The following is a 115,343-nucleotide window of genomic DNA, read 5'->3' as shown; positions in this document are numbered from 1 at the left end:
ATATCGTCTGCATTGGCCTGAATCTGGACGAGAAGGCGATCAGCCGCAGCTGGGCGGCCTTGTTCAGCTAAGACCCCTGTGCGGGAAGGAGCCGATGAACCCTTGACAACCCTTAATCCGATTAAAATATTCCCGCTGCTCTTTTCCGCCGCTTTTCTGCTCACAGCGGGCAGCCTGTGGCTCCCCAGGCATCTGGGCCTGCTCGACAACGGCTATGTAGAGACATTCAAAACCGCATTCCTCGGCATTCTGCTGGAAGCCTTGCCGTTTGTCCTGCTGGGCGCACTGCTCTCCTCCCTGCTCCGCGTCTTCGTGCCGGACGAGCTGATCTCACGCTGGATTCCGCGCCGCGCGGTTCCGGCGATACTCTTCGGCTGCCTGCTCGGAATACTCTTCCCCGTCTGTGAATGCGGGATGATTCCGCTGGTCCGCCGCCTCATGCACAAGGGTATGCCGCTCTACGTCGCCATCGTGTTCATTCTGTCCGGTCCGATCCTCAATCCGGTCGTCTACGGGGCAACCCTGACGGCCTTCCGCTCCCATCCGGAGCTGGCCTACAGCCGAATGGGACTGGCTTTTGCTGTGGCGGCATGTATTGGCCTGATCATCTACGGGACCGTCCGCAGGTCACCGCTGCGCTTATCCATCCGCCGGGAGGAAAGGGAAGAACAGCATGGGACTCTGCGCGGCGGCCGGGCGGCGGCGGTCCTGGTGCATACGTCGGATGAATTTTTTGAGATGGGCAAATTCCTGATTATCGGCTGTCTGCTGACTGCGGGCATCCAGACCTTCATGAATCAGAGCAGCCTGTCCGCCATTGGTGACCGTCCGCTCGGCTCCTACGTGTTCATGATGGGACTGGCCTTCGCACTCTCGCTCTGCTCCACCTCCGACGCCTTCGTTGCGTCCACCTTCCTGCATACCTTCCCGGCCGGGGCGCTGCTCGCCTTCATGGTGCTGGGACCGATGCTCGATTTCAAGAACGCATTGATGTTGCTCTCGCTGTTCAAAACCAGATTCGCCCTGTACCTGTTCTTCCTCATTGCCGCGGCCGTCTTCACCGGCTCCGTGCTGGCTTCATTCTGGCTGTAGCTGCACTGAAATTCCGAATATCTGGAGGAGGATCTGCATGAATAATTCCGGGAGCATCCGGTTTCACTATGTACTCAGGGCGGTTATTCTGCTCGCCTTCGCCCTCTATATAGGACATCTGGTCCAGCAGGACGCGCTCCATTATTATGTTGCGCCCAAGCTGGCCCGCTGGATCAGGTTATGCCCGGTTCCGCTCTCCCTGATGGCGCTCAGCCTGGGGCTTCAAGCTGTGCTGGGCAGAAGCTCCGCCCTCTGCGACTGTGAGCACCGCCTGCCCCGCTCCATCCTGGGCAGCTCCGCGCTGTACAGCCTGTTCCTGCTTCCGCTGCTGCTCGGCTTCCTGCTGCCCGACCGGGCACTCGGCAGTGCCGCAGCGGCCAAGAAAGGCCTTGCCCTGTCATACACTGCTGTAGAGTCCGCCACCGGGGACAGATTCACTCCGGCCAACCCTTATGAGGCCGAATTTGCAGAGCTGGCCGGTCAGCTGTACCGGCAGCCCGTCATCCCTGTGTTCCCTGAGATTTTCTCGGAAACGCTGGGCGCCCTTAATCTCTACAAATCGCAGTTCGAGGGCAAGGAAATCTCCGTATCCGGCTTCCTGTACCACGAGCCGCAGGGGTCCGGCCAATCCGGCTATGCAGTCAGCCGCTTCCTGGTTCAATGCTGTACGGCAGATGCCACCCCCTTCGGCATTCTTCTTGCGCCGGGTACACAAATAAGCCTGCCCGCCGATACCTGGATTGAGGTTCGGGGCAAGCTTCATGTGACGCTCCGTGAGGGAATGGAGACCCTGCAGATCGCTCCGCAGAGTATAACCGCAGTGGCAGCGCCGTCCACACCTTATGTGTATACGAATGCCGATGCCGCAGCGGCATGGAAAGAGCTGCAGCCTTAACTAGATGACTGCGTCCAGCGCATCGTCATCCTCCAGCGAAGAGTCCGGGTTCGAGATTTCCACCAGGAGACGGGCCGGAATGCAGATGATCTGCTGCTTCGGCCTGGAGATGAATCCCATGTCCAGCGCAATGGTCAGCGGAGCATCGGAATAGGTCATTTGAATACCATAATCGTATACCTTCAGCGTGTTATGACCATATGTAGTGCGGATATCAATAATCTGCTCTTCCTTGGTCAGCTGGACAGTCTTGTAGGCTTTGCCGTTCACTGTGATTACTGCCTCCAGCTCCCCTTGCTTATACGGATGATTGTGGTTAGAGAACCACTTGTAGCCGTAGATGGAGCCGGCGGCCAGCAAGACAATGAGAATCAGCAGGAAATCTCCGCGCTTCATCGTTTTCACTCTGTTGACCCTTTCGCTTACCGTTATATATTCGTAATGTTTACGATTTATATAATAGTAATGCAGACAAGGTAAAGCTGTCAACGTGAAAAACACTTGCTTTGCCTGCCAGCTATCTGGCCTTTTATGTTACAAGATTATCTGCGGATGCTGCCGGACCATTCCCTCAGCACTCTGTCCAGCTCTTCGCCACGGATCGGCTTGGGAATAAAGTCCTGCATACCTGCCCGGAGGCACATCTCTTCATCTTCCTTCCGGGCAAAAGCGGTGGCGGCAATAATCACCGGGGACAGCCCCATCGCCTCGCGGATCAGACGGGTCGCTTCAATCCCGTCCATGCCCGGCATCTGAATATCCATGAACACCAGATCATAATGCCGGGACCGTACCGCTTCTACCGCCTGCTCCCCGTTCACTGCCAGGTCTGAGGTGTAGCCGCGTTTTTTGAGAAAAGTCTGCAGGATCTGCTGGTTCACCGGATGATCCTCCGCGACAAGAATGGACAACGGACCGTATTGACCCTCGGGACGATCCAGATTGAAGATTCCGCCCTTATACTCCTGAGCAGCAGCAACTCCCCCCAGCAGCGCTTGGCCGGACTCCTCCACCGAATACATCACGCCGATGGTGAAGTAGAACTCCGAGCCTTCCCCTTCGACGCTGTTCACACCAATCGCACCATCCAGCAGCTCGACCAGCTTCTTGCTGATCGCCAGCCCCAGTCCTGTCCCGCCGTATTTGCGGTTGATCGAAGGGTCAAGCTGGGAAAAGGACTGGAATAACAGGTTCTGGCTGCCCTGCGGAATGCCAATCCCGGTATCGGTCACCGAGAACCTCAGAATCAGTGTGCCCGGCTCCCCGGCAGCCTCCAGCTTCACGCAGACGCCGACCTCGCCTTCTTCCGTGAACTTGACCGCATTGCCGACGAGGTTCACCAGAACCTGCCTCAGCCTGGTTTCGTCGGTGATGACAACCGCCGGAACGTTGCGCTCAATATCGCTGCGCAGAATCAGCCCCTTCTCCTGGATACGCGGATAAAAAAGCTCGCATACGTTCTGGACCACCTGCCGGATATCGACCGGCTGCAGATCCAGCGTCATCATACCGGATTCAATCTTGCTGAAATCCAGAACCTCGTTGAGAATATGTACAAGCGCGCCGCCGCTTTTAATAATAATCTGGGTATAATATTGCTGCTCCTCCGTAAGCTCTGTTCCCGACAAAAGATCGGCCATCCCGATAATTCCATTCATCGGCGTGCGCAGCTCGTGGCTCATAATCGCCAGAAACTCCGACTTGGCCCGGTCGGCCTTCTCCGCGGAATCCTTGGCACGCTCCACGGCCTTCTCCTCGGTGATATCCCGGAAGACCACCACCGCACCCTTGTGCTCGCCGTTATCATATAGTGCCGTCATCCGGTATTTGACCAGGAAGCTGGAGCCGTCCTGACGCCAGAAGATCCCTTCCTGCTCCTGCTCATAAGAGAGGTTGGTCTTGAGCAGCTCCGCCAGCGTCCGGTGTCCTCCGGGATACAGCACGCCGTCCATCCAGGTCTGCGCTATCGTATGCAGCTTAATATTGCCGGCAAGCTCCCCAGGGTTATATCCGAGCATGACAGACGCAGCGGGATTGATAAATACGGTCTCCCCCTCCAGATTCATGCCAAAAATCCCCTCAGACACGGAGTTCAGGATCAGCGCATGCTCATAGCTAAGCTTCTCAATCTGCTCCAGATACCGCTTAGGCTCTGTAATATCACTGATAATGGCGAATACGCCGACCACCTCATGATCAATCAGCATAGGGACATAAATCATCCCCACCTCCACTCTCTCCCCGTCGTGACGGATCACCCGGGTGTCAAAGGTCTGGGCCATGCCTCCGGCTGCCGCCAGAAACCGCATATTCACATGCTCCAGCTCATCCTCTTCAATAATCTCACAGTAACTGGAATGCATCAGGGTCTCCCTGCTGTATCCGGTCAGCTGCTCCAGACTGGCATTCATTGACTGTATGTACCCCTGCAGATCCATGGCACTGATGGCAGACGGATTGTATTCGAAAAGCGACTTGTAGCGGCTCTCGCTCTCGCGGAGCTGCTCTTCCATCCGGCGGCGCCCGGTCATTTCCAGCGCATCCGCTTCGCGGTCGCTTGCTGCATTGCCGGGCAGCGTTCCGCCCAGAACGGCGAATGAAATCCTATCCGGGGTGTGCTCCGTCAGCTCCGCAATCAGATGGGAGGGACGGCCGGTCTGTTCATCAATGATCAGAAAGAGATGCAGGGCAACCCAGATCATCTCTCCATTCTTATGTAAGAACCGCTTTTCGGTATCTATAGCCCTATCTGGGCTGCTTATTATATCATTCATCATCTGCCCGTGATCCAGGGTATACCCTTCGTCCGGATAGACGATATCCTGGTAACGCAGCTCCTTGAGTTCGGTCTCGGTGTATCCCAACATCCCGCAAAGCGCAGGGTTGGCCATGAGCATAGTACCATCCGTAATGGATACTGCCGCATATCCTATTGAGGACCGCAAGTACAAGTGCTTAAATAGTGTGTCGGACAAAGCTAGAGCCTCCTCTGAGAAAGTGGGGGACATAATTTAGTAACATTATACCTTTTTTTCGGAAAATATGCTCCAGACCTAAAGTCCCTCTAATGAAGATGCACAGGGCAAGCTTGCCGCCGGAAACGTGCATATCCACACACAAAATGACCCCACAAAGTGGGGCTTTAGCTTCGATGATGACTCAGGTACTTTGCGGGGACCCCAAAACATATAAATTCTATCAAAAAACCGCCCTGGTCACTTTCATGACGTCAAGGCGGAGGTTATAGGTTAGTCCAGTCTCCTGCGCGGCAGCCAGAAGGCACAGAAGAGTGCCAACGTCAGCGATAGACCGGCAAGCAGCCACTTACCGTTATCCCATGGTTCATTAAGCAGGCCGAACAGGTAAAAGGGTCCGGTCAGTTTGCCCTTGGTGGTGAAATCCAGCAGATACCAAGCGAAGCCGGCAATATATCCAGCCGAAAGGTTCCCGGCCAGAAGGGTGGCGGTCAGCCCGGCTGACCCGATCATAAGGGCGGTGATTGCCGCCCCTCCCACCATCGGCCATAGCTCGAAATCCGCGCCGTGTCCATGTATCCAGGTGAACAAAGCAGCAGCTGCGAGGAAGATATAGAGAGCGGTAAGCAGCCAGCGGAACAGAAATAACGGAAGATGACGTACCCGCTTGGCATAGAGCACCTCCTGGATGCCTCCATCCTCCAACAGACCCAGGTGCGGGTAGACTATCAGTCCCAGCAGGCTGAACAGTAATTCTCCCAGCTTAGCCACCTGAAGCCTGTCCATTAGCACAGGCTCAATGAATATCGGTATAGCAACCAGAAGTGCTGCTGACAATAACCAGGAATAATGTACTGTGAGCTTGAGGTTGTAGCGGGCGAGCGGAGCGATGATCTGCCGGCTCATCTCAGTGCTCCGGGTGCGGGGACCGCCGGAGTCCGCTTCGTCTTTTTCCTGCCAAGTGACTGTGCCGAATCCATACGGCTGCGGTTTCTTTCCCAGAGCCAGGCTGCCCCGGCGGTAAGTAGAATAGCCAGCAGCAGGTAGAAGCTGCGGTTAAGCGCAATCTCATCCGCCCAGCCTCTGTACAGCTGATAGTCATCCGGTGAGTTGAACCGGATGAACAGCCGGTTCAGTCCGTAAGAGCCCATTAGCGGCAGTACGGATACGAACCACCAGACGATCTGCAGGGCAATAGGCACAATGCCCCGGCGGAACAGCATGGAGCCGAACATCCCGAAGGCTACCGAGACCCATAGGGTGGGCAACAGCCACCAGGCGGTATAGCTGAGAAAGACCGGGATTGCCTGCACCGTCTGACCTGTAAGCCCAAGTGTATGCACCGTCTGCCAGCCCCCGATGACAGCCAGAATGAGGTAGACAAGGGAGAGCATGATCCCTTGGGCGATAAACTTGGACCCGACATACACCCACGGGGAGACCCTGCGGCTGTAGATCAATTCATTCATCCGGCTGGAACGGTCCCGCAGCAGCAGGAAGGCGGACAGAAAGACCGGGAAGATCCCTGCCGGCAGTGACATATAGTCACTGAAGTAACGTGCGGCTCCGGGCAGCAGTTCACCGGCGTTTACTTTGGCGTTATAACCGGAAAGAATGCTTTCCTGCGCCTTCACAGCTTCCTCGTAGGACTCAATAGGGTAACTATAGTCCCTAAGACCCGCCTTGTACATGCTGTTTCCGCCAAGCTGCTTATCGATTTCCCCGGCAACAGCGTATACATCCGCCATTGTGTACTTGTCCGGAGCCTCCAGGATCTGATCGAGCTTGGAGACACCCTGAGTCAGGGCTTCCTGCTCATCTGCCGTAAGCCTGCTCTTTAAGGGGAACCCCAGCTTCAGCTTATCCGTGGTTCCCGCATTCAGATCGAAGCCTATTTCCCTCTTCATTCTTTGGGCCAGCTCCAGCGTATTATCCGGCTGTTTCCAGCCGTAATACGGCTGCTCCGCAGTCCCTAAGTTCTGCGGGGTAACACTGGCAGCAGGGGGACCAACCTCTCCCCAGGTCTCCTCCGTAGCATAAGAGGTGAAATAGAAGAACACGCTGGCGATCACAAACAGATAGAATACGAGGCTGCGCAGGGTCATGCGCATCTCTTTGCCGATCAATGCCATCATACGTAGGATTCCTCCCTGCGCATCAGGTGGAGGTATGCATCTTCGATGGACGGTGCGGTCTGCTGCGCCCCGGCAAAGGGCTGCTCCCCGGCCAACACCCGGACCCGCATGCCTGCGCCCTCCGGCACGGCAGACAGTACCGGGAAGCGGTCGCGGTCCCGCTCCCATTGCGCCCGGTCCAGCTCAGCGATCCAGACACGGCCGGCCGCAGCGGCGGTAAGATCGCCTATTCTGCCGTGATACCGCAGACTTCCCTTTTGCAGTACAGTCATCTGCTCGCAGGTGGATTCCACATCTTCAACGACATGTGTCGACAGGAGAACAATCCTACCCTCGGCGAACCGTCCCAGCAGCCGCCGGAACCGTATGCGCTCCTCGGGGTCCAGCCCCGCTGTCGGCTCATCGACAATCAGCAGCTTCGGCTCATGCACCATGGCCTGGGCTACGCCCAGCCGCCGCTTCATCCCGCCGGACAGCGCCTTGACCTTGGTCCGGCGCTGCTCCATGAGGTTCACTTGCTCCAGCAGATCATCTATTCTGCGCTTCCGCTCGGAACGGCCGCCTATCCCGGACAGCAGCGCAAGATAATCCATAGCCTCATAGACGGTCATTCCGGGATAGAAGGCGAACTCCTGCGGCAGATAGCCGACCAGCTCGCGCACCCGGGCTTTATCCTGCAAGGGAACCCCGCCTATCTCTACCGTTCCTGAGCTTGGCGTTAATAGGGTGGCAAGCAGCCGCATCAGCGTAGTTTTGCCTGCCCCATTCGGCCCCAGCAGGCCGTGAATGCCCTCGCCTACCCGGAAGCTGATATCCTGCAGTGCCGTCTTGCTTCCGTAAGTCTTGGTCAAATGATTAATAATTAGCTCCATTTCCGTTCTCTCCCTTTCCTGCAACTCCCGTTCATCCGTCGTTCTCCAGACTCCACAGCAATTCAAGCTTCTCGACCAGCAGACCTGTTGTAATCAGAAGGAGCGACAGCAGAACACACAGCCATTGATCCACCTTACCGATCCGAATCATCAGGGCAAATATGGCTGTAACGATTGTGATGCCTGAGACTGTCAGAATCTTGCGTCTGGCCAGCACCCTGCGGTTATACAACACTTTCTGAGCTTCACGCTTGTCGTATTCCAGCAGCCGGGCCTTGCGGTAGACCTCATCCAGAAATAGCTGCTCCTGTTCGTTTGACTTCACAATCCCCCTCCTCCTTGTCGTAGATCTGCCTCAGCTTCTTGCGCGCCCGGTGCAGCAGCACCTTGAAGCTCACTTGATTCCGGCTCATCACTGCAGCCGCCTGTTCATAAGACATCCGTCCCACATCCACCAGATAGACCGCCTGTCCGTAGTCCGGCTTCATCTTATGCAATCTTCTGCGCCATTCCACATCCTCTTCCCGGATGATGGCCAGCCGTTCAGGATTCCCCTCATCCGGGTTATGTACGCTGCTGCTCTCCGCCGTATACGGCAAGCTCTGCTGCCTTGCACGCTTACGGACCGAGTCTATGCTCTTGTTGCGGAGAATGGTAAACAGATAGGTTTTGAAGGATGCCCGGTAATCATATTTCTCCGGGTACACCAGCAGATAGGCGAAGCAGTCCTGCGCCAGATCCTCGGCGGTATGATAATCCCCGGTCAAGTGGTACGCAAACCGCACAGCAGGCTCCCGGTATTGCCGGACCAGCCATTCAAACGCCTCCCGGCTCCCTTCCCTGAACCTGATTAGCACCGCCTCTTCATCCAGCAGAGAAGCCACTACCTCATCCGCCGTGACCGGACCTTCTCCTCGCTCACTTTCGCTCCCGTTCGTCTCACACGCCTCCTCTCCTGCCCAGCCGTCTACTGCTTATTCGTTCAAGTAAGGCAAAAGGTTACAGTCTTGCGGACATAATGTTCCATCCTTCACGTGGTCCTCTTGGGAATTCTCACCGTCACGGCCGTACCCTGGCCGATTTCACTGTGGATCGTGATCCCGTACGCCTCGCCAAAATAAATCCGGATTCTCTCCTGGGCGTTGAACAGTCCATACGATTTGGATTGCCTGCTTAATACCGTATCCATCGTCTCCTGGGTCATTCCCGGACCGTTGTCTTCAATGCTGAATACAATCGTATCTTCCTCGAAGCAAGCCCGCAGGCTGATCCTGCCGCGCCCCTCCCGCTTGTTGTCTACGCCGTGCTCAATCGCATTCTCTACAATCGGCTGCATAATCAGCTTGATCATATGATAGCCAAGCACCTCCGGGTCCACCTCGTACACTACATCGAAGCTGTGGTCATGCATAATCAGCTGCAGATCAATATAAGATTTCGTATTCTCCAGTTCATCATGAACGCTGATCACATCCTGCCCCCTGTTCAGGGTCGTCCGGTAGAACTTCGAGAGGGTTGTGGTGATTTTACTGATGTCATAGGCTTTAATGCTTATAGCCTTCCAGTTGATCAGCGACAGAGAGTTATAGAGGAAATGCGGATTGATCTGGGCCTGCAGCGCCTTCAGCTCCGCGTCCTTCTGCACAACCTTGCTGCGGTAGACTTCATTGAACAGCTCATTCAGACTTTGCAGCATATCCTTGAACCGCGAGGTCAGCTCGCCGACCTCATCATTGGAATCGACCACAATGTCCACATGCAGGTCCCCGCGGGTCACCCTTTTCATCGTGCGGTTCAGACGGTAGATCCTTCTCACGAATGCATTGGACAACAGCCAGACCGCAGGCACCAGAATCAGCAGGCAAATCCCGACCGTGAGCATGGTGGCGCGGAGAATCGTCTTGGCATCGACACCGATCGAATTCTTGGGCATATAAAAGACAAGCTTCCAGCCCGTCACGCCCAGCGCCTGGGAGATCACAATGAAATCGCTTGCACGCTCTTCCGCTGCCTTAGCCGACTCGAAGGACGGCAGCCCGTTGTGATAGTCATACACAGGCTCCCCCGCTCCATTCTCGACCAGGACGCCGTACTCACCAGAGACCACATTGGTCAGACCCGCAAAAATCTCCTTGCTGTCAAAGCCCAAGTAGATCAGATTGTCATATTGCGTTCCCGAGCCGCCCACCATTCTCCGCACTGCGGACAAGGCCGTGCCCTCCTTGATCCAATGCGTCTGGCCGCTGGCCATCGCCGCTTCATACCAGGGCTTCCCGGATACGCTGCTAATCGGCAGAATCGTATTCTTCCGTTCCGTGATGTTATTCCCTGTATACACCGTCAGCTGGCGGATCTCTTCGTTCAGGAACAGAAGCGTATTGAACAGCGGCTCCACGATAGTGTTCAGATCATTGTACATATAATAATAATTATCGGAGTAATCATTGTTGAAGACGGACACCACACTGGAGTTGAAGGTGAACGAGTCCAGCGCGGCATTGAGCTTGCCGAACTTATAATCCAGATTGGCGGCGATCTCCGACACATTGTCGGTTAAGGTCAGCCGGGCCTGCTGAACGAGCAGATTCCTGGATTGGTCATACGAATACCAGCCAAGCACACTGAGCGGAATAATGATAACGAGCAGATAAGAGACAAACAGCTTATGCTTAATTCTTAAATTCCTGATGAACCGGCCCAATCGCTCCAGATCTACCCCTCCTGTCTTTAGCCTCTTGTCCTTATAACGTAGCATTGCCCCCGGCAAATAACAATCTGAAAAAGCAGCGGCCCCGCATAAGCCCTTCCCCCAAACAACAAAGGGGTGTCCCCAGCCGTTTCCGGCTTACGGGACACCCGCTTACATGCAGTTTACGCTTACTCTTTGACGGCACCGAGCACGATTCCGCTGACGAAATACCGCTGCAGAAACGGATAGATCAGCATGATCGGAATCATCGAGACCATCACCTTCGCCGCATTGAGCAGTTGGCTCGACATATTCGACAGACGTTTGATCTCTTCCGGGTCTGTGGTGTTCATGATTGAATTCACGCTGATAATCAATTGCTGGATATACGTTTGCAGCGGCCAATTCTCCTTGTGGTTCATCAGGATCATCCCGTCAAAAAACGCATTCCAGTGGCCGACGACCGAGAACAGGGTGACTGTCGCGAGTGAGGGCAGGGAGATGGGGATATAAATCGTCACCAGCGTTCTCCACGCCCCCGCCCCATCCATCCCGGCAGCCTCCTCCAGCTCCTTCGGAACGCCCTTGAAGAAGTTCATCAGCAGAATCACATTGAATACCGGAACAGCGGTAGGCAGCACAAGCGCCCAGATCGAATCGAGCAGCCCGTACGTATTGATCGTCATATACCACGGGATCAGCCCGCCGTTGAACAGCATGCAGAAGATAACGAACCACATATAGATATTTCTGCCCGGAAAATGTTTGTTCGATTTCGATAAGGGATAGGCCATCAGCACGGTAACCAGCAGGTTAATGGCTCCTCCGAGCAGCACTCTTTTCACAGATACGCCAAAGGAAGTGAAGAAGCTCCGGTCACTGATAACCGACTTATAGGCTTCCAGATTGAAATCAACCGGCCAGAAGAAGACCTGACCCGACATGGCCGCCACCTTGCCGCTGAACGAAATAGCCAAGGTATTCAGTACGGGGGCCAAGGAGAGAAAAGCAATCACGGTTAGAATACAATAAATCACAAAATCAACAGTCCGGTTGGTTCCGCGGATCACAGCAAATCACCTCTGTCAGAAAATACGGTAGTTGGCAAAGCGGGCAGCCAGACCATAGGAAGCGGCAATCAGCACAAAGCTTACGACCGATTTGAGCAGGCCTACCGCTGTTGCCAGTCCATACTGGATTTCAAGCAATCCTGAACGGTATACATAAGTATCAATGATATCCCCCGACTCATAGACAATCGGATTATACAGGTTGAGAATCTGCTCGAAGCCCGCATTCAGCACATTGCCGAGGCTTAAGGTCGCCAGCAGAATCACCGTGGTCATCAGACCCGGAATCGTAATATTGGTTAACCGCTGGAACCGGTTCGCTCCATCAATGGCGGCTGCTTCGTACAGATTGGTGTTGATTGAAGTCAGGGCAGCGATGTAGATGATCGTATTGAAGCCGAATTCCTTCCACACATCGCTAGACACGATCACGAAGCGGAACCAGTGATTGCTCTGCAGGAACATAATCGGATCGCCGCCGAACCACTGGATCATCTGATTGATAATGCCGTCCAGACTGAGCAGGTTAATCAGCACCCCTGAGAGAATAACCCAGGACATGAAATGCGGCAGGTAGACAATCGTCTGGATGGTGCGCTTGAATTTAATATTCGCTACTTCATGGAACAGCAGGGCAAAGACAAAGGGAACGGTCAATCCGGCAATGATCTTCATGAGTGCAATGCTCAGGGTGTTTCCGAGAATCAGCCTGCTGTCCGGCAGGCTGAACATATACTCGAAATTCTCCCAGCCCACCCAATCCGAGTGGAAGATGCCCAGCGTAGGCTGAAAGTCCTGGAAGGCAATCACAATTCCGAACATCGGAACTACACTGAATGCTATGAGCAGCAATATGCCGGGGAGCAGCATCAGGTGGTAATTCCAGATGGAAGCTCTGCTTCTCATGGTGACTCAACTGCCTCAGCAACCTCTTTGGTGATTTCATCCCCTCCGATGCTCTTCCAGGTCTTCACGAACTTGTCGAATTCTTCAAGGGGAGAAGTGCCGGTAATGATTTTCAAAAAGGTCTCGTTTTCGAGTTTTTCCAGATTGGCTCCCTTTTTAAGCATCGCTTCGGTCTTGCCGTAGAACACAGGCTCCACCTTCACAATTTCTTTCGCTCCGGTGATGGAGGCGGCAGTATAGAAGGCCAGTGAATCGGCATAAGCGGGAATATCCTTTTTCGGATTCTCATTATTCTTCAAGACCGCCTTGACTCTCGGCAGGATGCGGGCCGGCAGATCGTCCAGCTTCTTATCCTTAATCGCCTTCTCATAGATCGGAACATCACGTGCCAGGGAATCCTGATAATCCAGCTGCACATTAATCGGATAATTAAGCCAGCCTACACCCAGATCCTTATACAGCTCCTGCGCTGTAGAATCAAGGAGGCGGATGCCTTCATACTCCACGCTGAGCATTTTCAAGGCAGCTTCGGGGTGTTCCGCCTTCTTGTTCACCACCATGAAGGTTCCCGACGGCGTGGATGGCACGATATTCCGTTTGCCTTCCCCGTCCAGCGGCACAGCCAGCGGCACCCAATCCGCTTCCGGGTTGGCCTTCACCGCATCAGACAACGCCCAGCCTCCGAACCAGGGGGCGAACAGGATACCGGCCCGGCCGCCTGATACCAGCCCGGCATTATCCTCGTACTTCCGGGTCAGGAACTCTTTGTCGATCAACCCGTCCGCATACATCTCTCTCAGCTCAGAGAGCGCCTGCTTGGTCTCTGGAGTCGTGGAGCCGTAGATGATGTTTCCTCCCTCATCCTTGAACCAGTTCTTCGGATAGGCATGATTGGCATTGAAGATCGGATCGAAGGTGAAGAAGCCGCCGTCTGCGACCACTGATTTATCGCCAAGCAGACCAACGGTATCCGCTTTTCCGTTACCGTCAGGGTCCTGCTCCTTGAACGCTTTGATCACAGTCTTCAGCTCATCCATGGTGCTAGGCAGCTCAAGCTTCAGCTTGTTCAGCCAGTCCTGGCGAATCCACAGGAGCTGATAATTGCCGTCAATGTTGGTATTAGGCAGCGCCATCAGCTTGCCGTCGATTCTTCCGGTGTTCAGTACCCGGTCTCCCGTGTAGGAGTTGTAATAATCCTTAATCAGCGGCGAGGCATATTGATCGTATAATTCAGTCAGATCGGCCAGCATACCCGCTTTGGCCATTCTCTTGAACTGCTGCTCATCCACCACCAGAATGTCAGGCAGGGAATTGCTTGAGATTGCCAGGGTAACCTTCTGGTTATACGCATCCTGGTCTTCCACCGAGAAATCGTATTTCACCTTTACGTTCAGGCGGTCCTCGACATATTTCAGATACTTGTTATTCTCCAGCGTATCTCCTGCCGGCAGGTTATTCCCCGATACGCCCTGTCTCCCCAGAGACACGGTAACGGGTTCTTCATATTTGCTGAAGGGTCCATCGTCCTCTTTGGCGGTGGCGGATGGTTCATTGCCTCCGGCATTCGTGGACTCACTGCCGGCGGGCGCAGCTACCTTCTCCTCCTTTGGACTGCTTCCGCAGGCCGCCAGCACTCCCAGCACCAATACCATGGACAGCAGCAAAGCCATAACACGAATTCTCTTCAATCTCATAGATGCCCCTCCCAAACTTTGTTATAAAACGCTTTCATGCTTACAGTTAAATTGTAAATTAGCCTGGAAGGGAGCGAAATCCCAAATTCTTTGGATACGCGTCAATTAATTTGGAAGCTATATAAGACGCACTTAAGATTTAAACTTGAAGCTTTATCGTCACTGCGGTGAACATTTGGACTTCCGGCCGCTGCCCATCCCCTGGGTGCCGTTATTCGTTCAGTATTTCACGATATTTCTGCGGACTGATGCCGTAATATTTTTTAAAGGTCTGGCAGAAGTAGGAGGAGCTCCAGTAGCCGGCATGTTCGGCGATATCGACGATTTTCATATTGGTGCTGTCCAGTAAATGCCGTGCCCGTTCCAGACGCTGCTGAGTGATGAATTTGATCAGGCTCTGCCCGGTTTCTTTCTTGAACAAATGGCTCAGGTAGCTGGGATTAAGCGATACGCGCCCGGCGATGACCTCCAGACTGATATCCTCCCTGAAATCCTTCTCCACAATCCGGATGACCTGCTGGACAATATGGCGTTTGCTCTCATCGGGAGGGCCGCTGTCCGGTTCTATTTCCGAGAGCGCCTGCAGCAGCACTTGCTTCACCTCTAGAATCGAATCGCTTTTGAAGATACGCTCTACCGTTTGCTGGAAATCCGCCTTCTGCCTGCGGGCCGACTGTTCAAACGCATTCCGCACCAGGTCCGAACACAGATACTTGACATATATCGCAGAAGAACCGCCGTTCCGGCTCAAATGGCTGAACAGAAGCTCAATGCTTTTGGCAGCGCCTGCATATTCTCCATGGGTAATGAATTGGTTAATATCCGCCATCAGCGTCTCTGTGCTGACAAACTCAGGGACACGGCCAGCAAGGTCATCACCGGCAAACAGCACCACCGTATCCTCAAAAAAGAATTTGTAGTCCAGCGTCTGCTCCATCTGCTCATAACACGCTGAAACCTCCTGCCAATCGGAGATCACGCGGCTATATACGATGCAGCAATGCCGGTAAAAGCGTTCCGCGATCCGCTCCGCCAGCGCTTCACTCATGTCCCTGATCCTCTTTTGTCCGCCGCTGCCTGGACAAGGGATCATAAGCACACTTTGATATTCGTTCAGGTTCAGCAGCTCATATTCACCGGCTGTGAGCTGCTCCACCGCCTGCTCAAATGCCTCGTAGCTGCGGTCAAAGAAACGCTCCTTGAAATCAATCAGCAGCAGAGCGGCCTTCTGCCCTCCGAACGGCAGTGCGGCATCATCCGTGATCACCTGTACCCCGTTCAGCACATCGGTCAGCCACTTCTCCCTCTCGTACTCCAGACCTTTTTGATACCCCTGCATAAGCTCGGCAGTGCGGCGCTGCTGGGTGGCCTTATCTGCGCATTTCTGTATCACACCTGACATCACCCCGGCGAACTCCTCAATATCAATCGGCTTCAGCAGATAACTGGAAGCATTGGTATAGAGCGCCCGGCGGGCATAGTCGAATTCCCCGTAGGCACTGTAGATAATAATTTCCAGAGAGGGCTGCGCCAGGCTGGCCTGCTCCGCCAGCTCCAGACCGCCCATGAAGGGCATTTTGATATCTGTGAGCAGGATGTCCACCGGGTTCAGACGAAGATACTCCAGCGCCTTCTCCCCGTTCTCCGCTTCGATAGTCCGCAGCTCGTAGTTCATGTCAGCGATCAGCCCCCGGATGCCATCCCGTTCAATTTTCTCATCATCCACGATCAATATGGTAAACATAGAGTTCCCTCCTGATGTCTGATAGAATTATAAGTAAACGTTATCATTTCATGAAGCCTACACCATGAGGAGGTCCCGCCATGCGCCTGGCGTACCGCAAAGCCAATGCACTTTTGAATCAGCATATCTCAAATATCAGTGACGGACAAACCTCATTTCATATTCATTACTGGGGCTTCATGCCGAATCATTATAATAATTCCCTGCACCGCCATTCTTTTTTTGAAGTCTGTTATGTCCAGCAAGGCACCGGCTCTTACCAGGATGACGATGTGCTTTTCCCCCTCCAGCCGGGAACCCTGTTCTGCTCACGTCCGGGCATCTGGCACCAGATCCGCAGTGAGCAGGGGCTGGTCCTGTTCTTCATTGCCTTTGAAATCGACGAAGCCTTAAGCTCTGCGGACGGCCGCAAGCCGTTTCAGGAACTCGCCGCCGGAGGGCAGGCCATAGCCCCGCAAGAAGCTGCCGCACTCTCTGCCCGAATCTGGCGGACCCTCTTCAGCCTGGCCGAGAGCGAAGCGGCGGTGTCCCGGCTGCCGATGAACCATCTGGCGCTTGCTCTGCTGCATTCCTTCCCGCAGGCGTTCTCCTCCGAACCCCATCTGCAGGCCGGGGCGATGAAGGAGGACAGCGGGGAGCACCGCCATTTGGAGCGGGCCAGGCGCTATATCCGCGACAATCTGTCCTCCCCGCTGCATATGGCCCAGGTAGCCCTGGAACTGGATATCTCTCCACGCCATCTGTCGAGGATCTTCCAGGCATGCCTGGGCCAGACTTTCGTCCATTATATTCAGGAACGAAGAATCCAACAAGCCAAGGATTGGCTGCTGCACACCGACTTGCCCATCAAAGACATCGCCGAACGCTGCGGCTTCGAGTCTGTGCACTATTTCACCCGCGTATTCACCAAGCAGCTTGGTGTCTCCCCCGCCCGGTTCCGCAGATCGCAATTTGCAGACGGAAGACAGAACCAGAGCTAATCGTCAGCAAATGTCCGGATTGTACAAAAAATCAGACGCCGTCTTCAAAGATAATCCCGCAAGGACTCCTTACAATGGTTGTAAACCCTTAGAAGGAGTGAGTTCCCCATGTTTGTTAAACGACCAGTCAACCTTGTACGCAGCCCTATTCCTGTTCCTCAGGATGACATCCCCTTGGCTGCTCCTCCCGCAGTGATCCGGGAAGGCTATTCAGCGATTGCCGCTACCCTGCTTCAGCTCGCCAGCGGGAAGGGAAGCGGTAAGCTGTATGTAGCTTTGGACGGAACCCACGGTGCCCCGTTTCAAGCTGTTCTGCAAAAAACTGTGGAGGCGCTTGAGCAAGCGGGTCATTCCGTGTCCCTCATCGGTTCGGGCAGCTATCTCAAGTCAGGCGAAGAGCTGCGGGAATTTTTTGCCGCCAATATTACGGATAACCGCGCCTTCGGCTATTTCACTGACGGCAGTATAGAGGATTATTTCCGGGACGGGGCCAGGGAAGAAGCCGCCCGTAGGCTGAGTGAGACGGAGCCGGGTACGGATTCGGCTGCATTCTGTCTGGTTTTTGGCCCGGGGGCCTACTGGCTTGGAGAGGGGCGGTTCGATCTGTCCTTATATCTGGATGTCTCGCGTGAATACCAGCAGGCCGGCCACCGGCAGGAGCTGCTGAGTTTCGGCCTTAACTGGAACCGGGATGCCGTGGAGAAATATAAAATCGCCCTGTTTGTGGAATGGCCCATTCTCGAAACCTACCGCAAACAAATCCTGGATCAAATGGACTACTACCTCGACCTGAATCAGCCGAAGCAGCCGGTCATGACTGCCGTGCCGTCCCTGCGCCGGATGATCTCGGATATTGCCGGGGCGCCGCTGCGGGTGAAGCCTTTTTATGCACCGGGGGTGTGGGGCGGGCAATTCCTCAAACAGCTGGCTGATCTGCCGGAGGATTGGGTGAACTGCGCCTGGAGCTTCGAGCCAATTGCCCCCGAGAATTCTATCCTTGTAGGGTATGAAGGCAAAGAGATGGAAATTCCGTTTCTGCTGGTCATGCAGCAGGAGCATCCGGCGATTCTGGGGGAACGTCTGACCGGCTTATTCGGAGATTATTTCCCGATCCGCTTCAACTATCTGGACACGATGGACGGGGACAATCTGTCCTGTCAGGTCCACCCTACCCAGGACTATATCCGCAGCCGGTTCAATGAATTCATGGCCCAGCAGGAATCCTATTACATCATGGAGCAGCAGGGGGATTCCGGGGTCTATCTGGGACTGACTGAAGACTGCACACCTGAGCAGTTCCGCCATGAGGTGCAGAAGGCCCAGGAGACGGGCATTCCGCTACCGCTTACAGATTATATCAACCGTTATGAGTCCCGGAAGGGCGAGCTGTTCCTGATCCCGCCCGGAACCGTTCATTCCGCAGGCAAAGACAATCTGGTGCTGGAAATCTCCTCTACCACCTGGTGGTTCACCTTCAAAATCTATGATTTTCTGCGCAAGGACCTGGACGGCAAACCACGGCCGATCAACATCGACTTCGCCTTCGACAATATTGACTTCACGCAGAAGACTGCCCGGGTTGAAGAGCAGCTCATGCCTTCGCCGGTGCTTGTGCAGCAGCAAGGGGAGAATGAAGAGTATGTGCTGGGACAGCGCAGCGATCTGCTGTTCTATGTCCACCGTGTTCACCTGAAGGATACCTGGAAAGACGATACACGCGGCGAAATGACCATGTATAACCTCGTTGAAGGAGAGGCCGTGCGGATTGTGTCTGCTGCGGATGAGGAAGTGTTTGTGGAGCTGCATTATGCGGAATCGTATATTCTCCCGGCTGTCCTAGGGGAATACACCATCGTCAATACCGGTTCCGGCCCCTGCAAGCTGATCAAGGCCGGTGTCTCCGCAGCATGGGATGTGAGTCTCCTTGAGCCGTGATATTGTACTCGCGCTGGATGTGGGCGGAACCTTTATTAAGACCTGCGTGCTGGAGGACGGCCTTCCGCTGCAAGGCAGTGACATGGAGTTCCCCGCCCTGGCTGACCGGGACCGGGAGACGATCCTTGACCATTTCATGTCTATCTTTCAGGCTCAGTACGACCTGTATCAGCATAGGTACCGGGACGCTGTAACGGACTGCCGCTATCATATCGGGATGGCTTTTCCCGGCCCGTTCGATTATAGGCAGGGGATCTGTCTGATCCGGGGGCTTGGCAAATTCGAGGCGATCTACGGGCTGAATCTGGGCCAAGCCTTACGCGCACGCTGGTCCGCTGGCAGCTCCGGGGAGGCTGGCCCGCTGCCGGATATGGATATCCGCTTCGAGAATGACGCCCGCCTGTTTGCGCTGGGAGTCAGTGCGGAATTCCCGCGCGAGCGGTTCATGGCCTTGACGCTCGGAACCGGGCTCGGCTCCGCCTTCATCGACAGCTCGCGGATCATGGAATACGGTCCGGGCATCCCGCCGAACGGCTGGCTGTATGACCAGCCTTATCATAACGGCAGGGCGGATGATTGGTTCTCCCGCAGAGGCATCCTGAAGCTGGCCCGTGAAGCGGGGATTGGCGAGGCCGGGCTTCCGGGAGCAGAGTTAGATGTGAAGGAGCTTGCCCTTGAAGCCAGAGAGGGGAATGCTGCCGCGCGCGGGGTATTCGCCGAATTCGGAGCCCGGCTCGGGGAGATGCTCCAGCCTTACGTGGACGGCTACCGGCCGGACTTCATCATGCTGGGCGGGCAAATCTCCCGAAGCCATGACCTGTTCGGGCCAGCCTTGCTGGACCGCTTGCAGAGGTCATGCTCCCCAGCCCTGACGGTCCGCACGGCGGAGCATGTGCTCGCCTATACCTTCCGGGGCATTGCCCGGATGTTCAGCGGGGGATAGACGAGGGATGTACGGAAGCAAGTGGAAAAAGCATATCTGCTATTGTGCGTTTTCGCTGCTTGGGGTGAAATCGGAGAATTTAAGTGCTGTTTATACAACTGCTTCCGCAGCAGGGTTCCATCGTCCATCAGCAAGTGTACAAAATCCAACTATTTCCGGTATCGTTACAGCGTGAAATAGTTGGATCATTTGCGGCAAACGCTAATGATTGATGAAGCTGTCGGTGTGAAGGGTGTTTTATGCCAGTCCGCATATTGATGCTCGATGCGGAAGCCCTGACGGGTTAATAAAGAACGCAGCACATCCTGATCCGTAAACCGGCAAGAAATCCGTGAGGTTGTCCGCTTATTCCCCCAATCCCGAATAGTGACCCAATGCATGATCTGCCGGCTGGCATCGTAGCATTGAGTGCCTGACACCTTGACGTTATTCCCGTCCTTATCTATGAACGATCCCCACCCGGTCTCCTCTTCATCAGCTAACTCCGTGCCTTTGGGATTACGGGTCTCGAAGGCAAAGATTCCGCCCGGCTGCAGATGCTTGTGAACGGTCGCGAGCAACCCGATCTGGTCTTGATCACTTAAGAATGCCTGAAAGGCATTCCCGGTCAAATAAATCATCGCAAACCGCTTGTCCGATTCAAAGGTACGGGCATCACTTTCTATGAAAGTAACCGGCAACCCTTCCGCCTTCAGCCGCGCATGGGCCAGCATCGCTGAAGAGATATCTACCCCAGTCATCTTAATGCCGGCTTTCGCCAGCGGGATTGTTGTTAAGCCTGTACCACAAGCCAGCTCCAGCACTTCCCCGGGATTTGATCTGGCAAGCTCAAGGTAGAACTGATATTTGTCCTCTTCACCGCCGAACTCAAGATCGTAATTTACCGGGTCCTGATATTCTTCAAGATTGTTATGTTCAATCATTGTCATTCCTCCAATTCTCCTCCGTCACTTTTCCCTGTCTGTATATTTTTCAAGTTCAATCTATATTTTATAGTTTTCCGGATCATCTGGCTGGTAATTAATTAATATAATCAATTCTTATCTACTCAACTTTCGCAGCCTGAAATCGGCAAGTACGCCTTGATGAATCTCACTTTACCAAATGAAGCGGTGTTTTTCTATGTTGGCAAGATCGTTACTTAAACCAGCTTCACCTTAACACCGGCTTGGGGTCAACTCAATTTTGACTCTGCGAAAGTTGAGTTCTGATAAATTAAATCTTTACATAGTTACGTAGGTGTTTTGCTGTATATGATTTTGATACATTTAGTAGATCAGCAGGATACCCTTGAAAAATGACCTTTCCTCCTAAAGATCCACCACCTAAACCCATATCAATGATCCATTGTGCTTGGCTAATAATGGACAGGTTGTGCTCTAAGACAATCAAGGTTCTATCTTTGTCTAATAATTTGTTAAATAGTGCAATTAGATTATCGATATCTGCTTCGTGAAGTCCTGTGCTTGGTTCATCCAGGATCAATAATTTTCCAGTATTTTGATTTATTGTTTTTGCAATTTTTAACCGTTGTAGCTCGCCACCTGAGAAAGTATCTAAACTTTGTCCTAATTTAATGTAGCTAAGATTTACGTCTATGAGATCGTTAATAACTTGTTTTAATTGATTATCTGTAAATAACTCTTTTGCTTCGCCAACGGTTAATTGAAGAACATCGTATATATTCATTCCCCGCCATTTAACGGATAGAGCCTCATCATTATATCTTTTACCATTACACTTTTCGCAAGCTTGTTGAACGTCTCCCATGTAGGCTAAATCTAATTTAATATACCCTTTCCCTTTACAAACTGAGCAGGCCCCTGTTCCATTAAAACTAAAGAGTGAGTTATTGTTGTGAGAGTGTTTAGCAAACACGTCTCTTATATTATCGAAAACATTAAGATAGGTGAGCACATTTGACCGATTACTTCCACGTATAGGACTTTGATCAAGAATTTTAGCATCCGGATACTTTTTTATGAAAAGATAGCGAATCAAAGTACTCTTTCCAGATCCAGCAACGCCAGTTACAACGGTTAATGTATTCTTTGGTATTTTTACGGATGCATTTATAACGTTGTGGAGACTAACATGATCTAATGTGTAATAGGAATTAAAGGTCTGCTTTTCTTCATTTATTGAATGAGTTTCAGAAAGTGCATTTCCAGTCATCGTGTCAGATTGCAGTAATTCCTCAAATGATCCTTCAAATGTGATCTTGCCGCCTTTAGCTCCCGCACCTTCACCTACATTGATAATATGATCAGCAATTTTGATAATATCTGGATCATGGTCTACTAAGACAATCGTATTTCCTTTATTCTTCAAACCTTTGATAATTTCATTAATTCCAGAAATGTCCTCTGGATGAAGTCCTACACTTGGCTCATCAAAAATATATAATATATCGGAAAGAGCACTATTTAAGTGTTTCGTCATCTTTATTCGCTGAGATTCACCACCAGAAAGTGTATTTGTTGATCGATTGAGAGATACATAATTTAGCCCAACAGTTTGTAAGCTCTCCAGCTTTTTTCTCAAATCATCTAAGATGACCTCTATGATAGGGTTATCAATGGATTCAATGAATGCCAATAGTTCAGAGGCAGGAATGGTGACACAATCAGCAATGGACTTTCCATTGATTTTTGCTGATTTTACAGTTTCATTAACTCTTGTTCCATGGCATTTAGGGCAAACTTGTACTTCAAGGATATCTTCTAACTCCGATGTATACTTAGCATCCTCTTTTTCTACAAAGCTCTTTGTTATTCTTGGGATAACACCGATATAAGTCGAAGTTTTTGGCCATTTACTCGTTGGATTATGTGGTGTGCTGCCTGTATCATACAAAAGAAGATTTAATTCCTGTTGCATGTAGTCGGATATCTTTTTATCATTATCAAAATTTCCTGTCTCAGTATATCTGGTAAGTCTCCATCCTCCTGGTTGAAAGGTAGGGAAGTTTATCGCCCCTTCATTTAGCGATTTATCAAAATCGATTAGTAGCTTTATATTGATTTGTTTTGTTTCTCCTAAACCATTGCATATTGGACACATTCCTTGAGGATTATTAAAAGAGTAGACCATTGAATATCCGATAAATGGCTCGGCAATCCTTGAAAACAATAACCTGAGACTAGTATAAATATCAGTGATTGTACCTACAGTAGACCGAGCATTACCGCCAATTTTCCTCTGATCAATAACTATAGAGACTGGTAAATTTCTAATCTCGTCTACAATTGGCAGATTATAGCGAGGTAGCAGCTGCTGAATGTAACTAGAATATGTTTCGTTTAGGAGTCGTTGTGATTCTGCAGCTAAAGTATCAAAAGCGAGAGAAGATTTACCCGATCCTGAGACACCAGTTATAACAGTGATCTTATGCTTAGGAATATTGATGGATACATTTTTAAGATTGTTCGTCTTAGCTCCTTTTATAGAAATGAAATCATTCATGAACTCTCATCCTATCTGATCTGAGGGCATTGGATAGTTTGTTTACTAGTTTTGCAAATTGCGTCTGCTCTTCTTCTGTAAATAGCTTACTAGCAACTGCCGAAAGTTGATTATGTCCTATCTCAATACCATTCAATAGTTCATGTCCATCATCGGTTAATAATGTTAGTAATTCTCTTCCATCTTTTCCACTCGGTTTCTGCGAAATATAACCCATCAGTTTGAGTACCTTTAGAGCTTTCGATAATTTCGTCCGACTAATTCCTAAAGTAGTACTCATTTCAGAGGGAAGCTGCCATTTTTGTTGAGATAATAGATGTAAAATGTCATATTGAAGCCAACTGATTTCTTTCGGATTTACTCTATTTCTTTCCGCTACCAACTCACATTGTAAATCTCTAAGTACATCATCTATCGAATTCATAAGTTTCACCCCGGATATAATTTCTGTTTAGAAATTATATAATAGTAGTACTAATATCACAAGACCTAATTCAAAGAACTGTCCAGAAAATCCACTTTATAAACACGCTGAACTTTCCGGATTTCTTAAATTGTATTTTCTTTGAACCAGCATCTCAATACCATTTATGATCATTGCAACTCCAACATATGAACCCAAAAAATGAGCAGGCTGCGATAGCCTGCTCAACAATGTGTGTTATTTCAGTTGGTCGCACTTCCATGATACCCAAACAAGCAAGGTGTTTTTTGTCAATAAGTATATAGATAATAAATTCTCATTACAGCCCCAAGGGATTCAATTGATATCTATGGTGCGAAAGTTGAGTTATCTACCCTAAGGAGAGCCTTCCCTGAACTTGGCCGGAGTGACTCCATGGTAATTCCGAAAGGTCTGGATAAAATAGGTCGAGCTTCTGTAGCCCAGCTTCTTATAGATATCGACGATCTTCATATTCGTTGTATTCAGCAGCTCAACGGCTTTATCCATTCTCACCTGCGTGATGTAACGGATGAGACTCTGGCCCGTCTCCTTTTTGAACAAATAGCTTAGATAACTTGGGGTCAAATAGACCCTCTCCGCGATGCCTTCCAAAGAGAGATCCTGATCGTATTCCTTGTCGATTACATCTGTAATGGTCCGGATCAGCTTAAGATTGGCGGCCTTCTTGGGGCTCGCTCCGCTGACGGATTCCATGAGGGACAGGATCGCAAACATATGATCCTTCAGATCCTGAAGAGAAACGGTCTTATGAATTTGCTCCAGGTAATGATTCATCTCCGCAGTCTCACGGTTTTTCTCGCGCGTCACCACCTTTTTCATAATTTCCGAACAGATAAACTTGGTGTACAGGGACGAGAATTGCCCCTTGGTTCTCAGGTAGGTAAACAGCAGCTCTATACTGTATTTCGCACCGGTAAAATCGTTATACTCCAGACACTGGTAGACCTTATCCAGAATCGGATTCAATTCGATCTCGTCAAAGCCCGCTTGCTCAAAGGGTTCATCGGCAAATAGAAGGGTATACTCATCCATGAAAAATTTGAATTCCAGCATCTGCTCCATCTCGGTATAAGCATCATATAGCTGTGCCGGCTGATTCACCGCTCTCCCAATCACCAGACCCACATTCAGCTCCAGGCTCCCGGCGGTGGCGCGGATGATCTGGTCTCCAAGCATCCGCAGCGTCTCTTTGGGGATGGGGCGGGGGTGCTTGATGAACAGCATACTTTGATGCTCGCTCAAGTTGACATAATCGAAGGCGTAGCTGAGGTTATCGTGTAACAGCCTAATGAATTCATCATTGTGAATATCAAAAAACTTCCGGCGGCAATCCACCAGAATCATATGCAGCCAATGCTTGTGTTGGACATATTCCAGCAGTTCCGGGGACATCCATGCCTCCGTATTTATTTTCACGCCGTTTAGGGAGTCCAGCAGCATTTTTTCCTTCTCGTACAGAAGTCCCCGGTTATAACCCTCCACCAGTTGTTCGTTCCGCATTTTCTCTGCCGCTTTGTCTTCACAGGCCTGGATCGCCTCGCTCACCACACTGAGAAACTCCGGGATATGAACCGGCTTCAGCAAATAATTCGATATGTTGGTCCGCAAGGCTCTTCTTGCATATTCAAACTCATGGTAAGCGCTGAAAATGATCATTTCGATATCCAGGCCCAGGCTGCTGACCTTCTCCGATAATTCCAGCCCGTCCATAAAGGGCATCTTGATATCCGTAATCAGAATATCAATCTTGTGCTTCTGCAGGATCTCCAGCGCAATCTCGCCATTCGCCGCAAGGAGTGTCTCCAGCTCCAGATGGTGCTCCTGTATCAATTGCTGAATGCCCTCTCTCTCAATGCGTTCGTCATCCACAATCAGAATACGGTACACAGCGCACGCCTCCCTTTTTTAACAAAAAAAAGGGCTCCTCTATAAAAGATTCAGCCCTTCTTATGCCCGCCGGAATTTATGTGGTTCTGAATGCAACCGTGCCTGCATTGGCACTGTGGCACAACTGAATAGCTTGTTCTGCCGTACCCGCTTCGCTTCCCCATTGCAGCATATACCGGAATTCGTAGAATCCCCCGAGGGTCGCCTTGAAGTTCGTCTCCCAGTAATTGGTCAGCACCCAGGCATATAACGAGGTATGGCTATTCTCTTCCTGCTGGCCCTGCACGAGCCTCGGGCCATATTCCAAAGGTCCGGTCTGCATCAGCGGTGTATCCGGGGTGGCAATGGACAGCCCGCCTTGAGGGGATATGACCGCAAGCCCTTCCTGAATACAATAGAAATCCGTACAGGTGCCCGGGATCTGATCTACTCCCGGCCTCAGGACAGCCCCGGCCTTCTCGAACCACAGCTCACTGCTGCCGCCTGCATGAAAGGGGAGGGCGACGTACACATTCTCCGGGTCCCACACACTATCCTTGTGGATACGGACGGAGACATCGACTCTCTTCCGGTCCTTGAACACCTTCAGGAATAACGAATAGTGGCTCATTCCTTGAACCTGATACTTCAATTCAATAATGCCGTACACCGGCCCGTTCGTTATTTCCTTCACGCCTGAGAGGACACCCTCCGAACGCTGAACATTCATGCCTTTGCGGTTCCTGCCCATGATTCTCCGCACGGTCATCTGGTCGTCACCGCCGCCGGGGGTCACTTCATACACCGGTGTGAAGGCTCCGTGCGTCTGGCGGGGATCAATGAATTCCTGGCCGGTTTGCTTATCGATCCAGGAGACGATGCCTTCTCCGGCTCTCCACGCAATACGTACATAAGGCGATTCAATATGATTCTCCGTGATGAATAGCCGGGGGCTCTCCTCCTGCACAGGAGGGAAGATATCCCGGATATCATGAATCCGGTCGGCTCCCCGCAAACGGGTGCTGCTTGTCGTCACCGGGACGGTCTTCGAGGCTTCCCGGATACGGAACCGCTTCTCTTCCTTCGCGCCCAGCTTGACCAAGACGGCAATCTGGTATCCTCTGCTTACCTTCTCCTGCTGATGGTGGACCACTTCTCCGCTCTGCTCATCGACCACCTCAAGCCCCTGCCGGAAATAATCCGCTTCCCATTGCTCCTCCAGATAGAAATGAGCCAGATCCTCTACGGGGTAATCGAAGGAATTGATCACTTTATAGGTGAATGCCCGGTCTGCCCGCAGCAGCACATCGCCCCGCGCCTTCAGTACCGCATCCAGCGAGGCATGAACTAGTCTGCTGGCATTGGCGGCATACGCCTCTTTGCGGACGGCCAGCTCCTGCACCATGATGTGCCAGGGCTCCGAGATGGAGGAGTGATATCCCCAGGTATGCTCGGCATACATCATTAACTGCTGCTCTGCTTGGGCAATATCGCTTGAAACCGCGAACTTACGCTCCTGGTCCAGCCGCTTGACAACGTCCAGGGTCCGCTGGGCATTCCTGAAGATCTGGGTGTGCATCGCGGTTGAAGCCACGCCATCGGACCACCAGTCCGGCCAGTCACCGCTATAGACAGGAATCTCGGCCTCCTGCTGCCGCAACAGCTCGAAGTACCGGTTAAGCGTTGTCATTTCAATCTCTACACGGTCCCCGTGCTTCTGATTCCATTCCTTGATGAAGGTCATGATTCCGGGATTCGGCGCCGAGTTATCCCGCAGCAGCCCCATGACATTCACCAATACGAAATCGTAGGGATACTGCTCCTTCTCCAGCTGATCCAGATAGCGGGCAATCCGGGTCTCGGCCAGCTTCCAGTGATCTTTAGAGATCCCCCATACCGGATCTTCGTCTTTGATGGTATAAGACAACGCCCCGTCCGGATTGATCCCCAGATCATTCCCCATCATGTAATGCTCACCGCTCCATACCAGCAGGCGGTTGCCTTTGGGTGTCTCCCAATAAAAAGGGAACTGCTTGCGCCCGATGGCAAACATTCCATGATGCGTGTGGATAGAAGACAGCAGATTCTCGACTCCTGCGTCTGCCAGAGCCTGTGCATAACCCCAGCTGTATCCGTTAATATCCGCGGTCATCGCCGACTTCACCTGAAGCCCCAGCGGCCGGGCGAATTGCCCTGCCCGTGCAAGCATACTGCCCAGCAGCTCGAAATTAATCAGCTCCGTCATATTCAAGTAGGTGCCCGATAACTCGATATCCCCGCGTCTGAGCGCGGCTGCAAATTGTTCCTTCTCTGCTTCCGTGGCTTCCTCCAGAAACTTCTCCACGGCCCAGAAGGTTTCGCAGGTCCATTTGAAGCCCGCCCATTCCTTACGCTCTTCCGTCTGAGCCGCCTCGCAGATCGCAATGGCCTGCCTGATAAAGTCCACGTGATATTGCTCAATCTTCTCTTGCCGCTCGGTGTAGCCAATATCCGTATGAGAATGATGAATCACATAAATCGTCCATTTCTTCTTGTTGTTCATGTTTGATTCTCCAATCAATTTGGCATTTTATTTTTACAGTATTATTATATCCAGCAGGCCAAATGGAAGGATATCCTACTTTTTTTTGAATCATATCAGATTTTTGAGGCTTGAGTGATATCAGGCAGTCCCCACACTTCAAGCTCATAGATCCGCGCCTGAAAATCATTCTGGGCCGGATAAGTAATATATAGTCTGATGTATCTGAACGAACAGCCGTCAGTCTCATGCGCGGTTAAGACCGACTCATTATTCCGTACAGCCGCTATCTGCTCCCATTGCTCTGTGTCGTTGCTGCCCTGAAGCTCATAATTCATCGTGATATAGCCGGGGGCAGGCGAATGCCTGATCACAAATCTCAGAAGATCTCTGCGCTTCAGCAGATCCAACAGCAGCCAATGGACAGGCTGGGCGGTGTCCGAATGCCAGGAATCCGTGACCCAATTCTCCCGCCTGCCATTCACCGCCTGGCTGGCATGACAGACGGTCTCCGGGTCAAGGCTGTACTCACTATCCGCCGATACTTCAGCACAAGCCGCATAATTCGTCCAAGCCTGTGCGGCATTGTGAGATTCCTGCTCCTTATGATGATGGGCGAGCAGCTTACTGAGCAGAGAGAACAGTTCCGTATCCAGTTGTCTAATCTCCTCTGTAAGCTGAAGAATTCTATCCGGCAGCATCAGCTTCCGTCTCAGCGTATCCGCATGGAGACTGGAGATCAGATGGTATCTGAATTTGATATATTGATCCCGGAATCCGCCGAATATCTGCCCCCATTCTTCATGAGCGGATAACCAGGGCAGCGCCTTCTCAAAAATATCAAACATGATGATCGCCGAGCCGTGATAACTCCTGCGCATGGTTTCAAATTCAACCGCTACGGCATTTGCGTCATTGAGTCCCTCCATACGAGAGACATTGTCGTTGAACCGTTCCACGGCCTCTATTAAATGACTGGAACGGTTCTTATAACACTCCAGGAAATCCTCAACCAGCTCCAGATAGCTGTGAACCTCCGGTTCGCCTATTTTCGCTACGCTGAACAGCTTGTTATAACAATAATTCCTGATCTCCTTAAAAGAAGCATTGGATTTATTCCAGATATCCGCTATCATCTCCTCGGTCAGCTGCAGCTTGAAAAAAGGCTCCCCCTTCATCACATTCAAGGTTACCTCCTTGTTCAGCTGATTCTCCCGGATCACGATCAGTCGTCTGGCTGAATCATATTCTGTAATTAACACGGCATGATCGTCAACGACCGTCCCGTATTGGCTCAAAAAAAACAGATCGTTATAGTTGGCAATCAACACGACCGGGCACTGCTGATCAATGTTCATGCGAATCGCAGACAGCAGCCCAACAGCATCCAGGACCTCAGTCACCTTAAGGGTCAAGCCGAGCTTGTTAAGAATGCTGCGTCTGGAGGCCACCCAGTCCCCGTCCGCTGCCTCTCCCCAATTCATCATGACGGCATACAGGAAGGTATAGTAGAAATAATTCTCATACTGATGAAAGCCCGCAGCACCCGCCATAGGCAAATCCACACAATTGGAGTGCATGGTCCGGTAGCCCTCGCTGAAATAGTCCATCTCCAGGGCTACTAGCATACAAGATCCTGTGAATCAATATATTCTCTCCACTTCTGAAGACTGTACAGTTTATCTATATCGAGAAATTCCGGGCTTACCTCTATTGAGAAATGCTCTTCCAGGACCACCGCAAAATGAATAAACAACAAAGAATCCATGCCATAACTTCGCAAGTCCGCGTCCATATCTGCATTCTTCAAGCGGGGAGGACCGCCGGGCAATTGAGCGAGTAGCATACGCAGCTTCTGTTCTCGGTCATCCAACATTCACTACCTCCCCGTCCGGTCTATCTTCCAGGGTAGGCTGCCCGGCATGCTTGTTCCTGGCCATCTCATAGATGGCGTTCATAGTTGCCACTCGTTCATAGGATTCGGATAAAGGGATATTCTCTTTGGTGCCTTCAAGAACCTCAGCCAAGAACCGGAGCTGGTTCACATAGTAATTTTGCGGAGAGTACACAAGCTTGTCAGTTGTTCCCTCTTCCGTATGTTCAACCTGAATGATGATCTTGTAATCCCCATAGCAAGGCTTGAAAAAGCCGCTGATCCTTACCCTTGCCCGCTCAAACTCCAGCCAGTGGGTGGCATTGTTCGGCATTTCAAAGGAACCCAGGAACTCTGCCTCGACTCCCCCCTCATATTTCAGCGCCGCATGAAAGGTCCAGTCGCATTGATTGATGCCTGAGAAGGTCGAGAATCCGTCCAGTGTCTGCGGCTTCAAGCCGATGACCTTTTGGATAAACTGCAGCCAATACGAGCATTCGTCAATGAAGCAGCCGCCGCCGTATTCCGGCTTGAACCGGTAATTATCCGCGCTGTAGTTGCTTTGCAGAATTTCAAAGGAGATCCGGGTTTTGATCTTCTTGAGTTTGCCGTAGGTTTCCGCTGCAATCATGTCCGTTATATCCTGCTGCCACGAATGATGCTGGACCATTAGCGCTTCCAGGACATGCACACCCTGCTCCTTCGCCCGTTCATTGATGAGCAGCACCTCATCGGCATGCAAGGCCATCGGTTTTTCAATCAAGACATGCTTGCCAGCCTCAATCGCCCTCAGCGTCCATTCCTTATGCAGGAAATTGGATAACGGAATATAGACCACATCAATGTCCGCCGACGCCAGCAGCTGATCGTAGCTTTCAAAAACATGCGGAATCTGATGCTTCAGCGCATAGGCTGTAGACCGGTCCAAATCACGCGACGCTACACCATACGTTACAAATTGATCAAGCTCCCTGACCGGATTAATGATCGAGAACGGAGCGATTGTGGAGCAGCCCAAAATTCCAATCCGATATGGCTTCTGAGTATTCATATCCTTACCTCCTGTGATTCCGGATATCTAGCCGCCTGAGCTGTTGTAATTACGAATCGCTTTGGACCAGATCCATCTCGTGATTCCCAGCAGTAGAATGGGAGACAGAATGGCCCAGAGGAAGAGGCCCGGATGTAACCGGTCCAGCACGAATAAGGGTGAGAAGTTAGTAATCAATAGAACAGGGACAACAAATACCCCTATACGCTGAATCCATTTGGAGTAGATCATCATTGGCATGTTATTCAGCTCGAACAGGCCGTTGGAGATGTCATTGACAGCAGCAATCTGAATGAACCAGAACGATAATAACTGCGGGATCAGGAACAGGGTGTAGGTCACGAACAGCCCCAGCACGAGGAAGAAGATGAACCCGCCTATTGAAGCGGCATCGGCCGGAAGCCCCAGTCTTCTCCAGCCCACCACAATCATGGTCACGCCGCCCAGCACATTCGGAATCGCCAGGCCAAAGTCAACATTCCGTAACGTCATCATAAATTGCAGGGAAATCGGCTTCGTTAACAAAAGATCGAGTGACCCCGTTCTTACATGCTCCGGGATCTGCACGAAGTTGATAGCAAACAGTCCCCAATATAACCCCGTCATCAAGGTATAAGTGCCAATAAACAGCAATATCGCATCAATGGGCACGCCATCCAGCGTTAAGCCTGCCTCATAGACAATAATCACATACAGGAACTTGGCGAACAGATAGGAGGTCTCCACCAGCAGGCCCATCAGGAAATTCACCCGATACTCCATTTGGGACATCAGGGAATTTTTGATGAACAAGCTGTATATGAAACCGTACTTCCGGAGTGATCTAAGCATCGGGTTCCCTTAACCCCCTACGGCAATATATTTCTTGATCGCCACTGTCCAGATATAACGCGTAAGCAACAGAAGGAGTCCAATCCATAACAGTTGCAGCTCTATCACATGCAGCGCCTGAAGCAGGGTTAGCTTGCCATTGATTACATTCACCGGCATGTAGATCGTATACTTGAATGGCAGGTAGTCGAAGACAGCCAGCCATGTCGCTCCAAAAATATCGAGCGGGAAAATCCCGCCGCTAAAAATCTGAATCAATAACGCTGTAACATGAAAAAAATAAGAAACATCGGTTAACCAGAACGCAATCGCACTGACCGAGAAGGAGATCATGAAATTAAGCACCACCGCCAGTATAAGCACGACACCAAAAACCAGGATACGCGATACGCTGATTGGCGCCTTGAAGTAATAAACCATGAACAGTACCACGCCCAGCAGCATGATTAACGTAAGGGCAAACGAGAGGACCTTCCCGCCAAGGTAGACACATATTTTATAAGGAAAATAACCGATCGGCCGCACCAGATATTTATTGAGCCCCCCGCTCTTGATATCATGGTTAATGTCATATTCCAGACCCGTAGCCACCAGCCGTGAGATCAGGGCAGCTACGATGGTATAGACGATCATCTGGCGGTAGGTATAGCCATATAAGTTCATGTTGGAGGCATGGCTATAGACCGCCTTCCACAGGAAGAGCTGGATGAAGATCGGGAAAAAGAGACTGGCAAAACCCATAAAAAAGTTGAAGCGGTATTCCATGGAGTTCTGGATTCCCAGCGAGAAGCTGACGGCAAATTTATTGTTCATCCCTGCGGCTCCGGCTGTTCATATAAACGTGCAATGGCTTCCTCCAGCGGAATGTCCTCCAGATTCAGATCAATGACGGGAAAGTGATCCATGGCCATTCTGGAATACTCCTTGAACTTCGTACGCTCCACTTCGAGAATGACCTCATGTCCGCTATATTCTTTGATAGAACCCATAACGGCCAGATCCTTCCGCTCGACGATGGCCGAGAAGGTCAGCTTCATCCGTTTTTTCTCATTCATGACCTCGTTGATCTTGCGGATCTCCCCGTCATACACCAGCTTGCCCTGATTGATCACGATAGTCCGCTTACACAGGTCTTCAATATCCTTCATATAGTGGCTCGTAAGCAGCAGCGTTGTGCGGAATTCATGATTATAAGCCTTGAGGAACTCGCGGATGTTCTTCTGTGACACCAGATCCAGGCCAATCGTCGGCTCATCCAGAAAAATAATCCGGGGCCGGTGCAGCAACGCAGCGATCAGCTCCATCTTCATCCGCTCACCCAGGGACAGCCTTCGGACCTGTACATGCAGCAGGTGCTTCACATCCATCAGCGTCACTAACTCGTCAAGTGTATCCTTATACTTCTGATCGCTGATTTCATAAATACATTTGTTCAGATACAGGGAATCGCTTGCCGGCAAATCCAGCCATAGCTGGTTTTTCTGGCCCATAACAATGGAAAATTGCTTCTTGAAGTCATTTTTCCTGTCCCAGGGCGTGTAGCCCAGCACCTCCGCACTGCCGCCGCTCGGATACAGGATGCCGGAGAGCATTTTCAAAGTAGTGGTTTTGCCTGCTCCGTTCGGACCCAGAAACGCAACCATCTCGCCTTCGTTAATATCGAACGAGACCTTGTTCACAGCATCCTTGGTTAATTTCTCCCTATGGAACAGATTCTTGACCGAGTTTCTGATTCCCGTTTCTTTTTTGTAGTAGTCAAAGGACTTGCTTAATTGATCCACATGAATGACCATACCGGCATCCCTACTTTGCAATGGTTATCAATCTGATGAACGGACTGTACCTCCTGATATGCTCCGGCTGCAGACAAAATATATTCTGTGCCTGCACTTCCGCAGCGCTATCCAGCTCAACAAGCTCCTCTGCCGCCAGTTGAAAGAGCTGATACTGATATCCCTTCAAAAACCGGAACAGGTCACTGATCGAATTTCCGAACCGTAAAGCCAGAACCTCTGTCGCTTCCAGCATGAGCAGGGGCTTCTCATGATGCTGCTGCAAATACTGTTCCATTCCCTTGAATGCTTTTAATTCGCCGCCTTCAATGTCGGCTTTGATCAGGTCAATATGGCTGATCTGCTGCTGCTCAATGTACGTATCCAGCGTCTGCACCCGGCAACGGTAGGTCTCATGCTGTAAGGCCGGGTCAATGATTAACGCAGCATCCTCCGATCCGCTTCGTACAGGCAGATAGATCTCTGCTTCCCCGTTATAGTCAGACAGCGCAACCTGATTGAGAATTACATTCTGCAGGTTGTTTAATTGGATGTTTCTTGACAGTTCAGCGAAGGTGGGGCTTACCGGCTCGAAGCTATGAACTCTGCCGCTCTGCCCTACCGCTTGTGCGAATAGCGTGGAATACCACCCATAATTCGCCCCGATATCCAATACTTCAAATCCTTCACGGATCAGTACGGACAATAACCGGCTCTCTTCGCGCTCCACAAATCCATCCCGCATGAGAAAACCAAGACTGTTCAAGTGCCCGGTATCCCACACAAACCGTCTCCCGTCCGTCAGCCTGATCCGGGTCTCAGCTTGATGAATTTCAATCTGCTCCACCTGCTCTTTAAGCGCCCGTCTAAGCAATTGGACCGCCTCGACCCTCTTCTCCCAGAACATCCGCTGGATCTGCTCGTACCTGGTTTCTTCCGGCATCATCGGCCTCCTGTTGCATAGGAATGTAAATAAGCCAGCTCATCCTCCGCAAGCTGCTTCAGCTGCTTCACGGTAGCCGTTACCCCTCTGTCCACGCTTATAGTCATCTTCATAAAGCTCACTTCAAGCTTCCTCCAGGCTGATCCGAGGTGAGCAACATCCATCGTACTGCAGGTGCCGAAATGCCTTAACCGCGATAGAGCAATCGTGCGGATGCAGCCAAACCGTTGTTTGAACACAGGGTTATCCATTAAATTCTCCGGCCCCCTATAAGCTCCAACATCCATGATCCGTTCCGCAATTTGGGCAAAGGTACTGGTGAGTAACTCTTCATAGGGCTGTGTAGTTAAGTAAGGCCGGATAGCGTTCAGGTCAGGATTTAGGCTGAGGGGCGGGCTAATTTCCATAACCGGTTCACTGAAGGTGCGCCATGCCTGCTCCACGCAAGTTCTGTCTGCCAATAGGCTTGTTGCGAAATAAGGATCTGTAACTCTCAGGCTCTGATCGTCTGCCGCTTCAGCCAGCACATAATGCAGCATATGGCCCTTCCCGTAGAATTCCTTCATGTAAGGCACATAATAGGCATCCACCGGCAGCAGATACATCTCTCCGCGATCCACCGAGTCTAAACGGCAAGGCTTCCCTTCAACCCCATAGGCGTGCCGGATGAAGCTGAACAGTTCATTCACCGGCACCGTACTGTCGAACCAGTCATAGCCTGCATAATAATTAATGGAGAAATTATACCTGTACAGCGGATTCGGATCAGCATGATGAACAGACAGCCACAATGTAACCGCATTCAACAAACAATCATAAGGACCAAAGGGAACCGTCCAATCCAGCAGTTTGCGGCTCACAGCGGAATTCTTCGTGATAGCCTCCATTCTTATTTTCCGTGAAGATACAGCAGAATGCATTTGGAGCATACCGGCATCAGGCCGCATTTCAGGGTTTCCCGGACCCTTTCGAAATTATCGCCGTCCCAAATATCTTTAAGATCCTGATCCCCCAGATTCCCCAGGGAGAACTCCGGAAATAATTTGCAGGCACTGACTTCACCGTCAGCCAGCACATCCAGTCTGGTGCGGATCGACAAGCATTGCGTTTTATTCTGGGCAGGCTTCTCTGAACCGAGTACAAAGTCCCGTACCTCATGTAGTTCAAGCGCTGGCTGATACCGTGTTCTTAAGTTCCAGGTTCGCTGGTTAATCTTCTCCATCTGCGCAAGCAGCGAATCGATCCTGTCTGGCGAAATTTTATATTTAAACGAATGCCAGCTGTTGCGGTGCCCTTCCTCCAGGTCATCCGCCAGCCACTTGAAATGCTCGTTGAAATAGCGGTCCATATTATTCGATACCTCATCCGGCAAATACCACGGGAAAGTAATATACACCGAGTCAATTCCCTTATTCTCAAAAAACTCCACAAAATCATACAGCTTATCAATCATGACATCGCTGATCGTCAGATGGATGGAGATTTTCCCCTGGTAGATGCCCTCCTTCTCCAGCTCCAGCAGCTTATCAATGCCCGCCATCACCTTCTTGAAGGTACCCTTTCCCCGGATCGCATCATTCTCTGCTTCGAAGCCTTCCAGGCTGATCAGACAGACCAGACTTTTGGACATTTTGAGGATGGAATCCAGCTTCTCGATGATTTGAATACCGTTGGTACATAACACCGTCCATCTGGGGTCCTGCTCCAGCAGGTCGGCCAGCTCATTGAACCGGCTGTAATACAGAGGTTCTCCTCCCCAAAGGAACATATTGGCGTTCGTTTCTTTGGTTTGCCGGAACACTTTTTCAATCACAGCGAAATCAAGCTCTTCCCGTTGCTCGGCTCTGCCCAAATCCCGGTGATACCCCTCAGCGTTCCATTCAAAGCAATGCTTGCAGCGCAGATTACAGCCATTGGTTAATTTAAGCCCGACCTCGACCGGAAGATTCGTGGAATACGCAGGATTGAGATGAACCTGCTTATGCGTGACCGACATATGCTTAATGGTTTTTTTCAGGCGCTCAAAGGAATCCCGGTCCAGAACTACGGATGTTTGCGGCTGTCTCATCAAAACACCTCCCGTAATGTAATACTTGAGTTTTATAGCTTCTCAGGTTCTCACTGCATGTCTCCAGCACCTCAAGCGGACAACCCATACTCATCCAGCGCTCATACCTTATGCCAAAACCCAGCCGCTCCCATAGCTCCGCATTGCAGGCTTCATGCTCACCCAGCGGCTCCAGGAAAATAACCGGCGTGAAGGATTCCAGCGAATCCAGCAGGGTCCCTCCCCCCGGCTTGCTGATAATCGCCTTCGAGTTACAGATCAGCTGATAGAAGCTATGCTTCACCCTGGTATCCTCGTTAAAGGAATTATTAATCACTTCACCGAACGGCGGCAGGGTATATTCATGCTCTTCGTTCTTCATCCAGGGCGACCAGCCCGGCTTCACCATGTAATAACGGTGGCCGGCTCCATAAGCCTGATCATCCGCCAGCCTATGAATGACGATATTCAAATCCAGGGAGTGATTCAGCTCTGCTGCCGTCTCCTTGTAGGTCCCCATTCCCCAGCCGCCGCCATGGACAACGAACCAGTGGTCACGTTCCTTATAGTCCTTCGGGGCAGCATGACCCATGGAAATACTGTAATTCACCCGCCCAGCCGCCCCGTCAAAAAACCAGACATCGTTCACCGTAAACAGATCATTCCGGATATTGTTGGAATACAGCTTCCACGATGGAGATATGACCGCATCCATATGAATTAGCTCGACATGCACATCCTTGCGGTAACTCTTCGCGTACTCTTCCAGAACGGGCATCCAGAATCCCGAGAAAACCATAAACACCCTCCGGTTCTCTTCCGCCCACTTGCCTAAAAGCCGGGTTACCAGCTGCGGGTCCAGATTCGGTGTGATATCCCTGATCATTCTGTGACCCAGCTTGGCTACTTCAAATCTCGTAGAGAAAACCTTTTTATTTTCGGTTAATTTCAGTCTCGTTTCGGGCGTATACAGGCTCTCCAGCACTTCCAGATCGGCCTCATATGACCTGCTTAGCTCGTCACGTAACAGGACTGCGGGCGTATAGACTCCCAATGCGACAGATGAGCATAAAATGGTAATCATTTGTCAGCTCCCTTTTTTTACGATCAAGACTGGTCAGTTATAAACCTTAATGGTTAGAGACTTCAAGACGTCCTTCACCCGCTGGATTAGCGTGAATGCTTCACTGACATCAGAGGCATAGGGAGCAGCTACATAAAGCTTCCCCTTCTTCCATTCAGACTCCGCGTCAGCAAATGCGGTATTGCCGGAGCCGAACAGCGTGTTTGCACCCAGCGGTATAATTCCTTGCCTGTTCTCTTGCGTAAACAACAATCCGCCTGCTCTTAGAACCTCCAGAACCTGCAGCATGGTCACTTCCGCAGCGCAGCCTGCCGGGATAAAGGTCAAAAAGCTGAACAAGGAATACTGCCGGACATATTGATTGATATGATGATTAATCAGCCCCATGGATTTTCTGGCATTAATCTCAACGATGGGCACCAATTCACCGCTTGCCAGCAGCATGGAATCTATACATACCTCGCCGTGATAGCCTGTCTCGAACAGGTCCTTGCAGGCTTCTTCCATGATGCTGAAATAATTGTTTTTCCAGAGCATCTCAATGAACCCGGGATCGGCGGGATAAGAGCCTGAATAGGAGAAGGATTCGTTTACCATTTGTTGAACAGAGATGTACTGCACATCCCCCTGCTCTGTAATGAACAGCTGACAGGAGAAATCCTCCTTTTTATCAAGCAGGGGTTCGATAATGAACTGTGTTTGTTTGCCCCTACTCTCTTGCTCTAGCAGATAGGCGGCAATTCTCTTCAGCATTCTCTCGCTTGAAATTAACATATTGCCTTTGCCTGAGACACCCAGCGGGTCCTTCACCAGCACTTGTCCGGTCCGTAGCAGCAGAAGGCCATAGGTCAGCAGTTCCTCAGCACTTTCCGCTATCGAGGAACTATTGCGAATGCCCAATCTTTGTCTTAGTTCATGAGAATAGGTCTTTGAATTCACTGCTCGAACTGTATCTAAGGAGGGAAAATGATTACCAAAACTGAACCTGCGCACTACCTCATTGGCATCAGAAAGAATAGAATAGGGAGAGATTATAGCATCTTGCGGGAGTAGCTGCTGGTAGTAGCCTGCATCAGCCATTAGAAGATCAAACACATGCAGCCTGTAGTCATCCGCATGAACGGGATTTCTGCAATGAATAGGGGTGAAGGTATAGCCGAGCAGCGATAAATAGCTTCTAAGATGCTCGTCCATGGGCTGCCGGGTGAACAGAATGTCCTGCTCCTTACATAACGGAAACAACAATTCATCCATGCCCATCGTCACAGCTTGGCTGCTGTTCATAGAAGGAAGCATAGATCCATGCGGACTCCGCCACCACGCTTCAGAATCAAAGGTGCCTAGAACCACGGTTGACTTCATCCATGAAGCCTCCTTAAGAAGCAGTTTGCGTCGCTGTGATGAACCCCATGAAATCCCCGATCGACTGGAAATCCTCATAGGCAAAGTGATCAAAATCAAACTCAATTTCAAATTCGTCTTCGATCCGGAGAATGAAATTAATCATCTGCAGGGAATCCAGACCTACCTCATTCACAATATCGGTGGCTTCAGTGGCAGTGAGCAACAGCTCTGGATTGTTCTTAATTTCACTCAAGATCCGCACAATGGTATCCTGCATATCACCGTTCTCCTCGCATCATGAATTTTAAATAAGCAGCATTGCTTACTAGTTATGATACAACCTCAGGGTTCCGGCTTCTAACTCACATTTTTATGATATGTATAGGATTTTTATTGGAATGATTACAGTGGAGAGATTTCAGTTTTGAGTAGGATCAACTTTGGTGCTTGGGTGGACGCTGCGTGAACGGACCGATGTTCCAATCGCTGTGGTCTCCAGATTTTTTGAATTCCCCTTAGCGGTGAAAATCCGGAGACCAAGGCGACCGCTGCCGCTTTTCCACATTCGTTCCGTCCTCTCCGCTGTTTAAGCGGGGTATAAACCACTTAAAGATATCCAAATGAAAATAGCCAAACAAAAACAGGTTCCTGCGGCATAAATGCCAAGCAAGAACCTGTTTTGTAAAATATGATGCGGTCAAGAGGACTCGAACCTCCACGATATTGCTATCACTGGCACCTGAAGCCAGCGCGTCTGCCAATTCCGCCATGACCGCATATTATGTATTGCAGTGATTCAATCACCGTAATTAAGAATATACTCTCTTTGGAGCGGAATTGCAAGCTTTAATTTTCAAGCCAGTACCTTCAGCACATCCGCGATCTTTCGCTGATGCGACAGGACACCGTAATTCATCCAGGCCATGAAATCCACCTCGTACACGCAGCGGTTGCGTACAGCAGGCAGACTTCTCCAGAGCTGTGTCTCCAGCAGTTCCCGGCTCTCCCCTTCCTGAAGGTCAAACGTAATGAACAAATGATCTGCGGTCAAGCCTGCAAGCTCGTCATGGGTCAGATTGACACGCTTCTGTCCTCGGGTAAGATACTGGACGGCGGGATGCCGCTGCAGCCCGAGATCCTCGTGTAGAACATGGGCGGAGTATCCCAGATTCTCACTGCCATACAGGGCAACGCCATGGGCAGAAATCCGCAGCAGTGCCACCGTCTGTCCCCGGATGCTGCGGCTGAGCTGACGTTTGGCCTGCCGGGCCAGCTGCTCATAATCGCTGATGACCTCCTGCACACGGCCGGTCCTGCCGAAGACCGCTGCCGCCGAGCGCAATGTGGCCCGCCAGTCCTCCTGATGGAACGGCAGCCGGAACAATGGAGCCACCTGGCGGCATTCTCCCAGCTGCCAGCGCTGGAAGCCGTCATCCAGCATAATCAGGTCCGGTCTATACCGGGTGAGCCCCTGCCAGTCTCCGCCCGAAATATCAAACGCCGGAACCTGATCGAGACCCAGGTACTCCTGCTTGCCCCACTGGGCATGACAATACTGCGCCACTGGCATAACCCCTAAGGCCACCAGGTAATCCTCCAGAAATGGCGCAAATACACGGACTCCTTCCTGATGAAGACTTCTGTATTGACCCGGAGTGACCCCAACCGTTGCCTTGAACCTCCGGTTAAAATAGTATTCGTTGCTGTACCCGGCAGCCAGTGCAACCTCATGCAGACGGTCCCCGGTCAGCAGCAGCTGCTGCTGCGCCTGCTCAATCCGCAGACTGTTCAAGTGCTCCAGGGGAATCTGGCCGGTAATTTCTTTGAACAGCTGCGTATAACGCACACGGCCAATCCCGGCAATCTCCGCCAGCTGTTCGACGGATAAGGCCTCACTGAAATGCTCCTCCATATAACGGATCGAACGCTCTACCGCCTCGCGGTCATCCTTGGTCTTCATCGCCGGGGCATTCGCCCGTATAATCAGCAGCAGCAGCTCCTGAAAACGGGTTTGGGCCGCAAACCATTCCATATCCTCCGGGCGCCGGCAGCTATAATATATGGAATCCAGCAGCAGGGCACACTGTGAGTAGGGCCTGCAGTTAAGAAGTCCCGGCACGAGCAGGCCCTCTCCAGACAGCTTGTCCAATCCGCCATGATTGCTGTGTCCTCTGCGGATGACTTCAAAGGAGAGCTGGTAAAAGCTGATCCCCTGCTCTCCGGCCTGGATTCTGTTTACCGACCCGGCTTCGATCAGAAATCCGGCACCTTTCTCCAAAGGATAACGCCAATGATCTGCCTTGAGCCAGCCCGCTCCTGCCGACACAATGATTAATACATGCTCTTGATATACAGCGACCGGTTCATTTCCCCCGGGTGACCGGGTAACCGCTTCTATGTTAATCAGGCTGTAGAGCAGCGTTCTTCCGGTGCTTGCCTGCATATGTTCCGCCATTCTACCCCTCCTGATTGAGAATCATTATCATCAGTTCTAAGTGTAAAACAAAAAAGAGGATCTATCAACCTGCTGATAGATCCTCTTTTCGCTTTTACCCTATAAACAGCAGCTTGTACGGAATACTATTTCACGAAGGCCTTCAACAGATCATCCAGCTTCATCAGATTGGCCGTAATGGCACCGGACTGCCAGTGGGAACGCTCCATTCTGTAGATGTTTCCGTTCTTCACCGCAGGCAGGTTCTTCCACAATGGGCCATCGAGAATCCGAATCGCCTCCTGGTTGGCCGCAGTATCCCACTCCCCGTTGTCAGGGAATACAATAATATGATCCGCTTGAAGCTCTGGGATCACTTCTTCTGAGATAATCGACTGGAATTCCGTCATCTCAGCAGCCATGGGAACAGGTGTCAGACCGAATTGATTATAGAGTACACCGGTAAAGCGGTTTTTGACTCCAAAAAGAGCAACGGTTTTGTCCGCCACATTAAGCCGGATCACAGCCACCTTCTCCTGTCCCAGTGCCTGCTGCAGCGCGGCCTTTCCATCTGCCACCTTCTGGTCATATTCGGCCAGTACAGCCTTTCCCTTCTCAGGAATACCCAGCGCGTCTGCGACCGCTGTAAGGATTAGCCTTGAATCCTGCAATACGCTCTCCGGCAGGCGGTAGGTTGGGGCGACCAGGGAATACTGCTCATACTTAGCGGCATCCACACCGCCATCGGCAATGATCAGATCCGGATTCTTGTCCAGAAGCGCTTCTATACTGCCGCTGATATCAAATTCAGGCACATCCAGATTCAGATAATCCTGCTTGCCCCAGCTTGGATGGTACCACTGCACCACCGGAGTAACGCCCAGTGCCTTCAGATAGTCTTCCAGATAGATCGCTGCCACCCGCTGGGGGTTCACGGGAATTTCGACCTCGCCGAATTCCCCGGCAATCGTACGGGTTGCCCCTTCTGAGGATGGCTTCTTCCCAGTCTCCGCAGGAGCTGCACTGGCTGCTGCCGCCTGCTCCGTCTTATTCCCTGTCTGCACGGCGTTGCCGTCCGCAGCCTTATTATTTCCGCAAGCCACTACAGCTGACATTGCCACTATAAGTACGACTGTCCCAATACATTTCCGACCCCAGCTTGTCATTTCCGCTTCACTCCTGTGTCTAATTTCATTGATTATCATTCTCAATGACTTAATCACATCGTAGCATGTTCTGACCAGCTTTCAATGCACTTTCTCTGCAAAAATCTTATACAAACGTATAGTGGGCCCCGTCAAGCTGACGGGGCCCCTCGTTCACAACCGGTCTCCCACATATCTGTCGCGTCCCGCCCCCATGCCGGCCACGAACAGCAGCACGCATGCTCCCGCAAGCAGCGCCAGCGGTGCATTCCAGCTGCCCGCAGCATCATGCAGCAGGCCGAACAATGCGGGTCCCGCCGCTGCCAGCAAATATCCGGCTGACTGGGCCATGCCTGACAGCTCGCTTGCTTCCTGCACTGTCCGGGTGCGCAGGCTGAAGAACATCATCGCCAAGCCAAAAGCAAAACCGCCGCCTATTCCAATACAGATGGCCCATAACGCCATTAATTCTGTGCGGCCCAGCCAGACCCCAAGGATACCGATGATGAACAGAACGAAAGTAATGACTACCAGCAGGCGTTGATTTTTCATCCGTCCGGCCCAGAGCGGTACGAAGAAAGTGAACGGCAGCTGGGCCAGCTGCATCAGCGAAAGAATCCACCCCGCATGGCCCGGTGTCATCCCCCGCTCACCGAGAATCACCGAAAACCAGGAGATCAGAACATAATAGAGCAACGACTGAAGCCCCATGAACAGCGTGACCTGCCAAGCGAGCGGGGAGCGCCAGATCCGCACGGCCGAAGAGCGGACGGCGCCTGCACTGCTCTGGCCGAGACTCTTCATCTGCGGAATCCAGAAGATCGTTGCCAGAGCAGCGATCACAAACCAAAGGGCCAGGGTTCCCCTCCACCCCAGACCCGCAGAGGTTGCCAAGGGAACACTTACCCCGGAAGCTGCCGCTGCGCATATATTCATGGAAACGGTATACACTCCGGTCATCAGGCCGATGCGGTGCGGGAACTTCCCCTTGATCAATCCCGGGAGCAGCACATTGCAGACGGCAATCGACAGGCCGATCATTGCCGTACCCGCAAAGAAAGTGACCGTCCCGGAAGCCGAACGGACCAGAATCCCCATCGACAGCGTCAGCATGGCCAGCATCAGGATATTGGGAAGTCCCAGCCTGCGGGCAAGCTGCGGAGCGAAGGGGGACAGAAGCGCAAAGGCCAACAACGGCAAGGTCGTGATGGCTCCGGCCAGGGTATTCGATAAGCCGAGGTCATCACGGATCATCTCCAGCAGAGGTCCGACGGAGGTGAACGGGGCGCGCAGCGCGGCGGCCACACAGATGATTCCGGTGACGAGCATCCAGCGGCTGCGGACATCCGCAGCAGATGAGGATAAGGCTGGGCTTTTCCTATGATTTTCACGGCCGAGCTTCATGTTGTACCTCCAGGTCGCAGCAAAACACCTGTCAAGCCACGAGCTTGTCAGGCGATACAGCCGCTATATGTATTACGCCCTTCAACCAAGGCGCATTATTTCATTATACCATATCGCTTGCCGGAGCAGCCTCCTAGGCAGAAGAAAACCGCCGGTCTCAGGGCCGGCGGCAGGGCAGCAGGTGAAACAGAATTAGAGACAGAAGGATTTAGTGATGATTACGAGCAGGATGAACAGAACCAGAATCGCTCCAGTCGAAGTGAAAGCTCCGCCGTATCCCCCAATATTTTCGCTCATGTTAACTCCTCCTTTATGTCTGGATTCTGTTAAAATATGTATTAAAAATGTTCTTGGTATGGGTTAAATGGCAATGAATTCCCCAGTATATTTCTAATTTAAATGTTCTCACCGTTGACAAAACGTGTGACCCGCTTTAGTATCCTAAACATAGGTTCTGTTGAGAATCAATCTCAATAACCAGATACATAACATATTACAGAAAAGAGTGAACAAGAGATGCTGCGTCGTTTTTTCTCCTATTACCGTCCCTACAAGAAGCTGTTTATCCTTGATTTCACCTGTGCGGTGGGTGCCGGTCTGCTGGAGCTTGCTTTTCCGGTGGCTGTCAATAAATTTATTGATGATCTCCTGCCGGGTCAGGACTGGCCGCTGATTCTGATTGCCTGCGTGGTTCTGCTCGGGATTTATGCGCTTAATACAGCCATGAACTATGTGGTTACCTACTGGGGGCATATGCTGGGCATTAATATTGAAACCAATATGCGCAAAAAAATGTTCGATCATATCCAGAAGCTCAGCTTCCGGTTCTTCGACAACAACAAAACAGGTCATCTGCTCGGCAGAATTACCAATGACCTGAACGATATCGGGGAAGTCGCGCATCACGGGCCGGAGGATGTGTTCATTGCCGTCATGACGCTGGTCGGCGCATTTGTGCTGATGGCCGATATCAATCTCCAGCTGGCCGTGATCACGTTCATCATCGTGCCGATTATGGCCTGGGTCATTATCCACTTCGGACGCAGCATGACTGAGACCTATCACCGTCTGTTCGGCAACGTCGGGAACTTCAATGCCCGGATTGAAGATAATGTCGGCGGAATCCGCGTGGTTCAGTCTTTTGCCAATGAAGAATTCGAGAAAGAGCTATTCGCCGTGGACAACCAGAAGTTCCGTGAGACCAAGCTGATGGCGTACAAATTGATGGCCAAAAGCTCGTCGGTCAGCTATATGATGACCCGTCTGATCACCATCGTAGTGATGGTCTGCGGAGCGTGGTTCTTCATCAAGGGAGAGCTGGAAATCGGGGAATTTGTCGCTTTCATTCTGCTGTCTAATGTCTTCTTCCGCCCGATTGAGAAGATCAATGCGGTTATTGAGAGTTATCCGAAGGGGATTGCCGGCTTCAAACGTTATCTGGAAGTCATTGATACCGAGCCGGATATCGCCGACAAACCGGATGCCGTAGAGGTTGGCCCGCTTCGCGGGGATATCAGCTTCAGCAAGGTCAGCTTCGGCTATGAAGACAACCGCAAGGTGCTGGAGGATATTAGCCTGAACGTTAACGCCGGTGAGACGATTGCCTTCGTCGGACCTTCCGGTGCGGGGAAAACAACCATCTGCAGCCTGCTCCCCCGGTTCTACGATGTGACCGGCGGCGCGATCTCCATCGACGGGATCGACATCCGCGATATGAAGCTCAGCTCGCTGCGCAAGCAGATCGGGATCGTGCAGCAGGATGTATTCCTCTTCTCCGGCACGATCCGCGAGAATATTGCCTACGGCAAGCTTGATGCAGAGCTGCCGGAGATCTGGCAGGCTGCCCGTCAGGCCCGGCTGGAGGAGCTGATTAACAGCCTGCCGAATGGTATGGACACTGTGATCGGCGAACGCGGCGTCAAGCTGTCCGGCGGACAGAAGCAGCGCCTGGCAATTGCCCGGATGTTCCTGAAGAATCCGCCGATTCTGATTCTGGATGAAGCCACCTCGGCGCTCGATACCGAGACGGAAGCGGCGATTCAGCAATCACTGGCCGACCTGTCCGTGGGCCGGACTACACTCGTCATCGCGCACCGCCTGACGACGATCAAGAACGCTGACCGGATCGTTGTTGTAAGCGAGGACGGCATCTCCGAGGAGGGCCGCCACGAGGAGCTGGTCAATGCCGGAGGCACTTACAGCCGCCTGTATCAGGCGCAGTATAATGCTTAGGCACTTTTATTGATGCCGGAGTGAACAAGTCTGGCAGTCTCAAATGAAAAACCTTCCGGAATGCGGCCAAGGGCGCATCCCGGAAGGTTTCTTTATTTAGATTCAAATTGTGGTGCTCTCTTAATTTCCTCAATAATCGCAGCACCAAAGGTTTTAATCTCTTGAATACTGCTGGTGTAAGAAAATTCACTGCCCGCAGTAAAAACAGTAATTAGGAACAACGCTGGATCAGATTGTCGGGTCCATGTCCATTCAAAGGATTCGTCATAATGCGAAAAATAACCATTATATATATCCATTGGGAAATGATTAAGCATTTCAACGAATTTATTTAATGTAAAATTCGTCCATCCTACATCACTTACAACTATGCTTCTATTCTCTGTATTAGCAACGATAAACTTACAGCCCTGGTCAAGTTTCTCATCACGATAGACAAATTCCATATTCAAAGATTTATCATTCTCATAATAGTCTTGTAATGTTGCCAAATTATCAACCTCCACCAATCCATTCCTCAGCACGGTCTGCCATTGCCTGAACCTCATTCATGAACCATCCTGCATGATAGCCGTCACAGACAGCGTGATGGACCTACAATGACAGCGGCAGGTATATGGAATCGCCTGTGGTCGTGAATTTCCCTGCGGTAATAATGGGCAGAAGGTAATTCCCGTTATTGCTGATATTCAGGTTGAATCCGGTAAAGGAAGTCCACGGAATCATAGATACAGAAAAGGTATGCTCAGGTATCGGTGTCTTGGGGAACAATCGCCCGGAATCCTTATAATGCTCCACATCCGACAGGTAAGAATCGTGGAACGCTTGGAAATCCTTCGTACCAGCCGTCCAAATCGCCGAGAAGGATTCAGAGACACTGTCAGCAATCGTATACAGCGGGTCAAGCTTGTCCCAGTACCCTAATTCCCCTGAACTATTATACCCCATTCTGAATGCAGTATTGGAGTTGACCACACAGGTCAGCAAGAATAGCAGGGCAGGATACAGCTTATATTCTTGTTGTTTTATCTTGCGGTATAAACTGCTAATCTCAATTTCTGCTGTCATGCTAAAGGTCGTACCCTGGTTCAGGTAATGAGTAAAGATCTCTTGTCTCTTCCAGTTATCCCTGTCAAGCGGATTAAATTTCATTGGCTCTGCCTCCTAAATGTTTGTGTAAACGAATTTAGGAGGCAGACTTGTCTGACTTTTTCATATAAAGTCCATCCTTTAAAAAGAGTTCATATTATTGTATCATACATCACTATTTCAAAAAACGCTGCCACCCCGGCCTTGTTGCCCGTGTGACAGCGTTCGAAACCCGGCTGCACTAGCACCAGCTCCGGCTTATTTTTTAGCGATATGGCACTTCAGCAGCTTGCCCTTCACGGTTGTCTCCTTCATCGCCTGCAGCACAAGTGATCCCTTGCCGTTCAGAATATCTACGTAGGTGACGTTATCCTGGATGCTGATGATCCCGATGTCCTCAGCCGAAATGCCCTCAAGCTTGGCAATGGTGCCGACGAAATCGACCGCGCGGAGCTTCTTTTTCTTGCCGCCGTTGAAATAGAGCTTCATGATGTCCTGGTTCATGACCTCGGTTTTGCCGGCTTTGCGGACCTGCTGCTTGCCCAGCTTCAGATCGAATGCCGGTTTGGCATAAACCACGGCATCATCCGAAGGAGCCTTCATGACCGGCAGGCTGAAGCCGATATAGCCTTCGATCTCCCTGACCCATTTATGTTCATTCGGCGTAACGAAGGTGATCGCTTTGCCGCTTTTGCCTGCACGGGCGGTCCGGCCGGTGCGGTGGACGTAGCTCTCTTTTTCCAGCGGGATATCGTAGTTAATGACATGGGTGATGTTCTCGATATCAATCCCTCTGGCTGCAACGTCGGTGGCGATCAGATAACGGAACTGGCCCCGCTTAAAAGCATTCATCACCTCAAACCGCTCGTCCTGCTCCATGCCGCCGTGGATCTTGTCCACCGGATATTCGAGGTCGGCCATCCCGCGGAAGAGGGCATTCACCTGCTCCTGGGTCCGGCAGAAGATAATGCAGCTATCCGGATTCTCCACCGTCAGCAGGTCGCTGAGCAGCCCGAACTTGGCAGCTTGTACAACTTCAATCAGAGCATGTTCAATCGACGCTGTCGTAATTCCGCTGGCTTCAATCTCAATATCCACCGGGTCCGTCATATACTTCCGGCACAGATTCTTGATCACATCCGGCAGCGTAGCCGAGAACAGCATCGTTACACGCTCCTTAGGCAACTGCTTGATGATCTTCTCAATCTGCTCGATGAAGCCCATGCTGAGCATTTCGTCCGCTTCGTCGATCACCAGATATTGTATCCGGCTAAGATTCAGCGTCCCGCGCTCGATATGGTCGAATACACGGCCCGGCGTGCCTACAACCACATGCGTCTTCTGGGTCAGCTCGATCTTCTGCGGGGCAAAAGGCTGCTTGCCGAACAGCGCTACCGCCTTGATCCGTTTGAAGCGCCCGATGTTCGTAATATCCTCTCTCACCTGCTGGGCCAGCTCCCGGGTCGGTGTCAGCACCAGCGCCTGGGGTTTGTTCTCCGCCCAATCGGCCAGCTCGCAGAGCGGGATGGCGAATGCTGCGGTTTTGCCGCTGCCGGTCTGCGACTTGACGATCAGATCGCGCGCCTTCAGCGCCACCGGAATCACCTTCCGCTGCACCTCCGTAGGGTCCACGTACTTCAGAACCTCCAGCGCACGGGTAATCTCCTCACTCAGACCATAATCACTAAACTGTACTTGTACTTCACTCATATTATATTCTACCTCTTCTATGCCGATTGTTCCGGTTCAGGCGGGGTCTCCCGCGTTCCATCCATCTTACGCATTATTCCATTATAACACCTACTCTGCCCCTTGATTCCATTCCTTATGAAATTGCTCCAAAAAAACCAGCATAAACTGATGGCGCTCCTCCGCCAATTGCTTCCCGTACGAAGTGTTCATAAGATCCTTCAGCTTCAGCAGCTTCTCATAAAAATGATTGACCGCCGTCCCTTTAGAATAATCACGGTATTCTTCCTTCAGCGATTCGTCCCGGGGAGGGATCTTGGGATCATAGACCGGACGGCCCTTCGCTCCGGAGAAAACCATCGTCCGCGTAATGCCAATTGCCCCCAGCGCATCCAGACGGTCCGCATCCTGTACAACCTGACCTTCCAATGTAGACATTGGTTCGCCTCCGCCGCCGCTGAAGGACATCGTCTCGATGATCTCCATGATCTGCTTGCAGACAGCCTCATCCGGCAAATGTGCGGCCAGCCAAGTCTGGACTTTGAGCAGGCCTGCTTCCTTGGAGGGATTCAGCTTCTCGTCAGCCACATCATGCAGCAGTGCCGCTATACTGCAGATCACCACATTGGCTCCCTCCATCCCTGCGATTAGAGCGGCTGTATTTCGTACCCGGTCGGTATGAAACCAGTCGTGGCCGGTGGTATCCTGGCCTAATTGCTCTTTGGCGAAATTCTCTGCCGCCGTTATGAGATGTATATAATCCATTATAATTGCTCCTTTATGACTAATAATGCAGGTCTTGCGCTGCTGCTCCTGATCCGCTATAATGTGCTGTAATCAAAAGCTGAAGGGAATTGATTCACATGAACCGCCTGTCCATCATACCGAATCAACTTCATCATCACAAGCAGCGTTAGCACACCTGATTTCATTCAGGGAGGGCTAGCGCATTTCGCGTTTGACCTCCCTGCGGCATATTGAAGCGCGCGGGACCACGGGGTCCGGCGCGTTTTTTATTTTCACCGAATCCACATACAAGGGAGCTGCTAATGATGCAAAATATTAAAGGAACCTATGATTACTTCGGCCGCGAACAGGCTATCCGCGAGAAGGTGCGGACTACGCTTCAAGAGCTGTTCGAGCTGTACGGGTTCGAGTCAATGGATACGACGCTGCTTAATGAGCTGGAGCTGCTGACCTCCAAATATGCCGGGGGCGATGAGATTCTGCGCGAGATGTACCAGCTTACGGATCAGGGCGGGCGCAGGCTGGGGCTGCGTTACGATCTGACGATCCCTTTTGCCAAGGTGATTGCTATGAATCCGGGTATTGTGTTCCCATACCGGCGCTACGAGATCGGCAAGGTGTTCCGCGATGGTCCGGTCAAAAAAGGCCGCCTGCGCGAGTTCCTGCAATGTGACGCTGATGTGGTCGGCATCGCCGGTCCGCAGGCCGAAGCCGAGCTGATGCAGCTGGCCGCGGAGGTCTTCCGCAGACTGGATATCCCGGTGGTGCTGAAGTGGAACAACCGCCGCTTCCTGGGCGAGATTCTCGGAGCGGTCGGCGTTCCGCCACAGGAGCAGCTCTCCGTCATGCTGACGCTCGACAAGCTGGCCAAAATCGGCAGCGGCGGTGTGCTGGCAGAGCTGACGGACAAGCAACTGACTGCTGAGACGGTCCGGCTGATTTCGGAGCTGCTGGAGCTGGAGGATCCGGGGTTCGGGCAACTGGTAGAGAGATATAAGCTGGACGGGCAGCCCGGTACGTTTGAGGTAGTAGCCTTGCAGCAGCTGATTGATGCGGTTGGACTTGCGGATGTGTGCGTCTTCGATCCATTTCTGTCACGCGGGCTGTCGTTCTACACGGGGACAGTCTATGAAATCTTCGATGCTTCAGGCAGCTATCCCTCAAGTCTCGGCGGCGGGGGCAGATATGACGCCATTATCGGGAAGCTCGTCGGACGCGACGATATAGAGTATCCTACAGTCGGCATCTCCTTCGGGATGGAGTCGATCATGGCCCTGCTGGACGAACGCCCGGCGGATACGGCGGACCGTTCCGGTGTCTTGATTATTCCCGTCGGCGGATATCTGCCGCAGGCTCTGGTTGCTGCCGCTGCCCTGCGGGCCGCAGGCATCCGCACAGGCGTGGACACCGGCACGCGCAAGCTCAAAAAAACACTGGCCGCAGCCGCAGCCAAGGGCATCCGGTATGTCATTATGGTTGGGGAGAGCGAGGCCGCTGAGGAGAAGCTGAGGCTGAAGGATATGGACTTGCAGAGCGAGAGGCTGGTTACAGTGACGGAGGCGGTTCAGTTGATTACGGGGTGACTCCGAGGCGGATAGCAGGAATCTCATCAGGTTAGTACCCGTGGAGCGCGCATTGTTGCACTTTGGGCAGGATGTTTCGTCAGTTTGGCCCCGGGTCACGCACATTGTTGCACTTATTGCAGGAATCCCATCCAATTAGCACTTGAGGAACACACATTGTTGCAATTTGGGCAGGAATTCCGTCAGCTCAGCCCCGGGGAATGTGCAATGTTGCATTTTATGCAGGACTGTTCCTCATTATGGAGCTTCGTGAACTGGAATACAGCACGCCGCACCATACTCTATCACCACAGGTTCAATCCTCTTGAACAGAAACCTGGAGTCTGCCAGATACTCTCTAAGATAGGCCAGCGCATAAGGCTGTTCTTCGCGCAAGCCGGGGAGTTCGTCGGGATTAGAGATGTGGTGGCTGTAGTTCCCGATCATGATCTTGACAAAGAAGCATTCCAGCTTCCGTTCATAATCCGGCTCCAGCGCACGGACGCTGCTATAACCTCGAATTAGGCTCCTGCGCTGCTCCGTGGAGAGCTCCAGCAGAGCAGCAGCCAGATCATGGAGGTAGAAGCCGTAGCCGCAGAGGCCGAAATCGATCGCCCGGGGCTGATCCTCCGTGAATACCACATTCCCAAAGTGCAGGTCACCATGGATCAGGCCGTAGCTGCCGGGGTCCGGCGTCTTGGCTTCGAGTTCCCCAAGGATTCTCACGGCGGCAGCCTGATACAGCCTCCACCCCGATTCCGGGACCATAGCCGAATGATACTTCTCCAGCTTGTCCCACTCCTTGCGGAAGCTGTCCGCTCCCCACAGCGGACGGGTGAACTCCGCAGATGGAACAAACTGCACACCTGCTTCATGCATCCTCGCCAGCATAACGCCTACAGCGTTGAGCTGCTCATCCGGCAGATTGCCCTCTGCATGCTCCCCTTCCACCCAGCGCATCAGGGTAACATAATTAAGCTGCTGGGCTTCACCGCCAGCTTCACTTCGAGTCTCTAAGATATAACTGCCGCTTGAATCGCGCAGCCCCACGGGGACAACCAGCTCCGCTGCCCCGCTGAGATGGCTGAGCCACTCCAGCTCCGACAGAATCTCTGCCCGGCTGCACCGTTCGCCATGTATCCGCAGCAGCAGCTTCCCCGCTGTTTCCGTCTCTACCTTGAACGTGATACTGTCGGATTGCTTAATATATTCAACTTTTGTCCAATCCAAGTCATATGCCTTAAGCGCCTGCAGTACTATATCACTTGTTGCCGGTTCTATTTTCATCTTTCTGCCCCCTAATATGGATGTCTGCATTCATTATAGGGTTGGCGGAGGCGGCGGACATAGATAATAGACAGGTATAACCCGACTTTTGCACAAAATAAAGAGGCTGCTCCAAGAGTCATAACGCGACTTCTTGGGACAGCCTCATTGTTCAAGGTGGATCAGATTGAGTGCTAGGCGTGAGCGCTTGTGTGTTAGCGCTTGTGTGTGAACGCTGCGATTGTATTTCCTGATTTCATACACTAGATTTCTGCATACATGCTCCAAAAGACCGCCTGCGCAAAATTCTACTGTACAGAGTGCAGCAGATGCTATTTTTCGAGGGGTTTTAGAGGAATCTAGTGTACATAGTACAATCGAAGCCAGCTTAGGCTGAATCTCACAAGGAGAATTGGCTACGTTACTCGCCCTTAGACTTCTACCCTCTCTGCTTGCTTCCATATACAATCTTCTTAATGCTGTCGCCCGACAGGCAGAATTGCTCCGCCAGCTCGGTTACGCTCAATCCGCTGGCATAATGCTCACGAATGGACTGGTTCCGGGCGCTCAGATAGGATCTGCCGCCTGAATTCTCCCCCCACCGCTTGCGCTGTCCCTCGGGCTTCGGGATATAGAGCATCCCGCCCTGCATATATTTCTGAACCTCCTGCAGCAGCTGCTGCGGTAATACCAGGTCTGCATTTACATATTTCATATAGCTCCGCTCCTCTTAAGTTATTCAACTTATCAAGGCAGCAAAGTCTATAGCACAGAACCTTATCCGGCCAAACGTTGCAGCGGAGAATAGCTATCCGCTCTACACAATAACCGCTGTCTGCCGATCCATAGACTTTGCGTAGAGCTGAGCATTAATCTTGTCATGATGCGTCCTCCTTCCAGTATCTGACTTAGCTTATATTGACTATAGCATACCAGGCACAGGGTTCCCGCACAAATCTCGAATCTAGTATGATCAGACAAAAAGGGACCCCGCCAGCGTCCGGCGGGGTCAAAAGTTATATTAAAGGGGGGTATGTGAGTACTATACCCCCTCAAGCTTAAAAACAGATGAAGCCCAGGTAAAGATCTGCTGAAACGAGTTTAGATTTTGAATTTCTCAACCAGCTGCTGCATTTCCTTAGCGCTCTGCGTATTCTCGTCGGCCATTGTGGCTTCATGGAAGGTCTTCTCCACAATATCCGCCGTCTTCTCGGCGATATCCTGCACCCCGATGGCCCCCTCGTTCACGGTAGCCGCCACTTCATTGACAGCGATAGCAATGCTGGAGACGGTCTCGTTCAGGTGATCGGCCGCTTCCTCGAACTGGTTCATCAGCCCGTTAATCGTGGCAGCATCATCATTGTACTGCTGGCTGACCTCGGTCAGACGCTCATAATCGCCCAGCACATTGCGGTCGATGAAGCTCAGTACGGCCTCGGAATGCTGGGTCATTTGCTCCACGGAGGCATAGACATTTTTAACAACCTCTTGAATGCCTGACGCCGTCTCGGAGGACTTCTCCGCCAGCTTGCGGATCTCCCCGGCCACCACGGCGAAGCCCCGGCCCGCCTCGCCTGCACGTGCGGCTTCAATCGCTGCATTCAGGGCCAGAAGGTTGGTCTGGCTTGTTATGGAGAGAATCGTATCAGCCAATACGTTAATCTCGTGGATCGCTCCCGACTCTTCGATCGCCTTCTGCATCTCACTGCGGACCGAGCTGTAGATCTGCTTCGCGTTCTCGGTGGACGTTACTGCATCATGCTGAAGCTCCAGGGCCCGCTGCGTAATCTGGCCCGATACCCCTGATCCTTCTTTTACCTTAGCGCTGATCATTCTGACATTGCTCAGGGTCTCGTGAATCGCCGCCGTCATCTCCTCGGTAGAAGCCGCCGTCTCCTCCATCCCTGCGGACAGCTCCTCAGTCGTGGCTGAATTATCATGCGCATTCTCTCTGACCTCGTTCGACAGCTTCTCCAGCGTCTCGGCATTGTCCAGCACCTTGGAGGAGATCGCAATCAGACTGCCCGCCATCTCACGCAGCGCCGCGCGGGTGCTGAACATGGCCTTAGCAATGGTTCCTGTCTCGTCTTTATTTTTAGTCAAATATTCATATTGATTATCATACTTGAGATCAAGCTCTGCCGTGCGGTTCACCAGCTCCGTGAGCTTGATGATTGGCGAGGAGATCCGGGTTGCCACCGTAGTCCCGATCAGCAGGGTGAGCAGCAGGCTTCCCAGGCCGAGCAGCATAATGAAGTTCGTCATCTCGCTCACCGGCTGCAGCACCTCGTCCACATCTCCAGTCAGCACCAAGGTCCACTGCGTCTCCGGGAGCACGGTGTAGGCAGCTTTTTTCTTGGCCCCGTTGAAAGTGTATTCTACATTCCCGTCCGGTACCGTCTGCCCCGCCTTCACCTGCTCGACCACGGCTTTGATGGATTCGTTCTCCACTAGTGAACCTATCTTCTTCTCGTCGGGGTGGTACAGCGTATTCCCCGTTTCATCCACCAGATAGGCATACGAGGAAGGGGCACCCGCCACCTTGGCATCGGCCAGATAGGTCACCAGACTGTCCGCCCTAACCGCCGAAGCGACGAACCCGATCATCTTCTCCCCGCTAACCACAGGATGGACAAAAGCCAGAATATAAGCCCCTGTTGACTTGGATTTCAGCGTCTCGCTAATTACAGGCATCCCGGTCTTCAAGACATTCTTCGTATAATTTCTATCGCTGAAGTTGTCGCCCACCAGCTTGGTATCGCTATCCGCTACCGCCGTTCCCTTCAGATCAACCACAAACATATGCTCCAGGTTGCCTGCATCCTTCACCAGACCCTGAAGCTTCACATTCACTTGATTCTGGAGGGGATTCCCGCCGCTCAAGCCGTTATTACCAGCCTGCGTCAAAAGCTGCACAATCTCGCTGTCCCCGGCTACCAGCTGCATACTCCGCTTCTCTTTATCAATCATGGCGGCAATGGTCTGCGCTTTGTTGCTGCCCGCCTGTGCCATGGAAGATTCGGTCAGATTCATGATGGTGCCCGTGGATTTGGTATACGTAAAAATCCCCATTAATGCTGTAGAAATAAGTGTAACGACAATCATCATAACGGATAGCTTCATACGAATCTTCATGATTTTCTACTTCCTTCCGCCCTTTTCTTATCCACTCGCTTCTAATCAGCCAAAATGCTTACTTTATTACAATTATTATCGGATTTTCCTCGAAAATAATGAATATTCCTTGTAGTATTTTCAGAAATATTATCGATTTTTGTCGAATGGTAGCATGAAAATTACACTTCATTCCAAATACTACAAAACCCGCCTTCCTGTAACGCCGCAGACTACGGCATGAACAGGAACAACGGGTTCGCATACACAGGTTCTATTCAGTAAGAGTGCTACGAATTGTGGGATGAAGCTGGAGCAGCCAGCCGGTCAGCCAATGGATCAGCCAGCTGCCGCCGTCTCACCCTGCTGCGGATGAACATGCCGGAGCAGGCGGCCAGAATCTGCTGGAACAGCATACCGGAGATTACGGGTAACGCCACAGATGGCGGGAAATAGCGCACAGCCAACACTGCGCCTGCACTGAGATTACGCATGCCGGAGTTGAACTGTACGGCCACGGAGCTCTCATGATCATAGTGCAGGCGGCGTGAGACGAATGCTCCAATAACGTAGCCGAGCGCAACCGTAACGAAGGTAACCGCGATAATTAGAAAAAGTTTGCCGTCCGGATGCTTCAGATACCGGGCAATGCTGGCCCCATTAATCGAGACCACGATGAACAAGCCCACCTTTACGAACGGGGCCAGCGGCGGGCCGCAGGCCGTGCTGATCTTGCCTTTGCTGAATTGATTCAGCAGCATCCCAGCTACGGAAGGCAGCACCACCATCCACAGCAGGCCCCGCATCATCTCACCGGCGTCCATCTGTACGCTTGCGCCCATCAGCACATAGAGGGTAGCGGGTACAATCAATGGCGATAACAACGTATCGATCAGAATCAGGGCCAGCGTAAGCGCGATATTCCCGCCATGCATGGATACCCAGACTACACTGACCACCCCGGTTGGAATCGCAAACAGCAGCACATACCCTGTAACCGTATAAGGATCGCCCGGGAAAAACAGCATCGCGGCCAGCCAGCCGATCAGAGGCATTACCACATGAAGGATGACCAGCAGAATAATCAGCTTTTGCGGCTTGACCAGCACAGCAAGCAGATCGCGGAAATTGGATTTTAGACTGCCAATCAGCGTCATACCGGCGAAGATCCATGGCACCAGCCAGGTTAACGGTAGCAGCAAAGCCTCATTCAGCACACCGACCACGATGGCTGCGGGTGTAAGCAGCGGCATAACCCGCTCCAGCACACGGTTGGATGATATTAATCTGCGTCTTATTGCACCTAGCATGTATCTCATCCCTCCATGTTAACTTTGCCATCATAAGCCGCTGCACTGACTGTTTCTGCTGCAAGGTCCGGTAAGGGAGCTATACTCCTTGCGGGAACAAGGCGTCCAGTGCCGGACAAGGCCGTTTCTCCAGATAGTCCGACAGCGGTGCCGGCATATTGTTATACAAGTCCTTCAATGACGTTCCGTTATAGATATTGCCGATAATGACCGGGTGGCACAGCTCGGAGATCAGAATATCACCGTTGCCGTGCAGATGAAGCTGCTTCATGCCTTCAATGCAATGCGGGAAATAGACACCCGGCTGCTCCTCAAAGCCCATCGCGTCCATGAACCGGTCCATACAAGTGAAGTAGAGAGTGGTATCCTCCGGCTTCCGCGCAATCAGCTCATTGACGGCATTCTTCAACTGCTCGCGGGCGGCAATCGCCTTCCAGCCGGTATGTCCCATGATAATGCTATTCTGGATTTCATGCGTTCTGACGCCCATCGAATAGACATGCTCGCTGATTTCCTGCATATGATCCTGTGTTTCATTGAACAGCAGTGTCTCCAGAACGACATTCACGTTTGTTTTGGCGAACATGGTGATATTCTCTCTGATTTTGTGATAGACGCTGGTGTGAATGTTGTAATACCGCGAGAAGCCCTCAGCCGTGGTGAAATTAAAAGAAATATGAATCGTGGTCAGACCTGCGTCCACCAGCTGCCCGATCCGCTGCTCATTCAGCAGACTGCCGTTCGAGTTGAGCTGGGTCTGAATGCCCCGGGAAGTGCAATAGGCAACAATCTCCACGCAATCCTGAAACTTCAGTGTAACCTCTCCGCCCGACAGGCGCACACGCTTAAGATTAGGCAGCTCCTCCAAAATGCGGATGACCTCCTTACCGTCAAGGGTCTGGCCGTCATTTCTATTGTAAGCGCAGCAGTAATCACAGCGGAAATTGCAGTTCGAGGTCACGCCGACTTCCAGCCCTTCCAGCTCGTATGTCATCGGCTTATCCAGTTCCAGTGCTTTATATTTCGTACTCATATTCTATAGTCCTCCTTGGATGTTGGCACATTCGCAATAAAGTTAACTATAGAATTATACAGGTAAGCCCGCGAGGTTAATGTGACATTTGATATTTGAACTTTGCAAAAAGACTGCTGCACGGTTATAGGCTCACCATACAGCAGTCTTCATTAAGATAGATTAACCTACAGCTCGATAGCTTCTCCCATCCGGTTCAGCACCGGCTGGCCGATGATCCCCAGACGCCAGATCGCAATTCCCTTGAGGCCGTAACGCTTAGCCAGGCCGATCTTGGCATTGACGGAGGCTTCGTTCTCACTGTAGACCGATATCCCGAGAATCAGCTTGTCCTTGCTGACCTGATCAAGCGCCAGCCGGATGCTCTCATCGACCTTATTCATCGGCTCCGGCCCGGTCTCCCCTTCATAGGCGTAAGCCATGATAACCAGATCGTCCGCAAGTGTCCCCAGCATCTTGTAGTCATAGCCCTTATAGGAGCTGTTCAGCGGATGCAGAATGACAGTCAGCTTGAGGCTGGCGGCGCGGGCGGCTGTGGAGAGATTTTTGACAAAAGCGTTATATTGGCTCTGTACCTGCGCCTTATCCCCGGTCAGCCCCAGGCCTTCAAGATCCAGTCCGATGCCCTTGAAGCCCTTGCTGGAAGCAAGTTCAACAATACTGGCAATCGTCTGCTGCTGGAGCTGCGCGTCCTCCAGATTCTTGCTCAGCTCCAGTGACGAGTCACTGGAATAGATCATCAGGTAGGGAGCGGTCCCTCCCGCCGCCGCATTCTGCACAATCGATTCCGGCGTTACCTCGCCTGCCGCCTCCGGCCACCAGAAATCCTTGCCGGTGGTGGTGAACTGGCCGTTCTTGTCAATCCGCGCCCAGCCAAAAGCAACCGCATCGAAGCTTGGAATGAGCGAGACCTCACTGTAGGCCTTCTGTGCGTAGAAGCCCAAGGTATACATGTCCCGTTTCGGGGAGGTAATGGATACGGTCTTGGACGCCTGATCCCAGGAGGCTGCCGCCCCAAACTGCTGGCTGAAGAATTTGAGCGGAAGCATCGTCGTCCCGCGGATATCCTGCGGCGCTGCGGCAAGCTTCACTACCGTCCCGTTCACGACGGCATTTTTGCTGCCGAGGGTCAGGACCACTACGGTTGGAGCGGTGCCAGCTGCATCCTTCCGGGTGGCCGTGATTTTGCGGGCCTTCTGATTCCATTCCACCCCAATTCCCAGGGCTTCAGAGATGGCGCGGAAGGGCACCATGGTCGTTCCGTTCATCATGACCGGCTCCACCGGGAACGGCAGCTGATATCCGTCCAGCATGATACTGACACCTGCAGGTGCAGCATGGACCGCACTTGCCGGAAGTGCCGAGAGGCTGCCGAGTGAGATCGCTGCGCATAATACTATTTTGGCCAAATGCTTCATATAAGTAGGTTCCCCATTCTCTTAAATAGATTATGAATCTCTCAACCTTACATCCCCTACTATTCTAGCAAACTAGATAAATATAGCAAATGAAGAGATTGTAACCATTGCAGACTCACCCGTCCGGGGTTCTCCTTACACTTACATGAACACGCTCAAAAAGACACCGACAGCCCGTTCAGCATCCACCTCTACAGCCACTTCGATGAATTCTCCTTCTTTGGACTGGGCCCGCAAGTCTGCTACGACCATACCGGAGGTGAACGCCCCCTGATGCTCTACACGGACCTTCATCCGGCGGCAGGTTACTAGATCCGGCTGCAAGGCAGCCATCAGGGCCAGCGGATCATGCAGCGGAGCGCTGTTAATGAGATAGTTCGCCTCACGGTAAAATTTAAAATAATACGCCATCGACTCTTCCATGAAGTCTATGAGCGCCTTATTCTCTTCCCGTCCATGCCGCTTCAGCAGCTCAACATGCTCAGAAGTAATCCGCGTCTGAAGTGTCACATCCAGCCCGATCATCATTATAGGCAGCCCTGAGGTGAACACACGGTCAGCCGCTTCCGGGTCGCCCCACAGATTGGCTTCAGCCACCGGTGTGACGTTACCCGGCTTAAAGACTGTACCGCCCATGACCACTACCTTCTTCAGCTTGGAGGTCAGCTGCGGGTCCAGATCCAGGGCAAGCGACAGGTTCGTCAGCCGCCCAAGCGTCACCAGCACCAGCTCTCCCGGATGCTCATCCGCCATCCGCGTTATGAACTCCGCTGCCGTCTCTTGAACCGGTACCTGCCGGGAAGGAGGCAACTGAACGCCGCCAATTCCGTTCTCCCCGTGAACATGGGTGGAGAAGCCGGTTAGCTCGCGCACCAGCGCCCGGGAAGCCCCCAGCGCTACCGGGATTTCATAGCCCGGAGCCGCAAGCTCAAGCAGCCGCAGCGTGTTATCCGCCGCCTGTTGCACATCAATGTTGCCGAACACGGTCGTAATTCCCTCAACCACTACCCCCGGCGCCCGGAGCGCATATAATATGGCCAGTGCATCGTCTATTCCTGTGTCACAATCGATGATGATTCTAGTTGTGCTGTTACTCATCTCTATCTTCCACTCCCTCTATTTACTTTACTCTCTCAGCCTCGTCGCACTGTTCATCTTAACATGGGGTTATCTTCGGCTCAATATGGAGTTTAAGGAGTAAATAGAGTCTAGTACAGAACGCTAAGACTGGCGAAAGGTGTATTGTATTCGGTTGTTCACAAACTAAAAAATCCGCCAGCCTCATCAGGTGACGGATTCTTCATTACAGATTATTGAGTTACATAAGCCGCCGCAGCCTTGACGAACCGCTCCAGCGCTTCAGCCAGCAGGGGGCGCGGGCAGGCGAGATTGATCCGCAGATGGCCCTGGCCTTCCGCACCGAACACAGACCCTTCATTAAAGGCTACCTTAGCCTCACGGTACATCAGTTGCTTGAGCCCGTCTGCATCGAGTCCGAGCGCCCGGCAGTCGATCCACAGCAGATAGGTGGCTTCCAGCTGCATCGGTTTCACCTGTGGAAGATGCTCGGCCAGGTAGGAGACAGCGTAGTCAGCATTGCCGTTAATGTGCAGGATCAGCTCATCCAGCCATTCTTCGCCTTCGTTATACGCCGCTTCCACAGCCTCCGGCGAGAAGAACGCCGACATATGCAGGCTGAGCGTCTTCAGCTTATAATCGAATTTCCGTTTCAGCTCCGGATTAGAGGTGACGATATATGAGGTCTGCAGTCCCGGCAGATTGAAGGTCTTGGTAGCCGCTAGTGTAGTCAGCGTAATGTCTGACAATTCTGGGGACAGAGAAGCAAACGGAATATGCTTGTGTCCGGGCATGATCATGTCGCAATGAATCTCATCCGAGATGACCGTTACCCCGTACCGCAGGCATAGCTCGCCCAGACGCAGCAATTCCTCCCGTTCCCATACTCTGCCGCCCGGATTATGCGGGTTACATAGCAGCAGCAGCTTTGCGCCGCCGGCCATCAGCTCTTCCAGCTGAACGTAATCCATGACATAACGGCCTGCTTCCAGCTTCAGCGGATTCACCGCCACCTCGCGGTCATTCATCCGGATCACATCATAGAAAGGATAGTAGACCGGCGATTGCAGAATCACCTGATCTCCCGGCTGGCTGAACAGCTCCACAGACAGGCTCAGTGAGGTTACAATTCCCGGAGAATCCGAGATCCACTCCTCCTGAATCTCCCAGTCATGGCGTCTGCGGTACCAGCCGGTAATCGCCGCTTTGTAGGAGTCGCCTGTCACGCTATAGCCGTATACTCCTGACTGTACGCGGCGCAGAATCGCTTCCTGTACCGCAGGAGGGCTTGCAAAGTCCATATCTGCCACCCATAGCGGAAGAATCTCCTTGTCTCCGAACAGCTTTTCGGACTGGTCCCATTTGTAGGAACGGGTATTGCGGCGGTCAATAATCCGGTTAAAATCGTACTTCAACTAAAATCACCCATCCTTTCTGCTTATCCGTACATTGTACCATGGGCAGAGACATCCGGCATCTTGATTCCGTGAACCAGCATGCTTCAGCTTCCTTTGCGCAGCCGCTCCAGAGACTGGCCCAGCCGGACCTCCTCCAGCGGCTTCAGCACATAATCCACAATGTCCTGGTCGAAGGCCCACAGGGCATGCTGCTTCGTCTCTGTGACTACCACAATCTGAATATCCGGCAGCTTTTTCTTCACCAGCTCGGCTACGACGACTCCTTGGTGGCCGGGCAGCTGAAGATCCAGAAACAGCACATCGGGCTGCAGCTGAACAATCCGGTCCACAACATTCTCGGGATAAGCAGACATGCCGATCACATTCACCTTGCCTGTATGCTGAAGCATCGTTGACAGCTTATAGAGATCCTTCTGATTCACATCCAGCAAATAGGCCTTAATCACCCGGGTTCCTCCTCCTTCCATAGGGATGAATTATGATCACTAAACAGCTTATTTTAAAAAAAGTGCTGTCCCCGCGTTTGCTAAGAAACGCCTGAGGACAGCCATAGTCGGTATTATATTGCAGCTTCAAGTGTAAGCTGCTTCTTGTATTGCTTCTTAGTTGAAGGAAGCTGGCAGCAGGCTGCGCAGATCCTCCGTATTCACAACCAAATGAATGTTATTCATCGTCCGCAGGGAACCGGAGATAATACCCGCCAGCTCGCCGTGCGTATCCAGCAGAGGCCCCCCGGACATTCCGCTTGCCACCTGGGCCGAGGTTAGAATCCGGCTTCTGCCGTTAATGTCAGCTGCCGGAGTGTTGACTATCCCCTCCGTGATGATCGCTGTGTTCTTGAGCGGATAGCCCAGGGCATACACGGCTTCACCATGTCTCAGCTTGTCCCCCCGCAACGGCAGATAAGCATAGGCATTATCCTTTTGCTTCATCACAGCAGGACTTGGCAGTTCAAGGATGGCCACATCCTTCAGCTCGTCGGACTTCGTGACTTTAATCGGACTGATCACCGTTCCATCCGCCATGACTCCTTCAATGCGCTGTGCGCTTTTGACCACATGATACGCCGTTGCTGCGGTACCCGCCGGGGACAGGATGATTCCTGTTCCGGTGGAGCTTGCAGTACCGTCGCTTTTCAGCACACGCAGATAAAAGATCGCCTTACCCGCTATTCCATAGCTTTGTTCAGCATTGTACGCCTCAGGTGTATCCGCACTGGTGGTGTCCGAATAGAAGAGTATCGCCGAGATCAATGAGAGGACCAGGCTTACGGCAAGCAGCTTTGTTTTCATCCGCCGATCTCCTTCACTTATGAATTTCTGTTATTTCACAACCGACATGATGTCTTTGTAAGCCCAATGGGTAGCCGGAAGATCCTTGAACTGTACAGAGGTTACCGTCAGCTTCTTCGTGCCGGCAATCCGGTTGATCAGCACTACGGCCTGCGCACGGGTAATCGGTGTTCCCGGCTTGAAGGTTCCGTCAGGGAAGCCTTGCACATATCCCGCCTGCGACAGGGCATTCACGTATTTCTCTGCCCAGTGTCCGCGCAGATCCTTCTGCTTCGTCACACCTGCCCCGGTTACATCGAGCTTCAGCACGGTAGTCATGATTTTGGAGAATTCGGCTCGGGTCAAGCCCTTGGTTCCGCCGAATCCGCCATCCGGGAAGCCTTCAATAATGCCGGCCGATGCGAAGAATCCGGTCAGTCCTTCATTCTCGGCATTGACATCATTGAACAGATTGCCTACATTTACTTCTTCCATGTCAAGCAGCGGTGCAAGGGACTGGATCAGCTCATACCGGGTAATGGCTGCGTTTGGCATGAACAGACCATTCGGATAGGCTGCCATATACTTGATCTCGCCGCTGTTACTCTTCAGGCTGTACTTCGCATTCTCCACCACATACTCAATGGTAACGACTTTATCGTCTTTGTCCGTGATCGCTTTGACCGTCATAGTCTTGGTAATCAGCAGCTCACCGGTGTATTTCGTGCTCTTGGTAGTCGGAATGCTGCCGTCCGTTGTGTAATAGATCGTCTGCCCTGCTGGAGCCGTCAGCGCAAGCTTGCTGTTCTTAGCGATCTTGACCGGAGCTTCACTGTCACCCGTTACTGTTGATGTTCCAGCGACCGCTGTGATCGACGGAGCTGCCGGTGCAGGTGTCGGGCTTGGAAGCGGAGCAATTGGACCGCCACCACCGCCTCCGCCGCCATTGCCGGTACCAGGGTTTGGATTAGGGCTCGGATTAGGGACTACAAGCGTCCAGGTCCAGGCTGCAACCGGGCTGTACTCTTTGCCGGGTACAATCGTAATGGCTCTAACCGTTGTTGTGCTCTTAAGATCGATAGGTCCGCTGTACACCTGGGAGGTCTCAGTAGGTGTTGTACCGTCCAGTGTATAGTAGATGCTTCCTCCCTGCTCACCTGTTACCAGCTCCACCTTCACTTCAGTGGTGAAGTTCTTATCTGCAGGAGTTGCAGTTGGTGCTACTGCCGCGCTCGGGTACTGGAATGCAGCTGTATTAACAGCAATACTTCTGCTCTGTCCTCCAGCGGTTGCCTTCAGCACTGCACTGCCGCCTGATATCAGGCTGCCGGTTGTACTGTTCACTATAGCCTTGGACGGATCAGCGCTCCAGGAGAGTGCTCCGCCGCTGCTCATGTGGAATGCCGAACCCACGCGGTTAATCAGATCCTGGGGGTTCAGGATAACAGCGGCAGAAGCCAGAGTCCCTTCGTCTGTTCCGTTAAAGGCTACAAGCACTGGATAGAAGGTGTTGCGTGCTGTCCAGATTCCTGCATCCAGGCCTGCCGGCAGATTCGCGCCAGTAAGCTCTGTGCCGAGAAGCCCAGTTGCACCGCTGCTTTCCCCGGCCACTGCCTGACCATTCAGAATGTAGTAAGCAATATTATTCTTCAGCATTTGTCTGTTGAACAAGGAGCCGCTGATCGTGGCATTGTCCGATTTCTGTCCGGCAATCCCGCCGAAGAAAGCCTGCAGCGGTTGAATCTTGCCCTTCACTCCAGCCTTCACTTCTCCGGTATTCAGGGAAGAAGTAATGGAGCCGCTCTCTGCCAGACCGGCAATTCCGCCTGCCCATGCAGTAGACATGCCTTCGGCGATAACCGTGGCGGCAGAGTAGCTGTTCTTGATCTCTCCCGCATTCAGTCCGCTGATCCCGCCAGCGATTGCCTGAGCCGAAGCTACACGGATATCGCCATAGGCCATTGATTCAGTGATGGAGCCTTCTGCACTGTTCTCACCGGCAATTCCGCCTGCGGCCAGTGCAGATGATACATCAATGTTTCCCTTGGATACAGCCTGGTGAATCACACCGGCGTTGCTTCCGGCAATGCCGCCAATCCGGCCCGCTCCGGCAAGGGTCACACCTTCATTCGTGACCTTCTCCAGGGTACCCTGATTCGCGCCCACTGCCCCGCCTGCGGCAGCACTGGCAGTGACGGAACCGCTGACCTTCACATTCTGGATGACTGCACCCTTGTGGTTGATCCCGGCAGCAACACCTGCGTTCACTGCACCGGAGATATCGGCTCCGGTGAAGCTCACATTCAGGAGCTGTCCACGGTTATCCTTGATGAATCCGGCGGTCTGCTGGCCGGAGGCTTTCAGAGAAAGTCCGTTTAGAGTATGGCCTTGGCCGTTGAACACACCCGTGAAGCTGTCAAATGCCGTCCAGTAGCGTCCGGCAAGATCGATATCTGCCCCAAGCAGGATCGTTGCCAGCTCCGGCTTGTTCTCAGCCGTTCTGTTGAACAGCTTGTAATAATTCAGTCCTGTCTCGTTATAGAACATGCCTGCCCCTGCGAGCTGCAGCGGAGTCTGCACTGTAATGGCCCCATCCGTCAGGTCGTTCAGGAAGGTAGTATCATAGTCGATACTCCAGAGTCCTGAAGCCAGCGGATCAACTGCTGCTGTAGTTGCGGCAGCTGCGGCTGCACCCGAATTACGGCCTACAGCATCCAGTGTGCCTGTATAGGATGAGCTAAGAATTTTGCCGTCCCGGAAGTTGTAGCCGACCAGTGCGCCTATATAGACATTGTCGCCTGCAACTGCGGCGGTGATCTGCGGCACATTGGCATACACGCTGGTTAGCGTTCCGTCATTATATCCGGCGAAGCCGCCGTTATAGGAGCGGGTCGAAGACTTCACCCCGACAGTAGAAATCTTGCTCTGCAAAGCGTAAGACTTGCTGATACTTCCGCTTCTTTCCACTGCTGCTGCGAAGCCGCCGCTGCGTGTATCGAAGCCGGTATTGCTTACGTCACCGGAAGCATAGGAATCTGTGATTGAGTAATGATCTACAGAACCCGCGAAACCGCCGACATAAGAGCCTAATCTGCCGCTGACATTCAGCTTGCCTGTGGCATAAGACTTCTGAATCTGTCCGGCAAGCGTTCCGTTCTCACCCAGGAGTCCGGCAAAGCCGCCTGCATACATCGTGTTATCCTGATTGGTATCTGTGATCACTACCGGAATATCCGTATGGGTATTCGTAATGAGTACATGATCGGCCATACCGATCACCCCGCCGACGCGTGTCGCCGGTACTGATTCACCCAGGGTAACCGCCGATCCGGCAGTGATGGACTGGCCGGAGCCGGAGATGACCTTGCTGTAATGAATCTCGCCGCCGTCTCCCCAGCCGACAAGCCCGCCGGCATTGATCACTCTGCTGTTGTCTGCGTTCACACCGCTTCTGACAAGGGTATCCACAATGATACCATTGCTGTATCCGGCTACTCCGCCTGCACTCACAGTATTACCGCCGCTTACCTTCAGACCGGAGGCAACCTCAGAGCTATAGATGGAAGCATCCTTATTCTTGCCTGTCAAACCACCTGCATAGAGATCAGCACGATGGTCTGTTCCAGTAACTGTGATTTGGCCATCATGAACCTTGGCAATATAGATCCCTTTATACAGCGGATATGCCTTGCCAAAATCAAAGCCTTGATTGATATCGTCCGCTGAGATCGTTCCGGCGATCCCGCCGACAGCAACCTCGCCGCTCTTCGCCGCTGCCTGAAGCTCAGGTGACGAATCTGCATTGTAGATGATGGAGTTATCACTCTCTCCCACAATACCTCCGGCAGTGATTACTTCACCTGCGGCCGTAAGAGAAGCCTTGAACCGGGCGTCATTGATTGCCGTCCGGGAAGCTGTTCCGGCAATCCCGCCGAGCACAGCCTTCAAGCTGTCGCCTGTTGTAGCCAGCTTCACGCCTGATACTGCTGCATGTTCAATATCGAAGCTGCTGCCGTTATCCACAGAACGGGTCAGCATTCCGCCGAGTCTGCCTACCTTCGCGCCCACAACACCGCCAGCCGTACCATTAGCTGTCAGCTGTATGCCGCTTCCGGAGCCGGTTACTATTATATTGCGGATGCTGTTCCCTTGATCGGATTGACCGATCATACCGCCAAGGATAGAGCCAAGGCCCCGTGCTTCCAGCGTACCGTCTGCAAAGCTCACGGTCAGTCCTTCAGCGTGACCGGTCTGATAATGTCCAACCAGTCCGCCAACCGTGGCTTCCATTCCCGTAGAGGAAATACGGTATCTGGAATTCACTTCATGGGCCAGACCTGTCACATTACCATTCTGAACCCCGATAACCCCGCCGATAACGGCATGGTCAGCCGCGCTGCCTATGCTGCCGTCCTTATCGTGAATGACATAAGTCTCAGCTGTAATATCCGCTGTGTTGTCGCCGATAAGACCGCCGGCGATGCCGCCTTCAGCTACCGTCTCAATCCGGCTTCCGCCGTCCAGCGTAAGCTGCAGACCGGCAACACTGCCTGAGTTCTGGCCGATGATGCCGCCGACAATGCTGCCGCTGACCTTCACACCGCCAAGCAGCTTAAGGTCGACATTCTTGACTGTACCCAGATTCGTCCCGGCCAGTACGCCGGTGTAGCCGTTGCCGCCAACCGCGAGCGGCTCAAGATTCATATTCTGCACTGTAGCATTCGCTCCAATGATTCCGAACAGCCCGGAATGTGTGTATACCGGCTGCAGGGTCAGGCCGTCGATTAGCAGGCTTTTCCCGTCGAACATTCCTTCAAACGGACTAGCCTCCTTGTCGCCGATAGGCACCCACTGCTTGGATTGGATATGGATCGGATTAAGCACGGTCACGGTTCTGTCCTTAAAGCCGAATTGCTCCACACCGGCAATCGTGCCGTTGACAATTCCCGCCAGACCGGCAAGCTCAGCCTCCGAGGTGATCTCGAAGCCGATCGCATCCTTATCCTTCGTGTACCAGTTGATATTGGCATTCACATTATTGCCGTTGTCTCCGCCGCCGGTATTGGCAGTGCGGTTGACTTCAGGATAGCGGTATGCCGCGCTGAGCGAGCCGTATTTCCAGGCTCCCTCGAAATCCCAGCCCGACAAGCCCGGGAATACCGTTCTGTCCTTCAGTGTCTCCGACAGAATGGTAGTCAGCCGGACATGCACATTCAGCCAGCGGTGATTGCCCTCTGCGAAATCAGGCAGATCCCGGTTGATATTCAGTCCTTCGTCTTTAATATAGTAAGACTTGTAGAGCAGTTCTTTACTTGCATTATCATAACGTCCGGCGAAGCCGCCGGCATAAGCGGTCTTACCCTTCGCTACATTAACCTCTGCTGCTGAGTACACGTTGTTTATCTTACCGTTTGTAATCCGGCCAACGAAGCCGCCGGCGTAAGAATTGTCGTTCGCAGCGTTAACACTCTTCGCCACATAGGAATTCTTGACCGTTCCGCCGGACAGCTCTCCGATCAGACCGCCGACAATGGTATAGACCTTGTTCGCCGTAACCTTGGAAGCAGAATACGATTGTTCCACTGTACCGGCTGTATTTCTGCCGATCAGTCCGCCCAGGTAGACCGAGCCGCTTGATGTTCCTTTGGCATTGCCCGTCACATCAATATCTACATAAGAGCCAATGACTGCACCGGCATTGCTGCCTACTAATCCTCCGGCATGTGTGCCTGTCCCTTCAATGGTCAGGTTCGCATTGGAGTACGTGTAGTAGAGTGTTCCTGATGCCGTATTGACACCGGCCAGACCGCCGATGATGGAGGAATTGCCTCTGGAAATGACTGAGATTTTATCGGTAATACTGTTGTTGGCAATCAGCGTACGGTTCTCACCGACCATACCGCCCACAATGGCATTTGTGGAAGTCGCTGAGACCGTACCCAGTGTCCGGGTATTCTGAATCGTACTGACCGAGGTTGCAGGACTCAGCACCGGATCAACACTCTGAGCCGCATTGAGGCCCACAATGCCCCCGACATATGAGGAGACTGCACCATCGTTAGCCTTCAGATTCAGACCGCTGATGTAAGTGCCTGTAATAATGCCCGAAGCACTGCCGTGGTTATATCCGGCCACCCCGCCTGCAGTAGCGCGTGGCGCGTTAAGCGTCAGACTAATCGCTGATCCTACCAGACGGTCCAGCCTGGAGGACTCATTGTAGCCTACAATACCGCCAATATAGGCATCTGTAGCCGCTGGCCCTGCCAGAATGAGCATATTCTCTACATTGACGACTTTGCTGTCACTGCTGATGGTACTGTTCGTAAGGGTACCTGCCAGGCCTCCGACAGACGGCTTCGCTGCTTGCGCCTGGATGAGCATCAGCGCACCATCTTGCGCATTCACTTCCGGTGCTGTGATATCCGTTGTCACAGCCGCACCTACGATCGCCCCCGCTTTGGCATCCGCCGCTGTCAGCGTAATCATCGGTTCAGCACCGGGAACATTCAGCACAGCGGATGTAATCCCTGCACGTGCTTCAGGAGTCTCTGTCCGCGCCGAATATCCGGTGATCCCGCCAGCTACAGCGCGTACACCTTTTGCTTGAATAGACAACTGAGTCACTGTAGCGTTAACCAGCTGTCCGGCATTGAAGCCGGCATTCCCGCCAAGCTGGTTATCCGCACCGCTTGCAGTGATAACTACATTCTCCGCATGATTGAACGGAGTGGCTGCGGCCGAATGGTTCTCACCGAACATTCCGCCCGCTTGTACCGCAGCGCCTGTAGCCTTGATGTCGATACGGTTCGTATGTCCATTGAACCCGGCAGCCGAGTTATGTCCTGCGCCGCCGCCGAAGCTCACCTTGTCGGCCTTCAGCTCTGTGCGGATATCCTGCACTTGCACAGGCACAGCGGCAGACCCGATTACCGCATCAGCGTTCAGCTTACCTGCTGTGCCGCCGATGATATACCCGCTTCTTCCGGCTTCATTCAGGAAGCTGATCCGCGAGGCCTTACTGCCGGTCAGCGTCAGCGGCTTCGTGTTCACACCCACGAGTCCGCCGAACGTGATATTGTCCTGCCCGTCTCCCGCGTCCGCTACCACAGCTTGAAGCACCAAAGTGCTGTAGCCTGCCGATTCAGCATCTCCGGCAGTCACTCCGCTTACTGTACCCTGTGCGTTACCGGCGATTCCGCCGACAACGCCGCCTGCGGAAGTGACCTGCAAGGTTGCATATTTAATAGAAGAATTAGTCAAGGTTCCTTCCAGATAACCGGCGATTCCGCCGATGGTTCCATCGGAGGTGATATTCAGCTGCTCTCCTTCCGTCTTGCCGGTCACTGACGATGCAATGGTTCCGCCAATTTCATACCCCGCGGTACCGCCTGTGTATACATCCGCAGTACCTTTAACCTTCAGTTCGCCTGTGGAAGAGGTCTGGGTGATGTTCCCGCCTGCATCATAACCGGCAATCCCGCCGGTATAGATTCCTGTGCCGCCGTTAACTGAGATCAGTTCTGCATTCTTAAATACCCCTGCCGTAGCGTTACTGGTTACCAGCCCGCCTGCGGCATATCCGACGAATCCGCCGGTAGCTACATTTTCTGATCCTGTTGCAGTTACCTTCTGTGTATTGACATAAGGATTCGTCCAGGTGAATTTGCTGCCGGTATATCCGGCAATCCCACCTGTATATACGTTCTTGCCGCCGTTATTGATAACCGGCGCTGTATTCACAAACGTAATGGAAACCGCTTCGCTTGCTACCGTACCTGTTGCACCAACCAGCGCCCCGGCTGCCGAGTTCACTGCCGCTGGGGCATTAACGGTAATTGCACCGTTATTGGTAGTCATATTGGAGAACACGACGGTGTTGTCTACTTTACCGGCAATCCCGCCTGCTGCAACCTGATTACCGCCAGCGATGGTGACAGGAGCCGTATTAATGATTGGAGTATCCTCATCACTCAGGCTAAGCGAGCCTGTGGTGTGCCCTGCAATCCCGCCTGCGGTGAGCACGGAACTGTCTGTACCCTGGGCAAGAATGGCTCCGTTATTGACCACTTTTTTAATGATAATGCCTCTGGTGTCACCATAGCCCATAATTCCGCCAACATCGGCTGAACCATACGCTGTCACCGTTCCATTATTGACAGAGTTCGAGATCATCCCTTCGCCCATCCCGACTATACCGCCCGTGTAGGAGTGGTACGGAGAAGCGTCCGAAGTGATATTAATATCATTGGTAATGTCAAAAACAATGCTGCTGCCGCTCATTTTACCTACAGCAGAGCCTGCATAGACATCATAGGTTACTCCGGTCACAGAGATGGTGCCTGATTCAAAAATCAGACCGCCTACTGTACCGCCTTGCATATTCCCTACCAAGCCCTGGTATGAACGGTTCGCTACTACATTCAAACCGTTAATCTTCTTCATTAATCCGCCTTCTGTGATTAATGTTCCCCGGAAGGGATGCTCGGCCGTACCGATTGGCACCCATTGGTAAGCTGAGAGATTCAGGTTGTCGGTAATCTCCAGAATTTTACCGCTTAGACCGTTTACGGTACCTTCATTGACGAGCTTGGCTACACCTGCCAGCTCTGCAGCAGTCTTAATTTTGAAGGTATCATTCGTTGGCACGTACCACCTGATATCGGCTGCGCTGTCCCAGGTCTGCGGATCAGCCTTGGCCATGATGCCTCCGGCCACTGCGGCAACGACAATTACCGCCAGTGCTATTAGATAACCTATCCATGATTTTCGCTTCAAAGCCATATTGACACCACCTGAATAGTATTGTGATTTAAGGATTTCCCAGCAGAGCGTGCCCGCCCGCTTGCGAGCGAACGGGCACATTCTTGTTATTGCTTGGCTGTAATGAATTGATCCAGACGGATGGCAATGGCTGCCGCCTGCTCACGTGTAAGCGGAGTGGACGGGTTCACCTTGTTGCCTTCCCCGAGAATAATTCCGTTCTTAATGCTCGTTGCCACCGCTTGTCTTGCCCATGCCGGAACCTTGTCCTTGTCCATGAAACCGCTGAGGATCGAAGTGACTTCAGTCTCGCTGAGTTCACTGCCTGCGTGGACCTGATTCAGCAATCTGCCCAGCATCGTCATCGCTTCAACTCTTGTCAGCGTATCCTTAGGCGCATACTTGCCGCCTTCGAGTCCGGTAACAATGCCCAGTTCGGCTGCAATGGAGACGCTGCGGTTATACCAGCTGCTGCCGCTGACATCACTGAAGCCTGCCGAAGCTGCCTGCTTGTTCATAAGACCTGCAACGCGCAGCAGAATGGTTGGATATTCTGCCCGGGTCACTTTACCTGCCGGATCGAACAGTTCCGCAGATTTTCCTAGCACGAACAGCTTGGCGGATGCCGCTGCGATGCCTTCCTTACCCCAGCCTGAAGGCATATCCTTGAAGGTCTTCAGGTTGCGGATGAAGAAGAGGGTGCCTTCGCCGGTCAGCTGTACATTCACTGCCGTACCACTGCTGTCCAGCTTCCACGGTACCGTTGTCCAGTTGCCGTCTTTATCCTTAAGCACCATGGCCGTAATTTCCTTGGCAGCAAGCGGCGCAGGAATCGCAATCTTGGCTGCAAGCGCCGGCGTCCAGCTGCCCTTCGGCAGATTAACGTTCACCGTTACACCTTGCCCTGCCGCCATAAGCGTGAATCCTTGCTGATCCGCAATTGTCTTCATCGCCTGCTGGTCAGCAGTGCTATTACCGCCAATGCCGATAGTAAGTCCGGCGGTCACACTTGCAAGATTCTCAGGAGCAATGGCCAATTGGCCCATAGGAACTTCAATCACAATCTTCTTCTTGGCAGTCAGCTGCTGCTGAACCACACTCTGGTCTACACGGATACTGAATGCTTTGGCATTCGGATCAGTGGAGCTTACGGTGAGGTCACTGCCTGCTACAGCTTCTTTATCCGTAATCCGGACGATAGCCGTAAGTCCATCCCACTCCGCTGTTACGGCCTGGCCGTTGACGGTAATCTGGGCTGCCTGCTCCGGTGCTTGTTCTTCAACAACTCCCGGTACGGCACCACCGCCGCCACCGCCTCCGCCAGCACCGCCGCCTCCGCCTGAACCGCTGCTGGTCCAGACCGATGCAGGAACACTGCCGGATGCCCTAACGAGCTTGTCCAGGGAGGTACGCTTGGCCAGCACAACGATGGCACCCGGATGGGCTGTAACGATACCATCGAGCGGAAGCAGACTCCATGAGCTTACATTGTCATCTTTTTTCAATTCCACCGGACTCGACGAGAAGACCTTGTAAGCGATCTGCTGTCCGGTCATATCCCCGGCGGAAGTCACCGTAATCTTCGTGTGGTTGCTGTCGCCGCTAATCGGAGAAGATACGGCTTGCACAGTACCTAATTCTTTCGTATCCGGAACAGCTACAGTCGCCGCAAGCATGCCCTTAAGCGTTACACCTTCGGACACCTTATACTCTGCCTCAATCAGGCTGGAGCCTGTAGCCAGTGCAGTAACATTGCCTTGCGCCGACAAGGATACCGCATCACCCACGGCAACCTCATAAGTCAGATTAGCCAGATCCTTACCGGTAATAGGCTCTTCCTTGAATTTCGGCTTGCCGTTCCCGTCCTTGCCATCCGAAACCTTGAGATAAGCCTGGATTTGGCCTGCCGCACCCGGCGTCAGCGTCTCTGCTCCCTTCAGAATCAGGGCAACCGGTACTTTGAAGCCGGCATTCGTTATATCCACAATGGCTGTGTTCTGATTGGTCGCATCGTCAGTTGCGACAATGCTTAGCGCCACTGAAGGCTCCTCAGAATTCACTTCCACCATTCCATTGAAATCTCCCGTCTTCGGATCTACCGTAAGCTCCTTGGAGATGACCTTGTCTTTGTATTTGCCGTCAGACTGTAACTGACTCACGGTATAAACTGCACTCAGCTTCGTTCCTGTAGTTGTCGTTCCGGCTACACGAACGGCGCCCTGTGCGGTACGTTCGCCCGTTACCGGCTCCGTCAGGTACAGGACCGGTGCGATCGTATCTACCGTCAGATAGAGCATGGTCACTGAGATATCCTTGGTCACCGTATTTCTGGCTCTCAGTTCAAGAGCGAATGGGCCGTCTGTCTGGAACTGGTCGAGATTCAGGATGCCTTCGCTTCCGCCGCCGGCCTTGTTCGTCAAAGCTAACGTTGCGATGGATTTATCAGCATAGAATGCTTCCACCGTCACATTGGACTGTTTGGAAGAGAGCGTCAGCTTCTGCTTCGTTTCATTCGTTAACAGGTTAACGTAGTTCCCGGAGGAGGCATCTACCGTCCCCGATGAACTCAATACCGTCAGATCCGGCAGATTCGGAGTTGGCAGCAAGGTGCTGCTGCTGTCACGCCGCTCAGCATAATGATAGTTCTGATGCTTGTCGGCATCCTCGGTTGGAACCGTTGCTGAAGTGACGCCGATGACGTAATTCTTCTTCACTTCCAGGCCGACATATTTCACCTTGCTCAAGTCAATCACTGAGCCTTCAAGGCTGCCTTTATAGACTTCATCTGTTGTAGATACAGCCTTCCAGCCGCCAATCAACAGACCTTCGTATTTGCCTGTGGATGCATTCCAGTAAGGCTTAAGCTCCTGTTCGGTATACAAAAGCTCTCCAAACGGAGCATATTCACTCAGTTTGCCTTCAGCATCCAGCTTCGCATCGACCACGTAGCTGTGCTCGAAGCCGCTTTGTCCCGATTTCTTCGCTCCCGGCTTGAAGGAGAGTGAGAACAATCCGTTGCCGGCAGGCTCAACCTTGACATCACTGACACTCTGCGGTGCCAGCGGATCAATGATTTCAAAGCGCTGCGGCGAAGTCTTCGTCCCGAAGTTCGCGCTGGATTTCAGCTCGGCCCGCAGGTAATAGTTGCCTTGTCTGAGCAGCCCGCGGATATCCTCGGGATTGCCCATCAATGTTACATTGGTGACATCGATCACTTTGCTGCCGCTCGTGATTCCGCCGCTAACCGAGCCGCCAGCTCCGACCGGTACATCCTTGGCGATCAGCATACCCGGATCACCCGTCTGCAGAATCTCTTGCCCATTCAGCATTTCCTTGCGGCTTGTCACCGCATCCTCAGCCAGATACAGGTTCACTGTATCGCCTTCGGCTGCGTTGGCAACCTTCCAGGAGGCTGTGAACTTATTCGCATCCGCGCTGTCCTTCGCCAGGTTAACTTCACCCAGAGTAGGCAGGGTAGGAACATTCAACAGCTTGGTGTCAACAGCCGAGACGGCTGTCAGCTTCCAAGTGCCGCCTTTTGTAGCTTCATTCTCAGGAATAATGATATAAGCTCTGCGAATGTCCACTTCATCGCTCAGCCTGGATGGATCCTCAGATTTGAAGCTTGCAGGAATATATTGTGTAAAAGCATTTGCCGTAGGATCAGTGTTCGTGTTATCGAATTTCACCGGATACATTTTGCCAGATGCATCCTGCAGCTTGAATTCCGGCAACTCCTTGCTGCTGTACTCCATCTCAATGATTGCATTGCCGGCTACGCCATCCATCGGAATCTCATGGATTCTGCCGCCGTTCTTGACCGTAATGCCGCCTACGCCGACATTGATTGATCCGTTCTCTACATATTTGACTCCCTCATCTACCTTACGGTAGATAATTTCCTGATTCTCTTCCTCGGAAGCTACCTTGGAGGTGGCCAGCGTCTGCACGCCTGCACCAATCACCATGAGACGAGGTCCAAGCTCAGGATCATCCACCACCAGATGGATCATTCCCTCCGGCAGCTGATCGGTCGAAGTACCGAATTCAATGCCGCCGCTCCAGTAGTAAGTAATGCCTAAGGAGATCAGCAGAATACCGATGCTGCCCCAGACCTTATCATTGTTGACGCCGAGGAACATACTCGACAGCGGCATGCCGCCGACAATCGGTACATCGTTCGGAATCTGCACCTTCGAGCTGATATAGCCTTCAAAATCTGTGCGGTTCTTCTCCAGATTCTGTCCGACGAAGATGCCCGCCTTCCCGATGATGATGTCCCAACCGCCGATATCCATCTCTGCTTCAACGCGCACGAACCATGGCGTTACCCACTGCGCCTCGAGCAGCGCTTTGGTCAGCATCGGAAGCCGGTCGTCTTTCTCCGCATCGGCTTTGGCAGCGAAATCCAGCTTGCCTTCCACCTTAAGGCCGGTGCGCTTCACGGTCAGGTCTACATCTCCGAAGAAGTACGCCGGAGCAATCCCGAACCGCATGCCTACGCCTGCTTGAATCATCAACGGGAACGGATCTTGTGCCGTGCCGCCGGCAATCGTATCTGCCAGTTCACGCACTGCTCCCCGTATTGCTGTCAGGTACGTTGCACCCGTCACCAGGATACCCGGCTGCGGAAGCTCCGCCCCGAAGGCAATCACATCCGGAAGAATCCGGCCGTCTTTTACCTTTTTGAGCGAGAATTCAATCTCTACACCCATCATATTCTTCAGCTGTGCCGCGAACTCCAGGCCGTATTCATTACCGATCCCCTTGCCCTGCACCGCGTGTTTGATCGTAACCTTGCCGCTTGGTTTATCCGGGCCTTTCTTCTTATCAGCATCCTTCTTCTTATCCGGTCCGAACAGGCCCATCTCCTGATTCAGATCGAAGCCGAGTGAGGCATCCACACCATAGAAGCCTACACTGTTGAAAATAACATTCTTGATTTCGGAGTTGATGATCTTCAGCGACAGGGAACCGCCGAAGGAAATACCATTCTCCCGCAGAATGAAATCATTGAAGGAGAAGCCAAAGCCGTCAATTGCGAAGCTTGGAGCCCCGAACAAGGACTGCTTGTTGAAGTACACATCCCCGATCATGATCTGGCGCAGCGGGTTCAATCGGTCACCCACGCCGCCGATGGCCCACTTCAGACTGCCGTTCTGGCTGTCGTCTTCCGGATTGCCGTCATTGCCTTTATCCTCCTTGCTACCTTCTTCCTCTTCCTCCTCATCCTCTGGTGTCTCCACCTTGGACGGATTATAGTTCTCATCCCCAAGCGATTTGGAGAAGCCGTTGAAGAAATCCAGCGTCCATTCGCCCTTATGGAAGACGAACCCGCTGCTCGCAACACTTAGCGCCCCGTCACCCTTGATGAACAAGGTGTCCAGGAAGGGCAGATCGCCCGGAAGAGTATTTCCGAATATATCAAGCTTACCTCGTACAAAAGCCAGATCCTTACCTGTATAAGCAACAGCATCATTAATAATGGCTGGTTCTGTCTTGGTATCCACGATGACCTGCTCTTCATCACCCGTGCCTACCTGCTTGATCATTCCGCGGACCGTAACCAGAATCTCACGGTCGAATTCAGGGTCCTCGGATTCTGCTTCCTCCTGGAAGGCTTCAAAGTCCTCCTCTGTTGCAAACAATTTGTAGGCATACATAGGCGTTTCTTTGAGCGCTTCGTCATCCATGAATTCGCTGATATCGAATTCAGGATCAACGGCCTTGCTGGCTGCGCCGAATACAGCCTTGGTTTTCTTATAATCAGTTACAGCAGAGTAGAGGAACGAACCATTCTTGAACGGCTCACCCGGGAACAGCGAATTCAGCTGATCCAGCAACTCCTCCTTCACTGAAGCGCCGTTCGCAAGGCCGCTGATATCGACAGCTTCCCTGTATACGGCCATCACTCCGGCTTCACGGATTCGCGTGTCGTTATTATCAGTGACCAGGAAAGATTGCGGAGTCGTCATATCATAGAGAGCCGCTACTTCCTCATCCCCGCCGGCATCGCCTTTGTAATCAATCTCCACCTGGTATTCACCGAGCGGCAATTCAGGTCCAAGCCCGGCTTCCAGCACATTACCGCCTTCGTCCACGCTGTCCCCGCCGCGGTACGTAATCCGCATTGCGCCGGAGTAGCCATCATCTGTAGGCTGCATGACCACTGCATCCTGCACATTGACTTTGTAGCGGCTTCCGCTCGCTTTATCCTTGAGGTACAGATCAAAGTTAGGCGCTGTAGTCGCATTGCCCGTATTATAGGCTTCAATATTGGACAGATTCACCGTCAGATATTTCACATCTGTGCTATACAGCTCTGCCGGTGCAAGTGCATAGGAATACGTAGCGGTTGCTTCCCCGACCGGCGGCAGCAGAATGAAGTTGCTTCGTGTTGATTCGTATTGGGCCTTGATGCCCTCATCCTTAACGCCTTCGATTTTGCCCTGCGTTTCCGGGCTTCTCGCGGAAATCATATACTCCCGGGTGACCGGCCAAGGTCTGCCTTTGGCTTGAACACGGAAGGTCGCGGTAATCGCGTCACCCGGCTTGTACTTCGGCTCAATGCCCATCGCCGCTTCATCAGGTGTGGCTGACTTTTTGAACTCCAGCATTTTGCTGCGGGAATTCTCCAGGACCGGATTGCCGTTGGCATCCTTAACATCCTGGCCCTTCTCATCCTGCCTGACGAAGCTGAGGCCGCTCTCCAGCGTCATCTCCACTTCGATCTTGGAGTGCTCCATATTATAGGCTTGCAGGTTCTCCACCTCAGTGGTGATGGTAAAGACCCCGTTGTCCGCGTACTTCGATGCCACCGACTCGCCTGGTTCCAGGGGAGCCGTGGCTAACTGCTGAATCTGATCCACATAACGGATCGAGAACACTTTATCCGGTGCAGTAAGTTCACCGAGTCCGTATACAGTCTCGAAGCTCTGGAAGCCTCCCGGTGCCAGCTTCTCGGGGTTCCAATAGAAGGCAACCGCGGAATCCGCCGTGCCGAAATCATTGGTGTCTCTGGTGAAGTCGAGGTTGGGATGTACTTTATAATCCCATTTCGTATTCGCCAGGCCATTCCAGTGTCCGACAATCATTTCATCCACAATATTAATATTCTGTTCGGCAAAGTTATTGAAGCCATAGGCTACCACATTGGTTGCCTGAGGATTCGTCAGATCCAGCTTGTCGCGCATAACCCAGTAAGATGGAATCTTGAAGTATGCTCTATCCTCTTCCGGGATTCCGGCATCATCCTCCGGGTTATGCACCAGCTTCCGCTCTACCTGTAGCGGTGACTTGTAAGCTGTGCCAATCTGGAATTGCGGTCCGTCGTTGCCGCCGACCATCGTATCCAGCAGAATCCGGCTGCCGATCTGCACCTGCGCACCGCTCTTGTTATTCACTTCATAGCGGATGTTGACATTCCCGGAATTCACAGCATCCTCGCTGTCGGTGTAGAGCATCAGAATCTGCTTGATCTCTACGCCTTTAATCTTCCAGATCATCTCCAATTGCTTGGTTCCATTCGAATTTTCTACTACTTTAGGTGCCGTAGTCTCTGAATAATGGCTGTTATCGAACTTGTATTTATTGCCGTAAATATAATCTGTTCCGTCAATCCGGAACGTCGTGAACGACGTCTCCGGATCATCTCCTTGGAACAGCAGGTTTACATTATTATCGTTCTTGCGGATCGGTTGACCCTCTACAGTGCGAATGCCGTAGCGGCCCGTTTCGTTATCCACGGTGACCTTAATAAAGTCATTCTGGATCATGGTTGTCTTGGTACTGCTGGCCGCCTCGACGAGAGCATGGAAGCTCTCGGAGGTGGACAGAAATACCATGATTAAGGTGAGCATCACCGCTACTATGCGTTTCAACAACTTCACCAAGTATTCCCCCTGTTCTTGTTTCAACTATTTCAGATTGCCGACAAAGAAGGTAGCAAATTCACGGTCACGCTCCTGGGTTCTCACCACAATGGTGTACCAGCCTGTTTTCGGGAAGGTGACCTTGAAATTACTGCTGACCAGTTCAGCGTAGCTTAGCTTCTGCTTCACCAGCTTCAGCTGTCCTTCGCGGTACAGACCAGGGTAATACAGAATATCGAACGTTCCTGCCTGATTGACCTTGTCTACTCCGCCTACCTTCATCAGGTTGAAGCCGGATACCTTGAAGGTAATGGTGTTGGTATTGAACAATGCAGATTCGCCGGATGAAGCTGAGATTAAGGTATCGTTACCGAAGACTAGCAATCCGCCGTCCTTCACGACCACCACATCCTGATAGACCACCGACTTATTGCCTACCTGATCAACTGCTGTGTACGCTACGCGCTGGCGTCCAAGCTTGCTCAGATCCAGTCCGCTGACCGATACTTTCACGTTAGCTTCAGCCGATACATTATCAGAAACGGTAAAGCCACCGAGATCCGTACGGAAGTTAAAGTCTTTCTTGTTCTGAACAATCCCTACTGTTTCCTTGTTCAGTGTCAGCTCAGGTGCTGTGTTATCAAGTCCTGCAATGGTCACTGGAACCTTGTTCACATTGCCCAGCAGATCCGAGATGGCAATGACCGCTGAACCGCTGCTCTCAAAAGCACGCGAGTAGCTGTACGTTCCATCCGCTTTACTGATCTGGTTCGTATACGCGGCTCCGCCCTGAATAGGTCTTACGCCCGAGAACATGTGGTTAGGGGCAGCTACTGTGCCGCTAAGCGTAACCTTCACTTTGCCTTTGGCATATTTCTGTCCGCCGATGGTCACAATCTGATCGGCCGGAACCGCTTTGCCTTCGGCATCTACAAAGGTATAGGCCACTTTGTCCGGTACTGGCGGCGCAGAGAGAACATTCGTTACCTTCTCTTTGATAACTGTCGTATTGCCGTATACATCCACCACAGTGAATGAAGCCGTTCCATTCTCCATGAGTGTAATGCTCTTATCCGGACTGATGATGTTGAACGCTTTAGCCGAAGCATCCGCCTTCTCTACCGTAACCGTAACCCCAGTAGAGAACAGCACATTGCCGCTGTTATCCTTCAGGGTGCCGAAGGTCTGGCTTCCATTCTCGCCATATTGGTAGGAACGGACTACTTTTACCCTAGGGACTTCCTTGTTAATGTTCGCAACCGTTGCTTCAACCTTATTGACATTTCCGGCTGCATCCTTAATTTCGAATTCGAACTTGCCGTTCTCCGTGAAGGTATAGGCCGTCTTGCCGCCATTGTTCACAACCGTGACCGGCTCAGAGGTGCTCTGGAGAAGGGCAACCACATTACCGTTCGTACTCTCCATGTATGAATATTCAACGGTTCCTTCAGGCTTAGTACCGTCAATATTCTTCACGACCAGATACAGCGTATCTGTCCGGTCCGGATCACTGAGATCGGTGAGATCGAAGCTGTAGTAACCATTCTCGTAGATCTTGAATGTATTCCCGGTCCGCACAGGCACCGAAGGGTTAATCTTCGAAGGTATTACGCGGATACCCGGCGGGAGCGCGATCTCAATATCCGCACCAACCGTAGCATTGACCGGACTGTTCACGCTAAGCGTTGCGAGTGCATATACCGGCTGTACGGTGGTAGGAGTGCCTTCCCCGACATCAAGCTTAGCCGCTGTACTGATCAGACCTCCCGGCGTTCTGTACTTCACCGCCACCTGGAGCAACTTCGGATCACCAGTCGGAACCTTCACTGCTACGAAGTTAGTGTAAGGCTTCCAGTTCAGCCAGCTCACCCCGTTATCCGGTGAGACCGAATATTCATAACCGGTCTTGTCCTCCGTTTCAAGACTCAGCTTCAGAATTGCCGTGTAGCCGTCCTTATCATCACCGGACAGATAGATCAGAGAAGACTTGGCATTGGACACAGGTGCCTCCGGTTGTGTGGTTGCCGATACTTTGAAGGTTCCTGCGCTTGCCGTCACAGAGCTGTTGCCCGCCCCGTCAACCGCGAGTACATATAACCGGTATTCGGCAATCTCTCCCGCTTTCAGCGATTTGTCGTCAATGGACACCGAACCGCCTGCCGGTACGTCCTTCCATTCTGTAGAAGACTCTGTAGGTACTTCTGCACCCGCTTGTTGTCTGACCCATTTATATTTGCTGACAAGTCCTGTTTTGCTGTAGAATTCCGACACGCTGATCCGCGTCTTCTGTAGCGGCAGCGGGTAAGCAATACTATCAGGGCTGAAATATACTACCGGTGCTTCATTATCAAAATAATAAGCCTTCGAGTAGTAATACGTTTTGTCGCTGTGCTTCACCATAAGATGAATGTATTGCGTTCCGTTCAGCTTTAATTTTTCAGCAGAAACGACATAGCTGTAAGTGGCTTCACTTACAGAAGAGCCAAGGCCCTTGGCTGCCAGCTTGGCATCGGTGCTTCCTGCCGCCGGTTCGGAGGCTTCCGGTGAAGCAGCAGGTGCCGCTGCCGGTTCAGTTGGTTCTGCCGAAGCAGCAGCTGTCGCTACCGGCTCGGCACTGTTATCCGGTGCCGGAGTCTCTTCCGATTCAAGCGGCGTCAACGAAGGCGCTGTTGGCCCGGACGACAGGAACTTCATAATGGCTACCGGCCCGATGCTTGCTATAACTTCCGGCTCAGCCGGAGGACTTGGCTCTGTAGGAGCACCAGACGCTTCCGGTTCCAATCCGTCTTCAATCAAACTTTTCTCAGACAGTGGAGATATACCGGATGACTCAGAAACCTCCAGCCCGGTGAATTCACTATCCCCTGGACGAAGAGAGCTGTCGCTGATGGCATAGCCCACATAATCGGGATGCACACCGCTGATCTGGAACGTAACATCATGACTCTTCACATAGTTTGGATTAGCTTCCGGTGTGAACTGCGTTGGAATCGCAGCCTCCGAACTCACAACCACTGCTCTTTCCTGCGGCGTCTTGATCGTCTCATTGCCCGCTTTATCCAGCGCCTTCAGATAGAGCCAGTAGGAGCCGTCCTCATCAATATCCTCATAGGTAGACCGGGTTACGGTCGTGCCGGAATATGGTGTATCTGCCCATTTTCCGCTCGCCGGGGAATCCCCGTCCTTCACCCATTGATACTGCACGCTGCTGACTCCGCTATGCGGGTCCTTCACCAGAGCCTGTACCGTAGCGGTATCCTCGGCGGCTAGCGTAATGGCAGGCCCCTGGTTGTCCAGCTTAAGAACGCCTACTTCATGCTTCCAGTTAGAATCGTCCTTCTTGAAATCTTCAAGCGGCCAGACACTCTTATCGCCGTATTGTCCAACAGCGGCCAGCGCCTGATTATCGGCATAGAAGATTTTATCTGTCTCTGATCCCGGTGCCTCTGCTTTCCAAGCTTTATACTGTTCCTCATGGGTATTCTTGTAGACGTCTTTCTTCTCATGCTGCATCAATTCTCTGGCTGAATCCCAGGACATATCGGCAGTCCAGGTATGCAGATACCACTCACCGCTGTTCCCTTCCTCGAAGGCCTCCGCCGGAGGAGCAAGCAGGTTCGTCTTGTTGTTCACTACCGACAGCTCTATATTCTCGAATTCTCCGGGATACAGTTCATCCGACGGCTGCTTGGCGGAGAGTGCATAACGCTTAAGGGCTGCGTAATGGTCTCCGGCTACACCGGCGAACGGATCAGCCTTATCCTGGCTCCACCAGTAGTACACCAGCCCTACCGATGGGGAGGCTTCCGCACTCATATTGGAAGGACGGTAGATTCCCCGGCTCGGCCGTTCCGTACCGCGGTCACCTACGGTAGGATCAAGATGCGGTACTTTAATAGAAGGATCGTTGGCGTCAATCGTAACCTTACCTTTTTTGGCATAGGTTGTATCCGTCGCGCCGCCTGTCTCGAACCGGTAACCGATTACCGGCTCCGTATTGTCGATGAACAGGTTCGCCCAGTCGATCTTGGAGTTGGCGAGTGAAAAGTCACCGCCCTCAATATTAGGGAACTTCTCTTCATGAATTCCATCGAAGTTAGCAGGCTGAATCATCAGGTTGCCTGCGTAATCCTGGATAACATCGGTATCCATCTGGATCGGCTCACTGCCGCCCTTCGCATCATTAGATATGGCTACGGCCTTGAGCAGCGGAGTTTCCACAGTCAGCCCGTCAGGCACAGTCATACGAAACGTCCAATTCGGTGTATTCCTGCCTATAACATAATAGGCTTTCATTCCGTTATTGAAGAGGATGAAGGTCTTCTTCTCATCCCAGCCGGTTTTGGCAATCGCCTCTTCCGTCATCTGGAGGGTGAAGTCAATTACATCTCCCTTATTCAGCGTAACCCCGGTCAGGATCTCCGGCTGAATGCCATTCTTGGTCTTGGAATACTTCGGACGCACGGCATCGACAATGACGCGGAAGCCGCCCCGGTCGAAGTCAAACGGGTTCCCGCTTTTCCGGTCCAGCCAGGCATTGCTGCCGCTGCTCGGTACAGTATTGAGATTGACAACCGCTTTATTGCCTGCCGCATCACTGAGCACGGCTTCTTTCAATTTATTATCAAGCGACAGATCCATCTGCGCACCGCCAGTGGTTCCCCCGGTAATTAACGGTCTCAGCGGAAGGTTGCTGCTGTTATGGAAGGGAACTCCCGTATATCTGTAGGCAATTTTTTTCTGGTAGGAATCTAAAGTATCCTTGGTAAAGCTTGTATTCTGCAGATACTGCTGCTGTCCGGCTGCCGGAAGTCCGGTGTCCGGATCATTAATGAACAGCTTGTGCCGCAGGAAGTAGTCAGAGTTGTCTTTGACTACCGAAGTCGGTCTGACCGGCTCACTGAAATTGTAGCTGAGCGTGATGTTCTCGTCTCTTTTGACATACAGCTCTTTCTGGTTAATATTCTCGTTGAGCCGTTCTGCACCATTGCCGGTAAAGGTATAGTTATCAATCACCGGACGCTTGAGATCCTGGAACTTGAGGTAGAATCCTCGCACACCCGCTGCTTCACCATCGTCATCGCCTTCACCCCAGACCTTAATGGTAATAACAGAATTAGGTTTGATGATGGCCTTGGCCGACTTGTTATACCGTTGGCTGCTGCCTGTTCGTTCATTAATAATATTTTTTCCGTCAATGTTTACTGTAATGGACGAATGACGGGTCCATAAGAACCCGGAGTGACGCCGCAGCACGGCAAACCCTGTAAGCATCTCCGCATGTCCGCTCTCCGCCATATTCTTTAGAATGGTATTGTCGGCTACTTTCACCTGGAATTCAACCGTTGCTTCATTATCATCGACACCGGCAAAGATATCGCCCTTAGCCCAGTCATACTTGGCATCTTTATCTTCCTCTGTCTGCTTAAAGCCTGGCACCTTCGTATAAAAGTTGAGAAACGTATTATCCGCAGGATAGCTTAGGTTTCCGACATGTTGTCCGTTTGGAAACGTAACCTCATAATCATCACCCGCAGCCTCTGCCAGTCCGCTGAAGGAACTGGGTATTAACGATAACAACATACTAAGAATCAAGCTTAGCGAGGTATATCTCTTCAATCTCCTGCTCATTAACAATTGATGCTCCCCCTTATTCGTTCATCATTTCCTGTCCGGCGTGCAGCAAGATTCGCTGCCTATTTTTTCATATCTGCGTTTATTCTATCAGGCAGCTCTAAACAAACTCTTAACAAATCTCGACAAAAGCTGCGTCAAACGCCCCGAAATAGGGTTAATATACTCGGAAAACGAAAAAATTCCTGATTTTTAAGAGAAAATGTCTGAAAACACAAAAAAACCGCAACTGAGCAATGCTCAGTTGCGGTTTTTTTATAGTATTATTTGCAATCTAAACGAATCATTTATTGATTCAGGGTAATCTCCAAGCCAAGGGTATAATAACATATAGGGTATGGTGGATCGTAACGTTACTGACATTACTCGCTGGATAATCTCCATTTGTTTGGGAATGGATCCTTGATTTTCATCAACCAACATGAAGATAAGAGAGCAAATTCGGATTCCCCGAGCAGTCTCCTTCGTATGAAAAAGGTATTGGATCCGTTCGCATTATCTTATTTCAATTCAACCACGTATTCTTTGTTAATTGGTGAATTACCCCATTCTACTCCATATAGAGAGCTGAAAAGTTAAACCCAATGGTCAAGGTACTAGCGGTGTTCTCTATATTATATATTATGAGTCACTCTCAATTTTACCATCAGAAATTGTGAAGGTATGGTTACATAGTAATTGGATGTCTTCTTTGTTATGGGACGTCATAACAATTAATTTATGTTCAGATTTCAACTTCTCTAGCATTGTTCTTAATGTTAGAACAGAAGTTTCGTCCAGAGCATTAAAAGGTTCATCCAATATGATAATTCGTTGATTTTCCATCACTGCTTGAATAATTCCTAATTTCTGCTTCATTCCTAGTGAATACTTTTTAAATTTCTTCTCATCCTCCCAATCCAAATCGAATATAGCCATGAACTTTTGAATATCATCATTCTTAGTTACATTCCTTATTTTAGCTAGCATTTTTAAATTTTCATATCCGGTTAGATGACCTAGAAAACTAGGTTTTTCAAGAAGTATTCCTAAATTTTCAGGAAATGAAATATCTTTACCTAAAACTTTATTGTCTATTCTAACCTCACCGCTAGTTGGCAGTATCAGACCAGAGATCATTCTCAAAAACATTGTTTTACCACTTCCATTCTTACCAACTATTCCATATATGTTATCACTCTCCAAATAAACATTTATATTTTCAAGAATGTTAACTTTACCAATCGTCTTGGTGAAATTCGTTACTTCAATCTTCATGGGGTATTAGCTCCCTCTTAAGATTTATTTTTTGAATAAGGGTAATTAGCACGATCGCAAGAACAATGCTTTTAAGTACATCAAATAATAAATTGAGTGGACTACTAGATCGGGGTAAAATATATAAAACAGAGCCTTCATAATGACTAGTCATAGCTAAAAGAATTGAAATTCCACCCGAAATTATAAAAACACTTGTTTTCGTATACATAAGTAATAAAAATATCTGCAATAAAACGATAACTATACAAAAAAGAAAAATTCTTAGCACAACCCCAACTAAAATTATAATTTCTGTTTGAACAAACATAAAATTATTGTAAATAAAGTCAAATAGCAATCCAAACAAATAAAACAATATAACAAATGTTGCTGTATAAATGAAAACTCCTTTTAAGAGATCCTTTAACCATTTGTTTTTATTTCCATACCGAATAGATAAATATTCAAAACCATCAATATAATAAACAATATAATCAATAAGTGTATACTGTAATAATGAAAGCATCATAACAAATAAGCCCTTTAACAGCGGGCCGTTTAATGGCTTCCCTCCAAAGATAGTTTGATACATTGATGTAAGGTCACTAATACCGGTGCTTTTTAAGTAGTAATAACTAACCATAGAGGCAATAAGTAAAATAACAAGAGAAGAGGGCCTAATTAGCCTAAACACATTCCTCATATAAAGTCCTTCTTATCACTTATCATAATATTTAGAATTATTGAAATTAAAACCATGCCGAGCATCCAAAAATAACTTTCTATCCCTTTTTGAAAAACCCATGAAAACAGCAAGTTTATATCTAGACCGAAAAATTTTCTAATATAAGATCGTAATACTATAAGCTCCAAAGCCATCCACATAAAAACAATTAAAAAACAGTACTTTCTTAAGGTCATTTTGTTAGACCACTTCAAACATGATATTACATTAATAAACAAGACAATTCCTAATAAATATCTAAAATACCAGTCTGCTAATTTCATAATAAAATTATTTTCTACAAGTAATAAAGCTCCGAATATTATAAAAATAAACATAACACTTAAACAAATAAATCCTTGTATGTAATATCCGAGTAACTCTCTTGCTAAAATTTTCCTTCTATTATCTAGCCTCACATAGGAGAAATCATTTAGGTTACTAGCTTCAAAATTCAATCCAATCGTAACTACAGAAATAAATTGAAAAACAAAAAACCTATCATATATCCACTGGTCGAACCAGTTATGACCATTAGTGACTTTAAACAAGAAGATAATGCCGCTAATTGCTGTATATATGGTAAAGCAACAAAAAAAAGAAAATCTACTCATAATAATCCCTCATTTTATAAAAAACTGCACCAACTAATATAAAATTCACCAACATCCATCCGACAAAAACGATTATTACATTTTCCCAAGTAATAATGTCTGTGAGAGCACCTACCGCTGCTGGTTGAAGAATTATCCGTATGTCATACACAAATAGTTCAGGAAATGAATCAAATATATAATTAATTATATATAGAATAATGACAGGTAAAATAAGGTGAATATACCTATTTTTCAAATTAAGTAACATACTAATGCAAAGTGAAAACACAGCAAACAAGGAGATTGCTAAAGCATTCATCAATGTATAGATTTGAACCATATTCATTGGATTGGAAATAAAAGCATTATACACAAAACTTCCCGCCTGTGGCACCAAAAAATCATAGTTAATTGTCTTATGGGCTGTATCAGGGAAAAGCTTATATGTCATTAAAACATTTATCTCCAAAGTTACTAGTACTACAAGGAACGACAGTATACTTGTAGTAATAAACTTTGAAAAGTAGTACTGACGTTTACCTCCTCTGATAATTTGGTTCATATACATAGATGTGCTCTTATCTTCGTAGTAAATTAACCCAGTAAATAATACAGTAAGAAACCAAAATATAGTACTATAAAGACTATTCCCCCAACTTACTGAATTAATTAACATCCAAAATTGGAATGGGTTTTGCCCAACAGTCACTTTTAAACCAGGATAATTAGAAAAATATCTAGCTACTGTAATTGGATCAACTATAACAATGATAATCAATAATAAAATAGAAACTAATACTTTTCTATCTAAAAGAAGTCTTTTAAAATCAACTTTGATATAACTGAATAGCCTTCCCCCCACTTGTTTATCCTCTCCTTTTTTGCGAATATTTTAAGCTACGTTTATAAAGCAAATATTCGAGAAAACCAGATAAACATACCTTGTGCGTACCACAATAAATGGGGGACTTTATGTCCCCCATTATTACACTATGAGTATGAAACTATCGGTTAGTTTGGAGTCCATTGACCAGAAACAGTAACTGACGACGATATATTAACTGGATTATCAAGGTTTAGTGTCACTTTTGTACCTGTAGCCGGTACCTCAATATCATATGACACACCAACCCAACCGTTATTAGAACTGCTATCGTAAAGTATATTATTATAAGGAGAAGACAAATTAGGATTAGTCCAAAAACCATCTTTTTCTGCCCATGCTCTAACGTAGTTACCGGATCCGGAACCCAAAGATGATATTATGATGTTGAAGCCCGGCATATCACTACTTTTTACCAAGGTACTTATCTCAGTATCACCTTGGTTCGCTGGTAGTGAACCTGAGAAGGAAGCTGTTACGGCAAAAACTGATGTTGTGGTAAAAATAGCGCTTACTACTAGAGTGGCAATAACTAGTTTACCTTTGTTTTTCATAGTATATTCCTCCTAATTATATTTCTATATTGAAAGCCGGCCGGCATCTCAATCAAGCAGATGTTGATACGCGTGATATAAATTATTCAATTTTCCGAATTATGCTTAATATTTCCTAGTATACCACCCTAATTATGGAAACGTATATAGGAAAAAATGGTTTTTTTTAAATTATAGTCGAATACTCTCAAATCCAAACTCTTTAATTGTTCTACATATCTATGCTTCGATAAAAACCTTCACGTAACTCCTTTGGCTAAACAAGGAAGTCGTTCAGACGTTTTTACACAGTACGAAAAACATATTGATGTCGACCGCCTAAAGACTTTTGTCACATATTGAATACCGTGCTTCTGAAGAACTAGAGGCAAGACTATTCTGTTAGGCATCCTGCCCCACTCTATCCTTTGGAGGTGTATCTGTTCATACGCAGCATGTAACCATAAGCGAGGCAGCACAAAGATTGATGATCCAGACTATTCTTTTTATCATGTCTCTACTTTCTCCTTTCTTCTTCATGTCCTTAGCAAATGTTGTCATGTGAAGTCTATGCATGCTTATATTCGAAAAAACCGGCACAATTTGCACAATAGCTATCCTTTGATTCCTTTTTTCAAAATTCATTATTTTGAAACAGGTATATTATTCCCTTTATGCCCTTGCTAAAAATAAAAAGAGCCTCCCACCAACCTCAACCGGCTGCGGAACGCTCTTTATATTTAAATTTCCAGTTCTCTATCCTTTAGAGCTTCGCCGCCCGCTGCCCGATCGTCCGCTCTACCTGCTCCAGGATGGCGGACACCGAGGCCGGGTCCTTCACATCATACTCATCAATATTCAGCCGCAGCACCGGGCAGGCGCTGAATTCGTTAATCCACTGGGAATACCGGCCGTGCATATGCTCCCAGTAGGAGACGTCAGTCTGGATCTCCATCTCGCGTCCGCGCTCATTGATGCGGGTCAGGATCGAAGGCAGGCTGCCTTCAATATAGATCAGCACATCGGGATGCGGGAAGTATGGCGTCATCACCATGGCCTCATAGAGGCTGGTGTAAGTGGCATAATCGGTCGGGGACATGGTGCCTTGATCGGCGTGCATTTTCGCAAAAATCCCGGTATCCTCATAGATCGAACGGTCCTGCACAAACCCGCCGCCCAGCTCGAACATCTTCTTCTGCTCCTTGAAGCGTTCCGCCAGGAAATAGATCTGCAAGTGGAAGCTCCACCGCTCGAAATCGTGATAGAACTTCTCCAGGTACGGGTTATGATCCACCTGCTCCAGCGAGGTCTGGAAATTTAGGCGCTCCGCCAGTGCTGCGGTCAGCGTCGATTTTCCGACACCTACGGTTCCGGCTACCGTGATAATTGCATTGTCCGGGATGTTGTAACTGTTCATTTCATAAGCTCCTTTACTTGTTCGGCGATGGCGGTGAAATCTTCGGGCTTCTCCACGAAATCCACTTGATTGCCGTCGATGGTGATAATTACGGTGGACGGTTCGCGGCGGGCCAGTGAGGCCATCGCATCGTCATAATCCTCAATTAACTGCTGGAGGTAGGCAGGGGCAATGATCTCTTCGAAGGTACGCGCACGCTTGGCAATCCGGGCCAGCAGCGTATCCAGATTCGCCCGGATATACAAAATAATGTTCGGTTTGGGGAAATCGTCGGTCAAAATATGATAGATCTCCCGGTATTTGTCCCGTTTCGATCCCTTCAGCGTCCGTTCCCCGAAGATCAGATTCTTATAGATATGATAATCCGAAATGACCGGCTTCCCTTGATCTATGTACTGCGTCGTAGTATCTTCAAGCTGCTTGAACCGGTTGCAGAGAAAGAACATCTCCAGCTGGAAGCTCCAGTCGTCCATATTCTGATAGAACTTGTCCAGAAACGGATTTTCGTCAACAATTTCTTTAATGACCGGAAGCTGTAGTTCGGTGGCGAGCATCGTGGCGAGGGTGGTTTTACCGGCTCCAATCGGGCCTTCCACGGCTATAAAAGGTGCATGTTTCATTAACGCTAATTTCCTCCTCAAGTACGGACAATTCCAAAAAACAGACTAAATTATTGTACCACAGGAGCACCGCCAGCAACGGTTAATTTTCAAAGAAACTTTTTGTGCCTGTGCAGCGTCTATATTCAAGGTAATATATTCATTTATTTACCTAATTCAGTAATTTCCTATAGAGAGTAGAGGATATCATGATGAAAAAAAGAAATTTGCTTGTGAGCATGGTTATGACTTTGACGGCGTGTCTGACTCTTTGGACTCCCGAGGCTGCAACAGCAGTAGCTAGTAGCAGTGGCTCCGGCATCGCTTCCTACGGACCCGATTATCTGATTAAAGATGACGGGACCCTGTGGGTCTGGGGTGAGACGAAATCCGTACCTACGCAGGTACACGGACTAAGTGATGTACAGGCTTCTTTCCCGCTATGGAATGGTGCGCTGGTAACTACCAAGGATGGCTCGGTCTGGAGATGGACTAGCAATGCCCGGACTATGGCCATCGAAGTTACGCCAGTGCCGGAATTAAAGGAGTTGACTAATTTCCAAAGCAGATACCCGCGTCATCTGGCAGTCACTGGAGAGGGTACAGTATATACTTCAGTTACGTCAACTAACGACAATACGACCCCTCCGTTTGCGCCTGTTCCAGGCCTGGATCACGTTGCAGCTATCTCTCAATATTACGAGAGCAACAAGCTTAACAATAAGGTTAGCGACTGGCAGCGTTATCTGTTCTTGAAGACAGATGGGACGGTCTGGACCAGTATTGACGAACTTGCCACTTCGAAGCAAATCCCCAATCTGAAGGATGTTATCCAGTTGGAAAAGAGTTATGCGCTGCGCAAGGATGGCAGTGTCTGGACCTGGCCGGTCCAGGATAGTTATTTACCGGAAACCAATAGTGACCCGGCCCTGATAACTGCAACTCCTTTTTCCAGCTTAAAAGATATTCGGGCGCTGTACAACAATGGACGCAGCCGGCTCGCGATTGACAAGCAATCCCGTCTATGGTTCTGGGGCTCCACGGTCACCGGATATTCGGATGGAACCACGTATCAGGATGAACCCGTTCCGGTTGTCTTCTCAGGAATCAGCAAGGTGACCGATGCCTACATCGTTGAACAATCTATTGTCGCCCTGACCTCAGACGGCAAGGTCTATGCAGCTTCGATTGCAGCAGAGCTTATGTCGCCGAATGCAAAGTTCACCTTGCTTGCTTCCGATATCCAGTCGATAAAAGGCGGCGGAAGACATGTCATTATGCAGAAGAATGACGGCACTCTCTGGGGCTGGGGCGTGAACAAAAATGCTGAACTCGGTTACGGCACCTATGAATTCAGCTACAAAGAGCCTGTTCCGATGCAAAAGCCAATCTCCGTTAGCCTGAATGGTGAATCCATTGCCTTCACGAACGGTGTTATCACCCGTAACGGACAGAATTTCATTCCGCTGCGTTCGCTGTTCACCAAGATGGGAGCTACTATCGGTTATTCCATGGACAAAGTAGTAACGATCACCGGTACCGCTGCCGACAAAACTCCGCTAACCATCGTCATTAACACCGTGAACGGAGCCACCACCGTAAATAATAAAAGCGTCAATCTGGCAACACCGCCGTTTGTAGTTAATGGCACCGTCTACCTGCCGCTGCGCTTCATCAGCGAACAGCTTGGGGCGAAGGTTGACTGGCTGCCGCAGGAGAGCAGAATTGCGATTAGTATGAAGTAAGAAGGTCTTCCTCCCATAAAAGAACAAAACGAGCTATCTCCCATCGCAGATGAAAATAGTCCGTTTTATAAATGATTCGTTACTCTCCGACCTCCATTGTTGCACTAAATGCAGGATTATTGGCTGGTTAGGAGACTAATCTAGGCATTGTTGCACTTTTTGCAGCATTTCCGGTGGATTAGCAGCTGAGATCAGCAGATTGTTGAATTTTGTGCAGGATTTCGCGCAAACGGACGGATCAGCGGCGGCATTGTTGCATTTATTGCAGCATTTCCAGCAGGTAAAGCAGCGCGGCACCGGGAAAGTAACAGTGAGCAGTGAGCAGGACTAATTACTGATTAGCGGCAATATAGCGGATATTCATCAGAAAAATAGCAAATTGGCAATATCGCAGGCTGCCGATCAAGCAAGCTCCCCCTGCCCATCCGCGCACCCAAAAAGCGCCCCAACAGCAATGCTGAAGGGGCGCTTTTATTATGCATTTATATATTCGCAGCTATTCATTAAGACAACCGGCCGCTGAAGTCACTGTATTCGAACTCGCGGATCACCTTGATGCCTTCTTCTTCATTATAAGAAGCGATGGCCGGCAGGTTCACACCGTTGAACATGTGGTTCTTCACCATGGAATAGTGCGCCATGTCGGTGAAGATCAGCTTGTCGCCGTATTTGAGCGGCTCCGGGAAGGAATAATCGCCGATGACATCCCCTGCCAGGCAGGTCATGCCGCCAAGTCTGTACGTATGCGCGAATTCGCCCGGCATTCCGGCACCGATAATGCCCGGACGGTAAGGCATCGCCAGCACATCCGGCATATGGCATTCCGCCGAAGTATCGAGAATCGCGATATCCATGCCGTTATGCATCGTGTCGAGTACAGTCGCTACCAGATAACCGGTATTGAGGGCAATCGCTTCGCCCGGCTCCAGATAGATCTCTACATTATAAGTCTCTTTCATATGCAGAATGCACTTGATCAGTGTCTCCAGATCATAATCAGGACGGGTAATGTGATGACCGCCGCCGAAGTTCAGCCATTTCATGTTATGCAGATACGGGCCGAACTTCTCTTCTACCACCCTAAGCGTACGCTCCAGCGTGTCCGAGTTCTGCTCGCACATCGTGTGGAAATGTAGCCCGTCAATGCCGTCCAGCTCATCCGGCCGGAAGTTCGGCAGGGTTACGCCCATACGGGAGAAGTTGTAGCAAGGGTCATACAGCGGCACTTCAATCTCGGAATATTCCGGATTGACGCGAATGCCGCAGCTGATCTTCTTCGGTGCGTTCTGCACCCGCTCCTTGAACCGATTCCATTGGTCGAACGAGTTGAACACCATGTGGTCGCTGTAGCGAAGCAGCTCATCGAATTCGCGGTCCACATAAGCCGGAGCATAGACATGGACCTCTTTGCCCATCTCCTCGAAGCCCAGCCGGGCTTCGAACAGGGAGCTGGAGGTTACGCCATGCAGGTATTTGCCGACCAGAGGGTACATGGCGTGCATGGAGAAGCCTTTTTGCGCAAGAAGAATCTTGGCTCCGCTCTTCTCCTGTACATAATTCAGGGTCTCCAGGTTCTTCGTCAGCAGCCGTTCATCCACCAGATACGCAGGGGACGGCAGATTGCTGATATCAATATCGATGTCCTTGTTCTTCATGGTCATGCGCCTTAATCCAGCAGCGTCGGCGAGAAATCTTCTTGCCAAGGCAGACCGTGTTTGTTAAGGGCATCCATGAATGGATCTGGGTCGAACTCTTCGATATTGTGTACGCCCGGCTTGTTCCAGATGCCTTTGATAATCATCATCGCCCCGATCATTGCAGGAACGCCGGTAGTGTAGGAAATGGCCTGTGAGCCAACCTCTCTGTAGCACTCTTCGTGATCGCAGACATTGTAGACATAATAGGTTTTAGGCTGGCCGTCTTTGGTTCCTTGAATGATACAGCCGATATTGGTTTTACCTTTGGTTCTTGGTCCCAATGAAGCCGGGTCAGGCAGAATGGCCTTCAGGAACTGCAAAGGAATAATCTCTTTACCTTCGTAATTAATTGGCTCAATAGAAGTCATGCCGACATTCTCAAGCACCTTCAGGTGAGTCAGATAGTTCTGCGAGAAGGTCATCCAGAAGCGGATTTTTTTGACGCCAGGAATGTTAACTGCCAAGGATTCTAACTCTTCATGGTACAAAAGGTAGATATCCTTCGGGCCGATCTCCGGGAGATCGTATACTTTCTTCTCGGACAGCGGCGCTGTCTCAATCCACTCGCCATTCTCGAAGTAACGTCCGTTCGCAGTAATCTCGCGGATATTAATCTCAGGATTGAAGTTGGTCGCGAACGGATAACCATGGTCGCCCGCATTCGCATCCACAATATCAATCGTATGAATCTCGTCAAAATAATGCTTCTGCGCATAAGCCGTGAATACGCCGGTTACGCCAGGGTCAAAGCCGCTGCCGAGCAGCGCCGTAATTCCGGCCTTCTCAAACCGTTCCTTATACGCCCACTGCCAGGAATATTCAAACTTCGCGGTATCTTGCGGTTCGTAGTTGGCTGTATCTACATAATGCACTCCGGTAGCCAGGCAGGCATCCATGATCGTCAGATCCTGGTAAGGGAGAGCCACATTAATCACGACATCCGGCTGGAAGCTCTTGATCAGCTCAATGACTTCTTCCGTGTTGTCAGCATCCAGCTTGGCCGTAGAAATCTTAGTCAGGCCCCCGTCCAGCTTCTCTTTGAGCGCATCGCACTTAGACACCGTACGGCTGGCAATGCAGATCTCTTCGAATACATCCGGGTTCTGGCAGCATTTATGAACAACAACGCTCGCTACACCGCCAGCGCCAATAATTAACGCTTTTCCCAAATTAATAACCCCCTAATTATGCTTAAGTTATTAGTTATTAGCCTTGCTGCTCTGGAACAGGCTACATCCTATGAAAAATCAACAACGCTGATTATACAGAAACTTTCTCAATAAATCAATAAAATCCGACAAAAACTGTGATCTTCCGTGTAAAATCTGCAGTTTTCTCCATTAATACTCTGTAATTCACTTCATTACACTGAAATCCTTCGTTTTCCTTCGCTTTTAACCTTAATAAATTGAAACCCAGCTTAGGGTCCCGTCCACATGCCAGTCCATCAGGCCAACCGGATAATTATATCACAATGGCGGTGTTGTTCAACTTTTTTATTTCAAATTTAAGCAAGGTCAGCCGGACAAAAGTGTAAATGAGGCACATTATAATAAATTACCCGTTTTTCGCTGCCGTTAACTGATCATTGTAAAGGCCGCCCAGTGTTGACTGATCCGGTCTGTTCTATCCGCTTATTATGCGTAACCCTGTCTTTCCCATACCTCGGTCATACTTGAGCGTAGCGGGATTAATGCGACCTCATCGCAGACGGCGGCTGTCCGCTGAGCTGCTTGAAGGCTTTGCTGAAATGAAACTCATCGCTGTACCCGCAGGCGGCCGCAATCTCCTTCAGGGTTAGCCTGGTGTAGAGCAGCTGCTTCTTCGCATGCTCATAGCGGATTTCACTTAAATACCCTTTGGGACTCTGATGCAGATATTGCTGAAAAAGACTGCGGACATACGAGGAGGATATGCCGTAGCGCACCGCCAGCTCATGGATCTGCAAGGGTTCACTATAGCGCCGCTCCAGCTCCTCCTTCATCCGCATGAACAGTTCATAGCCCTGTCCACGGTCTGGATGGCCGCCATCCTTAGCCTGAAATATTTCGTACAAAAGCTCATAGAGCAGCGCCTGAGTCTTAAGCTGGCTCCCGGAACTGCCGGGAACAAAATCGCCAGTAATCCGGCGGAACAGCTGACTCAGCGCTCTGCCCGGCTCCCTCCCCGGCTTCAGGTGAAACGGCAAGGGCAATTCATGAAGCGGCTCTACCCTCCCCTGATTGTCCGCAGAAGGGGATAGCGTATACAGCGAGAGCAGAATCATGGTGATGCGCAAAGGCTCCCCGCCTCCGCTGCTCATCTCCATCGACAGTCCCGGCCGCAGATAGAACAGCATGTCCGGCGACACCGGATGCTCCTCTGTGTCTGTCCGGAACACTCCCTCCCCTTCCTGAATCCAGTACAGACTGTGTACATGTATATTCTGACGGATATCCTTCCAGTGCGGGAAGGTTGTCTTGTCATGAATCCAGTGGATATCCATCACCAGATTCTGCGGAATCTCCTCCATGTATAGCTCCTCCGTTTCTCAGCCTGCCATTTACCAGGGATGGGATATTGAAGCGTTTTTGACATGCCAATTCTGTTCATTATACCATGCCACTCCCCTGCATTCATTGCTACACTTAGGACATTAACGGCTGGAATGATGAAGGAGAGAAACCATATGACTGAAACCTTATCCACTAAGGCACAAGCCCTGGATTACATGCCCTGGATTGGCCTGTCCGAACAAGAACGGCTTCAGCAGGACCGGCACCAGCAGCAGCTTGCTTCCGATTATCCCTGCACCTTCGGGGAAGCCTGCTTCGTCTCGCCGCAAGCCATCGTATTGCCGGATAAGCTTACGCTTGGCGACCGGAGCTACATCGCCGGAGGTGCGATTGTCCGCAGTACACGGCTGGTTACGGGCAGCGACTGCTCTATTAACAGCTATAGCGTATTGTCAGGCGATATTACCATGGGGAATGGCGTGCGGATCGCTTCCCATGCAAGTCTATACGGCTTCAATCACGGCTATGCTGTGACGGATGTTCCGGTCTTCCGCCAGCCTTTGACAGTCAAGGGTATTGTCATAGGAGATGATGTGTGGATCGGGGCGGGTGCCGTGATTCTTGACGGAGTGCGGATCGGCTCGCACAGCATTGTTGCGGCGGGGGCGATAGTAACCCGCGATGTACCGGCGTACAGCATTGTCGGCGGCAATCCGGCCAAGCTGATCCGCAGCCGGCTGGCTGGGGAGGCAGCTACAACGGCTGAGCCAATGACAGCCAAGGAGGATTCAGTAGTGAGCATTAAGGATAGCATGGAAAGTGAGGCGAGAAGTTTGGGAGAAGATACAGAGTATTCGAAGCAAGGCGCAGGGCCGCGTGCTGGAGATGCCCCCGTTTTCAGGACAATGTATGAGCAGTTGGCGGACTTCAGCAAGCAGGTGCAGGTGCAGCTAACTCCCCTGCTGGGGTTCTACTTCGCAACGATAGAGGGAGAGAAGCTGTTCCGGGACCGGCCGGGAGCGGGGCGGACCGTACGGGCGTACTGCGATGCCGTGGAGATTGCTGCGATGTTCGGCAATCTGCCGCCTGGCTGGACGAAGGAGGAGCTGATCACAACATTAGAGTCATTCCAGGACAGCCGGACCGGATTATTGCCCGATCCATGGTCGCTGCCCGGACCGGAAGACCGGCCGGAGCTGTTAACCGACCATCTCTCGCGCTATCATCTTCTCGCTGTAGGCTACGCGCTTGAGGTGTTAGGTTCTACTCTGCCCTATCCCGTTGCCGTTGCCGAGAAAATGGATACTGCTACACTGTATCAGCAGCTTAATAGTCTACCCTGGGCGGACAATGCCTGGGGCGCTGGCGACTGGATTGACTGCTACGCTACCGGCCTGTATCACAACCTGAAGTCCTTCGGCTCCGGCAAGCGCCCGGATGATCTGTTCGGCTGGCTGGCGACGCATTGCCGCCGGGACTCCGGGTTGTGGGGTCTGCCTACTGCGAAGGAGGGCTGGCTGCAGCCGGTGAACGGCTTTTACCGGCTTACACGCGCTACCTATGCCCAATTCGGCCTGCCCCTGCCGTACCCGGAGCGCAGCATTGATACCGTGCTGGCTCACAGCCGGGACCGCCGCTTCTTCCGTCTGGAAGCGCTGAATGCCTGCAACGTGCTGGATGTTGTCCACCCGCTCTGGCTCTGCCAGAAGCAGAGTGATTATCGGCAGGCAGAGATCCGCACCTGGGCGGAGAAGCTGCTCGGCGAAGTGCTGCCCTTCTGGGTTCCCGGACGCGGCTTCGCCTTCCAGCTGTCGCGGCAGCAGGAGACCGGCCTGCAAGGCACGGAGATGTGGCTAAGCATCATCTGTCTGCTGGCGGACCTATGCGGGTTAAGCTCAGCCCTGAGCTACTCCCCTAAGGGAGTGCACCGCCTGGAGCCTGCTTACGCATTATCCGTGGAGTAATGCTGCTAAATAAACCTATTTTACAAACAGAAACGGTACCGTCGCTTTAAAGGACAGTACCGTTTTTTAGATCTATAAGCGCATCATTCACGCCCCCCAGTCACTTTCGGCGATTTCAGGGGCACTTTTGCTCCTCATTCGCGCTTTTTACTATTGCCCGAAGCCGACACGCGGACGCTCGCGTTCCTTGGTCTGCACATCTACCGCCCGGATCGAGGTAATGGGAATGTAGAGGGTCTGATATTCCGTACTGTATTTCACAAACCGCTCGTCCAGCTCCTTGAGTACGCCTCCCTTAACACTCGTACCATCCAAAAAATGAATATGAACTTCCTGTCCCTTCAGTGCTTCCAGCATGCTCTTCCTCTCCTTCGTCTCACAGATGGGTGATGATCGTGTCAATAATTCCGTATTCCAGTGCCTCCTCAGCCGACATGAAATAATCCCGGTCCATATCCTTCTCCACCTTCTCCGGCGGCTGTCCGGTCCGCTGCGCGGTGATCCCGACAATCTTCTCACGGATCTGGAGAATACGTCTGGCGCTGATGGCAATATCGCTGGCCTGCCCCTGCGCCCCGCCATGCGGCTGATGGATCATAATCTCGCTGTTGGGCAGCGCGGACCGTTTGCCAGTTGCTCCCGCCAGCAGCAGCAGTGAAGCGAACGAAGCAGCAAAACCGGTACAGATCGTGTTGACTTGAGGTTTAATTACCTGCATCGTATCATAAATACCAAAGCCTGCGGTAGTCGAACCTCCCGGGCTGTTAATGAACATCTGAATATCCTTCTCCGGCTCATCCGCCGCGAGGAACAGCAACTGGGCAATAATGCTGTTAGCCAGCCCGTCATCGATTGCCGCACCCACGAATACAATCCGGTCCTTCAGCAGCCTGGAATAGATATCATAGGACCGCTCTCCTCTGGCCGTCTGTTCAATCACATAGGGGATTACGCTCATTCTGGTGTGCCTCCTCTGATCTGTTTTAGTGTGGATACCCTGTAAACGGTCAGCCTGCCCGAAAAGATACGGAAGACGCAGCGTGTGCGGAAATAGCGGGAGTGCGTATCTTTTACATTGTGCCGTTCGTTTATATAATAGAAGCAACACAACCCATCGAAGGAGAGGGCCACTATGACGATGCTTGAACATCACCGGACAACGGATATGATAGCTATGGATACAAGACATCTGGAGGAGCTGGGAACAACACTCCAGCGTTACTGCCTGTCGCTCACCCGCTCCCGCTTCGACGCCGACGATCTGGCGCAGGAGACCTGGGCCAAAGCGCTGGGCTACCGCAAGTTCACCGTCAGCCCCAATCCCGAAGCCCTGCTGCTGCGGATTGCCAAGAATACCTGGATTGACGCCTCCCGCCGCCAGGGGTCGCTCATCCGTGCCATGGAAAGGTCTGGAGTGTCATCCGATCCAGCTTCTGCGGCGGCAGCCCTAGAGGAGCTGACCGAGACGGAGCTGACCTTTCAGGCGCTGCTCGCCCATCTCTCGCCGCCGCAGCGGACCGCCTGGGTCCTCCGCGATGTGCTGGGGTATTCAGCCGCCGAGTCCGCCGGACTCTTGGCAACCACGGAAGGCGCGGTAAAAGCGGCGCTTCACCGTGCACGCCAGGCCTTGAGCAAGGTCCGGGAGGAGCTGATCCAGCATGAAGGTCCCGCGCTTCCGCAGGATGCCGATTACCGGGGGTATCTGCGGGCGCTGGCTGAGGCCTATGAACAAGGGCAGATTCCAGTATTGCTGGAGCTGCTCCGCCAGGAGAACGCCGGGGAGGTAACCGCTGCTGTAAGCACCTTTACGGTTCAGTCCGTATATTCCGTGTACACAGACAACGCGAGATATGCCCTCACCCATGGAGCGCCTGCATACGGTGAGCTTCGGATGGCTGCATAATACGGATGAATGGAGCAGTAGCTCTGACTATAACTTAGGAGAGGTGATCCCATGAAGAAGGTGCTTGTGCTTGGAGGAACGAGATTTTTCGGCAAAAGACTGGTGGAGCTGCTGATCCAGGACCAGGGCAGCGAGGTCACCATTCTCACCCGGGGCCTAACCGAGGATACCTTCGGTGAGCGTGTCACCCGGCTGGCTGTGGACCGGACGGATGAAGCGGCGCTTGAGCGGGCTGTCTTGGATACCGTGTGGGATATCGTCTACGATAACATTTGCTACACGCCGGATGAGGCTGCGGCGGCTGTGCGGATCTGGGCGGGGCGGGCCAAGCGGTATATCCTGACTTCCAGCTTATCGGTGTACGATCCACAGCCGGAGGCGCTGGCTGAAACGGACTTCGATCCTTGGCATTATCCGCTGAAGTCCGGCGGGAAGGCGGAGATCAGTTACCAGGAAGGCAAAAGGCAAGCCGAAGCGATTCTGCTTCAGACAGCAGATTTCCCGGTGGCTGCGGTACGTTTTCCGATTGTGCTGGGCACAGATGATTATACGCGCCGTTTGCATTTTCACATTAAGCATGTTCTGGCGGGTCAACCGATTGGCATCCCTAATCCGCAAGCGGAGATCTCGTTCATCCGTTCGGACGAAGCGGCTGATTTCCTGCATTGGCTGGGCCGGGAGGGCTCAGCCGTCACCGGGCCGGTGAACGCCTGCTCTGATGGCCCCCTCACCATTAGCGCCGTTATCTCCATCATCGAGCAGATCACCGAAAGGACAGCTACCGTCCAGAGTGAGGCGGCGGAAGCAGACCAATCGCCTTTTGGCATCGGAGCATCCTGGTTCATGGATACGGCAAAAGCCCGCAGCGCGGGCTTCAGCTTCCTATCCTTATCAGAGTGGTTCCCGGAGCTGGTCTCGTCGCTGACCCATTCACTTCGCCAGGACCAGTAAGTCCTCCGCCAGCTCTTTGGAGATTTCTTGCTGCGGTTCGTTAACAAGTATACTCAGGCCGGGCGCAGGCTTATCCTGCACCGGTATTCCCGCAGGCAGGGGCCGGTGAATTCCGGCTTCTGCCTTTTTTTCTGTCTGTGCCGTCAGCTCGGTATGGATCTTCCGCTGTAGCTCGACCTGGACTTCCCCTTCTGGCTCTGCGTACAGCTTCTTTTCGGATTCCTGCACCACCCCGCGAACCGTTGTACCTGCATGTGCTAAACTTGCATTTGAATCTGAAGCTGAAACTGGGTCTGGTTCTAGCTCAGACGCTGCTTCCAGCTCAAATTCGGCCTCAGCAGTCTCCGATATTTTGAACACATTGATCTCCCGGAACAGCCGCTGCGAGATTTCATTAATCTCCCCGGCCTGTCTTGCGATGTCCCCGATGGCCTGATCCTGCTGGGTGCTGGAAGCGTTAACCTCCTGAACCCCGGCCGCCGTCTGCTCAGCTACAGCCGCAACAGAATGTACAGATTCGGCCAGCTGCGAATTGAGGGTCCGGGTCTGTTCCACCTTATTGTGAATTTGCCCGATCTGTGTACTGATGCCTGTAATCGATTCGTCGATAGCGGCGAAGGAAGCCAGGGTCTGTTCCACCTGATGGTCCTGCTGCTCCAGACGGTCCCGGGTCTCCATCATATGTCCCTGGAAATCCGCCATACCGGCCCCAAGCTCCTGAATAATCCTGCTGATATGCACCGAGGAATCATTCGTCTGTATGGACAACTGCCGCACTTCATCGGCAATCACGGCGAAGCCTTTGCCTGCTGCCCCCGCCCTGGCAGCTTCAATCGCTGCGTTCAGTGAGAGAATATTCGTCTGCTTCGAGATTTCGGTGATCGAATGGGTAATACGCGAGATATCCTTGGACTGGCTCACCAGCTTGTCCAGCGCCCCGTAGACCTTGCTGATGGACACCCGAGAATCCTGGGAGCTCTGGCGCAGCGCCGTAACGGTCTCCGAGCCCTGCTGCCTGTTCCGGTTAGCGGCTTCACTCGTAGTCAGCATGACATCCGTATAATCGGTAATCTCCTGAACCCCGCAGGCCAGCTCCTCCAAGAGCTGCGTGCTCTGCTCCGACTGGCTGGCCTGCTGGTCTGCCCCAAGCGAAATTTCCTGTATGGTTCTTACAATATTCTGGTTCGTATGCGCTGTTACTGCCGAAGACTCTTGAAAAGATTGCGCATAATCGGCAAGCGAGCCTGCCGCTGACAAGGTCTGCCGCAGCATCCCCTGTACCCTGCCGACCATATGGTCGAAATGATGGCTCAGCTGTCCAAGCTCGTCATTATACGGGGAGTTAATCTGCTGCCGGAGATCGCCCTCCGCGATCTGTCTGAGCGCCGCCTGGAGCCTGCGCACTGGTGACAAGAACGAGCGGATCAGCAGCCAGGCGAGCACCAGCATGAACAGGGACACTGCAATCGCAGCGTATGTCACAATAGATACCGTATCATCCAGCAGGTCGAAGGAGACACCCTGGGCCTGATCGGCATTGGCGGCAGCAGCGGTGTACAGCTCCCCGTTCGTCTTCAGCATGTCCTGATTCAATGTGAGCCCCTTCGTATGTATAACATCGCTTGTCTCCAACACACTTAGCGGGTCCAGAGTCTCATCCGACAACACGGTTACCAGTTCCTGCGTTAGTTCCCCGTATGCTGCCGCCTGGTCAGCCAGAAGTCCGAGCATCTTGAAGGCAGGCGTGCCCTGCTCAAAATTCACCTTGGCGAGCTCGGCAGACAACTGCCGCTGCTTCTCCTGTAAAGGTTCTGCCTGCTCCAGATCGCTGGACTCAGCGAATGAAGTCTCTGCCCGGTTCAGCTCCTGCAGCTGCTGGGTGATGGTTGAGACGGTGATTCTATTCTCCATTTCGCTCTTCTGCCGTTCCATGGATTGCTCGACCTGCTTGATTTTATGTCCCTGGTACACAGCCACACCCAGAAAAATAAGTGTAATCGCCGAGAAACTCAAGATCAGCTTCCATTTCATCGAAAAGTGCAGTGGCTTCCCCTTCAAAAGTATCATCCCTTCATATCCAGCCTGATTGTGCAATAGGTATATTCTGCTAATACTCTCTAATTGTAAAAGCCGGATATTAATTGTCCTCCTAAGTTGTGTATGCGCAGCGTAAAGAATCTGTTGCGAAACTGTTAACAAAGCGGCAAAATTTAAGTAAATAGTAGGATTGGATGAAGAAATGTGGGGATGGGCAGCGGCCGGAAGTCCAAATGTTCACCGCAGTGACGATGAAGCTTCAAGTTCAAAGCTTAAGTGTTGCACAAATTGCAACTTTGATTCATGGATACTGGTGGAATGGCAGGATTGTTGTATAAAATGCAGGAATTCTCGCCGCCTAGCCACTTCGAGTAGAGGGAATGCTGTCATTTGTGCAACAATTCCGGATTGGCGTTATTTTATTGAAGGAGAAGTTGCTTAATGTGCAGGATTTCGATCGGCAGAGAGCAGACAGAGAACCGGAAGCAGAAGACAGAAGGGAATGAACCAGTATCTATGAGTAACGAAAATAGGCTTGCAGCTGCAACAAGAGAAGAGTTGAGAAATTGGCTGCTGGTGAACAGTACGGCGGAAGGTTCTTGCTGGGTAGAGGTCAGTATGAAGCCGCTCCCGGATACGCTGCTGTACCTGGACGCCGTAGAAGAAGCGCTGTGCTTCGGCTGGATTGACGGGGTGAAGAAGGTGAACGCTGAAGGCAAGCTGATGCAACGGCTGTCTCCACGCAGCAAACGGAGTTCATGGACGGAGCTTAATAAGGAGCGTGTCCGCCGCCTTGAGAAGCTGGGGTTGATGCGCGACGAGGGACGGCAATGCCTGCCTGATATGGATATCGAAGCTTTTCGAATCGATCCCGTGATTGAACATAGATTGAAGGAGGACCAGCAAGTGTATCGCCATTTTCTGGCCTTCCCGTCGCTGTATCAGCGGGTGCGGATCGACACCATCCAGAGCTATATCCGCCAGCCGGAGCTGTTCGAACGCAGATTGGACAAATTCATAGAGAATACCCGCGTGAACAAAATGTACGGAGAGTGGCACGACAACGGGCGTTTGCTGGATTATTAGTTCTGGTGGAATAAGTGTGGGGATATGTGATGGGTGCATTGAAAGTAACTGGGGTTCGCTCTGCATGATGGATAATACATGACGGAGATTACATAATGGATATTAGTTGGAAAAACGTATTTTATTCCAGGTCATTTGGAGCATCTGCGGAAATTAATTGGATTTATGACATTTATTTTCGTGAAAACTCCCTCTATGGCTCTGATGCCAGCATATTAAGTGCCTTTTTTCCAACTATGACAGGGTGTGGCCCCTTCCGCCCCTGAACAAGTGCCTGAAATCCAACTGTTTCCTGAGGAAGGGGCTGAGGTTGAAGATGAGGCTGGTGCTGATACTCGCACTGACGCTGAGGCTAATTGCAAATGTTAGTTGATACTGATGCAGCTAGCGCAGACGTTGACGCTTGTGCGGACATAGTGTGGATGCTAGTGCGGGTGTATGCGGAAAACCGAATACATTTACTGTTAATGTTACTGGCGTGGTGCAGACGCTGGCGCAACAGCCATACCCATGCCCAGCCCATGCCGCACCTGCCCTCTACAATCGCTTAATTTGAGCGATTCACTTCCATATCATAACAGGCCCCCGTAACCGGGGGCCTGTCCTCATTCAGCCGCCGCTACACTCACTCCCGGCGGTACACCCAGCCGCCGGCCTGGCACAGCGCCGTTAGCGCAAGCCCGGCAGCGCCGGCGCCAATGCGGCGGATCAGCGCCAGATCCGCCGGCGCTCCTGCGGCCAGGCCCGCGGCCGCAGGCAGGGCCATGAAGCCTGCCGGCTGCACGGACGCCATGTCCCAGGCGTCCGGCAGGCTGGCCAGGCCCGCGGCGCTAAGGCGCGCGATGTGGCGCAGCAGCATCTGCGCCGAGCCCGCCAGCAGCCCGGGCTCGCCGGCGAGATGCAGCCGGCCCGCCGGGGTCAGCACGACACGGCCGCCGACCGGCGTGTCATAGCTGCCGGGCGCAAGCCCGGCGAGGGCAACGGCATCGCTGACCAGCAGTGCCTGCCGGCCCTTGACCTTCATTGCCACCTTCAGCACCTCATCCGGGAGGTGGAAGCCGTCGGCGATCAGCGTGCACCACAACGCCTCTTCGGCGAGCTGGGTCCACAGATAGTTCGGATGGCGCGGCAGCATGGCATGGGCGCCATTGCCCAGATGCGTGGACAGCCGCGCTCCGGCGGCCACCGCCCCGGCAATCTGCGCGGCATCCGCTGACGTATGCCCGATAGAGACGGTGATCCCCTGCCGTACGCAGTGGCGGATGAATTCCGCGCTCCCCTCCCATTCGGGGGACAGCGTCACAAGGGAGATGCGTCCGCCCGCCGCCGCCTGCCACTGATCGAACAAGGCCGTGTCCGGCGGACGGATATGCTCCAGCGCGTGTGCCCCGCGCGGCCCGTCCTCCGGCGAGAGAAACGGGCCTTCCAGATGGATGCCCTTAATCGTCGCAGCGCTGGCATCATCCTCCTCACAGGCCCGGGCAATCGCCCGCATCGCTCCGAGAATGGTATACGGAGCGCCGGTAATTACAGTCGGGTAGAAGCCGGTTACCCCCTCCTTCCATACAGCGCGGACAGCCTCCTTAACGACCGCTGCGCTCAGCGCCGGATGGTTGAAGTCATATCCGCCGTAGCCGTTGATCTGCAGATCGACTAGACCCGGCGCAACCAGCGGCAGCTCTGCCCTTTCCTCCAGCGTCAGCTGCGTCTCCAGCGGTTCGATAGCAGCAATCAAGCCGTCTTCCACAGTAACCCGGACCGGTTCGCCTGTCCGGTAATGCAGCGCGTCAATGTTCATGAGAAGACCGCCCCGAAGGAGTCGGTGTCCACAAACATCCGGCAATCCCCATGCTCCCGCAAGATGGTGGACGGACATGCTGTAGAGATAGATTCATGCAGTGTGCGGGTAACCGCACCGCGCTTGGAAGCGCCCGGCACCATGCAGAACAGCCATTGCGCGGACAGCAGGACCGGAATCGTCAGCGTCAAGGCCTGCCGCGGCACTTCTGCCAGGCTGGGGAAGCATCCGTCATTCACCTGCTGGTTCCGGCAGACCTCATCCAGCACCACCAGCTTCACAGGAAGCGGGTCATTGAAGTCCGCCACGGGCGGATCATTGAAGGCCAGGTGGCCATTCTCCCCAATGCCGAGGCAGACTATATCTATCGGCGCTTCCGCCAGCAGCCGTCCGTAACGCTCAGCTTCGGCTTCCGCACCGGCGGCAGGATTCAGATAATGGACCGTTCCCGGCGAGACCTTGCCGAACAACGCCTCCCGGAGGAAGGTGCCGAAGCTCTGCGGCGAGCCTTCCGGCAGGCCGACATATTCATCCATATGAAATGCGGTAATCCGGCTCCAGTCCAGCTCCGGCGCAGCGGCAAGCTCCGCAAGGAATTCATTCTGGGAGGGTGCAGCGGCGAACACGATCCGCACCTGTGCCTTGGAGGCCAGCAGCGCCCGGATGGCCGCCGCCGCCTCACGCCCGGCAGCAGCTCCGAGCTGTGAGCGGTTCTCGTATACGCGGACAAGCATGGCACCTGACAGTTCTGTATGAATCGGTTTGATGTTCAGCATGGGTAGTGCCTCCTTGTGCCTGATGTCTGTGCGGACCGGTTGCCTTCCTCCCCCCGGAACTCTCCGGGTGTAGTGCCTGTATGCAGCTTGAAAAGCTTCGTGAAATAGCTTTTATTCTCATATCCAAGCTGCTCGGCAACCTGCTCCACACTCTGCGGAGACTGATCCAGCCATTCCTTGGCCTGCTCCATTTTGGTATGGGTAACATAGTGGATGAAGCTCATTCCGGTTTCCTTTTTGAACAGCCGGCTGAAATAGCTCGAATTCAAATGCGTGTATTCCGCCACCTCCTCCAGGGTGATTTTACGGTTCAGATGGCGGTCAACATACTGCTTCACCTTCTTGATCTCATCCCGGCGGGTCTCCTGATACATCTCGCGGATCACCGGCAGGCGTTCGTTGAAGAATTGTAGGGACCATTCCTCCAGATGATCCATATGATCAATCGCCGTCAGGGTATCATGCAGCAGCTCCAGGGAAAAGGTGGACTGGAATTGCTGGCGGGCCATCAGCCGCATCTGGTTATCGTAGAGCAGCTTGAGCATCCACTCCTTCACCTGGCGCGGCGCATACCGTCTGGCACGGATATAATCCATCCATTTCGACAGCAAGGCCGCAAGCCTGTCGGCCGCCTCCTCCAGGAAGGCCTCACGGATCTCCTGCGAGGCTTCGGCATAATGGAGGAACAGATCCTCCTCCGTGAACGGCAGGAGCGTCTTCAGACTGCTCAGCTCGCCCGGCTTCAGATAGAAGGCATATTCACGGCCTTGACTAAGCAGCTCAATGATCCCTTCCCGGAAATGCCCGCCGCCCGCCGGTATACACAAATATTGAAAGGAAGCCGTAACCCCCGGCAGAACTTGAATCGCGGAACGCAGCCTGCCGAGCATAGAGATATGGCCTGAGTCCGCGCCATTGCCCATCCCGCCGCTGAAGACGAGCACACAATCGCGCCCGCTGTAGGGCAAGCATACGGCAGCGGTGTCCTCCTGCCGCACGGCTTCGGCGGCGGATTCCACACATGACATTAGCGCAAGCTCCTCCGCTTCGTTCTCCCCGGCGTTGCCGCTGATCCGGCAGAGCACGGCTACATGGGCCGTGAGATCCGGCAGAATCCCCAGCTCGGCAGCATCCGCCCGCCATTCGCTGTCCGGCAGCTCCCGGGCAGCCATGCGCCGCAGCACACTTTGCTTCAGCAGCACCTTCTGGTTCTCGGCCATGCTTTTCCACTTCTGCGTCTGGGCTTTGTCGGCATCCCGGCGGCGCAAATCGTCGCCCAGTTCCCGCAGCAGCCCGGTAATCAGCTCGCGGCTGATCATCTCCTTCAAGATATAGTCGCTCACCATCAGCTTCACCGCCTGCTGGGCGTACGTGAAGTCATCCATGCAGGACAGTACCACCACACGCAGCTCTTCGCTGCGCAGCTTCAGCTCACGGATCAGCTCCAGACCATCCATATAGGGCATACCAATATCCGTAATGACAATATCGGGCATACCGGCCTGCGCTTTCTCCAGGGCAATCAGACCATTCTTGCAGGCAGAATGCAGCGTTAATCCAAGCTCGTCCCAAGGGATCACCGCCGAGAGAAAGTCCAGTACCGGCTGATCATCATCCACCAGCATTACGCTATACATCGCTTCCACGCTCCCTTTCATAGCCTTGATCCGGAATCTCTTCAGGCAGCCCGAACCGGAAGGTTGTCCCTTGTCCGGGCAGGCTGTCAATCGTGATCTGGAAGGCAGCACCGTAAGTCAGATACAGCCGCTCATAGACATTGGACATTCCGATATGGGCCAGTCTGCTGGACGGCATCGCTTCCTTCTCTTGCCATTCAGAGCTTAACTCGGCACGCAGGCGGCCTAGGGTCGCCTCATCCATTCCCTGCCCGTTGTCTTCGATCTCGATCAGCAGCCGGTGATCCTGCGTCCGGGTCCGGATCAGAATACGTCCGCTCTCCTGATGCAGACCATGAATGTAGGCATTCTCGATGACCGGCTGCAGCAGGAACCGGGGGATCTTCACGCCAAGACTCTCCGAGGTGCAGTCTGTATCCAGCGTAACCTCCTCGGACTGGCGGAAATTCAGCAGCTCCACATAACTCCTGACAATATGCAGCTCATCATGCAGAGTCGTGTACTCGTCCCGCTGTTGAATAGTCATCCGCAGCAGCCGGGAGAGTGAGAACAGCAGCTCCGCATTCTCCTCATCACCGCGCATTATGATGCGCAGGCGGATCGAATTCAGAATATTGAACAGGAAATGGGGATTGATCTGCGATTGCAGCATCGCCAGCTCGGCCTTGCGCTTCTGTGCCTGCTCCACCTTGATCTGGATAATCATCCGCTCCACCCGGTCCAGCATATGGTCGAAGGACTTGCCCAGCCGTCCGATCTCATCATAGCCGCGAACGCCTGAGCGGATGCCCAGCTCTCCCCGGTCCACCCGTGCCGCCACCTGATCCAGCCGGATCACCGGCTTCGTGAACTGCCGGACCAGCAGAACCAGGATCAGCAGGAAGAAGGCGCCCGATACGATCTGCACGGCACTGCTCCAGCGGTGGGTCGCACTGATCTGGCTCACGGCCTCGCGGTATGGCGCCAGGCTGACAATCCGGTAATTCCCGTAAGGAATCTCCAGGCTGCTCAGCAGATATTGCTCGCCCCGGTAATCCATGAACCCGGAATCCGCCGAATGCTTCACAGCATCCATAAGCGCGAACGGCTGGCCCAGCCGGGTCTTGTCCCTGGAGGCAAGGACGGTTCCGTCAGGCGCAATCAGCAGTGTCTCCTGCCCCTGCCGGCTGTCATTAAAAATCTGGCTGATCCGGCTCTCGGCAATACTAATGATCAATGTTGCATAGGTTGAATCGGAGGATAGCTTGAGATTCCTGGCAATAGTCAGCACCTGCGGGCTGCTTGGGGCAGCAGTCGGGATATAGTTGGCAAGCACACCCGCCCAATACAGCTCGAAGGCAGGCTGCTGGCGGGCTTGCTCCATCCAGGGCTGCTTCAGCAGTGCGCCAACATCCAGCTTGGCGTAAGCATAGTTTGAATAATATTGTCCATCTGAGGTGAGGACGGTGACGAACGTTTTTTCCATCATGGAGGTGACGCTGTTCAGCTTGTCCGTAACCTCTTTGAAATCGAGAATGTGCTTGGCGTTATCAGGCTCGTGCAGCTTATTGCGCTGCCAGTTTTCTTTGAGAATAAGGGTGATTCCCGGGTCGAACTGGATATAATTCGCCACCAGCACCATATTGCTGAGAAGGTTAGAGATATATAGGCTCTCCTGCTCCAGCGAACGGCGTTCATTCTGAATCACCTGGGAGCGGAGGATATGCTCGGTGTAGGAATTGGAGATATACAAGGTAATAGAGGCGGGAAGCAGCAGACAGAGCAGAGAAGCGACGAGCAGCTTATTGCGAAAACCGAGTCTCCATCCTCTAGGCAGCAATGGCAATCCCCCTTCACAATCAGACTATCGTTTTCTATGCCTCTATCATATCAGCTTTCCGCCTCCAGCAGCTCATTTCAATCTATTATTTCGGGCAAAAAAGGGCTATTCAGCACTTCCAATTTTTCACTTGTTGGCATCTACAATCTTCTGCAGCTCAGCCTGTGCTTTGCTGATCGTAGTCTCCAGATCCTGCTGTTTCAGGATGTACAGCTCGGTTTCTTTGGTAAAGGCCGTCTCCAGCTCGCCCTGATAGGTTGGCGGCACGCTGAGCGGTGCGGGCTTGGCATTCTTGATTACATAGGCCAGCGAGGTCTCGTCAATATTGTCGGGGCTGATCGCACCTGATTTGACGCCTGCAATGAACTTGTCCACATCCTGCTTCTTCCATGCGGAATATACATTCTGCATCTGCTCGCCTTCCGTGGAGTACCAGCGGATGAAATCATAGGCTTCCTGCTGATGGCCCGACTTCTCCAGAATGCCTACATAGTTGCCGTTGGCAATGCTGACTCCCGCAGGTTGTCCGGCACTGTTAGACGGCATCGGAGCGAACGCGGTGGTGAAGGTCGCCGGGAATTCTTCCGAGCCGCCTGCTTCGCCGATCATCCAGTTGCCGGTTACGATCATCGCGGCATGTCCGGTGAAGAATTCCGAGCGGTAAGCGAGCTTCTGGGAGATGGTGTCGGCATACGGCACCGCTACTCCCGATGCCTCTGCCTTGTTACGCAGCTCCAGCGATTGACGGATACCCGCACTGTCGATATTCACGACACCATTGTTGACCAGATTATTGTCCTTCTCCTGGTTAATGATTCCCAGCTCCCAGTACATGGCCCAGGTATGGAAATACGTACCGAAGGTCTTGGACGGACCGGTGCCGCTGGTCAGCTTGGCTGCGTAATCAAGATAATCGTCCCAGCTCCATTCGGTGGGAACGGCTAAGCCTGCCGCATCCAGCTTGTCCTTGTTCAGCAGGACGAAATAATTCTCCAGCGTATCCGGCAGGGCATACACTTTACCGTCAACGGACGGATCAACCGTATACTCGTCTGTCAGCGTGATGCCTTCCTTGCTGATCAGGTCATTCAGCGGAGCCAGCAGTCCGAGTCCGGCACGCTGTGAATAGTCGGTGGCCCCCGGCATGAAGACCACATCCAGGTTCTCGCCGGATGCGACGAGCAGATCCAGCTTCTTCATCCCGGCCACCGAATCACCGTTGTCAGCCAGCTCCACGTATTCCAGGGTAACTCCCGGATGGGAATCCTCGTACGCCTGCAGAATCGGTTCCATATCGGCCGCAGGCGACCAGTTGGCGACCTTGATCGTTACCGCTTCTGCGGAAGGTGCGGCACTCTCCCCCGCCTCCGGCGCAGCCGTACTGCCAGAAGTCGGAGCTGCGCCATTCGTGTTGTTTGAATTGCCGCAGCCCGCCAGAGCTACCAGAAGCACGATGATCCATACCAGAGCGAACACATTCTTTTTCATAACTAACACCCCTTCTAATGTGGTCTACAGTTCCATGCAGTTCTCATGTACTCCCTTAACCGTCCTATCCGCCCGCCTGTCTTCCGGTTATGCAGCTTCCGGGAACTTGCCAGCCCTCACCCCTTCACCCCCCCCAAGGAAATCCCTTCGATCACCTGCTTCTGCCCGAGGATGAATACCACCAGCAGCGGTACAATCGCCGAGACAGAGGCTGCCATGATCAGTGAATAGAAGGCTCCGTTACGGTCAGCGAAGGCATTCATGCCCAGTTGAAGCGTATAGAGGGTCTTGCTGTTCAGGAAGACCAGCGGCGTCTGGAAGTCATTCCAGGTCCAGATGAACCGCAGAATCGCATAAGTGGCTATCGCGGGCCGGACCAGCGGGAACAGAATCGAGAGGAAGATGCGGATATGTCCCGCGCCGTCGATCTGCGCCGATTCGATATACTCATTCGAGAGTGAAGCGAAAAACTGGCGGAGCAGAAACGTGCCCAGCACGCTGAATCCGCCCAGCAGAATCAGTCCCAGATGCGTATCGTACAGGCCGGTGGAGCGGAAGATAATGAACAGCGGCACCAGCGTGGCTTCCGCAGGAATCATATAAGTCGCCAGCACCACTACGAACAGTGCATTTCTGCCGGGAAAGCGGATTTTGGTGAAGCCGTAGGCCGCCATGCTGGACACCGCTACGGAGAGAAGTGTCGTGAGCGCCGTGACTTTAATCGAGTTCCAGTAATACAGGGTGAAGTTGGCTTTGCCGAACCAGACGGAATGATAGTTGAATGCCGCCCTCCATGTCTGCGGAATCCATTCGATCGGATACTTGAATACGTCGGCCTCAGGCTTGAGCGAAGCGGACAGCATCCATATAAAAGGGAGCAGAAACACAATGCCCAGCAGTGCCATGATCAGGGTGATGATGGCTTTTCCCCAGTCCAGATTGCCTATTCTCACAGGTATGTGCCTCCCTTATCTAGTAATTGACCCAATAACGCTGTCCCAGCCACTGCAGGCCGGTAATGGCAAGCACGATGACGAACAGAATCATGACCATGGATGAAGCATAACCGGTCTGAAGATCGACGAATGCGGTCTGGTACATGTCGTACACAACGACAGAAGTAGAGTTAGCCGGTCCGCCGTCCGTCAGCACCTTGACCAGGGCGAAGGATTTGAAATTGCCGATAATGCCGGTCACGAGCAGGAAAAAGGTCGTCGGCGTCAGCAGCGGAAAGGTAATGGAGCGGAACTGGGCGAACTTCGACGCGCCGTCTATCGTCGCCGCTTCATACAGATCGGCTGGAATATTCTTGATCCCGGCAATGTAGATAATCAGCGAGACCCCGAGGTCAATCCAGATCATCAGCAGCATGACCGATGGAAGCGCATACGTCGGATCGGCCAGCCATTTGGGCGGATTATCCACCCCGAGCGCCGACAGAAATCCGTTGACCGGACCGTACGAAGGATGGAAGAGTACCTGCCACACTACCGCCACAGCCACTACACTGGATATCTGGGGCATGAAGTAGATGACCTTGAAGGCACCCGGCGCATATACATGACTCGTGATAATTACCCCGAGGATCAGCGCGATCGCCATCCCGACGGGTACGGCCAGCAGCATAATGAAGTTATTGCCCAGTGACTTCAGGAACACCTCATCCTGAAACAGCTGACGGAAGTTATCCAGGCCGCTCCAGCGGATCTTATCGAAGCCGGTGACAAACGACCATTTGGTGAAGCTGAGCATGAAGGAGAATATCATCGGAATCAGTGTGAATACCAGTACCCCAAGCAGCATGGGACCGGTGAAAAAGTAGCCCATCCCCGCTTCGATCCGTTTTCTTTTTCTGCTGCCGGCGGTTGGTTTATTATGGGACTGCGGTAAGGTAACTGACGTCTTCAAAGGCTCTGTCCCCCCTCTTGCGTGATCTTATCTCTCATTATAGAAAAGCAAAGAATTTTACATAAGCTACGATCCTGACCCGTTCAGAAAAATTTTTACCTGCCGAAGACGGGAGTTGTCCATTAGAGCGTCTGGCCCGGCATAACGGACTGAGGCGCGCTTATTCCGGATGAAAGTCACCACTTGGGCCAAGGAACGGACCCCATGGGTTTAGAATGGTCCTTATTCTTGGAATTTCTACTCTAAACATCTTATAGAGAGATGATAAGGGCTACTCTGGGTTTAGAATAGATAGTAGACGCCACTTAACGGACGGAGGGATAATAAGGATCACGGAGGTGTGTTGCCATGGGTGAACAACGAAAACGGTACAATGAAGAG

83 protein-coding genes, 1 tRNA gene and 1 pseudogene (1 of these 85 running past the window's edge) are annotated in these 115,343 nt (G+C 51.9%); 14 read left to right on the top strand and 71 right to left on the bottom strand.

What is annotated here, in order from left to right:
* The 3 genes in view from ACFSX3_RS02625 to ACFSX3_RS02615 are tightly spaced (at most 37 nt apart) and all read left to right on the top strand, a layout consistent with a single transcriptional unit that may run on beyond the window.
* On the top strand, positions 1 to 71 hold the final stretch of the coding sequence (locus tag ACFSX3_RS02625) for a CobW family GTP-binding protein (RefSeq protein ID WP_209991051.1). The gene continues 967 nt to the left of window position 1, outside the view; only the last 71 of its 1,038 coding nucleotides appear in the window; the start codon falls outside the window, past its left edge; its stop codon occupies positions 69 to 71.
* 31 nt (positions 72 to 102) lie between these two features.
* Entirely contained in the window at positions 103 to 1,092 is a 990-nt protein-coding gene (locus tag ACFSX3_RS02620) for a permease (RefSeq protein WP_209991053.1), read from the top strand.
* 37 nt (positions 1,093 to 1,129) lie between these two features.
* Positions 1,130 to 1,987, top strand: a complete 858-nt coding sequence (locus ACFSX3_RS02615; RefSeq protein ID WP_209991055.1) for a TIGR03943 family putative permease subunit — start codon at positions 1,130 to 1,132, stop codon at positions 1,985 to 1,987.
* Here the strand turns inward: ACFSX3_RS02615 and ACFSX3_RS02610 are convergent, their stop codons facing one another.
* From ACFSX3_RS02610 to ACFSX3_RS02555, 12 genes are all read right to left on the bottom strand, one after another.
* A complete protein-coding gene (locus ACFSX3_RS02610; protein WP_379258854.1) occupies positions 1,988 to 2,383 on the bottom strand; it encodes a NusG domain II-containing protein in 396 nt (131 codons plus the stop codon).
* Between the two features lie 146 nt (positions 2,384 to 2,529).
* Entirely contained in the window at positions 2,530 to 4,962 is a 2,433-nt protein-coding gene (locus ACFSX3_RS02605) for a PAS domain S-box protein (protein ID WP_209991059.1), read from the bottom strand.
* A 273-nt stretch (positions 4,963 to 5,235) separates the two neighbouring features.
* Positions 5,236 to 5,868, bottom strand: coding sequence for a hypothetical protein (locus tag ACFSX3_RS02600; RefSeq protein WP_209991061.1), 633 nt, complete (start codon positions 5,866 to 5,868; stop codon positions 5,236 to 5,238).
* Complete coding sequence (locus tag ACFSX3_RS02595; RefSeq protein WP_209991062.1) at positions 5,865 to 7,097, bottom strand: ABC transporter permease; 1,233 nt, start codon at positions 7,095 to 7,097, stop codon at positions 5,865 to 5,867. The genes ACFSX3_RS02600 and ACFSX3_RS02595 overlap by 4 nt, the downstream gene beginning before the upstream one ends.
* Positions 7,094 to 7,969 (bottom strand): ABC transporter ATP-binding protein, encoded by an 876-nt coding sequence (locus ACFSX3_RS02590; protein WP_209991064.1) that lies wholly within the window; start codon positions 7,967 to 7,969, stop codon positions 7,094 to 7,096. Before ACFSX3_RS02590 ends, ACFSX3_RS02595 begins: the two co-directional genes overlap by 4 nt.
* A 31-nt stretch (positions 7,970 to 8,000) precedes the next feature.
* Complete coding sequence (locus ACFSX3_RS02585; protein ID WP_209991066.1) at positions 8,001 to 8,294, bottom strand: hypothetical protein; 294 nt, start codon at positions 8,292 to 8,294, stop codon at positions 8,001 to 8,003.
* Positions 8,257 to 8,853 carry an RNA polymerase sigma factor gene (locus tag ACFSX3_RS02580; RefSeq protein WP_209991068.1) on the bottom strand — a complete coding sequence of 199 codons (597 nt, stop codon included), beginning with the start codon at positions 8,851 to 8,853 and terminating at the stop codon, positions 8,257 to 8,259. Before ACFSX3_RS02580 ends, ACFSX3_RS02585 begins: the two co-directional genes overlap by 38 nt.
* A 146-nt stretch (positions 8,854 to 8,999) precedes the next feature.
* Positions 9,000 to 10,724, bottom strand: a complete 1,725-nt coding sequence (locus ACFSX3_RS02575; protein ID WP_209991069.1) for a sensor histidine kinase — start codon at positions 10,722 to 10,724, stop codon at positions 9,000 to 9,002.
* A 122-nt stretch (positions 10,725 to 10,846) separates the two neighbouring features.
* Complete coding sequence (locus ACFSX3_RS02570; RefSeq protein WP_039297521.1) at positions 10,847 to 11,728, bottom strand: carbohydrate ABC transporter permease; 882 nt, start codon at positions 11,726 to 11,728, stop codon at positions 10,847 to 10,849.
* A 15-nt stretch (positions 11,729 to 11,743) separates the two neighbouring features.
* Positions 11,744 to 12,634 (bottom strand): ABC transporter permease, encoded by an 891-nt coding sequence (locus tag ACFSX3_RS02565; RefSeq protein WP_039297518.1) that lies wholly within the window; start codon positions 12,632 to 12,634, stop codon positions 11,744 to 11,746.
* Positions 12,631 to 14,328 (bottom strand): extracellular solute-binding protein, encoded by a 1,698-nt coding sequence (locus tag ACFSX3_RS02560; protein WP_209991071.1) that lies wholly within the window; start codon positions 14,326 to 14,328, stop codon positions 12,631 to 12,633. Before ACFSX3_RS02560 ends, ACFSX3_RS02565 begins: the two co-directional genes overlap by 4 nt.
* A gap of 211 nt (positions 14,329 to 14,539) precedes the next feature.
* A complete protein-coding gene (locus ACFSX3_RS02555; protein WP_209991073.1) occupies positions 14,540 to 16,072 on the bottom strand; it encodes a helix-turn-helix domain-containing protein in 1,533 nt (510 codons plus the stop codon).
* Between the two features lie 80 nt (positions 16,073 to 16,152).
* Here ACFSX3_RS02555 and ACFSX3_RS02550 point away from each other — a divergent pair, with 80 nt between their 5' ends.
* The 3 genes from ACFSX3_RS02550 to ACFSX3_RS02540 all read left to right on the top strand — a co-directional run bounded on the left by ACFSX3_RS02550 (position 16,153) and on the right by ACFSX3_RS02540 (position 19,930).
* On the top strand, positions 16,153 to 17,052 hold the full coding sequence (locus tag ACFSX3_RS02550) for a helix-turn-helix domain-containing protein (RefSeq protein ID WP_209991075.1): 900 nt from the start codon (positions 16,153 to 16,155) through the stop codon (positions 17,050 to 17,052).
* A 108-nt stretch (positions 17,053 to 17,160) separates the two neighbouring features.
* A complete protein-coding gene (locus ACFSX3_RS02545) occupies positions 17,161 to 18,987 on the top strand; it encodes a class I mannose-6-phosphate isomerase (RefSeq protein ID WP_209991077.1) in 1,827 nt (608 codons plus the stop codon).
* Entirely contained in the window at positions 18,977 to 19,930 is a 954-nt protein-coding gene (locus ACFSX3_RS02540) for an ROK family protein (protein WP_209991079.1), read from the top strand. Before ACFSX3_RS02545 ends, ACFSX3_RS02540 begins: the two co-directional genes overlap by 11 nt.
* Before the next feature lie 185 nt (positions 19,931 to 20,115).
* On the opposite strand, the gene ACFSX3_RS02535 is transcribed toward ACFSX3_RS02540, so the two are convergent.
* From ACFSX3_RS02535 to ACFSX3_RS02430, 22 genes are all read right to left on the bottom strand, one after another.
* Positions 20,116 to 20,859, bottom strand: coding sequence for a class I SAM-dependent DNA methyltransferase (locus tag ACFSX3_RS02535; protein WP_379256859.1), 744 nt, complete (start codon positions 20,857 to 20,859; stop codon positions 20,116 to 20,118).
* 286 nt (positions 20,860 to 21,145) lie between these two features.
* Entirely contained in the window at positions 21,146 to 23,395 is a 2,250-nt protein-coding gene (locus ACFSX3_RS02530) for an ATP-binding cassette domain-containing protein (protein WP_209991081.1), read from the bottom strand.
* The gene (locus tag ACFSX3_RS02525) at positions 23,388 to 23,819 is read right to left on the bottom strand and encodes a MarR family winged helix-turn-helix transcriptional regulator (RefSeq protein ID WP_209991083.1); all 432 of its coding nucleotides are present in this window, start codon (positions 23,817 to 23,819) and stop codon (positions 23,388 to 23,390) included. Before ACFSX3_RS02525 ends, ACFSX3_RS02530 begins: the two co-directional genes overlap by 8 nt.
* Before the next feature lie 375 nt (positions 23,820 to 24,194).
* Complete coding sequence (locus ACFSX3_RS02520; RefSeq protein WP_209991085.1) at positions 24,195 to 25,748, bottom strand: response regulator; 1,554 nt, start codon at positions 25,746 to 25,748, stop codon at positions 24,195 to 24,197.
* A gap of 76 nt (positions 25,749 to 25,824) precedes the next feature.
* The gene (locus ACFSX3_RS02515) at positions 25,825 to 28,269 is read right to left on the bottom strand and encodes a glycoside hydrolase family 38 N-terminal domain-containing protein (protein WP_209991087.1); all 2,445 of its coding nucleotides are present in this window, start codon (positions 28,267 to 28,269) and stop codon (positions 25,825 to 25,827) included.
* A gap of 95 nt (positions 28,270 to 28,364) precedes the next feature.
* A complete protein-coding gene (locus ACFSX3_RS02510) occupies positions 28,365 to 29,876 on the bottom strand; it encodes a discoidin domain-containing protein (RefSeq protein WP_209991089.1) in 1,512 nt (503 codons plus the stop codon).
* Complete coding sequence (locus ACFSX3_RS02505) at positions 29,870 to 30,124, bottom strand: acyl carrier protein (RefSeq protein ID WP_209991091.1); 255 nt, start codon at positions 30,122 to 30,124, stop codon at positions 29,870 to 29,872. Before ACFSX3_RS02505 ends, ACFSX3_RS02510 begins: the two co-directional genes overlap by 7 nt.
* Entirely contained in the window at positions 30,114 to 31,172 is a 1,059-nt protein-coding gene (locus ACFSX3_RS02500; protein WP_209991093.1) for a Gfo/Idh/MocA family protein, read from the bottom strand. The genes ACFSX3_RS02505 and ACFSX3_RS02500 overlap by 11 nt, the downstream gene beginning before the upstream one ends.
* Positions 31,173 to 31,199: 27 nt before the next feature.
* On the bottom strand, positions 31,200 to 32,003 hold the full coding sequence (locus ACFSX3_RS02495) for an ABC transporter permease (protein ID WP_209991095.1): 804 nt from the start codon (positions 32,001 to 32,003) through the stop codon (positions 31,200 to 31,202).
* Between the two features lie 9 nt (positions 32,004 to 32,012).
* On the bottom strand, positions 32,013 to 32,816 hold the full coding sequence (locus ACFSX3_RS02490; RefSeq protein ID WP_209991096.1) for an ABC transporter permease: 804 nt from the start codon (positions 32,814 to 32,816) through the stop codon (positions 32,013 to 32,015).
* A complete protein-coding gene (locus tag ACFSX3_RS02485) occupies positions 32,813 to 33,796 on the bottom strand; it encodes an ABC transporter ATP-binding protein (protein WP_209991229.1) in 984 nt (327 codons plus the stop codon). Before ACFSX3_RS02485 ends, ACFSX3_RS02490 begins: the two co-directional genes overlap by 4 nt.
* 10 nt (positions 33,797 to 33,806) lie before the next feature.
* Complete coding sequence (locus ACFSX3_RS02480) at positions 33,807 to 34,721, bottom strand: FkbM family methyltransferase (protein ID WP_209991099.1); 915 nt, start codon at positions 34,719 to 34,721, stop codon at positions 33,807 to 33,809.
* Positions 34,718 to 35,578 (bottom strand): hypothetical protein, encoded by an 861-nt coding sequence (locus ACFSX3_RS02475; protein ID WP_209991101.1) that lies wholly within the window; start codon positions 35,576 to 35,578, stop codon positions 34,718 to 34,720. Before ACFSX3_RS02475 ends, ACFSX3_RS02480 begins: the two co-directional genes overlap by 4 nt.
* Before the next feature lie 29 nt (positions 35,579 to 35,607).
* On the bottom strand, positions 35,608 to 36,786 hold the full coding sequence (locus ACFSX3_RS02470) for a radical SAM protein (protein WP_209991103.1): 1,179 nt from the start codon (positions 36,784 to 36,786) through the stop codon (positions 35,608 to 35,610).
* Positions 36,740 to 37,849, bottom strand: a complete 1,110-nt coding sequence (locus ACFSX3_RS02465) for a hypothetical protein (RefSeq protein ID WP_209991105.1) — start codon at positions 37,847 to 37,849, stop codon at positions 36,740 to 36,742. The genes ACFSX3_RS02470 and ACFSX3_RS02465 overlap by 47 nt, the downstream gene beginning before the upstream one ends.
* A 33-nt stretch (positions 37,850 to 37,882) precedes the next feature.
* Positions 37,883 to 39,211, bottom strand: a complete 1,329-nt coding sequence (locus tag ACFSX3_RS02460) for a hypothetical protein (RefSeq protein ID WP_209991106.1) — start codon at positions 39,209 to 39,211, stop codon at positions 37,883 to 37,885.
* A gap of 13 nt (positions 39,212 to 39,224) precedes the next feature.
* Positions 39,225 to 39,470 (bottom strand): acyl carrier protein, encoded by a 246-nt coding sequence (locus tag ACFSX3_RS02455; protein ID WP_076078321.1) that lies wholly within the window; start codon positions 39,468 to 39,470, stop codon positions 39,225 to 39,227.
* 415 nt (positions 39,471 to 39,885) lie between these two features.
* Positions 39,886 to 39,969 (bottom strand) — tRNA-Leu (locus tag ACFSX3_RS02450).
* Positions 39,970 to 40,046: 77 nt separating this feature from the next.
* Positions 40,047 to 41,648 carry a helix-turn-helix domain-containing protein gene (locus ACFSX3_RS02445; RefSeq protein ID WP_379256871.1) on the bottom strand — a complete coding sequence of 534 codons (1,602 nt, stop codon included), beginning with the start codon at positions 41,646 to 41,648 and terminating at the stop codon, positions 40,047 to 40,049.
* A gap of 125 nt (positions 41,649 to 41,773) precedes the next feature.
* The gene (locus ACFSX3_RS02440; protein ID WP_209991108.1) at positions 41,774 to 42,793 is read right to left on the bottom strand and encodes an ABC transporter substrate-binding protein; all 1,020 of its coding nucleotides are present in this window, start codon (positions 42,791 to 42,793) and stop codon (positions 41,774 to 41,776) included.
* Positions 42,794 to 42,946: 153 nt separating this feature from the next.
* Complete coding sequence (locus tag ACFSX3_RS02435; RefSeq protein ID WP_209991110.1) at positions 42,947 to 44,176, bottom strand: CynX/NimT family MFS transporter; 1,230 nt, start codon at positions 44,174 to 44,176, stop codon at positions 42,947 to 42,949.
* A 192-nt stretch (positions 44,177 to 44,368) separates the two neighbouring features.
* Positions 44,369 to 44,473, bottom strand: coding sequence for a YjcZ family sporulation protein (locus tag ACFSX3_RS02430; protein ID WP_209991112.1), 105 nt, complete (start codon positions 44,471 to 44,473; stop codon positions 44,369 to 44,371).
* Positions 44,474 to 44,692: 219 nt separating this feature from the next.
* On the opposite strand from ACFSX3_RS02430, the gene ACFSX3_RS02425 reads away from it, so the two are divergent.
* Complete coding sequence (locus ACFSX3_RS02425; RefSeq protein ID WP_209991114.1) at positions 44,693 to 46,408, top strand: ABC transporter ATP-binding protein; 1,716 nt, start codon at positions 44,693 to 44,695, stop codon at positions 46,406 to 46,408.
* A 92-nt stretch (positions 46,409 to 46,500) separates the two neighbouring features.
* Here the strand turns inward: ACFSX3_RS02425 and ACFSX3_RS02420 are convergent, their stop codons facing one another.
* The 4 genes and pseudogenes from ACFSX3_RS02420 to ACFSX3_RS02405 form a co-directional block, all read right to left on the bottom strand.
* The gene (locus ACFSX3_RS02420; protein WP_209991116.1) at positions 46,501 to 46,899 is read right to left on the bottom strand and encodes a hypothetical protein; all 399 of its coding nucleotides are present in this window, start codon (positions 46,897 to 46,899) and stop codon (positions 46,501 to 46,503) included.
* A gap of 4 nt (positions 46,900 to 46,903) precedes the next feature.
* Positions 46,904 to 47,560: pseudogene (catA, locus tag ACFSX3_RS02415) on the bottom strand (type A chloramphenicol O-acetyltransferase).
* A gap of 195 nt (positions 47,561 to 47,755) precedes the next feature.
* Positions 47,756 to 49,207 (bottom strand): DEAD/DEAH box helicase, encoded by a 1,452-nt coding sequence (locus ACFSX3_RS02410; protein ID WP_209991117.1) that lies wholly within the window; start codon positions 49,205 to 49,207, stop codon positions 47,756 to 47,758.
* A 90-nt stretch (positions 49,208 to 49,297) separates the two neighbouring features.
* On the bottom strand, positions 49,298 to 49,951 hold the full coding sequence (locus ACFSX3_RS02405; RefSeq protein WP_209991119.1) for an HD domain-containing protein: 654 nt from the start codon (positions 49,949 to 49,951) through the stop codon (positions 49,298 to 49,300).
* Positions 49,952 to 50,235: 284 nt separating this feature from the next.
* Here ACFSX3_RS02405 and ACFSX3_RS02400 point away from each other — a divergent pair, with 284 nt between their 5' ends.
* Positions 50,236 to 51,516 carry a histidine--tRNA ligase gene (locus ACFSX3_RS02400; RefSeq protein WP_379256873.1) on the top strand — a complete coding sequence of 427 codons (1,281 nt, stop codon included), beginning with the start codon at positions 50,236 to 50,238 and terminating at the stop codon, positions 51,514 to 51,516.
* 237 nt (positions 51,517 to 51,753) lie between these two features.
* On the opposite strand, the gene ACFSX3_RS02395 is transcribed toward ACFSX3_RS02400, so the two are convergent.
* The 20 genes from ACFSX3_RS02395 to ACFSX3_RS02300 all read right to left on the bottom strand — a co-directional run bounded on the left by ACFSX3_RS02395 (position 51,754) and on the right by ACFSX3_RS02300 (position 91,679).
* Positions 51,754 to 52,782: a phosphotransferase enzyme family protein gene (locus ACFSX3_RS02395; RefSeq protein ID WP_209991121.1), complete on the bottom strand. Its 1,029-nt coding sequence runs from the start codon at positions 52,780 to 52,782 to the stop codon at positions 51,754 to 51,756.
* Positions 52,783 to 53,200: 418 nt separating this feature from the next.
* Entirely contained in the window at positions 53,201 to 53,476 is a 276-nt protein-coding gene (locus tag ACFSX3_RS02390; protein WP_209991123.1) for a CD3324 family protein, read from the bottom strand.
* 386 nt (positions 53,477 to 53,862) lie between these two features.
* A complete protein-coding gene (locus tag ACFSX3_RS02385; protein ID WP_209991125.1) occupies positions 53,863 to 55,896 on the bottom strand; it encodes a methyl-accepting chemotaxis protein in 2,034 nt (677 codons plus the stop codon).
* A gap of 269 nt (positions 55,897 to 56,165) precedes the next feature.
* Positions 56,166 to 57,185, bottom strand: coding sequence for a bile acid:sodium symporter family protein (locus tag ACFSX3_RS02380; protein WP_379312569.1), 1,020 nt, complete (start codon positions 57,183 to 57,185; stop codon positions 56,166 to 56,168).
* A 79-nt stretch (positions 57,186 to 57,264) separates the two neighbouring features.
* Complete coding sequence (locus ACFSX3_RS02375) at positions 57,265 to 58,218, bottom strand: radical SAM protein (protein WP_209991127.1); 954 nt, start codon at positions 58,216 to 58,218, stop codon at positions 57,265 to 57,267.
* 167 nt (positions 58,219 to 58,385) lie between these two features.
* The gene (locus tag ACFSX3_RS02370) at positions 58,386 to 59,636 is read right to left on the bottom strand and encodes a stalk domain-containing protein (protein ID WP_209991129.1); all 1,251 of its coding nucleotides are present in this window, start codon (positions 59,634 to 59,636) and stop codon (positions 58,386 to 58,388) included.
* Positions 59,637 to 59,777: 141 nt separating this feature from the next.
* The gene (locus ACFSX3_RS02365) at positions 59,778 to 60,734 is read right to left on the bottom strand and encodes a nucleoside hydrolase (RefSeq protein WP_209991132.1); all 957 of its coding nucleotides are present in this window, start codon (positions 60,732 to 60,734) and stop codon (positions 59,778 to 59,780) included.
* Positions 60,735 to 60,946: 212 nt separating this feature from the next.
* Positions 60,947 to 62,128, bottom strand: coding sequence for a MalY/PatB family protein (locus ACFSX3_RS02360; RefSeq protein ID WP_209991134.1), 1,182 nt, complete (start codon positions 62,126 to 62,128; stop codon positions 60,947 to 60,949).
* A gap of 86 nt (positions 62,129 to 62,214) precedes the next feature.
* Positions 62,215 to 62,577 (bottom strand): LytR/AlgR family response regulator transcription factor, encoded by a 363-nt coding sequence (locus ACFSX3_RS02355; RefSeq protein ID WP_209991136.1) that lies wholly within the window; start codon positions 62,575 to 62,577, stop codon positions 62,215 to 62,217.
* Positions 62,578 to 62,733: 156 nt separating this feature from the next.
* Entirely contained in the window at positions 62,734 to 63,423 is a 690-nt protein-coding gene (locus tag ACFSX3_RS02350; protein WP_209991138.1) for a S1 family peptidase, read from the bottom strand.
* A gap of 30 nt (positions 63,424 to 63,453) precedes the next feature.
* Complete coding sequence (locus ACFSX3_RS02345) at positions 63,454 to 72,183, bottom strand: chitobiase/beta-hexosaminidase C-terminal domain-containing protein (RefSeq protein ID WP_209991140.1); 8,730 nt, start codon at positions 72,181 to 72,183, stop codon at positions 63,454 to 63,456.
* 86 nt (positions 72,184 to 72,269) lie between these two features.
* The gene (locus ACFSX3_RS02340; protein WP_209991142.1) at positions 72,270 to 80,051 is read right to left on the bottom strand and encodes an S-layer homology domain-containing protein; all 7,782 of its coding nucleotides are present in this window, start codon (positions 80,049 to 80,051) and stop codon (positions 72,270 to 72,272) included.
* Between the two features lie 27 nt (positions 80,052 to 80,078).
* Positions 80,079 to 85,664, bottom strand: a complete 5,586-nt coding sequence (locus tag ACFSX3_RS02335; protein WP_379312565.1) for a hypothetical protein — start codon at positions 85,662 to 85,664, stop codon at positions 80,079 to 80,081.
* A gap of 624 nt (positions 85,665 to 86,288) precedes the next feature.
* Complete coding sequence (locus tag ACFSX3_RS02330) at positions 86,289 to 86,924, bottom strand: ABC transporter ATP-binding protein (RefSeq protein WP_209991147.1); 636 nt, start codon at positions 86,922 to 86,924, stop codon at positions 86,289 to 86,291.
* Positions 86,914 to 87,609, bottom strand: coding sequence for a hypothetical protein (locus ACFSX3_RS02325; RefSeq protein WP_209991148.1), 696 nt, complete (start codon positions 87,607 to 87,609; stop codon positions 86,914 to 86,916). Before ACFSX3_RS02325 ends, ACFSX3_RS02330 begins: the two co-directional genes overlap by 11 nt.
* Complete coding sequence (locus tag ACFSX3_RS02320) at positions 87,606 to 88,244, bottom strand: hypothetical protein (RefSeq protein ID WP_209991150.1); 639 nt, start codon at positions 88,242 to 88,244, stop codon at positions 87,606 to 87,608. Before ACFSX3_RS02320 ends, ACFSX3_RS02325 begins: the two co-directional genes overlap by 4 nt.
* Entirely contained in the window at positions 88,237 to 89,088 is an 852-nt protein-coding gene (locus ACFSX3_RS02315; RefSeq protein WP_209991152.1) for a hypothetical protein, read from the bottom strand. Before ACFSX3_RS02315 ends, ACFSX3_RS02320 begins: the two co-directional genes overlap by 8 nt.
* A gap of 149 nt (positions 89,089 to 89,237) precedes the next feature.
* Positions 89,238 to 89,663 carry a hypothetical protein gene (locus tag ACFSX3_RS02310; RefSeq protein ID WP_209991154.1) on the bottom strand — a complete coding sequence of 142 codons (426 nt, stop codon included), beginning with the start codon at positions 89,661 to 89,663 and terminating at the stop codon, positions 89,238 to 89,240.
* 742 nt (positions 89,664 to 90,405) lie between these two features.
* Positions 90,406 to 91,059 carry a deoxynucleoside kinase gene (locus tag ACFSX3_RS02305; protein ID WP_209991156.1) on the bottom strand — a complete coding sequence of 218 codons (654 nt, stop codon included), beginning with the start codon at positions 91,057 to 91,059 and terminating at the stop codon, positions 90,406 to 90,408.
* On the bottom strand, positions 91,056 to 91,679 hold the full coding sequence (locus ACFSX3_RS02300; protein WP_209991158.1) for a deoxynucleoside kinase: 624 nt from the start codon (positions 91,677 to 91,679) through the stop codon (positions 91,056 to 91,058). The genes ACFSX3_RS02305 and ACFSX3_RS02300 overlap by 4 nt, the downstream gene beginning before the upstream one ends.
* A 188-nt stretch (positions 91,680 to 91,867) precedes the next feature.
* Between ACFSX3_RS02300 and ACFSX3_RS02295 the strand changes: the two genes are divergently transcribed.
* Positions 91,868 to 93,403 carry a stalk domain-containing protein gene (locus tag ACFSX3_RS02295; RefSeq protein WP_379312561.1) on the top strand — a complete coding sequence of 512 codons (1,536 nt, stop codon included), beginning with the start codon at positions 91,868 to 91,870 and terminating at the stop codon, positions 93,401 to 93,403.
* A 503-nt stretch (positions 93,404 to 93,906) separates the two neighbouring features.
* Here ACFSX3_RS02295 and nspC read toward each other — a convergent pair.
* The 3 genes from nspC to ACFSX3_RS02280 all read right to left on the bottom strand — a co-directional run bounded on the left by nspC (position 93,907) and on the right by ACFSX3_RS02280 (position 97,612).
* Positions 93,907 to 95,043 (bottom strand): carboxynorspermidine decarboxylase, encoded by a 1,137-nt coding sequence (gene nspC, locus ACFSX3_RS02290; RefSeq protein WP_209991237.1) that lies wholly within the window; start codon positions 95,041 to 95,043, stop codon positions 93,907 to 93,909.
* A gap of 26 nt (positions 95,044 to 95,069) precedes the next feature.
* Entirely contained in the window at positions 95,070 to 96,269 is a 1,200-nt protein-coding gene (locus ACFSX3_RS02285; protein WP_036702452.1) for a saccharopine dehydrogenase family protein, read from the bottom strand.
* A 521-nt stretch (positions 96,270 to 96,790) separates the two neighbouring features.
* The gene (locus ACFSX3_RS02280; protein ID WP_209991162.1) at positions 96,791 to 97,612 is read right to left on the bottom strand and encodes an AraC family transcriptional regulator; all 822 of its coding nucleotides are present in this window, start codon (positions 97,610 to 97,612) and stop codon (positions 96,791 to 96,793) included.
* Positions 97,613 to 97,768: 156 nt separating this feature from the next.
* Here ACFSX3_RS02280 and ACFSX3_RS02275 point away from each other — a divergent pair, with 156 nt between their 5' ends.
* Positions 97,769 to 99,559 (top strand): acyltransferase, encoded by a 1,791-nt coding sequence (locus ACFSX3_RS02275; RefSeq protein WP_209991164.1) that lies wholly within the window; start codon positions 97,769 to 97,771, stop codon positions 99,557 to 99,559.
* Between the two features lie 150 nt (positions 99,560 to 99,709).
* Here the strand turns inward: ACFSX3_RS02275 and ACFSX3_RS02270 are convergent, their stop codons facing one another.
* Both ACFSX3_RS02270 and ACFSX3_RS02265 read right to left on the bottom strand, forming a co-directional pair.
* Complete coding sequence (locus ACFSX3_RS02270; protein ID WP_209991166.1) at positions 99,710 to 99,916, bottom strand: hypothetical protein; 207 nt, start codon at positions 99,914 to 99,916, stop codon at positions 99,710 to 99,712.
* A gap of 19 nt (positions 99,917 to 99,935) precedes the next feature.
* Positions 99,936 to 100,553, bottom strand: a complete 618-nt coding sequence (locus ACFSX3_RS02265; RefSeq protein ID WP_379312588.1) for an ATP-dependent Clp protease proteolytic subunit — start codon at positions 100,551 to 100,553, stop codon at positions 99,936 to 99,938.
* Between ACFSX3_RS02265 and ACFSX3_RS02260 the strand changes: the two genes are divergently transcribed.
* The 3 genes from ACFSX3_RS02260 to ACFSX3_RS02250 are packed head-to-tail and all read left to right on the top strand — an operon-like array spanning position 100,546 to position 102,413.
* Positions 100,546 to 100,695, top strand: a complete 150-nt coding sequence (locus ACFSX3_RS02260; protein WP_379258863.1) for a Kazal-type serine protease inhibitor domain-containing protein — start codon at positions 100,546 to 100,548, stop codon at positions 100,693 to 100,695. The two genes, ACFSX3_RS02265 and ACFSX3_RS02260, sit on opposite strands and share 8 nt — an antisense overlap.
* Positions 100,692 to 101,462, top strand: a complete 771-nt coding sequence (locus tag ACFSX3_RS02255) for an RNA polymerase sigma factor (RefSeq protein ID WP_209991168.1) — start codon at positions 100,692 to 100,694, stop codon at positions 101,460 to 101,462. Before ACFSX3_RS02260 ends, ACFSX3_RS02255 begins: the two co-directional genes overlap by 4 nt.
* Before the next feature lie 51 nt (positions 101,463 to 101,513).
* Positions 101,514 to 102,413 carry an NAD-dependent epimerase/dehydratase family protein gene (locus ACFSX3_RS02250; RefSeq protein ID WP_209991170.1) on the top strand — a complete coding sequence of 300 codons (900 nt, stop codon included), beginning with the start codon at positions 101,514 to 101,516 and terminating at the stop codon, positions 102,411 to 102,413.
* On the opposite strand, the gene ACFSX3_RS02245 is transcribed toward ACFSX3_RS02250, so the two are convergent.
* Positions 102,393 to 104,471: a methyl-accepting chemotaxis protein gene (locus ACFSX3_RS02245; protein ID WP_379312559.1), complete on the bottom strand. Its 2,079-nt coding sequence runs from the start codon at positions 104,469 to 104,471 to the stop codon at positions 102,393 to 102,395. The two genes, ACFSX3_RS02250 and ACFSX3_RS02245, sit on opposite strands and share 21 nt — an antisense overlap.
* A gap of 495 nt (positions 104,472 to 104,966) precedes the next feature.
* Here ACFSX3_RS02245 and ACFSX3_RS02240 point away from each other — a divergent pair, with 495 nt between their 5' ends.
* On the top strand, positions 104,967 to 105,536 hold the full coding sequence (locus ACFSX3_RS02240; protein ID WP_209991174.1) for a YdeI/OmpD-associated family protein: 570 nt from the start codon (positions 104,967 to 104,969) through the stop codon (positions 105,534 to 105,536).
* Between the two features lie 625 nt (positions 105,537 to 106,161).
* Here the strand turns inward: ACFSX3_RS02240 and ACFSX3_RS02235 are convergent.
* The 7 genes from ACFSX3_RS02235 to ACFSX3_RS02205 form a co-directional block, all read right to left on the bottom strand.
* Complete coding sequence (locus ACFSX3_RS02235; protein ID WP_209991176.1) at positions 106,162 to 107,334, bottom strand: N-acetylglucosamine-6-phosphate deacetylase; 1,173 nt, start codon at positions 107,332 to 107,334, stop codon at positions 106,162 to 106,164.
* A complete protein-coding gene (locus ACFSX3_RS02230) occupies positions 107,331 to 108,110 on the bottom strand; it encodes a 6-phosphogluconolactonase (protein WP_209991178.1) in 780 nt (259 codons plus the stop codon). Before ACFSX3_RS02230 ends, ACFSX3_RS02235 begins: the two co-directional genes overlap by 4 nt.
* Complete coding sequence (locus tag ACFSX3_RS02225; protein ID WP_209991180.1) at positions 108,104 to 109,747, bottom strand: response regulator transcription factor; 1,644 nt, start codon at positions 109,745 to 109,747, stop codon at positions 108,104 to 108,106. The genes ACFSX3_RS02230 and ACFSX3_RS02225 overlap by 7 nt, the downstream gene beginning before the upstream one ends.
* On the bottom strand, positions 109,740 to 111,566 hold the full coding sequence (locus ACFSX3_RS02220) for a cache domain-containing sensor histidine kinase (RefSeq protein WP_209991182.1): 1,827 nt from the start codon (positions 111,564 to 111,566) through the stop codon (positions 109,740 to 109,742). The genes ACFSX3_RS02225 and ACFSX3_RS02220 overlap by 8 nt, the downstream gene beginning before the upstream one ends.
* A 126-nt stretch (positions 111,567 to 111,692) precedes the next feature.
* Complete coding sequence (locus ACFSX3_RS02215) at positions 111,693 to 113,054, bottom strand: ABC transporter substrate-binding protein (RefSeq protein WP_209991184.1); 1,362 nt, start codon at positions 113,052 to 113,054, stop codon at positions 111,693 to 111,695.
* Between the two features lie 116 nt (positions 113,055 to 113,170).
* A complete protein-coding gene (locus ACFSX3_RS02210) occupies positions 113,171 to 113,959 on the bottom strand; it encodes a carbohydrate ABC transporter permease (RefSeq protein ID WP_173139144.1) in 789 nt (262 codons plus the stop codon).
* Positions 113,960 to 114,026: 67 nt separating this feature from the next.
* A complete protein-coding gene (locus ACFSX3_RS02205; RefSeq protein ID WP_209991239.1) occupies positions 114,027 to 114,881 on the bottom strand; it encodes a carbohydrate ABC transporter permease in 855 nt (284 codons plus the stop codon).
* Between the last annotated feature and the right edge of the window lie 462 nt (positions 114,882 to 115,343).

The organism is Paenibacillus rhizoplanae (assembly GCF_042684125.1).
Lineage (GTDB): Bacteria > Bacillota > Bacilli > Paenibacillales > Paenibacillaceae > Paenibacillus_AQ > Paenibacillus_AQ rhizoplanae.
This window is presented reverse-complemented; position numbering and strand designations above follow the sequence as displayed.

Coding starts and splice junctions, on each gene's coding strand:
- ACFSX3_RS02615 (WP_209991055.1), top strand. CDS start 1,130: ATGAATAATTCCGGGAGCATCCGGTTTCACTATGTACTCAGGGCGGTT.
- ACFSX3_RS02610 (WP_379258854.1), bottom strand. CDS start 2,383: ATGAAGCGCGGAGATTTCCTGCTGATTCTCATTGTCTTGCTGGCCGCC.
- ACFSX3_RS02600 (WP_209991061.1), bottom strand. CDS start 5,868: ATGAGCCGGCAGATCATCGCTCCGCTCGCCCGCTACAACCTCAAGCTC.
- ACFSX3_RS02595 (WP_209991062.1), bottom strand. CDS start 7,097: ATGATGGCATTGATCGGCAAAGAGATGCGCATGACCCTGCGCAGCCTC.
- ACFSX3_RS02590 (WP_209991064.1), bottom strand. CDS start 7,969: ATGGAGCTAATTATTAATCATTTGACCAAGACTTACGGAAGCAAGACG.
- ACFSX3_RS02575 (WP_209991069.1), bottom strand. CDS start 10,724: ATGCTACGTTATAAGGACAAGAGGCTAAAGACAGGAGGGGTAGATCTG.
- ACFSX3_RS02565 (WP_039297518.1), bottom strand. CDS start 12,634: ATGAGAAGCAGAGCTTCCATCTGGAATTACCACCTGATGCTGCTCCCC.
- ACFSX3_RS02560 (WP_209991071.1), bottom strand. CDS start 14,328: ATGAGATTGAAGAGAATTCGTGTTATGGCTTTGCTGCTGTCCATGGTA.
- ACFSX3_RS02555 (WP_209991073.1), bottom strand. CDS start 16,072: ATGTTTACCATATTGATCGTGGATGATGAGAAAATTGAACGGGATGGC.
- ACFSX3_RS02550 (WP_209991075.1), top strand. CDS start 16,153: ATGCGCCTGGCGTACCGCAAAGCCAATGCACTTTTGAATCAGCATATC.
- ACFSX3_RS02545 (WP_209991077.1), top strand. CDS start 17,161: ATGTTTGTTAAACGACCAGTCAACCTTGTACGCAGCCCTATTCCTGTT.
- ACFSX3_RS02535 (WP_379256859.1), bottom strand. CDS start 20,859: ATGACAATGATTGAACATAACAATCTTGAAGAATATCAGGACCCGGTA.
- ACFSX3_RS02530 (WP_209991081.1), bottom strand. CDS start 23,395: ATGAATGATTTCATTTCTATAAAAGGAGCTAAGACGAACAATCTTAAA.
- ACFSX3_RS02525 (WP_209991083.1), bottom strand. CDS start 23,819: ATGAATTCGATAGATGATGTACTTAGAGATTTACAATGTGAGTTGGTA.
- ACFSX3_RS02515 (WP_209991087.1), bottom strand. CDS start 28,269: ATGAACAACAAGAAGAAATGGACGATTTATGTGATTCATCATTCTCAT.
- ACFSX3_RS02510 (WP_209991089.1), bottom strand. CDS start 29,876: ATGCTAGTAGCCCTGGAGATGGACTATTTCAGCGAGGGCTACCGGACC.
- ACFSX3_RS02505 (WP_209991091.1), bottom strand. CDS start 30,124: ATGTTGGATGACCGAGAACAGAAGCTGCGTATGCTACTCGCTCAATTG.
- ACFSX3_RS02500 (WP_209991093.1), bottom strand. CDS start 31,172: ATGAATACTCAGAAGCCATATCGGATTGGAATTTTGGGCTGCTCCACA.
- ACFSX3_RS02495 (WP_209991095.1), bottom strand. CDS start 32,003: ATGCTTAGATCACTCCGGAAGTACGGTTTCATATACAGCTTGTTCATC.
- ACFSX3_RS02490 (WP_209991096.1), bottom strand. CDS start 32,816: ATGAACAATAAATTTGCCGTCAGCTTCTCGCTGGGAATCCAGAACTCC.
- ACFSX3_RS02485 (WP_209991229.1), bottom strand. CDS start 33,796: ATGGTCATTCATGTGGATCAATTAAGCAAGTCCTTTGACTACTACAAA.
- ACFSX3_RS02480 (WP_209991099.1), bottom strand. CDS start 34,721: ATGATGCCGGAAGAAACCAGGTACGAGCAGATCCAGCGGATGTTCTGG.
- ACFSX3_RS02470 (WP_209991103.1), bottom strand. CDS start 36,786: ATGAGACAGCCGCAAACATCCGTAGTTCTGGACCGGGATTCCTTTGAG.
- ACFSX3_RS02465 (WP_209991105.1), bottom strand. CDS start 37,849: ATGATTACCATTTTATGCTCATCTGTCGCATTGGGAGTCTATACGCCC.
- ACFSX3_RS02460 (WP_209991106.1), bottom strand. CDS start 39,211: ATGAAGTCAACCGTGGTTCTAGGCACCTTTGATTCTGAAGCGTGGTGG.
- ACFSX3_RS02455 (WP_076078321.1), bottom strand. CDS start 39,470: ATGCAGGATACCATTGTGCGGATCTTGAGTGAAATTAAGAACAATCCA.
- ACFSX3_RS02445 (WP_379256871.1), bottom strand. CDS start 41,648: ATGGCGGAACATATGCAGGCAAGCACCGGAAGAACGCTGCTCTACAGC.
- ACFSX3_RS02440 (WP_209991108.1), bottom strand. CDS start 42,793: ATGACAAGCTGGGGTCGGAAATGTATTGGGACAGTCGTACTTATAGTG.
- ACFSX3_RS02435 (WP_209991110.1), bottom strand. CDS start 44,176: ATGAAGCTCGGCCGTGAAAATCATAGGAAAAGCCCAGCCTTATCCTCA.
- ACFSX3_RS02430 (WP_209991112.1), bottom strand. CDS start 44,473: ATGAGCGAAAATATTGGGGGATACGGCGGAGCTTTCACTTCGACTGGA.
- ACFSX3_RS02425 (WP_209991114.1), top strand. CDS start 44,693: ATGCTGCGTCGTTTTTTCTCCTATTACCGTCCCTACAAGAAGCTGTTT.
- ACFSX3_RS02410 (WP_209991117.1), bottom strand. CDS start 49,207: ATGAGTGAAGTACAAGTACAGTTTAGTGATTATGGTCTGAGTGAGGAG.
- ACFSX3_RS02405 (WP_209991119.1), bottom strand. CDS start 49,951: ATGGATTATATACATCTCATAACGGCGGCAGAGAATTTCGCCAAAGAG.
- ACFSX3_RS02400 (WP_379256873.1), top strand. CDS start 50,236: ATGATGCAAAATATTAAAGGAACCTATGATTACTTCGGCCGCGAACAG.
- ACFSX3_RS02395 (WP_209991121.1), bottom strand. CDS start 52,782: ATGAAAATAGAACCGGCAACAAGTGATATAGTACTGCAGGCGCTTAAG.
- ACFSX3_RS02390 (WP_209991123.1), bottom strand. CDS start 53,476: ATGAAATATGTAAATGCAGACCTGGTATTACCGCAGCAGCTGCTGCAG.
- ACFSX3_RS02385 (WP_209991125.1), bottom strand. CDS start 55,896: ATGAAGATTCGTATGAAGCTATCCGTTATGATGATTGTCGTTACACTT.
- ACFSX3_RS02380 (WP_379312569.1), bottom strand. CDS start 57,185: ATGCTAGGTGCAATAAGACGCAGATTAATATCATCCAACCGTGTGCTG.
- ACFSX3_RS02375 (WP_209991127.1), bottom strand. CDS start 58,218: ATGAGTACGAAATATAAAGCACTGGAACTGGATAAGCCGATGACATAC.
- ACFSX3_RS02370 (WP_209991129.1), bottom strand. CDS start 59,636: ATGAAGCATTTGGCCAAAATAGTATTATGCGCAGCGATCTCACTCGGC.
- ACFSX3_RS02365 (WP_209991132.1), bottom strand. CDS start 60,734: ATGAGTAACAGCACAACTAGAATCATCATCGATTGTGACACAGGAATA.
- ACFSX3_RS02350 (WP_209991138.1), bottom strand. CDS start 63,423: ATGAAAACAAAGCTGCTTGCCGTAAGCCTGGTCCTCTCATTGATCTCG.
- ACFSX3_RS02345 (WP_209991140.1), bottom strand. CDS start 72,183: ATGGCTTTGAAGCGAAAATCATGGATAGGTTATCTAATAGCACTGGCG.
- ACFSX3_RS02335 (WP_379312565.1), bottom strand. CDS start 85,664: ATGAGCAGGAGATTGAAGAGATATACCTCGCTAAGCTTGATTCTTAGT.
- ACFSX3_RS02330 (WP_209991147.1), bottom strand. CDS start 86,924: ATGAAGATTGAAGTAACGAATTTCACCAAGACGATTGGTAAAGTTAAC.
- ACFSX3_RS02325 (WP_209991148.1), bottom strand. CDS start 87,609: ATGAGGAATGTGTTTAGGCTAATTAGGCCCTCTTCTCTTGTTATTTTA.
- ACFSX3_RS02320 (WP_209991150.1), bottom strand. CDS start 88,244: ATGAGTAGATTTTCTTTTTTTTGTTGCTTTACCATATATACAGCAATT.
- ACFSX3_RS02310 (WP_209991154.1), bottom strand. CDS start 89,663: ATGAAAAACAAAGGTAAACTAGTTATTGCCACTCTAGTAGTAAGCGCT.
- ACFSX3_RS02305 (WP_209991156.1), bottom strand. CDS start 91,059: ATGAACAGTTACAACATCCCGGACAATGCAATTATCACGGTAGCCGGA.
- ACFSX3_RS02300 (WP_209991158.1), bottom strand. CDS start 91,679: ATGAAACATGCACCTTTTATAGCCGTGGAAGGCCCGATTGGAGCCGGT.
- ACFSX3_RS02295 (WP_379312561.1), top strand. CDS start 91,868: ATGATGAAAAAAAGAAATTTGCTTGTGAGCATGGTTATGACTTTGACG.
- ACFSX3_RS02280 (WP_209991162.1), bottom strand. CDS start 97,612: ATGGAGGAGATTCCGCAGAATCTGGTGATGGATATCCACTGGATTCAT.
- ACFSX3_RS02275 (WP_209991164.1), top strand. CDS start 97,769: ATGACTGAAACCTTATCCACTAAGGCACAAGCCCTGGATTACATGCCC.
- ACFSX3_RS02270 (WP_209991166.1), bottom strand. CDS start 99,916: ATGCTGGAAGCACTGAAGGGACAGGAAGTTCATATTCATTTTTTGGAT.
- ACFSX3_RS02255 (WP_209991168.1), top strand. CDS start 100,692: ATGACGATGCTTGAACATCACCGGACAACGGATATGATAGCTATGGAT.
- ACFSX3_RS02250 (WP_209991170.1), top strand. CDS start 101,514: ATGAAGAAGGTGCTTGTGCTTGGAGGAACGAGATTTTTCGGCAAAAGA.
- ACFSX3_RS02240 (WP_209991174.1), top strand. CDS start 104,967: ATGAGTAACGAAAATAGGCTTGCAGCTGCAACAAGAGAAGAGTTGAGA.
- ACFSX3_RS02235 (WP_209991176.1), bottom strand. CDS start 107,334: ATGAACATTGACGCGCTGCATTACCGGACAGGCGAACCGGTCCGGGTT.
- ACFSX3_RS02230 (WP_209991178.1), bottom strand. CDS start 108,110: ATGCTGAACATCAAACCGATTCATACAGAACTGTCAGGTGCCATGCTT.
- ACFSX3_RS02225 (WP_209991180.1), bottom strand. CDS start 109,747: ATGTATAGCGTAATGCTGGTGGATGATGATCAGCCGGTACTGGACTTT.
- ACFSX3_RS02215 (WP_209991184.1), bottom strand. CDS start 113,054: ATGAAAAAGAATGTGTTCGCTCTGGTATGGATCATCGTGCTTCTGGTA.
- ACFSX3_RS02210 (WP_173139144.1), bottom strand. CDS start 113,959: ATGGCACTGCTGGGCATTGTGTTTCTGCTCCCTTTTATATGGATGCTG.
- ACFSX3_RS02205 (WP_209991239.1), bottom strand. CDS start 114,881: ATGGGCTACTTTTTCACCGGTCCCATGCTGCTTGGGGTACTGGTATTC.